Annotated in this window: 98 protein-coding genes (2 of these 98 running past the window's edge); 42 read left to right on the top strand and 56 right to left on the bottom strand. The window is 37.8% G+C overall.

The window, feature by feature from the left end; genetic code table 11:
- From P278_RS12260 to P278_RS12230, 7 genes are all read right to left on the bottom strand, one after another.
- A protein-coding gene (locus tag P278_RS12260) for a hypothetical protein (protein WP_038267236.1) crosses the window boundary here: on the bottom strand, positions 1–153 show its start. The gene continues 348 nt to the left of window position 1, outside the view; the window shows 153 of its 501 coding nt (coding positions 1–153); the start codon lies at positions 151–153; its stop codon lies beyond the left edge, outside the window.
- A gap of 5 nt (positions 154–158) precedes the next feature.
- Entirely contained in the window at positions 159–1064 is a 906-nt protein-coding gene (locus tag P278_RS12255; protein ID WP_038267234.1) for an OmpA family protein, read from the bottom strand.
- Positions 1065–1203: 139 nt separating this feature from the next.
- The gene (gene amaB, locus P278_RS12250; protein ID WP_038267232.1) at positions 1204–2757 is read right to left on the bottom strand and encodes an L-piperidine-6-carboxylate dehydrogenase; all 1554 of its coding nucleotides are present in this window, start codon (positions 2755–2757) and stop codon (positions 1204–1206) included.
- A gap of 60 nt (positions 2758–2817) precedes the next feature.
- Positions 2818–3360, bottom strand: a complete 543-nt coding sequence (locus tag P278_RS12245) for a 3-hydroxyanthranilate 3,4-dioxygenase (RefSeq protein ID WP_038267228.1) — start codon at positions 3358–3360, stop codon at positions 2818–2820.
- A 376-nt stretch (positions 3361–3736) separates the two neighbouring features.
- Entirely contained in the window at positions 3737–4321 is a 585-nt protein-coding gene (nadD, locus tag P278_RS12240; protein ID WP_038267225.1) for a nicotinate (nicotinamide) nucleotide adenylyltransferase, read from the bottom strand.
- On the bottom strand, positions 4314–4904 hold the full coding sequence (gene gmk, locus P278_RS12235; protein WP_038267222.1) for a guanylate kinase: 591 nt from the start codon (positions 4902–4904) through the stop codon (positions 4314–4316). The genes nadD and gmk overlap by 8 nt, the downstream gene beginning before the upstream one ends.
- A complete protein-coding gene (locus P278_RS12230; protein WP_038267219.1) occupies positions 4905–5777 on the bottom strand; it encodes a YicC/YloC family endoribonuclease in 873 nt (290 codons plus the stop codon). It lies immediately after the preceding gene.
- Between the two features lie 173 nt (positions 5778–5950).
- On the opposite strand from P278_RS12230, the gene P278_RS12225 reads away from it, so the two are divergent.
- Positions 5951–6808 carry an aminotransferase class IV gene (locus tag P278_RS12225; protein WP_038267216.1) on the top strand — a complete coding sequence of 286 codons (858 nt, stop codon included), beginning with the start codon at positions 5951–5953 and terminating at the stop codon, positions 6806–6808.
- 7 nt (positions 6809–6815) lie between these two features.
- Here P278_RS12225 and P278_RS12220 read toward each other — a convergent pair whose 3' ends face one another.
- From P278_RS12220 to P278_RS12190, 7 genes are all read right to left on the bottom strand, one after another.
- Positions 6816–7949 carry a DmpA family aminopeptidase gene (locus tag P278_RS12220; protein WP_038267213.1) on the bottom strand — a complete coding sequence of 378 codons (1134 nt, stop codon included), beginning with the start codon at positions 7947–7949 and terminating at the stop codon, positions 6816–6818.
- 63 nt (positions 7950–8012) lie between these two features.
- Positions 8013–8828, bottom strand: coding sequence for a 3-keto-disaccharide hydrolase (locus P278_RS12215; RefSeq protein WP_038267210.1), 816 nt, complete (start codon positions 8826–8828; stop codon positions 8013–8015).
- 3 nt (positions 8829–8831) lie between these two features.
- Positions 8832–9572: a 3-keto-disaccharide hydrolase gene (locus tag P278_RS12210; RefSeq protein WP_038267207.1), complete on the bottom strand. Its 741-nt coding sequence runs from the start codon at positions 9570–9572 to the stop codon at positions 8832–8834.
- A gap of 14 nt (positions 9573–9586) precedes the next feature.
- Positions 9587–10639: a sugar phosphate isomerase/epimerase family protein gene (locus P278_RS12205; protein WP_038267948.1), complete on the bottom strand. Its 1053-nt coding sequence runs from the start codon at positions 10637–10639 to the stop codon at positions 9587–9589.
- A gap of 10 nt (positions 10640–10649) precedes the next feature.
- Positions 10650–11792, bottom strand: coding sequence for a Gfo/Idh/MocA family protein (locus P278_RS12200; protein WP_038267204.1), 1143 nt, complete (start codon positions 11790–11792; stop codon positions 10650–10652).
- A gap of 3 nt (positions 11793–11795) precedes the next feature.
- Complete coding sequence (locus P278_RS12195) at positions 11796–13028, bottom strand: nucleoside permease (protein ID WP_038267201.1); 1233 nt, start codon at positions 13026–13028, stop codon at positions 11796–11798.
- Between the two features lie 27 nt (positions 13029–13055).
- Complete coding sequence (locus tag P278_RS12190; protein WP_038267945.1) at positions 13056–14048, bottom strand: sugar phosphate isomerase/epimerase family protein; 993 nt, start codon at positions 14046–14048, stop codon at positions 13056–13058.
- Between the two features lie 142 nt (positions 14049–14190).
- Between P278_RS12190 and P278_RS12185 the strand changes: the two genes are divergently transcribed.
- The 4 genes from P278_RS12185 (at position 14191) to P278_RS12170 (ending at position 19231) form a co-directional block, all read left to right on the top strand.
- Positions 14191–15906 carry a GMC oxidoreductase gene (locus P278_RS12185; protein ID WP_038267198.1) on the top strand — a complete coding sequence of 572 codons (1716 nt, stop codon included), beginning with the start codon at positions 14191–14193 and terminating at the stop codon, positions 15904–15906.
- A gap of 11 nt (positions 15907–15917) precedes the next feature.
- Positions 15918–16490, top strand: coding sequence for a gluconate 2-dehydrogenase subunit 3 family protein (locus tag P278_RS12180; RefSeq protein ID WP_038267195.1), 573 nt, complete (start codon positions 15918–15920; stop codon positions 16488–16490).
- Between the two features lie 37 nt (positions 16491–16527).
- A complete protein-coding gene (locus tag P278_RS12175; protein ID WP_038267192.1) occupies positions 16528–18243 on the top strand; it encodes a GMC oxidoreductase in 1716 nt (571 codons plus the stop codon).
- A gap of 64 nt (positions 18244–18307) precedes the next feature.
- A complete protein-coding gene (locus P278_RS12170; RefSeq protein ID WP_038267189.1) occupies positions 18308–19231 on the top strand; it encodes a hydroxypyruvate isomerase family protein in 924 nt (307 codons plus the stop codon).
- A 50-nt stretch (positions 19232–19281) separates the two neighbouring features.
- On the opposite strand, the gene P278_RS12165 is transcribed toward P278_RS12170, so the two are convergent.
- Complete coding sequence (locus P278_RS12165; protein WP_038267186.1) at positions 19282–20157, bottom strand: 3-keto-disaccharide hydrolase; 876 nt, start codon at positions 20155–20157, stop codon at positions 19282–19284.
- Between the two features lie 25 nt (positions 20158–20182).
- Positions 20183–20707 carry an azurin gene (gene azu / locus P278_RS12160; protein ID WP_038267183.1) on the bottom strand — a complete coding sequence of 175 codons (525 nt, stop codon included), beginning with the start codon at positions 20705–20707 and terminating at the stop codon, positions 20183–20185.
- Between the two features lie 164 nt (positions 20708–20871).
- On the opposite strand from azu, the gene P278_RS12155 reads away from it, so the two are divergent.
- Complete coding sequence (locus P278_RS12155) at positions 20872–21348, top strand: acyl-CoA thioesterase (RefSeq protein WP_038267180.1); 477 nt, start codon at positions 20872–20874, stop codon at positions 21346–21348.
- Here the strand turns inward: P278_RS12155 and P278_RS12150 are convergent.
- Positions 21340–22233 (bottom strand): DMT family transporter, encoded by an 894-nt coding sequence (locus tag P278_RS12150; RefSeq protein ID WP_038267177.1) that lies wholly within the window; start codon positions 22231–22233, stop codon positions 21340–21342. The two genes, P278_RS12155 and P278_RS12150, sit on opposite strands and share 9 nt — an antisense overlap.
- Positions 22234–22235: 2 nt before the next feature.
- Positions 22236–22589 (bottom strand): arsenate reductase family protein, encoded by a 354-nt coding sequence (locus P278_RS12145; RefSeq protein WP_038267173.1) that lies wholly within the window; start codon positions 22587–22589, stop codon positions 22236–22238.
- 75 nt (positions 22590–22664) lie between these two features.
- Between P278_RS12145 and P278_RS12140 the strand changes: the two genes are divergently transcribed.
- Entirely contained in the window at positions 22665–23129 is a 465-nt protein-coding gene (locus P278_RS12140) for a DinB family protein (RefSeq protein WP_038267172.1), read from the top strand.
- 3 nt (positions 23130–23132) lie between these two features.
- Here P278_RS12140 and P278_RS12135 read toward each other — a convergent pair whose 3' ends face one another.
- On the bottom strand, positions 23133–23861 hold the full coding sequence (locus tag P278_RS12135; RefSeq protein ID WP_038267942.1) for a DUF3298 and DUF4163 domain-containing protein: 729 nt from the start codon (positions 23859–23861) through the stop codon (positions 23133–23135).
- 101 nt (positions 23862–23962) lie between these two features.
- On the opposite strand from P278_RS12135, the gene P278_RS12130 reads away from it, so the two are divergent.
- From P278_RS12130 to P278_RS12100, 7 genes are all read left to right on the top strand, one after another.
- Complete coding sequence (locus P278_RS12130) at positions 23963–25102, top strand: cystathionine gamma-synthase (protein ID WP_038267170.1); 1140 nt, start codon at positions 23963–23965, stop codon at positions 25100–25102.
- Between the two features lie 138 nt (positions 25103–25240).
- On the top strand, positions 25241–26581 hold the full coding sequence (gdhA, locus tag P278_RS12125; RefSeq protein WP_038267167.1) for an NADP-specific glutamate dehydrogenase: 1341 nt from the start codon (positions 25241–25243) through the stop codon (positions 26579–26581).
- 121 nt (positions 26582–26702) lie between these two features.
- Positions 26703–27422 (top strand): DNA repair protein RecO, encoded by a 720-nt coding sequence (gene recO / locus P278_RS12120; RefSeq protein WP_038267165.1) that lies wholly within the window; start codon positions 26703–26705, stop codon positions 27420–27422.
- A gap of 451 nt (positions 27423–27873) precedes the next feature.
- Positions 27874–31278 (top strand): isoleucine--tRNA ligase, encoded by a 3405-nt coding sequence (gene ileS / locus P278_RS12115; RefSeq protein WP_038267163.1) that lies wholly within the window; start codon positions 27874–27876, stop codon positions 31276–31278.
- 2 nt (positions 31279–31280) lie between these two features.
- Positions 31281–31667, top strand: coding sequence for a TraR/DksA family transcriptional regulator (locus tag P278_RS12110; protein WP_038267161.1), 387 nt, complete (start codon positions 31281–31283; stop codon positions 31665–31667).
- Between the two features lie 82 nt (positions 31668–31749).
- Positions 31750–32382, top strand: coding sequence for a DUF4097 family beta strand repeat-containing protein (locus P278_RS12105; RefSeq protein ID WP_038267159.1), 633 nt, complete (start codon positions 31750–31752; stop codon positions 32380–32382).
- A 61-nt stretch (positions 32383–32443) separates the two neighbouring features.
- On the top strand, positions 32444–33082 hold the full coding sequence (locus P278_RS12100) for a lipoprotein signal peptidase (protein ID WP_038267156.1): 639 nt from the start codon (positions 32444–32446) through the stop codon (positions 33080–33082).
- Here the strand turns inward: P278_RS12100 and P278_RS12095 are convergent.
- Complete coding sequence (locus tag P278_RS12095; protein ID WP_038267153.1) at positions 33067–33633, bottom strand: 5-formyltetrahydrofolate cyclo-ligase; 567 nt, start codon at positions 33631–33633, stop codon at positions 33067–33069. The two genes, P278_RS12100 and P278_RS12095, sit on opposite strands and share 16 nt — an antisense overlap.
- A gap of 1 nt (position 33634) precedes the next feature.
- A complete protein-coding gene (locus tag P278_RS12090; protein ID WP_038267150.1) occupies positions 33635–33826 on the bottom strand; it encodes a hypothetical protein in 192 nt (63 codons plus the stop codon).
- A gap of 92 nt (positions 33827–33918) precedes the next feature.
- On the opposite strand from P278_RS12090, the gene uvrC reads away from it, so the two are divergent.
- From uvrC to hppD, 4 genes are all read left to right on the top strand, one after another.
- Complete coding sequence (gene uvrC / locus P278_RS12085; protein ID WP_038267147.1) at positions 33919–35706, top strand: excinuclease ABC subunit UvrC; 1788 nt, start codon at positions 33919–33921, stop codon at positions 35704–35706.
- A 19-nt stretch (positions 35707–35725) separates the two neighbouring features.
- Positions 35726–37966 (top strand): patatin-like phospholipase family protein, encoded by a 2241-nt coding sequence (locus tag P278_RS12080; protein ID WP_038267144.1) that lies wholly within the window; start codon positions 35726–35728, stop codon positions 37964–37966.
- A 254-nt stretch (positions 37967–38220) separates the two neighbouring features.
- Positions 38221–39381, top strand: coding sequence for a homogentisate 1,2-dioxygenase (locus P278_RS12075; RefSeq protein ID WP_038267142.1), 1161 nt, complete (start codon positions 38221–38223; stop codon positions 39379–39381).
- Between the two features lie 36 nt (positions 39382–39417).
- Positions 39418–40581: a 4-hydroxyphenylpyruvate dioxygenase gene (gene hppD / locus P278_RS12070; protein ID WP_038267139.1), complete on the top strand. Its 1164-nt coding sequence runs from the start codon at positions 39418–39420 to the stop codon at positions 40579–40581.
- Between the two features lie 221 nt (positions 40582–40802).
- Here the strand turns inward: hppD and P278_RS12065 are convergent, their stop codons facing one another.
- The 9 genes from P278_RS12065 to P278_RS12025 form a co-directional block, all read right to left on the bottom strand.
- The gene (locus P278_RS12065; protein ID WP_038267135.1) at positions 40803–41252 is read right to left on the bottom strand and encodes a LexA family protein; all 450 of its coding nucleotides are present in this window, start codon (positions 41250–41252) and stop codon (positions 40803–40805) included.
- A gap of 286 nt (positions 41253–41538) precedes the next feature.
- The gene (locus tag P278_RS12060; protein WP_038267132.1) at positions 41539–42717 is read right to left on the bottom strand and encodes an acyl-CoA dehydrogenase family protein; all 1179 of its coding nucleotides are present in this window, start codon (positions 42715–42717) and stop codon (positions 41539–41541) included.
- A gap of 80 nt (positions 42718–42797) precedes the next feature.
- Entirely contained in the window at positions 42798–43508 is a 711-nt protein-coding gene (locus P278_RS12055) for a gluconate 2-dehydrogenase subunit 3 family protein (protein WP_038267130.1), read from the bottom strand.
- Between the two features lie 10 nt (positions 43509–43518).
- The gene (locus tag P278_RS12050; RefSeq protein ID WP_038267127.1) at positions 43519–45261 is read right to left on the bottom strand and encodes a GMC family oxidoreductase; all 1743 of its coding nucleotides are present in this window, start codon (positions 45259–45261) and stop codon (positions 43519–43521) included.
- 123 nt (positions 45262–45384) lie between these two features.
- Positions 45385–47673, bottom strand: a complete 2289-nt coding sequence (locus P278_RS12045; protein ID WP_038267124.1) for a GH92 family glycosyl hydrolase — start codon at positions 47671–47673, stop codon at positions 45385–45387.
- A 136-nt stretch (positions 47674–47809) separates the two neighbouring features.
- Entirely contained in the window at positions 47810–48523 is a 714-nt protein-coding gene (locus P278_RS12040) for a tRNA1(Val) (adenine(37)-N6)-methyltransferase (RefSeq protein ID WP_038267121.1), read from the bottom strand.
- 20 nt (positions 48524–48543) lie between these two features.
- Complete coding sequence (rimM, locus tag P278_RS12035; RefSeq protein ID WP_038267118.1) at positions 48544–49068, bottom strand: ribosome maturation factor RimM; 525 nt, start codon at positions 49066–49068, stop codon at positions 48544–48546.
- Between the two features lie 9 nt (positions 49069–49077).
- Positions 49078–49629 carry a 30S ribosomal protein S16 gene (locus tag P278_RS12030; RefSeq protein ID WP_038267115.1) on the bottom strand — a complete coding sequence of 184 codons (552 nt, stop codon included), beginning with the start codon at positions 49627–49629 and terminating at the stop codon, positions 49078–49080.
- Between the two features lie 136 nt (positions 49630–49765).
- Positions 49766–53050, bottom strand: a complete 3285-nt coding sequence (locus tag P278_RS12025; protein WP_038267112.1) for an amidohydrolase family protein — start codon at positions 53048–53050, stop codon at positions 49766–49768.
- A gap of 137 nt (positions 53051–53187) precedes the next feature.
- Here P278_RS12025 and mfd point away from each other — a divergent pair, with 137 nt between their 5' ends.
- On the top strand, positions 53188–56541 hold the full coding sequence (gene mfd / locus P278_RS12020) for a transcription-repair coupling factor (protein ID WP_038267109.1): 3354 nt from the start codon (positions 53188–53190) through the stop codon (positions 56539–56541).
- Here the strand turns inward: mfd and P278_RS12015 are convergent.
- The 7 genes from P278_RS12015 to P278_RS11985 form a co-directional block, all read right to left on the bottom strand.
- Positions 56538–57206 (bottom strand): ATP-binding cassette domain-containing protein, encoded by a 669-nt coding sequence (locus P278_RS12015; protein WP_038267107.1) that lies wholly within the window; start codon positions 57204–57206, stop codon positions 56538–56540. The two genes, mfd and P278_RS12015, sit on opposite strands and share 4 nt — an antisense overlap.
- Positions 57207–57488: 282 nt before the next feature.
- Positions 57489–58148 (bottom strand): aspartate kinase, encoded by a 660-nt coding sequence (locus P278_RS12010; protein ID WP_038267104.1) that lies wholly within the window; start codon positions 58146–58148, stop codon positions 57489–57491.
- Between the two features lie 98 nt (positions 58149–58246).
- Positions 58247–58606, bottom strand: a complete 360-nt coding sequence (locus P278_RS12005; protein ID WP_038267102.1) for a YraN family protein — start codon at positions 58604–58606, stop codon at positions 58247–58249.
- Positions 58606–59478, bottom strand: coding sequence for a S66 peptidase family protein (locus P278_RS12000; RefSeq protein ID WP_235444284.1), 873 nt, complete (start codon positions 59476–59478; stop codon positions 58606–58608). The genes P278_RS12005 and P278_RS12000 overlap by 1 nt, the downstream gene beginning before the upstream one ends.
- Positions 59479–59554: 76 nt before the next feature.
- Positions 59555–61579, bottom strand: a complete 2025-nt coding sequence (locus tag P278_RS11995; RefSeq protein WP_038267099.1) for an alpha/beta hydrolase family protein — start codon at positions 61577–61579, stop codon at positions 59555–59557.
- Between the two features lie 77 nt (positions 61580–61656).
- Complete coding sequence (locus P278_RS11990) at positions 61657–62481, bottom strand: ZIP family metal transporter (protein WP_038267096.1); 825 nt, start codon at positions 62479–62481, stop codon at positions 61657–61659.
- 4 nt (positions 62482–62485) lie between these two features.
- The gene (locus tag P278_RS11985) at positions 62486–63142 is read right to left on the bottom strand and encodes a metal-dependent transcriptional regulator (RefSeq protein ID WP_200909618.1); all 657 of its coding nucleotides are present in this window, start codon (positions 63140–63142) and stop codon (positions 62486–62488) included.
- A gap of 98 nt (positions 63143–63240) precedes the next feature.
- On the opposite strand from P278_RS11985, the gene P278_RS11980 reads away from it, so the two are divergent.
- Positions 63241–65583 carry a TonB-dependent receptor gene (locus tag P278_RS11980; protein WP_038267094.1) on the top strand — a complete coding sequence of 781 codons (2343 nt, stop codon included), beginning with the start codon at positions 63241–63243 and terminating at the stop codon, positions 65581–65583.
- 4 nt (positions 65584–65587) lie between these two features.
- On the opposite strand, the gene P278_RS11975 is transcribed toward P278_RS11980, so the two are convergent.
- Positions 65588–66562 carry a polyprenyl synthetase family protein gene (locus P278_RS11975; RefSeq protein ID WP_038267091.1) on the bottom strand — a complete coding sequence of 325 codons (975 nt, stop codon included), beginning with the start codon at positions 66560–66562 and terminating at the stop codon, positions 65588–65590.
- 131 nt (positions 66563–66693) lie between these two features.
- On the opposite strand from P278_RS11975, the gene P278_RS11970 reads away from it, so the two are divergent.
- The 4 genes from P278_RS11970 to P278_RS11955 are packed head-to-tail and all read left to right on the top strand — an operon-like array spanning position 66694 to position 73392.
- On the top strand, positions 66694–67296 hold the full coding sequence (locus P278_RS11970) for a TetR/AcrR family transcriptional regulator (RefSeq protein ID WP_038267088.1): 603 nt from the start codon (positions 66694–66696) through the stop codon (positions 67294–67296).
- Positions 67293–68648, top strand: coding sequence for a TolC family protein (locus P278_RS11965; RefSeq protein WP_051413546.1), 1356 nt, complete (start codon positions 67293–67295; stop codon positions 68646–68648). The genes P278_RS11970 and P278_RS11965 overlap by 4 nt, the downstream gene beginning before the upstream one ends.
- A 43-nt stretch (positions 68649–68691) precedes the next feature.
- Positions 68692–69864, top strand: a complete 1173-nt coding sequence (locus P278_RS11960) for an efflux RND transporter periplasmic adaptor subunit (protein WP_038267087.1) — start codon at positions 68692–68694, stop codon at positions 69862–69864.
- 3 nt (positions 69865–69867) lie between these two features.
- Positions 69868–73392, top strand: a complete 3525-nt coding sequence (locus P278_RS11955) for an efflux RND transporter permease subunit (RefSeq protein ID WP_038267084.1) — start codon at positions 69868–69870, stop codon at positions 73390–73392.
- Between the two features lie 302 nt (positions 73393–73694).
- Here the strand turns inward: P278_RS11955 and P278_RS11950 are convergent, their stop codons facing one another.
- Entirely contained in the window at positions 73695–75761 is a 2067-nt protein-coding gene (locus P278_RS11950; RefSeq protein WP_051413545.1) for a response regulator, read from the bottom strand.
- Positions 75762–75849: 88 nt separating this feature from the next.
- Complete coding sequence (locus P278_RS11945; protein ID WP_038267079.1) at positions 75850–76359, bottom strand: DUF456 domain-containing protein; 510 nt, start codon at positions 76357–76359, stop codon at positions 75850–75852.
- Between the two features lie 122 nt (positions 76360–76481).
- Here P278_RS11945 and P278_RS11940 point away from each other — a divergent pair, with 122 nt between their 5' ends.
- From P278_RS11940 to P278_RS11865, 16 genes are all read left to right on the top strand, one after another.
- Positions 76482–76844 (top strand): BlaI/MecI/CopY family transcriptional regulator, encoded by a 363-nt coding sequence (locus tag P278_RS11940; protein ID WP_038267075.1) that lies wholly within the window; start codon positions 76482–76484, stop codon positions 76842–76844.
- Positions 76845–76846: 2 nt separating this feature from the next.
- Positions 76847–78814, top strand: coding sequence for a TonB family protein (locus tag P278_RS16440; RefSeq protein ID WP_038267072.1), 1968 nt, complete (start codon positions 76847–76849; stop codon positions 78812–78814).
- A gap of 9 nt (positions 78815–78823) precedes the next feature.
- The gene (locus P278_RS11930; RefSeq protein ID WP_038267070.1) at positions 78824–79969 is read left to right on the top strand and encodes a tetratricopeptide repeat protein; all 1146 of its coding nucleotides are present in this window, start codon (positions 78824–78826) and stop codon (positions 79967–79969) included.
- Positions 79970–80034: 65 nt separating this feature from the next.
- Positions 80035–80508, top strand: coding sequence for a hypothetical protein (locus P278_RS11925; RefSeq protein WP_038267067.1), 474 nt, complete (start codon positions 80035–80037; stop codon positions 80506–80508).
- A 42-nt stretch (positions 80509–80550) separates the two neighbouring features.
- Complete coding sequence (gene ruvC, locus P278_RS11920; RefSeq protein ID WP_038267064.1) at positions 80551–81102, top strand: crossover junction endodeoxyribonuclease RuvC; 552 nt, start codon at positions 80551–80553, stop codon at positions 81100–81102.
- 362 nt (positions 81103–81464) lie between these two features.
- Complete coding sequence (gene hemW / locus P278_RS11915) at positions 81465–82640, top strand: radical SAM family heme chaperone HemW (RefSeq protein WP_038267061.1); 1176 nt, start codon at positions 81465–81467, stop codon at positions 82638–82640.
- Between the two features lie 21 nt (positions 82641–82661).
- The gene (locus P278_RS11910) at positions 82662–83420 is read left to right on the top strand and encodes a cyclase family protein (RefSeq protein WP_082436151.1); all 759 of its coding nucleotides are present in this window, start codon (positions 82662–82664) and stop codon (positions 83418–83420) included.
- The gene (locus P278_RS11905) at positions 83410–83769 is read left to right on the top strand and encodes a DUF4260 domain-containing protein (protein WP_038267054.1); all 360 of its coding nucleotides are present in this window, start codon (positions 83410–83412) and stop codon (positions 83767–83769) included. The genes P278_RS11910 and P278_RS11905 overlap by 11 nt, the downstream gene beginning before the upstream one ends.
- Entirely contained in the window at positions 83762–84397 is a 636-nt protein-coding gene (locus tag P278_RS11900; protein ID WP_038267051.1) for a DUF4230 domain-containing protein, read from the top strand. Before P278_RS11905 ends, P278_RS11900 begins: the two co-directional genes overlap by 8 nt.
- A 2-nt stretch (positions 84398–84399) precedes the next feature.
- Positions 84400–84768, top strand: coding sequence for an MmcQ/YjbR family DNA-binding protein (locus P278_RS11895; RefSeq protein WP_038267049.1), 369 nt, complete (start codon positions 84400–84402; stop codon positions 84766–84768).
- A 99-nt stretch (positions 84769–84867) separates the two neighbouring features.
- On the top strand, positions 84868–85062 hold the full coding sequence (gene rpsU / locus P278_RS11890; protein WP_038267045.1) for a 30S ribosomal protein S21: 195 nt from the start codon (positions 84868–84870) through the stop codon (positions 85060–85062).
- A 26-nt stretch (positions 85063–85088) separates the two neighbouring features.
- The gene (locus tag P278_RS11885) at positions 85089–85532 is read left to right on the top strand and encodes a GNAT family N-acetyltransferase (protein WP_038267042.1); all 444 of its coding nucleotides are present in this window, start codon (positions 85089–85091) and stop codon (positions 85530–85532) included.
- A gap of 1 nt (position 85533) precedes the next feature.
- Positions 85534–86967 carry a sodium:solute symporter family protein gene (locus P278_RS11880; RefSeq protein ID WP_038267039.1) on the top strand — a complete coding sequence of 478 codons (1434 nt, stop codon included), beginning with the start codon at positions 85534–85536 and terminating at the stop codon, positions 86965–86967.
- The gene (locus tag P278_RS11875; RefSeq protein ID WP_038267036.1) at positions 86948–88027 is read left to right on the top strand and encodes an alanine racemase; all 1080 of its coding nucleotides are present in this window, start codon (positions 86948–86950) and stop codon (positions 88025–88027) included. The genes P278_RS11880 and P278_RS11875 overlap by 20 nt, the downstream gene beginning before the upstream one ends.
- Before the next feature lie 200 nt (positions 88028–88227).
- Positions 88228–89055, top strand: a complete 828-nt coding sequence (locus tag P278_RS11870) for a hypothetical protein (protein ID WP_038267033.1) — start codon at positions 88228–88230, stop codon at positions 89053–89055.
- Between the two features lie 108 nt (positions 89056–89163).
- The gene (locus tag P278_RS11865; protein WP_038267031.1) at positions 89164–89739 is read left to right on the top strand and encodes a PhnA domain-containing protein; all 576 of its coding nucleotides are present in this window, start codon (positions 89164–89166) and stop codon (positions 89737–89739) included.
- A gap of 49 nt (positions 89740–89788) precedes the next feature.
- Here P278_RS11865 and P278_RS11860 read toward each other — a convergent pair whose 3' ends face one another.
- The 6 genes from P278_RS11860 to P278_RS11835 all read right to left on the bottom strand — a co-directional run bounded on the left by P278_RS11860 (position 89789) and on the right by P278_RS11835 (position 96313).
- Entirely contained in the window at positions 89789–90370 is a 582-nt protein-coding gene (locus P278_RS11860) for a YdeI/OmpD-associated family protein (RefSeq protein WP_038267029.1), read from the bottom strand.
- 20 nt (positions 90371–90390) lie between these two features.
- Positions 90391–93366, bottom strand: a complete 2976-nt coding sequence (locus P278_RS11855; RefSeq protein WP_038267026.1) for an AsmA family protein — start codon at positions 93364–93366, stop codon at positions 90391–90393.
- 196 nt (positions 93367–93562) lie between these two features.
- Positions 93563–94450 carry an amidohydrolase family protein gene (locus tag P278_RS11850; protein ID WP_038267023.1) on the bottom strand — a complete coding sequence of 296 codons (888 nt, stop codon included), beginning with the start codon at positions 94448–94450 and terminating at the stop codon, positions 93563–93565.
- A 105-nt stretch (positions 94451–94555) separates the two neighbouring features.
- A complete protein-coding gene (locus P278_RS11845; RefSeq protein ID WP_038267020.1) occupies positions 94556–94930 on the bottom strand; it encodes a DUF7670 domain-containing protein in 375 nt (124 codons plus the stop codon).
- Positions 94931–95063: 133 nt separating this feature from the next.
- Positions 95064–95483 (bottom strand): hypothetical protein, encoded by a 420-nt coding sequence (locus P278_RS11840; protein ID WP_055725820.1) that lies wholly within the window; start codon positions 95481–95483, stop codon positions 95064–95066.
- Positions 95484–95749: 266 nt separating this feature from the next.
- Complete coding sequence (locus P278_RS11835; protein WP_038267017.1) at positions 95750–96313, bottom strand: Crp/Fnr family transcriptional regulator; 564 nt, start codon at positions 96311–96313, stop codon at positions 95750–95752.
- A 116-nt stretch (positions 96314–96429) separates the two neighbouring features.
- Between P278_RS11835 and P278_RS11830 the strand changes: the two genes are divergently transcribed.
- Positions 96430–97611, top strand: a complete 1182-nt coding sequence (locus P278_RS11830) for an MFS transporter (protein WP_038267014.1) — start codon at positions 96430–96432, stop codon at positions 97609–97611.
- Between the two features lie 103 nt (positions 97612–97714).
- Here the strand turns inward: P278_RS11830 and P278_RS11825 are convergent, their stop codons facing one another.
- Both P278_RS11825 and P278_RS11820 read right to left on the bottom strand, forming a co-directional pair.
- Positions 97715–100114: a glycoside hydrolase family 95 protein gene (locus P278_RS11825; protein ID WP_051413544.1), complete on the bottom strand. Its 2400-nt coding sequence runs from the start codon at positions 100112–100114 to the stop codon at positions 97715–97717.
- Positions 100115–100195: 81 nt separating this feature from the next.
- Positions 100196–101296 carry a DUF4407 domain-containing protein gene (locus tag P278_RS11820; RefSeq protein WP_038267929.1) on the bottom strand — a complete coding sequence of 367 codons (1101 nt, stop codon included), beginning with the start codon at positions 101294–101296 and terminating at the stop codon, positions 100196–100198.
- Between the two features lie 293 nt (positions 101297–101589).
- Here P278_RS11820 and P278_RS11815 point away from each other — a divergent pair, with 293 nt between their 5' ends.
- Positions 101590–102792: an NAD(P)/FAD-dependent oxidoreductase gene (locus P278_RS11815; RefSeq protein ID WP_038267011.1), complete on the top strand. Its 1203-nt coding sequence runs from the start codon at positions 101590–101592 to the stop codon at positions 102790–102792.
- A gap of 97 nt (positions 102793–102889) precedes the next feature.
- Here the strand turns inward: P278_RS11815 and P278_RS11810 are convergent, their stop codons facing one another.
- From P278_RS11810 to P278_RS11775, 8 genes are all read right to left on the bottom strand, one after another.
- Complete coding sequence (locus P278_RS11810; protein ID WP_038267008.1) at positions 102890–104935, bottom strand: alginate lyase family protein; 2046 nt, start codon at positions 104933–104935, stop codon at positions 102890–102892.
- A gap of 147 nt (positions 104936–105082) precedes the next feature.
- Positions 105083–106159 (bottom strand): hypothetical protein, encoded by a 1077-nt coding sequence (locus P278_RS11805; RefSeq protein ID WP_038267005.1) that lies wholly within the window; start codon positions 106157–106159, stop codon positions 105083–105085.
- An 86-nt stretch (positions 106160–106245) separates the two neighbouring features.
- Positions 106246–107274 carry a hypothetical protein gene (locus P278_RS11800; RefSeq protein WP_161808360.1) on the bottom strand — a complete coding sequence of 343 codons (1029 nt, stop codon included), beginning with the start codon at positions 107272–107274 and terminating at the stop codon, positions 106246–106248.
- A gap of 149 nt (positions 107275–107423) precedes the next feature.
- Positions 107424–109592 (bottom strand): M56 family metallopeptidase, encoded by a 2169-nt coding sequence (locus P278_RS11795; protein WP_051413543.1) that lies wholly within the window; start codon positions 109590–109592, stop codon positions 107424–107426.
- A gap of 3 nt (positions 109593–109595) precedes the next feature.
- Positions 109596–109961, bottom strand: a complete 366-nt coding sequence (locus tag P278_RS11790; RefSeq protein WP_038266999.1) for a BlaI/MecI/CopY family transcriptional regulator — start codon at positions 109959–109961, stop codon at positions 109596–109598.
- 443 nt (positions 109962–110404) lie between these two features.
- The gene (locus P278_RS11785) at positions 110405–111793 is read right to left on the bottom strand and encodes an aminopeptidase P family protein (protein ID WP_038266996.1); all 1389 of its coding nucleotides are present in this window, start codon (positions 111791–111793) and stop codon (positions 110405–110407) included.
- Between the two features lie 107 nt (positions 111794–111900).
- Positions 111901–114225: a S9 family peptidase gene (locus P278_RS11780; protein ID WP_082436150.1), complete on the bottom strand. Its 2325-nt coding sequence runs from the start codon at positions 114223–114225 to the stop codon at positions 111901–111903.
- A 22-nt stretch (positions 114226–114247) separates the two neighbouring features.
- Positions 114248–115343 carry the 3' portion of a dipeptidase gene (locus P278_RS11775; protein ID WP_038266993.1) on the bottom strand. Its footprint extends 293 nt past the window's final position, so the window shows 1096 of its 1389 coding nt (coding positions 294–1389); the start codon falls outside the window, past its right edge — the gene reads right to left on this strand; it ends in the stop codon at positions 114248–114250.

Below are 115343 nucleotides of genomic sequence, written 5' to 3'. Positions count from 1 at the left end.
GCAATCAGCCAAATCTTTTTCCAGAGCTGAATATTTATTTTTCCACTCATCTATTTCACGAGTATTGTTTCCAGCGGCTGCTTTTCCGATCAAATAACCTAAAATTGCGCAGATTATTCCTGTGATTAATGGGATTAGGATACACAAATTCATAATGTCTAGTTTTGTTTATTTATAGTTAATACTGTTCTTCTATTTTTTGCTTTACCTTCATCAGATGTGTTGTCTGCTATAGGTTCGGTTTCGCCTTTTGAGTCTGTGGTTATTTTGTCTGCCGGAATTCCGTGGGTCACAAAATAATCTCTAAGGAACTTTGCTCTTTTAAGTCCAAGTTCGTAATTGAACTCTTCGCTGCTGGTGTTATCAGTATGTCCTGTAATGTGACAAACAGCTCCAGATACTTTATCGAGATAGTCGGAGATATCAGCTACCTTATGACGTTGTTCGGCGCTGAGGTCGATTCGACTTTCTCCATATTCAAAATAAATAATTAAGGGATCGTTTTGAATTTTCTCGAGCAAAGCTTGAAGTGATTCTTCGTCGTGTTCACCAGTTGAAGTTATTTCGAATTCAACAGGTCCGTATAACATATCATTAAAGGTGGTAAGGTTTTCTTTTAATTCACCATTGGTAATGACCTGGTTTGATGGAACCCCATTGGATACAAAATAATTTTTGACATGTGTTGCTCTGGCAATACCCAAGTTAGGATAAGGTGATAAGTTTTCTTCGGAAGCCAGGTAAAGTCCGGTAATATGAATGTATTTAGTATCATGTGAAGCTAAATAATTCCTTACGGAGTCTACGCCTTTTTGGACTCCTGTTGCTACCGGTGAAACAATATCAAAGCCGGAAGTTTTAAAGTTAAAATTATCTGGATCATTATAAGAGAAACTGCCATCGTTTTCTCGTATTTCCAGAGGATTAGTCGGAGCCTCAATTTCTTCTGAAATAGCAGGGATTTCTGCGGGAGAAGAAATATTGCAACAGTACAGCCAGTTTAAAATCATTCCAACGATGATGGTGAGGATGATTCCTAAAATGTAAAGTGTTTTTTTTGTCATGTTTGGTTTATTGAAATTAACTCTTCTTAAATTTAAGACAAATTTTAACAATAAACCACTGATATACAGATAAAAAGCAAGCCGATTCGATGAATCGAACCGGCTTGTGGCTTATAAAATGATTATAATTTATGCGATCTTAAAGATCAAACTTTATTCCTTGTGCTAATGGTAATTCTGTTGAGTAGTTTATGGTGTTGGTTTGACGACGCATGTAAACTTTCCAAGCGTCAGATCCACTTTCACGACCACCACCAGTTTCTTTTTCGCCACCAAAAGCTCCTCCAATTTCTGCGCCAGAGGTTCCAATGTTTACGTTGGCAATACCACAATCGGATCCGGAGTGGCTCAAGAATTGCTCGGCTTCACGTAGATTTGTGGTCATTATTGCAGAAGATAGCCCTTGTTTAACACCGTTTTGAAGTTCTAGTGCATTGACAACATCTCCTGAATATTTCATTAGGTATAAAATGGGAGCAAAGGTTTCTTCCTGTACAATATCAAAATGATTTTGAGCTTCTGCAATGGCTGGTTTAACATAACAGCCACTTTCGTATCCTTCACCTTCAAGAACACCACCTTCAACCAGAATGTTTCCTCCTTCTTCAACAACTTTGTTCAGTGCATTTTGATAATTTTTAACGGCATCTTTATCTATAACCGGACCTACATGATTGTTTTCATCAAGAGGATTTCCGATACGCAATTGTTTGTAAGCATCTACCAGTTTCTTCTTAACAGTGTCGTAGATTGATTCGTGTATAATTAATCTTCTGGTAGAGGTGCATCGTTGTCCGGCGGTTCCGACAGCACCGAATACCGCACCAATAATAGTCATTTTCAGATCTGCCTCCGGAGTCACTATAATGGCGTTGTTACCACCTAACTCCAATAAGGATTTACCAAGGCGTGCTCCAACTGCCTGCGCCACTATTTTTCCCATTCTTATCGAGCCAGTAGCAGATATCAAAGGAACTCTGTTATCATGAGTCATGAGCTCTCCAACTTTATAATCACCATTGATCAAACATGAGATACCTTCTGGCATATCATTTTCTTTTAGCACTTCAGCGATTAGGTTTTGGCATGCCACCCCTGTAAGAGGTGTTTTTTCCGAAGGCTTCCAAATACAAACATCACCACATACCCAAGCGAGAGCAGTGTTCCAGCTCCACACAGCTACCGGAAAATTAAAAGCGGATATTATACCTACAATTCCTAATGGATGATATTGTTCATACATTCTGTGCAATGGACGTTCAGAATGCATGGTAAGACCATGTAATTGACGAGATAATCCCAATGCAAAATCACATATATCAATCATTTCCTGTACCTCACCCAGGCCTTCCTGATAACTTTTTCCCATTTCATAAGAAACAAGTTTCCCCAAAGGCTCCTTGAATTCGCGAAGTTTATCGCCAAATTGACGTACAATATCACCTCGTTTTGGGGCAGGTAACATTCTCCACTCTTTAAAAGCTGCATGCGCAGTTTTTACAACATTCTCATAATCTTCTTTTGTGGTGGAGGTAACCTTTGCGATTAGTTGACCGTCTACCGGAGAGTTTGATTCTATTTCACTTCCATTAGAAAACCACTTAGAGCCTGTAGAAGTACCGGCATTAAGTTCTTTAACGCCTAGGCTTTTCAGGGCTTCTTCAATACCAAAATCTGTAGCAACTATTGACATTTGTAACTTTTTTTAATGTTTTTGTTATAAATTTTCACGAATGTACAAATAATTAATTGCTTAATCATCATCTGCCGTAAATCGTTTGTCAACAGGCATTACGGTTCCGCAATTATTACAGGTTCGAATGTCTTCCGAACTATAAAAATTCTTGAAATGAGGGAGGAAATCCTTTTCTATGTCTTTTAGTTCAAAATAAACGTCGTGTATTTTGTTATTGCAATTGTCGCAATACCAAAGTAGTCCGTCAGTGAAACCTTTTCCAGCTCTTTTCCGTTCGATAACAAGCCCTATTGAGCCTTCCTTTCGAACTGGCGAATGGGGTACTTTAGCGGGATGTAAATACATGTCGCCAGGACCTAATTCCATTGTTTTTTTTACTCCTTCTTCTTGTACATGCACCTCTATTTTCCCTTCAATCTGATAGAATAATTCTTCGGTCTCATTATAGTGATAATCTTTACGGGCGTTAGGTCCCGCAACAACCATTACAATATAATCTTCAGCTTCCTTGTAGAGGTTTTTGTTACCTACCGGAGGTTTCAGGAGATCTCTGTTTTCCTCAACCCACTTAAGTAAATTAAAAGGTTTTTTAGTGCTCATGAAATTTAAAGTTTAGTGTATAAAGTTACGGATTATTGAATAGACCATTATGGACTAAACAGGACAACACATTAGTTGAGAATACAGGACTGTTAGAAGTTCAGGTTTGTTATAGCAAATGTTGCCTTTAGGCAGTCAAGTTATCCATATCTGAAAATGATTTATTGTGTTGTAATACAGGTGGTTGTAAATATTGGGTAGCGGATTTTTCTTCTGTTAAAACAAACAGGATAACCCTGAAAAGGGCGAGAATCACGTTATCGAATTTTAATTTGTTATATGAACATGCCCCCCATCGAAAAAAGCGCGTCGCACGCATAGGATGTTAGCATTTTTTTATGTCGGATAGAAGTACCCTAATAGAAAGGGTTGAATTTTATTTGTAGAAATTCATGCTGTCAATGTACTCCCAGACTTTTTCTGAAAGCAACGGTCTTATGTTTTTACCCTCGGCGATACTCTTTCTGATAAATGATGCTGATATTTCCATGATCGGAGCATCTACATGGTGTATCTTAGGATGGTTTTTCAGGTCGTCCACTATATTGCCGGATGATATTCTGGGATAAACGTACAGGTTATTTCTCTCGAGGATAACTTCGTAATTTTTCCATTTATGGAATCCTTTAATGTTGTCTTCACCCATGATCAGAGCGAATTGATTTTCTGGATATTTTTCTTCGAGATAGGCCAAGGTGTTTACCGTGTAATATGGAGGTTCCATTTTGAATTCTATATCAGAGGGCTTCAACTTTTCATAATCCTCAGTGGCCTTATATACCATTTCGAGACGATGATGGTTGTCAAGTAATGAAGATTTCTTTTTAAATGGACTTACAGGAGTGATTACAAACCACACCTCTTCCAGATCAGAAAACTCAACCATATGATTAGCGATGGCTAAGTGACCAATGTGGATAGGATTAAAGGTTCCAAAATACAGGCCTATTTTTTTATTCATTAACCTTCTTTTTTAGTCCAATAAAATCAGCTACCAGATCATAGGCTTCTTGTTTGGCCGTGTCAAGATCATAGTTTTTTATAATCGTGTCAAATTGAGGAGCCGTAGCCAATTCGACTGAAGCTTTGGCAATACGCATATTAATTTTGTCTTCGCTTTCTGTTTTGCGCTTTTTCAATCTGATCTTTAATTCGTCAATACTTGGGGGTTTTACAAAAACAGCTAGTGTTTCTTCCGGAAATTTTCGTTTGATTCGCAAACCACCTGCCACATCAATATCAAAAATCACGTTTTTGCCTTGTGCCCAAATACGTTCGACTTCCGTCTTAAGAGTGCCATAGAAATTATCTCTGTAGACTTCTTCCCATTCAACAAAATCACCATTCTTAATATGTTGTTTAAAGTTGTCTAGCGATAGAAAGTAATAATTGATTCCATCTTTTTCTTCACCTCTGGGCTGTCGTGTTGTCGCTGATATAGAGAATTCCAGATTTAATTCGGGATGTTCCAGTAAATGTTTAACAATAGTAGTTTTTCCACTGCCCGAAGGTGCAGAGAATATAATAAGCTTGCCGTTGGCCATTTAAAGTACGTTTAAAATTTGTTCTTTTATTTTTTCCAGTTCGTCTTTCATCTGAACAACCAATTGCTGAACAGGGGCGTAATTGGCCTTAGAACCCATCGTGTTGATTTCTCTTCCAATTTCCTGACATATAAAGCCTAGTTTTCTTCCGTTAGAATCTTTAGATTTTAAAGTGCTTATGAAGTAGTCCAGATGATTGGCCAGACGAACTTTCTCTTCGGTAATATCTAATTTTTCAAGATAGTAGATCAACTCTTGTTCAAAACGATTTTCGTCAACATTTTCTTTTAAGTCTGCGATGGCTTTTGTGAGTCGTTCTCTAACGGCATTTAAGCGCTCAGCATCAAGAGTCTCCACTTGAGAAAGGAGATCTTTTATATTATTGATTCTGATGTTAAATTCTTTTTCTAAAGCTTCCCCTTCTGAAGTTCTAAATTTGTTGATTTCTTTTAAGGCATTATCAAGTGCTTCAGCGATCGCCTTGAATTCTTCCTCGTCAATTTCATCACGTTCCGTTTTCAGGGCATCTGGCAGGCGAACAGCCATTTTCATCAGCTCAATGTTGTTGTCAGATTCGGCTGCTTCCGGCGTAACTTCTTTAAGTTGCCTGATGTATTCTTTAACAACAGGGATATTAATCGCGGAAGAAGTTTCTTCCCCTGTAATCTCCACATACAATCCAAAATCAACCTTTCCTCGTTTTAAGGAAGAGGCTATAGTATTTCTTAATTCCATTTCCTTTTCTCGGTAAAGAGATGGTATACGGGCATTAAGGTCCAGGCCTTTACTGTTTAATGATTTTAGCTCTATGGTTATTTTTTTGCTGGGAAGCTGTATTACATTCTTCCCGTAACCTGTCATGGATTGTATCATGCTCTGATTTTAAAAGTTATGCAAAAGTACGTTAAAATTTATGTCATTTAAAATTACATAAAATACAATAAAGAATATTTATTTGAAAGTAGGGTTGTTATATGCCTTTCAGGGATTTAATGTATGATCTTTTACCAACTTAGCTTATTTTTGAGAAGTTTATGGATTACGTTATGAAAAAAACCTTTCCCGAAGTTGTGTATTTAAATGGTGAGTGGCTTAGGCAAGAGCATGCTACTATTTCTGTTTTTGACAGAGGGTTTATTTTCGGTGATGGACTTTATGAGGTTATTCCTTTTTACAGCGGAAAGTTTTTTTTAAAAGACGCACACTTAAATAGGTTAAGGTATGGGTTAAACCAGGTTCATATTGATTTTGATGTCAGTAGGCTAAAACCTGTATTAGAAGAAGCTGTTACTAAAGTTAAACTGGGAGAACAGGATGGGGCTGTATATATTCAGATTACTCGTGGAGTAGCACCCCGTACTCATTATTACCCGGAAAATGTGACGCCTACTATTTTGGTGTATGCCTTTCCTGTAGCGTTAAAAGGATTTGATAAGAGATTTGTGGATGTTTTAATTACCGAAGATTACAGATGGCATCGGTGTGATATTAAGGCCACCTCTTTAATAGCCAATGTAGCGATGAATGATGAAGCTATCAAAAACGGGTTTCACGAAACTATTTTACATAGACAGGGAGTAATAACAGAAGGGTCGCATTCTTCAATTTTCTTTGTAGTGAATAATGAAGTATACACTCATCCTGAAGGGCACTACATATTACCTGGTATTACTAGAAAGGCTGTTATTGATCTTTGTAAGAAATTAGATGTGGTAATACATGAAGATCCATTGAAAATTGATCAATTGTCGGAGGTTGATGAAGTTTTTTTGACAGGAACCACTACACAGATTTTAGGGGTCAAATCGATGATTATGAATGGTGAAGTGTGTTTTAAAAAGCAGGAAGCCGGGGAAATAACGAAGCGATTACAACATGCTTTTATCGCGTTAACTGCTCAATGACCATCTTTTAGTTTTTTATTACCTGGTGCTTTTTTAAAATCTTTAAAACTTTTGAAACAGGTAAGGCTTCAATAGTTCTACCATTTTTGCCGACCGTTGTTTTTGACTTAAATAATGCGTTTAAAATAGCTTCTTCTGTAGCTTCAATGGCGGCCATGAAAATAGGAGACATATGGTCGTTAGATACCGTTTGCCAAGTCATTAGTTGTGGGGTATTGTATGGAATTCGAACTTCTTCAGCGGTGGAAAATGCAATTACGTAATCGCCACTTCCGTTGGAAACAATCCCTCCGGTTTTGGCAATACCTAAGAATGCTCGTTTGGCCAGTCTATTCAAGTTTCTGTGGTCAAGAGGGGCATCCGTAGCGACGACAATCATGCAAGAGCCATCAACGTTGTTTAACAATTGATTGCTAAAGGCAAAATTACCTAGTTCTTTCCCTACATTTATTCCGGCAACCTGGAGAACCCCTCCAAAATTAGATTGAACGATAACACCTACAGTGTAGCCGCCCAGACTTTCGGGGAGTTTCCTTGAAGCAGTGCCAATACCGCCTTTGTACCCGAAAGAAACAGTTCCTGTGCCAGCTCCAATGCTGCCTTCCTGTACATTGGTTTCTGACGAATTTTCAATGGCGCTAAATATATCGTTTGTGGTGATGTGTTGCCCTCTAATGTCATTTAAATAACCATCGTTAGTTTCACCAACAATGGCATTCACCGACCTTACATCTTCATTCCCATCCTGGCGGAGTGTGTATTTAATGAGGGCATCCATGGCAGTGGCCACATTCAAAGTGTTTGTTAAAACGATTGGCGTTTCAATGTTTCCCAATTCATTAACCTGAGTACTTCCGGCTAATTTGCCAAAACCATTACCGACGAAAACCGCAGCGGGCACCTTTTGCTGGAAAATGTTTTCGCTGTGAGGTAATATTGCCGTTACCCCCGTTCTTATACTATCACCCAGGCATTTTGTGGTATGACCTACTTTTACTCCTGAAACATCTGTAATAGCGTTCAGTTCTCCTGTAGGAATGACACCTATTTCAATTCCATAATCTCTAAGCCGCTTTTGAGCATTGTTAGATGCAAAAATGAAGCTGCAGATGAAAAGCGCTATTAGTTTTTTTGAAATCATTTTTCACTGGTGATATAAAAAAGCCTTGAGTAGGTGGAATAATAGATAGGGTCGATTGATGCTTTATAGCTCCCGAATCCAAATATTCCTAAAGCTGACTCCGCTATGGTCCATATGGTCCTGAAGCTTTAAAGGGGCTTTACCATGTGGTTCGTTTTTTGGCCAGCCAATATATTCGGTAGTACCTTTTATGATTACGTGATCTTGTACCAAAACATTATTGTGTAAAACGGTTACTGTAGCCGAACGTGTTTTATTCCCTTCACTGTCGAATTGTGGTGCTCTGTAGATTACATCATAGGTTTGCCACTCTCCCGAAGGCTTACTTGCATTGACCAAAGGGATGTGTTGCTTATAAATAGCTGCTGCCTGTCCGTTTACATAAGTTTTATTTTGGTAGGTGTCCAAAACCTGTATTTCATATCTGTTTTGGAGAAAAATACCGCTATTTCCTCTACTTTGATTGGTTGCCTCGGATTCTGCCGGGTTTTTCCATTCTATATGGAGTTGAATATCTCCAAATTTTTGTTTTGTTTGAATGTTTCCTGCACCATTTTTAACAGTCATGCTGCCATTGTTGTTCAGTATCCAATCAGCGGTTTGAGTGGTGTCTTTACTGCTAACCCAGGCATTTAAATCTGATCCATCAAAAAGGATGACCGCGTCTGATGGAACACCGTTATTTCCGGTTGGATCTACTTTTGGTGGGATTGGCTCCCATATTTCAGTTTCTTCAGGTTTGGTAGGTTCCTTTTCTTTAATAGAGTCCTTTTCTACAACTTCATGAATTGCTATAGAAGTGGAGTTTTCTTTTTTGTTTTTGCATCCCGTCAAAAGAACTATGGTTAAGATGGTGGCAGCTATATTTCTTAAAACCATGGCTTAAAGAGGTTTTATTTTTATGTTTCTGTACCAAACTTTGTCGCCATGATCCTGTAGGCCAATATGTCCTGTTTGGTATTTTCCAAAGCCTTCCCATCCTTTGAATTTGGAATTTTCAACCATTACATCCCATTTCGGACCGTGTACCGGAAAAGTAACAATTTCAGTACCATTAAGGGTGATGCTGCCAGCATTTGTTTCGTGGTTTATCTTTAAAACACAAGTATTCCACTCGCCTGCCGGTTTTACCACTTTTTCTGAAGGAGCTATCATATCGTAGAGTGATCCTGCCTGATGGGTGGTTCCGTTTTTGGCGTCTGGATGACGTTCATCATCTAACACTTGAATTTCCGGACCAGTTTGATAGGCTTCCGGGAATTTTGGATCTTCATAAACACCCCAAAAAATGCCACTGTTTCCTCCTTCAGATATTTTCCATTCCAGAGATAATTCGAAGTTCTTGAATTTTTCTTTGGTTATAATGTTGTTTCCTCCATTTTTTCCGGGAGTAAATACCATGGCCTTATCTTCGATGGACCATTGTGATGGCATTTCTTCTTTAAGGTATCCTCTCCATGCATCAAAGGAGGAGCCATCAAATAAGGTAATCCAACCATTGTTTTGGATGTCTGTATTCATAGCTGCTGTTTTTTCAGGAGCTTCTTTGTTTTCTTTTGCCTCTTTTTGTTTGCACCCGATTACCGTCAGGCAGGCAAAAATGATGTAAGCTAGCTTCTTCATTTTGTTAATTAGTTTTAGAGTCCTAAGATATTCTTCAAAGTTTTTTGATCTATTTCTGCTCCTGCAAAATCATCAAATGCCTTTTCAGTGGCTTCAATAATATGCCTCTGAATAAAAGGGGCGCCTTCTCTGGCTCCTTGTTCCGGACTTTTAATGCAACATTCCCATTCCATTACTGCCCATACATCGCAGCCGTATTGTGTAAGTTTAGAAAAGATTTTTTTAAAATCCACCTGTCCATCACCAAGAGATCTGTAACGGCCTGCTCGCTCACTCCAATTATTGTATCCACCAAATGCTCCTTTTTTACCTGTTGGATTGAATTCGGAATCCTTAACATGAAATGACTTAATAAATTCATGGTAGTGATCGATATACTCAATATAGTCCAATTGTTGTAGTACAAAATGCGAAGGGTCATAAAGGATGTTAACACGTTTGTGATTTCCTGTAGCTTCAAGAAATCGTTCAAAGGTGTCACCATCGTGAATATCTTCTCCCGGGTGAACTTCATAGCACACATCTACTCCATTTTCATCAAAAACGTTTAAGATCGGGAGCCATCTTTTTGCAAGTTCTTCAAAGCCCATTTCTACAAGACCGGGCGGTCTTTGTGGCCATGGGTGAAAGGTATGCCATAACAGAGCTCCTGAAAATGTAGCATGTGCATTAAGTCCGAGTCGTTTACTTGCAATAGCAGCTTTTTTAACGGTATCCACGGCCCATTCCGTTCTGGCTTTTGGATTGCCTTTTAAGGCTTCCGGAGCGAAATTATCAAACATGAGATCATAGGCAGGATGAACAGCAACCAGTTGTCCTTGCAAGTGGGTTGATAACTCTGTTATTTCAAGTCCGTAGGAATTTATTTTACCTTTTAATTCGTCGCAATAAGTTTGACTCTCGGAAGCTAAGTCCAGATCAATAAGGAAGTTTTCCCAGGTAGGGATTTGTATTCCTTTATACCCCAGGTCTGAAGCCCATTTACACATGCCATCCAGGCTGTTGAAAGGAGCTTTATTGTCTACAAACTGAGCTAAGAATACTGCTGGTCCTTTTATCGTTTTCATATAATCAGTTTTAAAGTTTTGTCCAGGCTGTATTATTTTTATCACTATGAACTGAGGCATGAATAAATCTAACCCCTCTTACACCATCAGAAACTGAAGGGTAATCTGGTTGTTCGATGTTTTTTCCAGCAAGCACATTATTGAGGTGAATTGCAAAATTTTTGTAAATGGTAGCGAAAGCTTCTAAATACCCTTCCGGATGACCGGCTGGTATCCTTGATGTTTTAATGGCTTCCGGATAAAGGTCATTGCCATTAGGAGTGAATACTTTTTTAGGCTGATCGATCCAACGCGTAATTAGCTGGTTTGGATTTTCCTGATGCCATTCGATACTTCCTTTTTCTCCATAAACGCGGATCGCTAAATTATTTTCTTCGCCAACGGCTATTTGTGAAAAAGACATGGTTCCTTTCGCTCCATTTTCCATGCGCAATAGAATATTGCCGTCATCATCTAAAACTCGTCCTTCACCAAACCTGCCCAGGTCGGCTGCGAGTTCTGCAATCTTTAAGTTTGTAATGTATTCCACAAGGTTTTCTGCGTGGGTGCCAATATCACCCAAGGCACCGCCTACCCCTGATTTCTTTGGGTCAACTCTCCAGGAGGCTTGTTTGTTATCTGTTTTTTCCACCTGCGTAGCCATCCAGCCTTGAAGGTATTGTACTTGAATCTTTCTGATACCTCCCAAATCACCATTTTTAACCATGGCCTTGGCTTGTTTTACCATGGGGTGTCCGGTATAATTATGGGTTAGCGCAAAGAGGAGTCCGGTTTCATGAACTATTTTTTCTAGTTCTTCAGCCTCAGTTATAGTAAGCGTCATTGGTTTGTCGCAAACCACATGGAATCCATTTTCTAAAGCCATTTTAGCCGGTTCGAAATGCATATGATTAGGAGTGACAATAGCTACGAAGTCCATGCGCTGATCTTCCGGAAGTTCCTTTTCTTTCCGGATCATTTCTTCATAGCTCGCATAGCATCTTTCTTCAGGTAATAGCAGGGCTTTCCCCGATTGCTTTGATTTTTCCGAAGAACTACTGAAGGCGCCACATACAAGTTCTATAATTCCATCAATTGAGGCTGCTTTACGATGTACGTCTCCTATAAAAGATCCAATGCCGCCACCGATCATCCCCATTCTAATTTTTCTCATATTTTACTGTTTGTATTCTACTTTTTCATTTTTAAAGAAGATAATGAATAAGATTAAAACACCCAAGGCAAAGAATGCCGGATATGTCCAGATTGAATTCCAATCATGAGTGCCGTCAGACAACAAGAAATGATCTGAAATGTTACCTGCCACCCAGAATCCAATGAGCATTCCCACTCCATAGGTTGCCAGCGTGATCAATCCTTGAGCTGCACTTTTATATTTTTCTCCAGCTTTCGAGTCTGTATAGATTTGTCCGGAAACAAAGAAAAAGTCGTAGCAAATTCCGTGTAAGGCAATCCCTATTAACAGCATGAAAGCAAGTTCTCCAGCATCTCCATAAGCAAATAGTAAGTACCTGATTGTCCAGGCAAGCATTCCAACCAAGAGGGTCATTTTAATTCCGAATCTTTTAAAGAACACAGGCAGTAATAGCATGAAAAGCACTTCAGAGGCCTGTCCTAATGTCATTTTACCGGTTGGGTTTTCCATTCCAACCTCGGCTAAAAACGGATTGGCATTCTGGTAATAGAAGGCCAAAGGAATACATATGAGTACTGATGACATAAAGAATATTAAAAAGTTTTTACTCTTAAGCAGACTTAAAGCTTCCAGCCCCAGAATTTCAGATATGGTGGGTTTTTCTCCAGACGATTTCGCTCTCGGAGGTGTTTTTGGTAAGGTGAAACTAAAGAGTCCTAAGAAGGCTGATGCAGCGGCCGTCATAATAAAAGTATTCTTCAGTAAGCCTTGTTCAATACCTTCGGAAGAATCCCAATTAAAGACGAAGCTTATTGTAAGTCCGGCGATAATCCATCCCAAAGTTCCAAAAACTCTCACTAAAGGAAATTCTTTGGCCGGGTCTTTCATTTGGTTAAATGACACAGAATTAACCAGGGCCAGGGTAGGCATATATAATATCATATAGCCTAAAACATAGGGATAAAAAATACTGAAGTCGGCGGCATTTGCCATTTGATACATTAAAATAGCTCCTATTAAGTGCAATAAGCCCAGGATTCGCTCAGCATTAAAAAACCGGTCTGCTATCAGGCCAATAATAAAAGGCGCTATTATAGCACCCCATGATTGTGTTGAAAAAGCCATTGCTGTCTCTGCGCCTGTTGCATTGAGGTTATTTCCCAGAAAAGTACCCAGTGAAACAAACCACCCTCCCCAGATAAAAAATTCGAGGAACATCATCAGGGAAAGTTGAAATTGTATTTTTTTGTTCATTTTAAAAAGTAGTTTTGATTCTTGTTATTATGCCAATGCAGATCCAATTCGAATAAGAAGATCTCTTGTAGCTTTGATGCCGTCTTCTTCACTCAATCTGCCACCTTCGTATTCTACACCAATAAATCCAGAATATCCTGAATCTTTAACTAGTTGTAATGCTTTTTGGTAATCAATTGTTGTTTCATTTCCTTCGGCATCAAAGTCATAAGACTTGGCACTAACCCCTTTTGCATAAGGAAGCAGTTCTTTAAGGCCTGTATAACGATCGTATTCGTCAACACATTCGCCATTTTCTTTTTTAATGCAAAAGTTTCCAAAATCTGGAAGCGTTCCGCAATTATCCATGTCGACAGTTTTCATAACTTCAGAGAGGTATTGTCCGTTTGACGAAAAACCGCCGTGATTTTCTACAATGATATTTAAATTTTGCTGAGCGGCATATTCTGAGAGTTTAGCAAGCGATTCTGCAGAGAAATTTTTCCAGCCCTCTAACTCTGAATTTCCATGTAAGTTAACTCTCATGCTGTGGCAGCCCAAAGCGGCAGAAGCATCTGCCCACAATTGATGGCTTTCAATCGCTTTTTTTCTCATTGCGCTGTCGCCAGATGCCAGGCTTCCGATATCTCCTGGTAGGTCTACCATCATAATTAAGTTCTCGACATTATTGTCTTTACTTCGCTTATTTAATTCGGTAGTTAATTTATTAACAGATAAGGCTAAATTTGTGTTTTTGTCTAACTCCTTATTGTAAAGATGATTTACGTACTCCAGTCCTGCAAATCCCCACTCACTTGCTTTTGCAGCAAAATTCATTGGATCTAGTTCATTGTTGTGAATCATCTTGTGAACTGACCACTGCGCTAATGATAATTTAAAGAATGGATCCTTAGGATCTTCAATGGTAACGGTGTTTTCTGGCTCTTTTTTCTTTTTATTATCGGCGCAAGAGGTTATTCCAAGTACAGATAAAGCTAAACCAAACTGACTTGTGTTCTTTATAAAAATTCTTCTTTTCATAAGGGATAGATTTTTAACCGAATAATCGGAAATTAGATATGTAAGGTGTTGTTTAGTTGTGAATTTGTTAAAATAATTATCCAACTAATGTAAAAAATTAATTTATATATTTGGAAGGCATCGAATTTTTAAAACAAAAAATATGAGTATTTTTCATTATAACACACCTCAGGAATCTTACGACGCTATAGTGGTAGGGACAGGAATTTCTGGCGGTTGGGCGGCTAAAGAACTCTGTGAGAAAGGGTTGAAGACTCTTGTTCTTGAAAGAGGCCGTGACCTTAAGCACGTGAAGGATTATCCTACAGCAAATAAAGATCCGTGGGATTTTGAACATGGAGGAAGGGCTACCAGGGAAATGATAGAAAGAAAACCTAAACAAAACCGTACTGGTTATGTTGTTAGTGAAGCGTCGGATCATTTGTTTGTTAATGATCATAAACACCCATATAATGAAGATAGGCGCTTTGATTGGATAAGAGGTTACCATGTAGGAGGAAGATCTCTTATGTGGGGAAGACAGAGTTATAGATTAAGTGAAATAGATTTTGAAGCCAACCTTAAAGATGGTATTGGTGTAGATTGGCCTGTAAGATATAAAGATATAGCACCCTGGTATGATCATGTTGAGCGTTTTATCGGAGTGAGTGGAGAAAACCTTGGGCTGAAGCAATTGCCTGATGGGCAATTCCTGAAAGCTATGGAGCTTAATTGTGTTGAAAAGCATTTAAAATCTTCTATTGCTGAAAAGTTTAGCGACCGTTTATTAACCATCGGAAGGGTTGCACATATTACTGAAGGAACAAAGCCAGGAACGAGAAGTTCATGTCAATATAGAAATCGTTGCATCCGTGGCTGTCCTTTTGGGGGTTACTTTAGTAGTAATTCTTCAACTTTACCTGTAGCTGAAGCAACAGGTAATATGACATTACGCCCAAACTCAATTGTTCATGAGGTTATTTATGATGAACAGAAGGGAAAAGCAACTGGGGTGCGTGTAATTGATTCTGAAACTAAGGAGACTTATGAGTTTAAAGCTAAGGTGATATTCTTGTGTGCTTCTGCTATTGCTTCTTCATCAATTTTACTGCAGTCTAAATCAAATCGATTTCCTGAAGGATTTGGGAACGATAGTGGAGAGCTAGGGCATAACTTAATGGATCACCACTTCAGAGTTGGAGCAAGAGGAAAAATTGATGGCTTTGAAGACAAGTATTATAAAGGAAGAAGGCCAAATGGAATATATATCCCAAGATTTAGGAATATAGGCGGGGATACTGATCGTAAGGATTTTCTTCGTGGATATGGTTATCAGGGTGGAGCCGGAAGAGCAGGTTATGATGGTGGTTATGTCAGTGAGCTTCATTATGGAAAGGAACTGAAAGAAGCTATTCTTCATCCAGGAGGATGGAGTATGGGAATGACTGCATTTGGAGAAACACTTCCTGATCATAAGAATAGAATGTATCTGGACTATGATAAAAAAGATGAATGGGGATTACCAACAGTAACTTTTGATGCGGACTTTGGTGAGAATGAATTGGCGATGCGTAAAGATATGAAGCAACAAGCCGTTGAGATGTTAGAAGCAGGGGGCTTTAAGGATATCAGTACTTATGATGATATAGGAGGAATGGGGCTTGGTATCCATGAAATGGGAACTGCCAGAATGGGGAATGATCCTAAAACATCTGTATTGAATGGGTTTAATCAGGTTCATGCTGCCAAAAATGTGTTTGTAACGGATGGGTCTTTTATGACTTCCTCCGGATGTCAAAACCCTTCATTAACTTATATGGCATTTACAGCAAGAGCTGTAGATCATGCAGTTAAGGAATTAAAAAAACAAAATATTTAATACCAGATCAAATGGATAGAAGAAAAGCACTTAGAAATATAGGATTAACTACCGGGTTTGTAGTTGCCACTCCATCATTGTTGAGTTTATTGCAAAGTTGCCAATCTGAAGTGGAGAACTGGCAGCCAGAATTTTTAACCGTAGAACAAGGTATTGTTTTAAAGGGATTGGTGGATACCATTTTGCCGAAAACAGACTTGCCATCGGCATCTGAGGTAAATGTACCTCAGTTTATTGATGTTATTTTTAAAGATGTCATCAGTGTGAAAGAACAGGAGCAGAAACAGAAAGCCATGGACGCACTGATAGCAATTATTAAATCTTCATATTCTCAAGATTTAAATAAGGTAAAAGAAACGGACTATAAAGAAATTTTAGACACCTATCTTTCTAAAGCTGAAAGAACAGGGGAAGAAAAGGAAATTGCACAATTACTGGGTAATATAAAATGGATGACCATTAACGCTTATAGAAATAGTGAACTAATTGGTGAGACTGTTTTGGCCTATGATCCTGTTCCGGGACAATATTTAGGTTGCGAAAATTTACAAGATCTTACCGGAGGTAAATCTTGGTCTTTATAAAGGTACATCAGCATAAACCACCAATTCAGAATCTTTAATGAAAACATTCTATTATAGCACCCCATTGCAGGAATATGATGCCATTGTAGTTGGTACGGGTATATCAGGTGGATGGGCGGCAAAGGAGCTCTGTGAAAAGGGCTTGAAGACCTTGGTTTTGGAACGGGGACGAATGGTAAAGCATTTAGAAGATTATCCAACGGCCAATATGGATCCGTGGGACTTTGAACATGGAGGTAAGATTACCAGAGAAATAAGGAGTAAAACCGCTGTACAAAACAGGACCGGAGGTTGGGTGAATGAAACCAATCATCATTTTTTTGTTGATGACACGAAACATCCATACAACGAGGAGAGACGATTTGACTGGATTCGTGGTTATCAGGTTGGAGGGAGATCCTTGATATGGGGAAGACAGAGTTATCGTTTAAGTGATATAGATTTTGAAGCTAACCTCAAAGAAGGAATTGCAGTAGATTGGCCGGTAAGGTATAAAGATATAGCACCCTGGTATGATCATGTTGAGCGTTTTATAGGGGTGAGTGGTGAAAAACTTGGTTTAAAGCAATTGCCGGACGGCCAATTTTTAAAGCCGATGCAACTCAATTGCGTTGAAAAGCATTTGAAAGAATCCTTAGGGAATTCTTATAGTGATAGAACCTTAACCATAGGGCGTACAGCTCATATAACAGAAGGTACAAAACCAGGATTGAGGAGTACTTGTCAGTATAGGAGCCGCTGTGGTAGAGGTTGTCCTTTTGGAGGATATTTTAGCAGTAATTCTTCAACATTGCCGGTGGCAGACGCTACGGGGAATATGACCTTGAGGCCGAATTCAATTGTTCATGAGGTGATTTACGATGAGCAGAAAGGTAAAGCAACAGGTGTTCGTGTTATTGATACGGAAACCAAAGAGACCGTTGAGTATAGGGCTAAGCTGATATTTTTATGCGCGTCTTCAATGGCCTCTACTTCAATATTACTACAATCTAAGTCAAGTCGCTTTCCTGAAGGTTTAGGGAATGATAGTGGAGAATTAGGACATAATATAATGGATCATCATTATAGAATTGGAGCTTCCGGTAAAATTGACGGTTTTGAGGATATGTATTACAAGGGTAAGAGACCGAATGGAATTTATATTCCAAGATTCAGAAATCTAGGAGGTAAAACTGACCGGAAAGAATTTCTTCGAGGATATGGTTATCAAGGGGGAGCGGGAAGAGCAGGTTATGATGGAGGTTTTGTTGCAGAGCTTCATTATGGTAAGAAGCTTAAAGAAGCTATACTTAAACCCGGAGGATGGAGTATGGGGCTTACCGGTTTTGGAGAAACTTTACCTGATCATAAGAATAGAATGTATTTGGATTATGATACAAAAGACTCCTGGGGTTTACCTACTATTACCTTTGATGCAGAATTCGGAGCAAATGAATTAGCTATGCGAAAAGACATGAAGCAGCAAGCTGCTGAAATGTTGGAGGCAGGAGGATTCAAGGATGTTAGTACTTATGATGATATCGGTGGAATTGGTTTGGGGATCCATGAAATGGGAACCGCCAGAATGGGGAGGAACCCAGAAACTTCAGTTTTAAATAAATTTAATCAAGTACATGCGGCTAAAAATGTATTTGTGACAGATGGTTCATTTATGACATCTTCTGGTTGTCAAAACCCATCTTTAACCTATATGGCGTTTACTGCCAGAGCCGCCAACCACGCAGTTGAGGAACTTAAAAAGCGAAACCTGTAAACGTTACGGTTTTTTGTTTTAGCGTTGCTTGTCAATTGTTTAAAGCATCCAAAAATATCAATAAATGAAGAGAAGAAAATTTATACAAAACACGGCCTTATCGACACTAGGAGCTTCTATGATAACTTCAGAGGCTTTATCGTTTAATAAAGAGGACCGTAAGAAAAATATGAATGCATTTAATTTAAAGTATGCCCCTCATTTGGGGATGTTCAGAAATCATGCCGGTTCTGGGGAGGTTGCTCAGTTGGAATTTATGGCGAGTCAGGGTTTTAAGGCTTTTGAAGATAATGGAATGAAGAATAGAAGCCTTGACATTCAGAAACAGATGGCGGGCACCATGGAAAAATACAATATGCAAATGGGGGTGTTTGTAGCTCATAAAATATATTGGAATAAGCCAAATCTGGCCAGCGGTGACGCGACTTTTAGAGATGAATTTTTAAATGATATCAATGAGTCGGTAGAAGTGGCTAAACGAGTGAATGCCAAATGGATGACTGTGGTGCCGGGTTATGTAGACCTAAGGAAAAATGAAGCTTATCAAACTGCTAATGTGGTGGAGTCATTAAAGAGGGCCGCAGAAATCTTAGAGCCACATAATCTGGTTATGGTATTGGAGCCACTTAACTTCAGGGATCATCCAGGGATGTTCTTAAGTGAGTCTCCGCAAGCTTACGAAATATGTAAAGCTGTAGATTCTCCTTCTTGTAAAATATTGTTTGATATCTACCATCAACAGATTACTGAAGGAAATTTAATCCCAAATATTGATGCTTGCTGGGATGAAATTGCCTATTTTCAAATAGGTGATAATCCTGGTAGAAAAGAGCCAACAACAGGAGAGATTAATTATAAAAATGTGTTCAAGCATATCCACTCAAGAGGATTTGAAGGAATTCTGGGGATGGAGCATGGAAATTCTAAACCTGGTAAAGAGGGTGAAGAGTCACTGATTAAAGCCTATAAAGAGGTTGATAGTTTTTAGTGAGTCCTTATTACAATTTAAATAAAAAAAAGTCGATCATAGATCGACTTTTATTTTGCTTCTTCTTTTAAAATGGTTTCAATGGTAGTTTCCAGAAGGGGCTTGTCGTTATAAATAGGTTCCAAATCAATTATTTCAACTTTTCTGAACTCTATTGGATGGCTTTCACTTTGAAGAGAAATGTATCCTTGGGTCAGTGCCTTTCCTTCAATTTGAACTCCTTCGGAGGTTTCATTCACCATACCTCCACCAATTTGAGGTTTTGTATATTCCATAACTACTTTATCGCCTGTATAATGTTGGACCAAGGAATCCTTTAATACTAAGAATCCTGCTCTTACCCATTGATCACCATGATAGGTTTTTGATGTTGAGCTGATACAGTGAGGGGTGAATAAGGTGTCTTTGATGAACACGTTAGTGCCCGGAGTGCATAGATTAAGAGTGGTTCTTTCATTTTCTCCATCCCCCCCTAGAAATTGTGCTTCAATGCTTATTGGGAAATTTTGATTAACGGTCATGGTTTTTGGGTCCTGACCGTGGAGCATCACCCCGCTATTTCTCCAGGCCCAACCCTCTCCTTCCTGAGCTTGTTCGCCAACAAAGCGATATTCTACTGCTAAGAAGTATGCAGAAAAGGGTTGATTGTAAAAGATATGACCATATTGTTGATCGAATGCACCATATTGGTCATAACGAACGACCATTTTACCGTCTTCTATACGGAAAGTCTCTCCGAAGTTTTCCCCCAATTCATGTTTAGATATTTTAGGGGTCCAGCCTGAGAGATCTTTACCATTGAACAATTGCTCCCAGTTGAGTGTTACGGTTGTTTTTGATTCTTGTTTTACTTCCTTTTTCTCGTTTTTACACGATGTAATAACAGAGAATAGTATGAGTGTACTTAATAAAAGGCTTTTATTCATAAGTTTTGGTTGGTTTTGTAGCGTGTTATTCTACTATAAATTTACCCTGCATCATAGCATAGTGTCCAGGGAAGCTGCATAAGAACTGGTATGTTCCTTTTTCAGGAGCTTCAAACTCTATGATGTCAGTCTCACCACCACCAAGGATTTTTGTGTGGGCCAATACATCATTTTCAGAACCTTCAGGAATGTATTCGGTGTCTTTTGCAGTAGCAGCCTTGGTTGCAAAATCAACGAGGTCTACACCTTGAGCAAGTAATACAAAATTATGTCCCATTACATTTTTATCAAGCTTACCGATGTGTTTTAAAGTCAGTTTAACCTTATCGCCAGCTTTCACCTTAATTTCTTTAAGGTTAAACTTCATCATATCGTCTCCGGTGATAACAACTTCGCTAACCCCATCTTCCTTTTTTGTTTGGGTGGTTGATTCAGTTTTTTTGCTTCCTTCTTCATATTGAAAGCCGTCTTTTTTCTTTTCTTCCTTACCTCCACAACTAATTAGCAGGCCGGTAAAAGCAACTACGAGTGCTCTATTAAATAATTTCATGATGTGTAATTTTAGTTTCTCGCTAAGATAAGTAATAGAATAGTTTTTTGCCCCTAGACACTACCAAATTATAATAGAATTTTGTTTAAAATTTAAGAATCGATCTATTTGAATTAACGATGAAATAGTGGTAGTTTTGCTATGCACGCATAATAATAAAAATGATGTATACGAAAGAATTTGAAATTAGATGGAATGACATAGATGCAAACAGGCACCTTGCCAATCAAGCTTATATAGCTTATGCTGCGCATACAAGAATGTCTTTTTTAATTGAGCATGGGTTTAATCAACAATTGTTACAAGAAAAAAATATTGGACCTGTAGTATTCTATGAACATATTTATTATTTCAAAGAAGTTTTTGTAGGGAAGCCTGTTAAGGTCTCTCTGGAGTTAACCGGATTAAGTGATGATGCCAAGTTCTTTGCTTTCAGGCATAATTATTATGATCACAAAGGGCGAAATTTTGCCAGCTGTGAAATGATGGGGGGGTGGATTGATTTAAAGTCCAGAACCTTGATAGGTTTGGAACCGGAAATACGATCACTGTTTGATATGGCTCACAAGGCTGAAGATTTCAAGGAGCTTACCAAAGAGGATACCAGAAAATTTAATAAAAAGCCTAAAGATCTAAACTGATTTTTCGGTTTTTTTGGTTACCAGATAAACGCCTGTGAAGATCATCGCGGCAGCGGCAACTTTCATTAAATTTAGTTGGTCTGCACCTACAACTACCGCAAACAGAATTCCTATTAGTGGCTGTAGGTATATAAAAGCTCCGATGGTTGATGCTTTCAGTGTTTTTATAGCAAAAATATTAAGTAAATAGGTGGCAAATGTTGTTCCTAATACGACATATATAATCTTTAAAACAATATCAACAGGTAATTCTTGCCATTGGACCTGGGAGAACTCACTGTAACTAATTGGAAAATTAATGAATACGGCAATTAAAAAGAGCCATTTCATTAATGTAAAAGCGTGATACTTATTTGTAAGTGGCTTTACTAGTATCAAATAAAGTCCGTATGAGGTTGCGTTAATCACAAACAACAAGTTGCCCAAAGGGATGTTCGGGGCGTTTTCTGCAGTAGTATTATCGTATAAAATGAGACCGGCAGTACCCGCAAAACCTAGTAAAATTCCGAATGCTCTGAGCCAACTAAGCTTTTCACCTATCAACAAGGCTGATAGTACAAAAACCAGTATCGGGGTTACTGTAATAATCAGGGAGCTGTGTATGGGAGTGGAGAGACTTAAACCTTTAAAAAACACTTGCATGTTAATAACCATTCCAAGAATTGCACAACCAATAATTCTAGGCCAATCGGATTTAGCTATTTTTTCTTTAGGCCCCCAAAAGCTTATACCCCAAAACAGGATGGCTGCACCAAGTACTCTAATCAATATAAATCCATAAGGCTGTACATAGGTTGGCATCACTCCTTTCGCAAGTGTATGATTAATACCATAGATGGCAGAGGCAATAAAGGCGGCAATTAATGCAAGAATTCTTTTATTCATAACTAAGGATGCAGAGCTTTATAAGTAGCTTCCGTTACTTTTTTACTATTTCCAACAAAGATTTGTTTGTCAATTATAATTACGGGTCTTTTAAGAAAGGTGTAGTGTTCCAGTATTAAAGATTTATAATCATCTTCACTTAATTCCATGTCTTTCAACCCACGTTCTTTATAAAGCCTAGCTCTTTTACTAAACAAAGATTCGTACGACCCGGATAATGATTTCATTTCTTCTACCTGTTCATTAGTTATAACTTCCTTTTTAATGTCTTGCATTATAGTGTCTTCGGGAAGATTTAACTCTTTAATGATTCGTTTGCAAGTGTCGCAAGTGCTGAGGTAGTATATTTTTGTCATGAAAATTAGTTTTCGTTCCGAAAGAATATGCAAAGTAAATCCTTTTAAAATATCTTTGGAAAAAAATATAGTAAAATGGAATGGACTTTTGATATAACAACAAAAAACAGAGCCATATTTAAAAAAATATTGGAAGAAATGTCTTTGGAGGACTTGAATAAAGTTCCGAAGGGGTATAATAACAATGTCTTTTGGAATATAGCTCATGCTGTGGTAACACAACAATTACTCGCGTATAAGTTATCTGGCCTTGAAGTAAATGTTTCGGATGAAATGATAGCATCATATAGTAAAGGAACCAAACCTACCAGGGATGTAACCCAAACGGAGGTTGAAGCCTTGAAAGGGCTTTTGTTCTCAACTTTGGATCAGTTAAAAAAAGATTATGAAGAAGGTAAATTCAAAGTTTATCAACAGTATACAGTGTCTACAAACGACAGTACTTTAAGTAATATTGAAGAAGCATTAGAGTTCAATAATTTCCACGAAGGTTTGCATTTGGGGTATGTATTAGCTCAGCGAAGGTCGCTGGGAGCTTAGTGATTATTTTATAATGAGGTTATTTTGCAGGTCGTCGAAAGGGATTTCAATTTTAATCATTCCTTCAGCATAAGCCGCAATGTCATAGGGGTTGTAAATTAGTACAATCCCTTTTTCATTATAACCGATATTTTGGGGTAATTCGAATACATCGTTGTCAAACATAAATCCTGTACTATTGATGCTTTCTTTTTCAGGGATGTTATGGATTTGTCTGAATTTTTTTTCTACTAAAACTTTAAATGCAGAAAAATCTGTAAAAAGATCTTTAGTCTCCAATAATGCTCCGGTTTTAGCGTCGATATTCATGTAAGAAACTGCTCCATACCCATGTGCTCCTCCGGTATAAACATACGAGTCGAGTTGAAGGCTGATTAAATCTTCAGTTTGGTAAGATACATTTCCATCGATAGTAGCTTCCCACACTGCGGCCATATCAGGGAAATCTTTTTTCATTTTTTGATATTCGGATACAAAATTTTCCACTTCTTGTTTTATGGATTCAGAAGTATGCTCTTCGGTATAATTCAACACTTGAATTGCGTAATCATTAAGGTGCTGGTTAATCGAGTCTGCTACAAAATTACCAGTGGCCTTAGGTAGGTTAATAGAGACTTTAGCGCAATCTTTACATGATTTTGAATTGATAGCCTCGGTTGTTAATTTAATTCCGTCTGAGTTACATGAAATGAATGCAAGAATTGCCAGAAACAGGAAATAGTATTTTTTCATCTGGATAAAAGTCATATTATAATAGGATAAAGGTACGTTCTTCGTTGGAATCCCCAAAAGGAAACGATATTTTTGTTAGAGGGATTTTAATAAATAATCATATGAAGTTCAATACCAAGACAATTCACGGAAACCAGAAACCCGATGAGGCTTATGGAGCTGTTATGCCTCCGATCTATCAAACTTCCACCTATGCCCAATCTACGCCTGGCGGTCATAAAGGATTTGAGTATTCAAGAACCCACAATCCTACCAGAAAGGCTTTGGAAGATGCAATGGCAAGTATAGAAAACGGGAACTACGGTCTAGCCTTTGGCAGTGGGTTGGCTGCAATTGATGCAGTATTAAAGCTTTTGAAGCCAGGCGATGAGGTTATTTCGACGAATGATCTTTATGGGGGTACTTATCGTTTATTCAATCAGATATTCTCAAATTTTGGTATTAAATTTCATTTTATTGGGATGGGAACAGTGGAGGATATATCCTCCTGCATTAATCCAAATACGAAGCTTATTTGGGTAGAAACACCGACGAATCCAATGATGAATATTATAGATATAGAGGCTGTCTCTAAAATAGCGAAGCAACATCAATTGATTTTGGCTGTTGATAATACCTTTGCTACTCCATACCTGCAGCGCCCTTTGGATTTAGGTGCTGATATAGTAATGCATTCCGCTACCAAATACCTGGGCGGGCATAGTGATGTTGTTATGGGAGCTTTGGTGGTGAAGGAAAAGCTTCTGGCAGATAAATTATACTTTATTCAAAATGCCAGTGGTGCGATATGTGGGCCTATGGATAGCTTTTTGGTGTTAAGAGGAATCAAAACACTTCATGTTCGAATGCAGCGTCATTGTGAGAACGGACGCGCAGTTGCTGAATATTTGGCCGGACACTCCAAAATTGAAAATGTGTATTGGCCCGGCTTTGAACACCATCCTAACCATGAAATAGCTAAAAGGCAGATGAAAGATTTTGGGGGTATGATTTCTTTTGTTACAAAAGACAGTAGTTTTAAAGACGCTATTAAGATCATAGAAAGTCTAAAAGTTTTTACGCTCGCTGAATCCCTTGGAGGGGTAGAGTCTTTGGCTGGTCATCCTGCAAGTATGACACATGCCAGCATCCCAAAAGAAGAAAGAGAAAAGTCGGGGGTGGTTGATGCCTTAATACGCTTAAGTGTGGGGATTGAAGATGTTGAAGATTTAATTGAAGATTTAAAACAGGCTATTGGTTAAAAATCAATTTTTGTTAATATAGGCTTAATGTTTAAGACTGATATTATAAAATTATAAAAAATAGATGGTCATTTTTGAGTATATCGTATATTTGCTCTGATTTATTACGAACTTTTTAAAACGCATTATTTGCTAGACATGGAACAAAAAATCCACGATTTTATGGAGCTTGTAAAGGCTCGTAACTCACATGAGCCGGAGTTCATGCAAGCTGTTCAGGAAGTAGCTGAAACGGTTCTTCCGTATATCGCTCAACATGATATCTATAGTGGTAAGAACATCTTATTAAGAATGGTAGAGCCTGAAAGGGCGATTACTTTCAGGGTGTCATGGGTTGATGATGAAGGAGAGATACATGTGAACAGAGGTTATAGAATTCAAATGAATTCAGCAATTGGTCCTTATAAAGGAGGGTTGCGTTTTCACCCGAGTGTAAATATGAGTATTCTTAAATTCCTTGCTTTTGAGCAAGTGTTTAAAAATAGTTTGACGACACTTCCTATGGGTGGCGGAAAAGGAGGTTCTGACTTTGATCCTAAAGGAAAGTCTGATGCAGAAATTATGCGCTTTTGCCATAGTTTCATGACTGAGTTGTGTCGTCATATCGGTCCAAATACAGATGTTCCTGCAGGAGATATTGGTGTTGGAGCTCGTGAAGTGGGGTATTTGTTTGGGATGTATAAGAAGATAAGAAATGAGTTTACAGGGGTGCTTACCGGAAAAGGACTTTCTTGGGGAGGTTCTTTAATAAGGCCAGAAGCCACTGGATATGGTACGGTATATTTCGCGCAAAGTATGCTTGAAACCAAAGGTGATAGCTTTAAAGGTAAAAAAGTTGTTATATCTGGTTCTGGTAATGTTGCTCAATATGCGGCAGAAAAGGTGCTTCATCTTGGCGGTACCGTTCTTACTTTGTCTGATTCATCCGGGTTTATTTATGATAAGGATGGTATCGATGAGGATAAGTTAGCTCATGTAATGTATTTAAAAAATGAGAAGCGTGTTCGTATCTCTGAATATGTAGAGAAATATCCGGACGCAGCGTTTCATCCAGGAAAGAAGCCATGGGGTGTTGCTTGTGATGTGGCTCTGCCTTGTGCCACACAGAATGAATTGGACGGGGAGGATGCCAAAGCGTTATTGGCTAATGGTTGTATAGCTGTTGCCGAGGGTGCTAATATGCCGTCAACTCCAGAGGCAATCCATGCTTTCCATGAACATAAAATATTATTTGCTCCGGGGAAAGCTTCAAACGCTGGAGGGGTTGCAACTTCAGGACTTGAAATGTCTCAGAATTCCTTAAGAATTAGCTGGACAAGAGATGAAGTAGATGAGCGTTTAAAAGGGATCATGAAGAATATTCACGATATGTGTGTATCATATGGTGAAGAGAATGGTTATGTAAATTATGTCAAAGGCGCAAATATTGGAGGCTTTGTAAAAGTTGCTGATGCTATGCTTGCTCAAGGCGTAGTGTAATTAATTTGTTTTACGTGTTATTAACTGTAAAAAAAGCTCCTCAGAATTACTGAGGAGCTTTTTATTTGATAATTTTGAATCGTACATTGTCGTATGAAATCTTTATAGAATTGAGGTTATAATGCTAGTAACAACAAAAGCGATTGTGCTATCAGCTATTAAATATTCTGATACGAGTTTAATAGTTAAATGTTACACCGAATCTGAAGGCGTTAAGAGTTATATGCTTAAGGGGGTGTTGGCCGCTAAAAGAGGTAAGCTAAAAGCTAGTTATTTTCAGCCCCTGACGCAGCTTGAAATAGTTGCTAACCATAGGGGTAAAGGAACTTTAGAACGTTTAAGCGAGGTTCGGGTTTTGTATTATTTTCAATCCATCCATATCGATATTATTAAAAATTCTATCGTTTTTTTTCTTTCCGAAACTTTAGCAAGCGTATTACAGGAGGAGGAGGAAAACAAGTCTATGTTTAAGTTTATTGAATCTTCTATACAGTGGCTGGATACACATGAAGAGGTGGCAAATTTTCATATATTTTTTCTGCTGAAATTATCAAGATATCTCGGTTTTCAACCATACGAAATTATGGAAGATGCAAAATACTTTGATCTTCAGGAAGCAGAGTACACCTCAATAAAGCCGAAACATTCCTACTTGAGTGAAGACCAGCTTCAATTGTTTAACGCGTTTTTAGGTTCCGATTACGATACATTTGTATACATTCGAGCTAGCAAGGCAACAAGGAAGGAGTTGTTAAAGGCTATTATTCGTTTTTACCAATTCCATTTACATGGATTCAGAGAGCCTAAATCCCTGGACGTTTTAGATCAGTTGTTTGGGTAGTTTTCTTGAAAAATTCTTCTGGTAGGGGTAGGGTTAATGCGTTGTGTTATTGTTTTATTATAGAGCACGACATTTTTCGTCACTTGTTGTCAGTGGTTATGAGGTTGAATAGGGAAGGTGTATTTCGGGTAAGGATTTGCTAATTCGAATGGTAATAATCCAGAGTCATAAGCAATAAGATTGTCTTTAAAAAATATTTATAGCAGGTTAAATCCATTAAAAATGGATTTAGTTGTAGTTAATAATTAGCCTGTTTTTGTAAAAAGCCTCCTTTTTAAGGGGCTTTTTTTATGTATTTAAAACCTACAATTCGATGAAAATCACTAATTTCGCGCAACTCATAAGAGTGAGTCAGGGTTGAAAGCTTTATGTGAAGTGATTGGCAACTTACTCTCAGGGTTAAAATTGAACATTTAGTATTAAATATCCAGAATTAGGAAAAAGATTTTTAATGAAGTTTACTGAGTACAAAGGACTTGATTTACCGAAAGTAGCAGAAGAAATTTTGAACTACTGGGAGGAGCATGATGTATTTGAAAAAAGTATAACTACGCGTGAGAACGCTCAACCTTTTGTTTTTTTTGAAGGACCTCCTTCAGCAAATGGTTTGCCGGGGATTCATCATGTGATGGCTCGTGCCATCAAAGATATTTTTTGTCGCTATAAAACTCAAAAAGGATATCAGGTAAAGCGAAAAGCCGGTTGGGATACCCACGGCCTACCCGTGGAGCTTGGTGTTGAAAAGGAGTTGGGTATTACTAAAGAAGATATTGGAAAGAAGATTTCTGTCGAGGATTATAATAAAGCATGTAAGCAAGCGGTAATGCGTTATACGGATGTTTGGAATGATCTTACCAGAAAAATGGGTTATTGGGTAGATATGGAGAATCCATATATTACCTACAAGCCTAAGTATATGGAGAGTGTATGGTGGTTGTTAAAGCAGATATACAACAAAGATTTGCTTTACAAAGGGTACACGATTCAGCCGTATTCTCCCAAAGCCGGAACTGGATTAAGTTCGCATGAATTGAATCAGCCTGGCACTTATAAGGATGTATCAGATACAACGGCAGTGGCTATGTTTAAGACGAAGGAAGAAACATTGCCGGAGTTCTTAAGAGGATATGGGGAGATCGATCTGCTGGCCTGGACGACAACACCATGGACACTTCCGTCAAATACGGCATTAACTGTTGGTCCTAAGATAGATTATGTGTTGGTAAAAACCTATAATCAGTATACACATAAACCGATAAATGTTGTGTTAGGGAAGCCATTGTTAGCCAGTCAGTTTTCGGGTAAATATGTGGCCGTTCTGGGAGAAGAGGAGCTGCAGGCTTACGCTGAAGGTGATAAAAAGATCCCTTATTTCGTTGTTAAAGATTTTAAAGGAGCTGATTTGGTGGGTATAAAGTATGAGCAATTATTGCCCTATGCTTTGCCTTATCAAAATCCTGAAAATGCATTTAGAGTAATCTCTGGTGATTTTGTTACCACTGAAGACGGTACAGGTATCGTTCATACAGCGCCAACTTTTGGTGCAGATGATGCCAAGGTGGCTAAGGAGGCAACTCCTGAGGTGCCGCCAATGTTGGTAAAGGATGAGAATGATAATTTGGTTCCGCTTGTAGATCTTCAGGGACGATTCAGATCAGAACTTCCTGAGATTGGAGGAAAATATGTGAAGAATGAGTATTATGCTGATGGTGAGATTCCCGAAAAATCTGTTGATGTTGAGATTGCCATTAAATTAAAAGAAGAAAATAAAGCTTTTAAGGTTGAGAAGTATGTCCATAGTTATCCACATTGCTGGCGTACGGATAAGCCTGTTTTATATTATCCTTTAGATTCCTGGTTTATTAAAGTTACTGAGCTTAAGGATAGAATGTTTGAGCTGAATCAAACTATTAACTGGAAGCCGAAAGCTACAGGAGAGGGAAGGTTTGGAAACTGGTTGCAAAATGCAAACGACTGGAACCTTTCTCGTTCACGTTATTGGGGGATCCCATTACCTATATGGAGAACGGAAGATGGAAAAGAAGAGATTATTATTGGTTCGGTAGAAGAACTGAAAGCTGAAATGGCTAAAGCTGTGGAGGCGGGATATATGGAATCAGATGTTTTTGCCGATTTTGAAGTCGGTAATATGAGTGAAGACAACTATGACAAGGTAGATCTTCATAAAAATATTGTGGACCAGATAACCCTGGTATCTCCTTCAGGAAAACCAATGAATCGTGAGGCAGATCTAATAGATGTTTGGTTTGATAGTGGTTCAATGCCTTATGCCCAATGGCATTACCCATTTGAGAACAAAGAATTGATTGATGATAAGTTGTCGTATCCTGCAGATTACATTGCTGAGGGGGTTGACCAGACAAGAGGTTGGTTCTATACGCTCCATGCTATTGGAACCCTGGTTTTTGATTCTGTTGCTTACAAGAATGTAGTTTCAAATGGTCTGGTATTGGACAAAAACGGACAAAAAATGTCTAAACGATTGGGTAATGCTGTCGATCCTTTTGAGACGCTTTCAGAATACGGACCTGATGCAACCCGATGGTATATGATTAGTAACGCTAACCCATGGGATAACTTAAAATTTGATATAGATGGTGTTGCAGAGGTTAGGCGAAAGTTTTTTGGAACACTATATAATACCTATGCGTTCTTTAGTCTATATGCAAACATCGATAACTTTACGTATGCTGAAAGTGATATTCCGTTGGAAAAGCGTCCGGAGATAGACCGTTGGATTCTTTCGGAATTGAATACTTTGATCAAGAAGGTAGATGATGCGTATAATGATTATGAACCTACAAAGGCAGCGCGCGCTATTTCAGAATTTGTACAGGAGTACCTGAGTAACTGGTATGTTAGACTATGTAGAAGACGCTTCTGGAAAGGGGAGTATGGAGAAGATAAAATTTCGGCATATCAAACGCTGTATACATGTCTGGATATTGTAGCGAAGTTAGCGGCACCTATAGCGCCATTCTTTACAGATCAGTTGTATAAAGATTTAAATGGAGCTACTAAAAAAGAAGCGCTTGAAAGTGTGCATTTATCAGAGTTTCCAACATGTGATGAAGGGGTTATTGATAAACGTCTGGAGCGTAAAATGGAAACTGCCCAGACAATTACTTCCCTGGTCTTGTCGTTAAGGAAAAAAGAAAAAATTAAAGTTAGACAGCCGCTTAAGAAGGTGATCGTGCCAGTATTGGATGAAAATCAACGTCAGGAAATTTCGGCGGTTTCAGATTTGATTATCGCGGAGGTAAATGTAAAAGAGGTGGAGCTTTTAGACGATGCATCAGGAGTTTTGGTGAAGCAGATCAAACCGAATTTTAAAGTTCTTGGTCCTCGATTTGGCAAGGATATGGGGTTGATTGCCAGTAAGATAAAAAAATTCGACCAACAAGATATCCAAAAACTTGAGCAAAATGGCGATATAACGCTTGTTATTAACGAAAAAAATATTACTTTAGGAATCGATGAAGTAGAGATTTCATCGAAAGATATTGAAGGTTGGTTGGTTGCTAATTCAGGGGCCATCACTGTAGCTTTAGACGTTACTATAACCGATGATTTACGTAAGGAAGGAATTGCCAGAGAGCTGGTGAACAGAATTCAAAATCTTCGAAAAGATTCTGGTTTAGAAGTGACTGATAAAATAGATGTTAAGTTTCAAAAAGACAGTACTGTAATAGAACAGGCGGTAATGAGTAATATAGATTATATCAAGGCCGAAACCCTTACAGCAGACTTAGGCTTTGAAGAGCATCTTGAGAATGGTACGGAAATTGCTTTTGATGACGTAAACACCAAATTGTCTATTCAAAAACACTTATAGCTATGAGCACAGACGTTAAAGTAAGATACTCTGATAAAGAGCTAGAAGAATTCAGGGCTATAATCGAAGCTAAAATCGAGAAAGCCAAGCAAGATCTGGATCTTTTAAAAAGTGCTTACATGAATGATGGGAATAACGGTACGGATGATACTTCTCCTACATTCAAAGCATTTGAAGAAGGATCAGAGACCATGAGTAAAGAAGCAAATTCTCAATTGGCAATTCGTCAAGAAAAGTTTATTCGGGATTTAAAAAATGCTTTAGTACGTATTGAAAATAAAACATACGGAATTTGTAGAGTTACAGGAAAACTTATTAATAAAGAGCGTTTAAAGTTGGTTCCTCATGCAACTTTAAGTATAGAAGCAAAAAACATGCAAAAGAGTTAAATTTACACAGCTCTTTTCTATCGTAAAAAACGTCCATTACTGGGCGTTTTTTTATTTAGTTCAATACGTTACACTAGTTATCATGCAAGGTATTCGTAATTATTTTACAGGATTATTACTTTTTGTTTTTACCATGAGTGCGATGGGGCAGAAGAAGGTTGAAAAGGTATTTCCTTCTTCAGGTATTTCATCAATGGAGATTCAGGGTTTAAACGCCTATAAAATTATAGTATTTGCCAAAAAAACTGATCACGTAAGGATACAGGCCCAAATGAACGGAGAATATAGAAATGAACTATATGTGGTAGCTAATGTAGAGGAGCATACGTTAAATGTTAAAGCAGAATTTTCACCTTCATTTGATATGCCAGACGATAAATTAAGTGCGCATAAGGTGATCTCGGTGCGAATTATTGTTGAAGTACCCGAATATTTAGAAGTGCTTGTGCTGGGGGCGGATACTGAAGTAGATGTAAGTGGGAAGTACAATCAGGTGAAAACCAAAACACGATCAGGTACTACCAGGTTTTATGATGTGGAAGGCGATTTGGATGCTTATTCTTTTCAAGGAGATATACGATATAAGTCTTCCGGAGGAAATATAAAAGCTTCCTCAAAATTTGGAAAGGTTATAAATCGTGGAGTTTCCTCAGGTAATAGTTTAATATCATTAAAAACGGTTCATGGTAATATTTACATATCTCAAAATGAATAATATTCTTATTTTTGGAGCTCATTTTGGGGAAAATCCAGACCCATTTTATATTTAAGAACATATGTCATTAAAAAAATCGATTTTCATTATAGCCTTGGTCTTATTGGTAGATCAAATTTCAAAAATATATATTAAGACAAATTTTGTTCTGGGAGAGCATACTGACGTTTTTGATTGGTTTAAAATATTATTTGTAGAAAATGAAGGAGCTGCCTGGGGTACCAAGTTAAGTGATATCGTTCCTTTTGTTTCCGATGAGGTGGCCAAGTTGTCGTTAACAATCTTTAGAATATTTGCTATTGGAGGCATTGGATACTGGTTATATGATAGTGTGAAGAAGAAAAGTCCTAAGATTTTAATTGTTTCTATTGCATTAATTTTCGCTGGGGCCTTGGGAAATATAATCGATTCTGTTTTTTACGGAATGATTTTTAATGACAGTTATGGTCAGGTAGCAACTATGTTTTCTGATGATCCTTATGGTAGTATTTTTCACGGAAAGGTGGTGGATATGCTATATTTTCCAATGATTGATACAACGTTTCCTGAATGGATACCTATGGTAGGAGGTAATCACTTCAGGTTTTTCGAACCGGTCTTCAATATCGCGGATACCTCCATTAGTTTTGGGGTAGGAATATTATTGGTTTTTAACAAAAAGGCATTTCCTAAAAAAGAGGAAGATCAGGGGAAAGCATAGACTTTTTCCGGGGTGACGCAATAATCAATTTTTATATCGTCTTCCCGAAGGTCTTCAATGAAACTTTCGGCTTCAAAAAAGGATAATCCTATTTTTATTGTAGTGTTTTTACACTCAGAAAGAAATTGGTCATAAAACCCTTTGCCATAACCAACTCTATTGCCTTTTTGGTCAAAAGCTAATAAAGGGACAAATACCACGTCAATTTTTTCTAACGGAACTTCAATACCATCTACAGGCTCAGGGATATTATAACTGTTTTTTATGAACCGTGTATTTTCTGTAAGTAAATAATGGGTAAGGCTTAGGTTTTGAAAGTTACTTTTAGCAACTACAACCTCCTTATCCTTACCTTGTAAAATGCTTAATAAAAAAGAGGTATCAACTTCTTTTTGTTCTTCAATTGGTAAGAATAAATGATAATAGGTCTTATCCCAAATAGGTAGTTTCAGAGATTCATTAGCAATTTTTATGCTTAATTCTTCCAGGTCTTCCGATGATAATTGACTTCTTAAAATTTTATATTTCTTTCTGAGTGTGTTTTTTAACATCTTAGTGTTTGTGTTTCTTTTTCTGTTGCCCAGGAGCATAATCTTTTGCGCTCTTAGAGCCAGTCATTTTTTTCATTTGTCCTGGAGGTACTTTTTTTCCTGAATTTATTGAAATAGCGTGGTGTGAAGAGCAAGATCCTAATATAGTAATTCCGAATATTGCCATGGCGCTAAGTAAAATAACTTTTTTCATAGATCAATGTTTAGATAAGTTTGGGTTAAAATTTTGTTTAATCTTTATACAATTAAATGTAAAAGCAATGGCAAATTAGTAATTTCGTAGTTATGAGCCAAGCATCAATCGAACTTCAGCTACAAACCATCCCAAATAACCCTGGTGTTTATCAGTTTTACGACAAAGAAGGCAAGATTCTTTATGTTGGTAAGGCAAAGAATCTAAAGAAAAGAGTTTCTTCATATTTTCATAAGGAACACGATTCTGGTAAAACCAGAGTGTTGGTAAAAAAGATCGTAGAGATCCGACATATTGTTGTTCCAACTGAAACCGATGCCCTGTTGTTGGAGAATAATATGATTAAAAAGTATCAGCCTCGGTACAACGTAATGCTTAAGGATGATAAGACCTATCCTTGGATCTGTATTAAGAATGAACGTTTTCCAAGGGTGTTCTCCACCAGGAAGTTGGTCCGGGATGGATCGGAATATTTTGGTCCGTATACCAATGTACGAACCGTTAGGGCGTTACTTGAATTAATTAAAGATTTGTATCCTTTAAGAACATGTAGTTATGATCTCTCTAAAGAGAAAATTGATGCCGGACGGTATAAGGTGTGTTTAGAATATCATATTGGAAACTGCTTAGGTCCATGTGAAGGACTTCAGTCGACCGAATCTTATGATCAGCAAATTAAGGCTATTCGAGAGATCGTAAAAGGGAATTTTAAAGAGTCTTTACAGCTTTTTAAAAAGCAAATGAAGGATTTTGCCGAAGCGTTAAAGTTTGAGGAGGCCCAAAAAATAAAGGAAAAATTAGAAGTTTTAGAGAATTATCAGGCCAAGTCTACGATAGTACATCCTCGAATTACTAATGTTGATGTATTTACTGTTGTGTCGGATGAGGCTTATGGGTATGTTAACTTTCTTCAATTGTCTTATGGCGCAATTATTCGTTCGCATACCATAGAAATGAAAAAGAAACTTGATGAAACCGATCGAGAGTTGTTGGAGTTAGCAATAATTGAGCTAAGACAGCGTTTTCATTCACAGTCTAAAGAAATTTATGTGCCGTTTGAAATAACGATGGAGGAGGGCATAAAGGTAACGATACCCAAAGTGGGGGATAAAAGGAAGCTTTTGGATCTGTCTGAGAGGAATGCGAAGTTTTATCGACAGGAGCGATTTAAGCAAGCTAAAATAACAGATCCCGATCGACATGTGAATAGATTGATGGCTCAAATGAAGAAGGATCTAAGGCTTTCGGAAGAGCCCCGACATATTGAATGTTTTGATAATTCCAATATTCAGGGTACGAATCCGGTAGCTGCTTGTGTTGTGTTTAAGAATGGTAAGCCTAGTAAAAAAGATTACCGGCATTTTAATATAAAGACTGTTGAAGGGCCTGATGATTTTGCTTCTATGGAGGAAGTGGTTTACAGGAGATACCGAAGGTTGTTGGATGAAAATCAGTCCCTTCCCCAGTTAATTATTATAGATGGTGGAAAGGGGCAATTATCATCAGCTTTAAAGAGTTTAGATGCCTTGGGTTTGAGGGGGCAAATAGCAATAATAGGCATAGCAAAGCGATTGGAGGAGATTTACTATCCCGGAGATTCGATTCCAATGTACTTGGATAAAAAGTCTGAAACATTAAAAGTAATTCAGTATTTGCGGAATGAAGCACATCGATTTGGAATCACATTTCATCGGCAAAAAAGAAGTAAAGCTGCTATTGATTCCGAACTTGAAAACATTCCCGGGGTAGGGGAAAAAACCGCTGTGGAGTTGTTAAAAGAGTTTAAGTCAGTGAAGCGCATTAAGGAGGCATCAATTGAAAAGCTAATCGAAGTAGTCGGTGTTTCAAAAGCGCAGAAAATTTATGAGGCATTTCATTAAAAATACTTACCTTCATTTTATGAAAAAAATACTTACGTCGTTGATCTTCATTCTTCAATTTGGCTTTGTTTTACAGGCTCAAAATGATAGCGATCAGGATTTAAAAGTAGGCTTAGTTTTAAGTGGAGGAGGGGCTAAGGGATTGGCTCATATTGGAGTGTTAAAGGCTATAGAAGATGCGGGTTTAAGGATTGACTATATAGGTGGTACGAGCATGGGGGCGATCATAGGTGCTATGTATGCTTCCGGATATTCTTCTCATGATCTGGATTCGATCTTTAAAAGTGTTGATTTTCAAAAATTAATTCAAGATGAAGTACCTAGATCAGCAAAGACCTTTTACGAAAAGAATAACAGTGAGCGTTATGCCTTAACGCTTCCTTTTGACAATTTTAAAATTGCCATTCCGACTGCTATATCTAAGGGGCAGAATGTTTATAATCTTTATTCACAGTTATTATTTCACGTTAGAGATGTTGATAATTTCGAAAAGCTGCCAATTCCTTTTTTTTGTATTGCCACGGATATAGAAAAGGGTGAGCCGGTAATATTGGATAGGGGGTATTTGCCACAGGCTATAGCTGCCAGTGGTGCATTACCGTCGGTTTTTGAGCCAGTAGCGATTGATGATAAACTCCTTATCGATGGTGGTGTAGTGAATAATTTTCCTATAGATGAAGTTAAGGCTAAAGGAATGGATGTGATAATAGGAGTCGATGTTCAGGATGAATTATCTGATCGGGAGTCTTTGAAAGCCGCTAATGAGATTCTATTACAAATTAGTAATTACAGGACGGCTCTGAGCATGAAGGAGAAAATTAAAAAAACGGATGTATATATTAAACCGGACATAACGGATTTTAATGTGCTTTCTTTTGATCAGGGGGGGAAGATCTTTAAAAAAGGATATTATGCTGCAATAGAGCATTCAAGTGTTTTAGATAGCCTTGCGTTGCTGCAGAAAAAGCATCCTGAAAAAAGTAAATTAAGACCTTATGCTAAAGATACCATTAGTTTAAGCAGAATTCAGATAAAGGGTTACGATCGATATTCCAGGGCTTATATACGTGGAAAGCTTCGATTTAAAATGGAGGAGCCTATCACTTTTGAAAAATTCAATGAGGGTATTAGCAATTTGTCAGCCACCAACAATTTTAAAGCCATACAATACGAATTAAAGCATAACGAAGCATCTGGCAGGGAGGATTTGATGATGCGAGTTGAGGAATCGCCTACAGATTTGTTTTTGCGTTTGGGAGTTCATTATGATGATTTATACAAATCTGCCGTATTGGTTAATTTAACACAAAAGCATTTGCTTTTTGATGATGATGTTGTATCGCTGGATTTTGTTTTGGGAGATAGGATTCGTTATAATTTTGAGTACTATTTAGATAAAGGTTTTTACTGGAGTTTTGGTATCAAGTCGAGATTTAATTCGTTTTTAAAGCCTATTGATTTTAACTTTGTCAGAGAAAGAGCGGGGTCTGAAGATGCAGGGGTGAGGCAGGTAGATGTTGAATTAGACGATTTGACAAATCAGATATATCTTCAGTCTGTTTTCAGGGAGGAATTTTCTTTTGGGGCGGGCCTGGAACATAAGTATTTACAGATTGAGTCAGAGACTATTTCCGGACAGGATAGTAATAATGCTGTATTTGATAACAGCAACTACTTTAGTACCTATGGATTTTTAAAATTTGATTCCTTTGATGATAAATATTTTCCTTCCCGGGGGATTTATTTTGATGGTGATTTTCATTTATATTTTAGCTCACCGGATGACTTTACGGGCTTATTTGATGAATTTTCAATTGCTAAGGCTAAGCTTGGATTTGCAATGCCAGTAACCAAGACAGTGTCTTTTAACGCATTTTCTGAGGGTGGATTTAAAATAGGAAATACAGCTTTGAATTCTTTTGATTTTATTTTGGGAGGATACGGCAATAACCTGATTAATAATTTCATTCCGTTTTTAGGTTACGACTTTTTGAGTTTTGGTGCTGATAGCTTTGTTAAAGGGTTAGCGATTGTAGATTGGGAGTTTGTACGTAAAAATCACCTTAATTTTTCGGCTAATTTCGCTAATGTTGATGACCGCTTGTTCGACACGGGCGAATGGTTTAGTAAGCCTGAATATACAGGGTATGCAATAGGTTATGGACTGGAAACTTTTCTGGGTCCAATAGAGGCTAAATACACCTGGTCTCCTGAAAGAGGGAAGGGGCTTTGGCTTTTTAACGTTGGCTTCTGGTTTTAAGATCTTTTTATGGAAAGTCACGAAACATTCTAAATGTTTGTGTTTTTCTCTGAAAAATTACCGATATTTGTGAATATGACAAATTTTTGGAAAGATTTACTCATATTACTCCATTACCTCATCAAGAGAAATCCTGAGTGAGTGATACTTCTTAGGCAACCGCAATATAATACAAGGTTGATAGTAAAATAACAAAGAAATAGATACTATTTTATTATATTATCTAATGCTTAATTTCTTCAAAAATTAAAATTATGCCTTTTTATCATAAATTGGGAGAAATCCCGCATAAACGACATACCATATTTAGAAAGTCAAACGGGGAGTTGTATTACGAACAATTGTTTGGTACCATTGGGTTTGATGGCATGTCAACTAATATGTATCATGTGCACAGGCCTACTCAGGTTAAAAACATTCTGGGTAAAAAGGATGTTGCTCCAAGGGTGTCTATAAAAAACAATATTCAGTCATACCGGTTACATGGCTTTAAAATTAAACCGGAGCATGATTACCTCGATAGTAGAAAGCCTGTTTTGACCAATAGTGATTGTACCATTATATTGGCGGCTCCAAAGGAATCTACAGCTTCATATTTCTATAAGAATGCCGATGCGGATGAAATGATTTTTATTCATAGGGGAAGTGGTAAGTTAAGGACTCATTTAGGGAATTTAGATTTTAAGTATGGAGACTATTTAATAATACCCAGAGGTACTATTTATAAAATAGATTTTGACACCGAAGACAACAGGTTATTTATTGTAGAGTCGCACAGGCCTATTTATACCCCTAAAAGATATCGAAATTGGTTTGGTCAGTTATTGGAACATGCGCCTTTTTGTGAGCGTGATATAAGAAGACCTTATGAGTTAGAAACTAATGACGAAAAAGGATCATTCCTGATGAAAATTAAAAAACAAAATGAGCTTTTTGACATGGAATATGCCACACATCCTTTCGATGTTGTGGGGTATGATGGTTTTAATTATCCATATGCATTAAGTATTCATGATTTTGAACCTATAACCGGTCGAGTTCATCAACCGCCACCAGTGCATCAAACTTTTGAAACTGATGCTTTTGTGGTTTGTAGTTTTGTGCCTCGACTTTATGATTATCACCCACAAGCAATTCCAGCACCTTATAACCACAGTAATATTGATTCGGATGAAGTGCTGTATTATGTTGATGGTGATTTTATGAGTAGAAATGATATTGATGCAGGGCACATTTCTTTACATCCGGCAGGAATTCCTCATGGGCCGCATCCGGGTGCAGCTGAAAGAAGTATTGGTAAGGAAAAGACCGATGAATTAGCGGTTATGGTTGATACCTTTAAACCATTACAGCTAACTGAGGAAGCGATGGCCATTGCTGATGATTCGTATTATCAATCATGGTTAGAAGATTAATTAATTGTATAGATCACAACTAAAAACAAAAATAAAATGTCAAAGGAAGTTAAGTCAGTAGAATACGGACTGGAAAAAATATTTGAAGGAGCAGAAGATTTTTTGCCTCTTTTAGGAACGGATTATGTGGAATTCTATGTTGGTAATGCCAAGCAGGCAGCTCACTTTTATAAGACTGCTTTTGGATTTCAATCTCATGCCTATTCAGGGTTGGAAACAGGCGTGAGGGATAAAGCCAGCTATGTTTTAAAGCAGGATAAGATCCGACTAGTCTTAACCACACCTTTAAACTCATCATCGCCAATCAATGATCATATTGTGAAGCACGGAGATGGTGTAAAGGTTATTGCTCTTTGGGTTGAGGATGCGCGAGCTGCTTATGAAGAGACGACCAAACGCGGTGCTAAATCATATATGGAGCCAACGGTAGAAAAAGACGAACATGGCGAAGTGGTAAGAGCAGGAATTTATACCTATGGAGAAACTGTTCATATGTTCGTGGAGCGCAAGAACTATAAAGGTGCATTTTTGCCTGGTTACCAAAAATGGGAATCTGACTATAATCCATCTCCTGTTGGTTTAAAATATATAGACCACATGGTTGGTAATGTTGGTTGGGGAGAGATGAATAAGTGGGTTAAATGGTATGAAGACGTTATGGGGTTTGTTAACTTCTTAACATTCGACGATAAGCAGATCCATACTGAATATTCCGCTTTAATGAGTAAAGTGATGAGTAACGGTAATGGGCGTATTAAATTCCCAATAAATGAACCTGCCGAGGGTAAAAAGAAGTCTCAAATAGAGGAATACTTAGATTTTTATGAAGGATCAGGGGTTCAGCATATCGCGGTGGCGACAGATGATATTATATCGACTGTCAGAGCTTTGAAAGCCAGGGGAATTGAATTTTTACCACCGCCTCCGCAATCCTATTACGATGCTATTCCTGAGCGAATGGGAACCCATATGAAGATTATGAAAGAAGATATTAAGGAGCTGCAGGAGCTGTCAATATTAGTTGATGCAGATGAGGAGGGGTATCTATTGCAAATTTTCACGAAGCCAGTAGAAGACAGGCCAACGCTTTTCTTTGAGATCATTCAGCGTATGGGAGCTCAGGGATTTGGAGCAGGTAATTTTAAAGCCCTTTTTGAAAGCATAGAAAGAGAGCAGGAATTAAGGGGAACGCTTGAATAAATTTCGGTTTTTTTGCGTTTTTGACAATATTAAACTTTGTTTATTGTCAAGGTGCTGTTAAATAAGTTAAAGTTTAGTTATTATGCTTGCATAGTAAAAAACTTGACGTAAATTTGTCGATGCAAAAGTGGGTGGTGCCCTTTTGTAACTTTAAGTAAAGTTTTCATAATTTAAAGTTTTGGTTGGTTAATGGAAGCCCGGTTTTTACCGGGCTTTTTTCTTTATAATTTTTTGATAACGTGGGTAACCACACCCCAGATTTGAAAATTATTTTCTGTAGTTATCTCAATAGGTCTGAAAATCTCGTTTGCTGGCATTAGAAAAACCTTTTCTTTTTCAATCTTTAATCGTTTTACAGTAAATTCACCATCAATTAAGCATACAGCAATTTTTCCATCTCGTGGTTCAATGCTTTTGTCAACAACTAAAAGATCACCGTCATCAAGGTTCGCATCAATCATTGACTGACCTCTAACCTTTGCATAAAAGGTAGCTTCTTTATTTCGAACTAAGGTTTTGTCTAAGCTTATTCTGGTTTCTGTATAACTGCCCGTTGGTGATGGTAGCCCTGCAGCAATGCCTTCAGTCACAAAAAAATGATCTTCCTCATGATCTAGTTCCGGAATATAAAACGAGAGGTTTTTTGAGTCATGTGTTAATTTTAGTTGCATATTACTTCAATTATATCACTATTGCCAGGATTGATTGTAAAGGTTTTAACCATCCAAATATAAGTTAATTGCTTATTGGTTTCAATTTTATTTTTACAGGGCCCGTCTTTTGGTTTGAAATAACGGCAGGTTTTAATTATTAAAAGGTTTTTGATAGTTTGTTAGAGAATAAAAAGGCGCACTATGGTCTTTTGGTATTAAAAGCACATTGTACGCCAGCTTATGTTATTCAATAGAATTGATATTACTTCTCTGCGTGATAATAAAATGTATACATCTGGAGATTTTATTTAAATGCTGGCATTCCGGTAATATCAGCTCCGGTAATTAATAAATGTATATCGTGTGTCCCTTCATAGGTAATCACACTTTCAAGATTCATCATGTGTCTCATAATGCTATATTCTCCGGTGATACCCATACCTCCTAATATCTGTCTTGCTTCTCTGGCAATTTTTAGGGCCATGTCGACATTATTGCGTTTCGCCATAGATATTTGAGCTGTAGTAGCTTTATTTTCATTTTTTAATTGTCCTAAGCGCAATACCATCAATTGGGCTTTGGTGATCTCGGTAAGCATTTCAGCTAGTTTTTTTTGCTGAAGTTGTGTTGCAGCAATGGGTTTGTCGAATTGTATACGCTCCTTTGCGTATCGTAAAGCTGTATCGTAACAATCCATTGCGGCACCAATGGCTCCCCAGGCAATACCATAGCGAGCAGAGTCTAAACAGCCCAATGGAGCGCCTAAGCCGCTTTTTCCGGGCAATAGATTAGTTTTGGGTACTTGTACATTGTCAAATATTAATTCACCAGTAGAAGAAGCTCTCAATGACCATTTGTTGTGTGTTTCAGGGGTGGAAAATCCTTCCATACCTCGTTCTACAATTAATCCGTGTATGCGACCTTCTTCGTTCTTTGCCCACACAATTGCGATGTCTGCAAATGGAGCGTTGGAGATCCACATTTTAGCACCGTTAAGAAGATAGTGATCTCCTTTGTCTTTGAAATTAGTAATCATTCCTCCGGGGTTTGACCCGTGATCTGGTTCTGTTAATCCAAAGCAGCCCATGAATTCTCCCGTGGCTAATTTTGGGAGGTATTTTTGACGTTGTTCTTCTGAGCCATATTTCCAAATTGGATACATGACCAATGAAGACTGCACCGAGGCAGTAGATCTCACACCACTATCTCCACGCTCTATTTCTTGCATGATGAGGCCATAGCTGATTTGATCTAATCCGGCACCACCGTATTTCTCAGGAATGTATGGTCCGAAGGCGCCAATTTCGGCTAACCCGTTAATGATTTGTTTGGGGAATTCAGCCTTCTGAGCGTACTCTTCTATAATAGGAGATATTTCGCGTTTTACCCAGCTGCGAGCTGCATCCCTTACTAATTTATGTTCTTCTGATAATAAGTCGTCTATATTGAAATAGTCGGGCGCTTCAAATAAATCTGGCTTCATGCTAAGTTGGTTTTAATTACTTCAAATATAGCAATGAAATGTAACAAAACAATGATTGTAAGTTTCATTTTTAACAAGCGTTATGCGAGGTCATAATTATCCCAATTGGCTATTTCGTTTCGCTCTTCTGGTTTAATACATTCGTTAAGCGTTTTCTCGTCATAAGATAATTTATGTCGATCCAGTACGTCTCGAGGAACGCCGTCCCAAACATTAGGAACGTTTCCGACATAGCCTAGGTACTCTATACCTTCTTTGCTTGTGAAATACCCTGTTGCCACCAGGTTTCTAATTCTCGAGAAGAATTTAGCGCCTTGTAAAAATTCAGGTTTCACATCATCCGGATAGGCAATATCTTCAATGATTTCAAGTTGTTGCGTCTCAGGGGTGTCTTTAAAGACTTTATCAAATCGTTTGTTGCTTTCGTGGTCTAGCCACATGAGACCGCCACGCATTGGTGTCTGGTGATGAGGCATGTCTTTTACGATAAACTCTAAAAACTCGGGTACCTTTGCATCTGTAGCCGATCCGGAAGTTTCATCTGCGGGAATTATAATATCCGACAAAACCGCCAGTGTGGCCATTTCATGTTCATTGAAGAATGTTTTGCTATATAATTCTTTATCTCTTGCTAATTCTTCGGGAGTTCGGCCATACCCACTTTCTTCAATCTCAGGGGTCGGGGTTTCATTGGCTACTTGTTCTTCAGAATCAGTTAAACATCCGGAAAACATAAATCCGGAAGTAACCGTTCCTGCAACCATTGCTTTTAAGCTTTTTCTTCTATCCATGACTTATGTTTTAAATATTCATTTTTTTAATTTCTTCAGTTAAATATTCAGAGGCTCTCCAAGCCAAGGCAAGTATAGTCCATGTTGGGTTTTTATCGGCCTGTGATACAAATCCACCCCCATCCATAACAAATAGATTAGGAACATCGTGGGCTTGGTTGTATTTGTTTAAAACGGAAGTTTTCGAATTGTCGCCCATTCTTGTGGTGCCGACTTCATGAATAATCCGGCCGGGAACATCTAAGCCATAGTCACTTTCTTTTCCGGGTTTATTTCCTAAGGCTATACCTCCCATATTGTGAATTAATTCTTCGAACGTTTCATGCATATGTTTGGCTTGTTTTCGCTCTTCATCTGTCCATTTATAGTTGAAGCGCAGAACAGGAATACCATATTTGTCTACAACATCCGGATCAATTTCACAATAGTTATCTTTTTGCGGTATACTTTCACCTCTTCCTGCCATGCCAACAATGGCGCCATAGAATCGATTCACATCATTTTTAAAATCCAGACCATAACCACCTGGTTTTTTCATTTGTCCATCTTTTCCAGGAACCAATCCGTTGATATTCTCCATTCCAAAACCTACTCCATAGGCAGGCATTCCCATGCCTCCCCAGAATTCCATGTGATATCCTCTGGTAAAACCAAGGTTTTTACTATCGTTTAACCACCATGGCACATAGAGGTGCATGCCTCCAACGCCATCTTCATTGTAGCGTTTTCTGTCCATTAAAGAAGGTACAAGCGCTGTTCGTGCTGCGCCGGTAGAATCGTGCAGATACTTACCGACAACGCCACTTGAATTCGCTAATCCATTTGGAAATTTAGAAGATTTGGAATTCAAAAGGATTCTTGCTGAACCGCATGCGCTTGCTGCTAAAATAACGACTTTAGCCTTTACCGTATATTCCTGCAGATCATGTTTGTTGATATAAGAAACCCCTGTTGCTTTACCGTTCTCATCTGTGAGTACTTCCCTTACCATTGCATTTACGTATAAATCGACATTGTCGTATTCAAGAGCAGGTTTAACCAAAACGGAAGAGGATGAGAAGTCTCCATAGATGCTGCATGATCTTGAACATTGCTTACAGTAGAAACATGCTCCCCGGCGATTGTCTATTCTTTTTGTAAGAATTGACAAACGGGAAGGGATTACTGGCAGTCCTGATTTTTGCCCCGCTTTTTTAAGGTAAAGTTCATGAAGTCTGGGCTTTGGTGGAGGAAGGAAGTATCCATCCGGTTCATTCGGGATATTTTCCTTCGTACCAAATACCCCTATTAATTTATCGACCTTATCATAATATGGTTTTACATCTTCATAACCAATAGGCCAGTTATCACCTTTGCCATCAAAGTCTTTTCTTTTAAAATCTAAAGGACCGAAACGTAAAGAAATACGACCCCAGTGATTGGTTCGACCTCCTAACATTCTGGAACGAAACCAATCAAACTTAGTTCCGTTTTTGCGGGTGTACGGCTCTCCATCGATTTCCCATCCACCATAAGCCATGTCAAAATCTCCAAATGGTCTTGAAGTCCCAGCACCTCTTCGAGGAGATTCGTAAGGCCATTTAAACTGTGTTTGTTGGTCAGGGTTTGCAGGGTCAAAATTTGGGCCAGCTTCTAATAAAGCTATTTTAAAACCAGCTTCAGAAAGTACTTTGGTAGCCATTCCGCCACCTGCTCCTGAGCCTACAATACATATATCATAAACCTTTGATGATTTCTTAATTTGAAAGGACATAATTCTAAATTGGTTAATAACCTCATAAAATTATGTTTTTGGTAGAGAATTCAAAAAAATATTGAATATAAATTAATAAAGAGAGCACATGTTTAACATTTACATGCACTCCCTTTGTAAGTTTTACTCATTTGATAATGAGAATGGAAAGTCTGATTTTTGAATTCCTCTATTTTTATTTGGCTGTTCACCCATTTCAAAGTCAATTATAGCACCTTCCATCAATGCTGAATGATTAATGAAATTTTTTGAATAATCCTGACCATTAAATTGAGCATTTTGAATGTACTTGTTCTTCTCGCTGTTTTTAGGAGCGTTAATTACTACCTCATTCCCGTTTTCAAGTTTAATGGTAATTTTTTTAAATAAAGGAGCACCAAGTACATATTCATCGGTAGCCGGGCATACGGGATAAAAGCCCATTGAGGAAAACACATACCATGCAGAGGTTTGTCCATTATCTTCATCGCCACAATACCCATTAGGGGTTGGGGCGTACATTCTGTTCATCGTCTCACGAACCCAATGCTGAGCTTTCCATGGCTCACCGGCGTAATTGTAGAGGTAAATCATATGTTGGATGGGTTGATTACCATGAGCGTACTGTCCCATGTTCGCAATTTGCATTTCCCGAATTTCATGTATGACAAAACCGTAGTAACTTTCATCAAAAACAGGAGGTTGGCTAAATACTTTATCGAGTTGAGAAATGAATTCTTCTTTACTACCCATAAGGTCTATAAGCCCTTGAATATCATGGAAAACAGACCAGGTGTAATGCCAGCTGTTTCCTTCCGTAAAGGCATCTCCCCATTTAAAAGGATTGAAAGGCTTCATGAATTCACCATTTTTATTCTTTCCTCTCATCAGCTTTGTTTCAGGGTCATATAGATTCTTGTAATTTAAACTACGTTGCTTGTAAAGTTTGATTTCTTTTTTAGGTCTTTTAAGTGCTTTTGCCAATTGATAAATGGCAAAGTCATCGTATGCATATTCCAACGTTCTCGCTGCATTTTCGTTAATGTCAACATCGTATGGTACATATCCTAATTCGTTATAATATTCTACCCCTGCACGTCCAACAGCAGTTAAAGGACCGGCATTATTAGCACCGTGAATTACAGCTTCATAAAGGGTTTCAATATCGTATTTATGTTCATCGTCTATTTTAAGAAAAGCATCCGCAACGACAGAAGCAGAATTATTCCCAACCATTACATTGCGTAACCCCGGACTTGCCCATTCTGGAAGCCAACCACTTTCTTTGTAAGCATTGGCCAGACCTTCTTGCATTTGAGCATTCAATTCAGGATACATGAGGTTCAAAAAAGGGAATAGTGAACGGAAGGTGTCCCAGAACCCTGTATCGGTAAACATATATCCCGGTAACACTTCCCCGTTATAAGGGCTATAATGAATTACCTTGCCATTTGCGTCATATTCAAAAAACTTTCTAGGGAACAATAAGGAACGATAAAGGCAAGAGTAAAATGTCTTCATTTGATCTGCTGTACCACCCTCAACATTAATTCTGCTTAGTTCTTTGTTCCACTGTGTTCTTCCTTTTTGTTTTAGATTATCAAAGTCGTGATCACCAATTTCATTCAGATTTCTTTCTGCTTGTTCATGGCTTATGAATGAAGAGGCAACCTTAGCATTTACGATCTCTCCTTTTTTAGTTTTAAAGCTAATCACAGCTCCTGCATGTTCTCCTTTTAATTCAAGACCGTCCTTAAGGTCTTTACCATCAAAAGTATTAGTGCTGGTAAAATTTTTATCCAATACTATGATAAAATAGTTTTTAAAGTTTTCAGGAACTCCGCCACTATTTTTGGTGGTATAGCCTATTATTTTATTTTCCTCCGGAATGATTTTCACATAGGAGCCTTTATCAAAGGCGTCTATTACTATATGAGCCTGTTCGGTTTCCGGAAAAGTAAACCGAAAGCGGGCAGCTCGTTCTGTTGGTGTAATTTCCGTGGTAACATCATGATCGGCTAAATATACTTTATAGTAATGAGGTTTTACCGTTTCGGTTTTGTGAGAGAACCAACTGGCGCGATCATCTTCAGTAAATCGTAATTTCCCCGTAACCGGCATGATGGAAAACTGGCCATAATCATTCATCCACGGAGAGGGTTGATGTGTTTGTTTAAAACCTCTTATTTTATCCGCAGTGTACATATAGGCCCAGCCATCACCCATTTTACCTGTTTGTGGGGTCCAAAAGTTCATACCCCATGGTAGGGCTATAGCCGGATATACATTACCATTAGATAAGCTATGCTTTGAATCTGTTCCCATTAATGGAGAGGCCCAATCAACCGGTTCCGTTATTTTATCAATAAAAATATCTTGAGAAATGGCAAGCTGACAGCAAATTGCCATAGTAAAAGTTAAAATTAATTTCATGTGGTAAATACGTTAATAGTTAGTTTGTTTTGACGGAACTAAAATTAAGAATATAAAAAAAAATCCCCATTAATTTTAGCTAAACAACGTAATTACCACTCAGTATGCGGTGAAAAAAAGTATAGATGCCTTTAGATTACATCTTTAAATAAAATTCTTTGGTGAGATTGATGTACTCCTGAGTATACTTATGACGTTCTATTTCAATGGTAAGTTCTGAAGTTTTAATTTCGGTTTCCTGAAAGGAAAACGCTATTAGACTTCTTTTATATTCAGAAACGGGAGTTCCCTTTACATGGGTTACTCTATTTGGATAAAGGCGGAAATGAGCTGCTAATTCAATAAACTTCTGTTCTTCTTTAAATGGGATAATTGTATTGAATTGTCCTTTTTCAGCCAATAATTTAGCTACCCCTTCAAGCAATTGGTCAAATGGAAGTGAGAATGAGTTTCGAGCCATGTCTCTCTGTTGATCGCCGCTAGTGACGTTCTCGGAATAAAAAGGAGGGTTCGAAACAATGAGCTGATATTGATCGTCAATTTCATCCACAAATTCATCAAATCCTGCATGATAGCAAAAAAGACGATCACTCCAGGGAGAGGCTTCGAAGTTTTCCACACATTGCTCAAAGGCGTTGTCGTCTATTTCGATAGCATCCATTAATTCAGCAGGACAACGCTGGGCGAGCATAAGTGATATAAGGCCTGTGCCAGCTCCGATGTCTAATACAGTATAAGGAGCGTGGTCTACTGAGGTCCATGCGCCCAATAAAACACCATCGGTCCCAACTTTCATCGCGCAGCGATTTTGTTTGATAGTGAATTGTTTGAATTTAAATGGCTTACTCATTGATGATGCCTTAAGAAATATTATAAATATAGATCAATTAACCCTTCAGGAGTATTGACGATAATTGTCTTTTTCGATCGATCTATCTTTTTGATAAACTCATCATTAATAGGAATCAAAATTTCCTTGCCATCTTTCTCAATTTCAAAAAGGGCTTGGGATGAATTGTCATTGATATTAACGATTTTGCCGACCAATCCATAATTTTGGTCTTCAATATTAAAACCAATGATTTCGTGATAATAGAATTGGTTACCACTTAATTTCGGCAGAAAATCGAGAGGTAGGTACAGTTCCGACTTCATAAGAGCGTCAGCATCTGCCTCAGAATCTACATCTTCGAGTTTTAACCGGAGTAGATTTGATTTCTGTAGGGAAGATCGTTCGATAAAAAAAGGAATCAGGTTATTGCCGTGAGCAATAAACACTGATTCCAGATTTTTGTATAGTTCAGGTTCGTCAGTGTCGAGTTTGACAAGGATTTCACCTTTAAAACTAAATTTTTTAACAATCTTACCGAGATAGAAGCATTCTTCTTTTCTCATGCAATTTGTTTAAGCTTCCGCTTCTTTGTTTTCATCAGCTTCTGCAGCTGGAGCTTCTTCTGTAGTTTCAGCAGCAGTCTCTTCTGCAACTTCTTCTTCAGCTGGAGCTTCTGCCTCGGCCTGAGCAGCTTTACGCTTCTCGTTTACTTCTTTTTCAGCTTCTAAAGCTTTTGCTTTAGCATCTTCTTTAGCTTTAGCTAAATCTTCTTTTTTAGCAACAACCTTACCTGATTTTTCTTCTAACCAAGCCTCGAATTTTGCTTGAGCTTGCTCTTCAGTTAAAGCCCCTTTTGCTACACCTCCTAATAAGTGGTGCTTTAAAAGTGCTCCTTTGTAAGAAAGAATTCTTTTAGCAGTGTCAGTTGGTTGTGCACCATTCTGTAACCACTGAACTGAAGCATCAACATCTAACTCGATTTGAGCAGGGTTGGTGTTCGGATTGTAAGTTCCTAATTTTGCTAAGAATTTACCATCTCTTTTTGCGCGAACGTCCGCAGCAACTACCCAGTAAAAAGGTTTTCCTTTTCTACCGTGTCTTTGTAATCTAATTTTAACTGGCATAATGCGAATTAATTTTGGGGTACCCGACCCCGATTATTAGTTTAATTAAACCCTTAACTCTTGTAAAGGCGGGTGCAAATATACGCTATTTTCTAGTCTTTACCATAATAGCGTATATATTTTGCTGAATTTTAGTCTATTGGTGTCCGATGTGGCATCCACAACCAGGAACGGTAAAACTTTTGGCCTCTTCATGCCAAGGGAAAGAAGCGTTGTATTTATTGTTTTCCCAATAAAACTCTCCTCGCTCTTTCGGACTATTTCCAATTTCATTCATTGTTTTGGTATCGTATAGTCGACCGTTTACCATGGTGAATTCTACCGATTCAGAGTTGCGGATATTATCCAACGGATTCTTAGAAAGGACAATCAAATCGGCTAATTTTCCTGCTTTAAGTGAACCAATTGAGGCACCGGCTCCAATATAATTTGCCGGATTTATAGTAGCGGTTTTCAATGCGTCGAGGTTACTCATACCACCTTGCTGTATATTCCATAGTTCCCAATGAGCTCCCAAGCCTTGAAGTTGTCCGTGAGCACCAAGATTTACCTTAACACCATTTTTTGCTAATTCCGTAACCGATTTTGAAGTTAATATATGTCCGTTTTCATAATCCTCATCCGGTATCATCATACGAAATCTTGATCTGGAATCTACAATGCCACGAGGGGTGAAATTTAATAGTTTCTCATTTTCCCAAACATTGGTTTTTTGGTACCAATAAAATTCACCATTCACACCGCCATAGTTAACAATAAGAGTTGGGGTGTAACCTACATCGCTGTTACTCCAAAGTTCAATAACATCTTTGTATACCGGCGCTACAGGGATGTTGTGTTCAATACCTGTATGACCATCCATGATCATGCTCAAATTATGAAAGAATGTTGAACCGCCTTCAGGAACAACATTAATATTATATTCTTTGGCAGCCTGCATTACTTGCTGGCGTTGATCACGACGAGGCTGGTTATAGCTCTTTACTGATTGTGCCCCAAAGGCTTTGGTTCTTCTTATTGCGGAACGGGCATCTTCAATATTGTTGATAACCGCCTTAAAGTCTCCATCGGCGCCATATAAAATGAATCCTGTAGAAAATATCCTTGGTCCAACGATCTTACCATTTCTTACCAATTCGGCTAATGAGAAAATGGCTTCCGTATTAGCTGAAGGGTCATGAGAGGTTGTTACCCCGAAAGCGAGATTGGCATAAAACTGCCAATGCTTTTGGGTATTCAGTCCATTTCTAAATCCGCCTACGTGTGCATGGGCGTCAACGATACCCGGCATAATGGTTTTACCGGTAGCGTCATATATTTTTGCTGATGCGGGAACGTCAATTTCGTTTGAATTTCCAACCGCTTCAATTTTGTTTCCATTGATAATAATCGTGCCATTCTCAATAACCTGATCTCCTTCCATGGTAATGATTCGGGCATTGGTGAATGCAATTTTTCCCGTAGGCTTGTCAACGGGAGCTTTGAGATTAATCGGAGTGCCTTTACTGGTGATTTCCGGAATTTTCTTCGGGGAATCCTCAAGAAAAGTAAATCGGTCTGAAACTTTATTGGTAAAATATTCTTCTCCGAGGGTCCAGTAAATGGTCTTGCTGTCCGGAGACCAGTGAAGGTTGACCCCGGCGTCTTTTGAAATTTGAGAGACCGGAATATTCTTTGAGTTGTTGTCAATATCAATAGTTTGTCCATTCATCACTAAAGGAGCAAGATATGCTTTGTGTAAATGGGTGAAAGCAATCCATTTACTATCAGGGCTAGGAACCAGACGGTTAGCGTATTTGGATTTGAGGTGCGTTCGTTCATCCTTTCCGTTTAGGTCAACACTTTTTAAGGTCTTGGTCAGACTACCAAAGTATTCTCCCCCGGTTTGATAAAAAATACGTTTATCATCAGCAGAAAAAGTTGGATGTGCTCCAGATGCCGTAATGAATTTAACATTGCTGCCTTCGGCTGTCATGGTATAGATACCGGGTTTTACAGTGTAAGCGTACCCCATATCACTGTTACCATTTTCTTTTTGGTATACTATACTTTTACCATCATTGGAAAAGGAAGGATTGCGATAGATACTTCTTTCAGAGCTAAGCTTTTCCGGTGTGCCTCCGGAAATGTTTACTTTATAAATTTCTCCTAACTTTTCGTCATTCCACGTAACATAGATGATTTCTTTTCCATCAGGAGAAAATGAAGGTTCAAATTCAAAGTCCTCAGCATTGGTAAGTCGCTTCGGAGTTCCATTCGGTAATTTTTTAGTCCAGATATGTCCGATAGCACTAAAGACAAGTGTTTTTCCGTCAGGGGATGTTTTAGCATCCTTAATAACTTTTACGGTAAAATCCTTGTCCGGAACTGGGTTGTTAAAATGGACAGTTTCTGCAATATTGATGTTAGCGTCTACAGTAAAAGGTATTTCCGTAACCTCGGTAGATTCAATGTTTACCTTATGCAGCTTTCCTTGAGCCCAAAATACGATTTCCTTATTGTCAGGCATCCAGCTGAAGTTGGGGTATACCCCAAAAATAGCCCAGGCGGTTTGCTGGTCTTTACTAAGATTGTCATAGATGGGCCATTCTTCTTTGGTTTCCAGGTCGTGAATGTATAGTACTGATTTGGTGCGAACGCGTTTTATGAAAGCGAGTTTTTTTCCGTCTCTTGAGACGGTGGGTCTTGCTGCACCACCGGGTCCTCCGGTAATGGTCTTGATCTCCCCGGTTTTAAAGTCGTAACGTTTAACCACATAGATTTGCTTATTAGGATCTCTATTGTAATCAAAGGCTCCACCGGGTGCCATATCCTCAGAATAGTAAAGATATCTTCCGTCAGGAGATACAGATGGCTCGTTTACGTCTTGTTGATCGTTTTTGCGTTTTGTAAGTTGAAAACCACTACCGCCCGTAATATGGTATTGCCACATTTCACCAGCACCTAAAGAACGTCCGGAAGTGAAGTGTTTTCGTGCAATTAGAAAATCGCCATCAGGAGTCCATGTGGCATTGTTCAAAAGTCTAAAACTTTCTTTAGTTATTTGACGGGCATTATTACCGTTCCTGTCCATTACCCAGATATTGTCTCCGCCACCAGCGTCGCTGGTAAAGGATATCTGTTCTCCGTTTGGAGAAAATCGGGGTTGTACTTCATAGGCTAACCCTGTTCTTAGCGCTTTAGCCTTTCCTCCATTGATAGGCATGGTGTAAATGTCGCCTAACATATCAAACACAATGGTTTGTCCGTCAGGACTAACATCTAAATTCATCCACGTCCCTTCATTCGTAGTAAATTGATGTTTTTTTAGTTTCCAGTCAGCAGGATTATTCACGTCCCATTTTTCCTTTTCCTGAGCAATCAGGGACAGAGGAATAAATAAGAGCGACAATAATGCAGTTTTAATATGGTTGTAACTCATAGTTGTGAAGAATAAAATTTAGCCGCTAAAATACCCAATATTTTTTGGAGTCGTGTTTAAACACTGTGTTAAAAAAAGTTACCAAATTTTGTTCACGTGTGGCGGGGCTATATCTTTGCTTTAAAATAGTTAAGTACGTGAGTAAAAGTATTATCTCGCAAACCTTTCAAGAGTCTTTGCAACAGCAAAAACTCGGAAAGGCTATTGCCGATTCGCAAAGTAAGGTCCATCTTAAAGGACTGGTGGGTTCGTCATTGTCATTTGTTATTTCAAATGCTTTTCATGAAGCTGAAAAACCATTTCTGTTGGTTTTTAATGATAAAGAAGAGGCGGCTTATTATTTAAATGATCTGGAGCAGTTGATCGGTGAGAAACATGTGCTTTTTTATCCAGGAAGTTACAGGAGGCCTTACCAGATTGAGGAGACAGACAATGCCAATGTTTTGCTCAGAGCAGAGGTTTTGAATCGGATTAATTCCCGTAAAAAACCTGCGATTATCGTCACATATCCTGATGCCCTTTTTGAAAAAGTAGTTACTAAGAAAGAACTGGATAGAAATACTTTGAAAGTGCAGGTTGGGGATAATCTCTCTCTTGATTTTGTTAATGAAGTACTTTTTGAATATAAATTTAAAAGAGTAGATTTTGTAACAGAACCTGGGGAATTTTCTGTTCGTGGAGGTATCGTAGATGTCTTTTCATTTTCACATGATGAACCTTATCGAATAGAATTTTTCGGAGATGAGGTAGATAGTATTCGTACTTTTGATGTAGAGACCCAGTTGTCGAATGAAAGGTTGAAGAAGATCTCCATTATGCCGAATGTCGAGGATAAAATGTTAGAAGAAAGTCGGGAGAGCTTCTTGAAATATATTTCCAGTAAAACGGTAGTTTTTGTTAAAAACATCGATTTGCTCGCTGGACGTTTGGATAACTTTTTTGACAAGGCTGTTCAGGCCTTCGGACAGTTGTCAGATGATGTTAAACACGCCTCTCCCGGGGAACTCTTTTGCTCTTCAGAAGCCATAAAGAAAGATCTTTTCGATTTTACTTTGGTGGAGTTAAGCAATCAGCCATTACTTAAAGCTGATTATTTTATAGATTTTAAAACAAAACCACAGCCTTCATTTAACAAGCAGTTTGATTTATTAATTGATAACCTCAATGAGAATCACCAAAGAGGATATGTAAATTATATATTCTGTGTAAGTGATCAGCAGGCAAAGCGATTCCATGATATTTTTGATGATATAGAAGGAGATGTACATTATAAAACGGTGGTGTTTTCAATGTATCAGGGATTTATTGATGAAGACAACAAGATTGTTTGTTATACAGATCATCAGATATTTGAGCGTTATCATAAGTTTCATTTAAAGAACGGGTATGCTAAAAAGCAAGCTATTACCCTAAAGGAGCTTACCAATCTTGAGGTAGGGGATTATGTAACCCATATAGATCACGGAATAGGAAAGTTCGCCGGGCTGCAGAAGATTGATGTGGAAGGGAAGATGCAGGAAGCTATTAAGCTTATATATGGTGACAGGGATATTCTTTATGTCAGTATACATTCGTTGCATAAAATATCAAAGTATAATGGGAAAGACGGGAAACCCCCTAAGGTTTATAAATTAGGGTCCAATGCCTGGAAAAACCTTAAAAAGAAAACTAAGAACAGGGTTAAGGAAATAGCATTTAACCTCATTAAATTATATGCCAAAAGAAGAACTGAAAAAGGACATCAGTATGGTCCTGATACTTATATGCAAAACGAACTGGAAGCTTCTTTTTTGTATGAAGACACGCCAGATCAGAGTACAGCAACTGCAGATGTAAAAGCAGATATGGAACGTATCCAGCCAATGGATCGTCTGGTTTGTGGTGATGTGGGGTTTGGTAAAACCGAAGTGGCTATTAGAGCTGCTTTTAAAGCCGTCGATAATGGTAAGCAAGTTGCTATTTTGGTGCCAACAACAATTCTGGCTTTTCAACATTATAAAACCTTTACAGAGCGTTTAAAAGGCTTTCCGGTTACCATTGATTACCTGAACAGATTTCGAACCGCTAAGGAGAAGCGGGAAGTGTTGGAACAATTACCTGAAGGAAAGATCGATATTGTAATTGGAACTCACCAGCTTACTAATCCGAAAGTGAAATTTAAAGATTTAGGGTTGTTGATTGTAGATGAGGAACAGAAATTCGGGGTGGCGGTAAAGGATAAATTGAAGACCTTGAAAGAGAATGTAGATGTATTAACCTTAACAGCAACGCCGATTCCAAGAACATTACAGTTTAGTTTAATGGCAGCAAGAGACCTTTCGGTTATTAATACACCACCGCCAAACAGGTACCCAATCGAAAGTCAGGTAATTCGATTTTCCGAAGAAGTGATCAGGGATGCTGTTTCTTACGAGATTCAAAGAGGCGGGCAAGTCTTTTTTATTCATAACAGGATCGAAAACATTAAGGAAGTGGCAGGAATGATTCAACGACTCGTTCCGGATGCAAAAGTTGGAATTGGTCATGGGCAGATGGATGGAAAAAAACTTGAGAAATTAATGCTTTCCTTTATGAATGGCGAGTTTGATGTATTGGTATCTACCACGATAATTGAAAGTGGTTTAGATGTGCCTAATGCCAATACGATTTTTATCAATAATGCGAATAATTTCGGATTGTCGGATCTACATCAAATGCGAGGTAGGGTTGGTAGGAGTAATAAGAAAGCCTTCTGTTATTTCATTACGCCTCCTTATTCTGCAATGACGGAAGATGCCCGAAAGCGTATACAGGCTTTAGAACAATTTACAGAACTAGGTAGTGGATTCAATATCGCCATGAAGGATCTTGAGATTCGAGGCGCTGGAGATTTGTTAGGCGGAGAGCAAAGCGGATTTATAAATGAAATAGGATTTGATACCTATCAGAAAATCTTAAATGAAGCCATTGAAGAATTAAAGGAAAATGAGTTCAAGGACTTATATCCATCGGAGGGGGAAGAGAAAGAATATGTTAAGGAAACCCAGATAGATACTGATTTTGAATTGTTGTTTCCGGACGATTATATTAATAGTATAACGGAACGACTCAATTTATATAATGAATTAAGTAATATTGATTCTGAAGAAAAGCTGGAGGCTTATCAAAGCAGGCTTGAAGATCGTTTTGGTCCTTTGCCTGGTGAAGCTGTAGATCTTTTAAATAGTGTCCGTATCAAATGGATTGCCAATAAAATGGGGTTAGAAAAGGTCGTGATGAAGCAGGGTAGGATGATAGGTTACTTTATTGCAGATCAACAAAGTCCTTTTTATCAAAGTAAAGCATTTCAGCGTGTACTTCAATTTGTGCAATTACATCCTAAACTGTGTAAGATGAAGGAAAAAGAAACGCGTAAAGGATTACGTTTATTATTGAATTTTGACCATGTCAAATCTGTAGAAAAAGCCCTTGTTGTTCTGAATCGGTTTGTTGAAGAAAAAGAAACTGTTTAATTGTAATCGGAAGAAGTTAAATAACCGTTTTCCTTTAGACAATTCTTGTCATTGATTGCGATTTTATGACCTTTTTGGAGTAAGAAGCTACGATTTGAGATTTCAAGTACATCATTATAGTTATGATCAGTGATGATGATGCCTTTGTTTGGTTTAATGTTTAAATAAAATTCTTTAATGAGTTCCTTGTAAAGTGGTTCGATCATGGAAAAAGGTTCATCCAGTAATAAAAACGGGTGTTTTAGATTCCCGACAATTAAGGATTCTAAATACCGAACTTCGCCTTGAGACAGATATCCAATTTTCTTATTCTCGAAAGTTGAAACACGAGGGGCATAAAAAATTTTATCCTGTTCATCTCCTCGATAGCACATGGGTATAAGATTACGCACATTTAATTCTTTTGGTAAGAATGAGGATTGTGGCAGGTATCCGATAAGTTGGGATGATCTTGATTTTTTGGGATTGATCTCCTTCTCGTCAATCGTTAAAGTCATCTGATCGGCTTTCAATGATCCGAATATAATTTTTAACAAAGTAGATTTGCCACAACCGTTTCTTCCAAATACACTTACGATTTCTCCCTTTTCACATTGAACTGATAGATTCGAGATGATACCGTTGTTTCCATAGGACTTATTTAATCCTTCAATGCGTAGTTTCATTTAAATGCTTATTAGGATGCTCATGGAGATAGTAATAATACTATTTAATACAAACGTATTTTTTATGAGACTAAGTTTGGTGTAGCCCAGATTAAGGTATAAGTAATACTCCTGTTTTTTAAAATATTGAAACCCTAATAAGCCAATAATTATACCCAGTGAACAGAATGAAATAAGTCCCCAGAAATAGTTTGAAATAATGCCAAAGATAATTGAGAAGACCAAATTGAAAATAGTTACATCTTTGTAGTATTTCCAAAAGGCCCGTCGGTTTCTCATCTTCTATAACATTTTGAGGTCCTTAATAACCTTAAAGGCTTTATCGACCTGATCTTCACCTACAATAATTGTAAATTCATTGGTTGTTGATATCACCTCGTGTAACACAATACCCTCCCAGGCAAGTCTTTGGAAAATGAAATAGTAAATACCAGGTATAATTACATTTTCTTCAGGAAGCTTTACGCTTATTGATGAAAGGTTGTCTACTTTCTGAGTTGTTTTTTCATCCTTGAAAATTTCTTCAACAAGTTTATCCATACTGTTGCTGACAACAATGTTGGTTTCATTTACTCCTCTGGAAGAAGTATAGAAAACATCCTGATTGTTGTTGATTTCCTGCATCAACTTGGCTTGCTTGTTTAAGATGGTGTCGGAAACTAAAAAAGTGTAGTCTGTTAAAGAGGATCTTACTGTGATCTCTCCAATGTTCTTCAGTACCTTTAAAATGCGGTGAGTAGCTCTGAATTCAAGGTCGGCGGATAACCTTTTTAGAGCCATAACAATAGCACCATTTCTTACTTCTTTTCCTAACTGATCTTCGATATCCGGTTTAATTTCCCTGGATAATGAAGTTAGATTGATAATTCCTTGTGCCAATGCACTTTGCAAGAAAGGCTTGGCCTTAATATACTCTTCTACTACCGATGAAATTGTCTTCATTTTGACACTTTGTTATAAATTGGTTAATGGTGTGATAAAATTAAAGAGTAATGAAATAAAAACAAAAAAATAAACGATTTGTTTTAAATAAAACAAAATTAGAAATGGTAAAAAGCGTCTTCAAAGTGTTGTATAGTAAGGCTTTCAGAGGTTTTTAGAATGGAGATGATGTCGAATCGTACCTCAACATCTAAATCGTTTTCGTAAACGTAATTATCAATGGCTTTAACCAATAATTTTATCTTTTTCTGCGTAATTGCGTCTTCGGGGTTCTGAAAAACGTTCGTTGAACGTGCTTTTACTTCAATTACACATAAGGTGTTTTCTTTTATTGCGATCAGGTCAATTTCGGCTTTTTGAAATCTATAATTTCTTTCGAGAACTTCATACCCTTTTTTAGAAAGATATTCAGCTGCCAATTGCTCTCCTTTTTTGCCAAGATCATTGTGTGTAGCCATTATAAAAATTCCAATCTGGAAAGATCTTTTTTAACAGTTAGTAGGACCTCTTTACCAATAAGAAGTGTTTTATTGTCTTCGATGTGTCCGGCAGGGAAATCAAAAACAATAGGGAAGTTATATGTTGATGTAACATCCAGAATGATTTCTTTTACTGTTTTTCCATACGGAGTGGTGTTGTCTTTAATGTCAGTAAAAGCACCAACAATCAACCCGGACAGTTGATCAAAATAGCCATTTCGTTTTAAGTTGATAAACATGCGGTCTATGTGATACAGGTATTCGTCCAGATCTTCAATAAAAAGTATTTTGTTAGCAGTCTGAATTGAAGATTCGGATCCTAACAGGCTATATAGTATACTTAGGTTACCTCCGACTAATTGTCCTTGTGCAACCCCGCCTTTGTTCTCAGCTGAGGATTTTATTTTATAATCAAGCTTATCTCCTAACAATGCCATTTTTAATGACTGTAACGCCTCCATGGTGTTCTTTTCAATATTAATGGGCATAGTGGCATGAATACTTGTTAGCCCCAAAGTGTGAAGGTGAGAATGTAGTACGGTAACGTCAGAATAGCCAATAATAGGTTTTGGATTCTTTTTAAAATGAGAAAAGTCTAGTTTGTCAATAATTCTTACAGTTCCATAGCCTCCTCTGGCACACCAGATAGCATCAATCTCCGGATGATCCATTGCATACTGAAATTCTGAAGCTCTTTCTTCATCAGTCCCCGCGAATTGATGATTTTCCAAACCAATGGTTTTACTGATTTTATAATCAAATCCCCATTTCATTAAAAGCATAGTGGCAGCCTCAATTTCAGTAAAATCGATTTTTCTTGCTGTAGATGTAATCCAAATAGTTTTCTTCACCGTATATATGTTTAGATTCAAATTACTAGTTAATAACACGTTTTGATTTAGCAAACCCCGCCCTTCTTCGGTGGGGTTATTTTTTATATTTTTCAAACCATGCTATTGTATGTGCAATCTTGGTGATAAGATTGCTTGGTCTTCCCGCAATATTATGACTTGCGCCTGGTATTTCAACTAATACAGTTTCTTTCTTACGTAATTTTAATGCGTGGTAATATTGCTTTGCTTCGCTGGGAGGGGTTCTTAGATCGTTCATTCCTACCATTACCATTGTCGGTGTTTCTACATTGGCAACTAACGACAGCGGAGAAAACTTCCAGTACCCTTCAACATTCTCCCAGGGTTGTCCGGGGTATCTGTAGTGGGCATATCCGTAATAATTATCTGCTACCAAAGTTTTGCTGATCCAGTTAATTACGGGCTTTGCAACTACGGCGGCATTAAATCGGTTATTTTTCCCAATAATCCATGCAGTCATTATGCCGCCTGCACTTCCGCCGGTTACAAACATATTATTGACATCAACAATTCCCTGGTCTATTAAATGATCTACACCATCCATTACATCATTATAATCTTCTCCCGGATAATTGTTATACAAAAGGTTAGCGAACTCTTCTCCATAGCTGGTGCTTCCTCTTGGGTTTGGATAAAAGACTAAGTAACCCTGCGCTGCATACAATTGCATTTCGGTAGAGAATCGATCACCATAATTGAGAATTGGACCGCCATGGTTTTCCACCAATAGCGGGTATTTTTTTCCTTTTTCATAGTTTGGAGGATAAACAATCCATCCTTGAACATCTCGGTTATCCACTGACGATTTGTACCATACTTCTTCTACTTTTCCCAGGTCTCTGTAAGCTAAAAGGTCGTCATTAAGTTTGGTAATAACTTCTGAAGATTTACCTTTTATGACCGCAATGGCTGCCGGATCGTAAGGAGTGGTTCGTGTATAGGCAATTACTCCCTTGTCAGAAATAGAATACGAACCGCTTGGGTAGGGTCTTCCGACAGTGGTGCCTCCTAAATTATCCGCAATTTTTTTAATATTTCCATTGAGTCCGACGTAACCTATTTTGGAATTGCCTTTGTTGTCATAAGTGAAATAAATTCCTTTCCCGTTTTGGTTCCACTGTATATTTGAAACACTTCGGTCAAGGGTTGCTGTTAATTCTTTTTTATTGGAACCATCAGCACCCATAATATGTAGGGTTCTGTTTTGATAAGCCTGAATTTTGTCATCATTACTGATATAGGCAATATGCTTTCCATCGGGGGAGGCTACCGGATGATAGTCGGGTCCTTTTCTGGAAGTCAATGATTTTATCTCTGTGGTTTCCGTATGAACACTATAAATTTCACTATTTCTAAAATCATATTCCCAATCATCATTTCTATTGCCTGAAAAATAAATGAGTTTACCATCAGGAGACCAAGAAATGTTACCACTGTGATTGTAATTACCATGGGTCAGCTGTCTGGCAGAACCGCCATCAGCTGGTAATAAAAAGATGTGATTATACCCGGGTTTTATATAACCTCTACCATCAGCCTCGTGCTTTAGCCTGTCAGTGATTCTGGGAGCTTCCGACCATTTGGCGCCTTCGGGTTTAGACGGCATTTTGGCAATTACAGGAGCTTTTTCTGCTATGTTCATTGAAAAAGCAATCCATTCTCCGTCAGGAGACCAGCTTATAGAGGATGGGCTTTTTTCTAATTGGGATATTTTGGCAAATTGCCCTGTCTTAATCCAGTAGATGTAAATTTCCGCGCCTTCATCAGAACTACTCACAAAAGCAATCTTTTCGCCATCTGGCGACCATCTCGGAGTTGACTCTGATGTTTCGCGGGAAGTTAGTTTTGTATGCCCGGTTCCATCGATATTAAGGATCCATAGGTTTCCAAATGATCTGTCTTGCATGATGTCAAAGCCTATCCTTTGATATACGATGGTTTTTCCATCTGGAGAAATTTGTGGATCAGAGGCATACTCTATTTCATAGACATCTAAATATGAGAATGCTTTTTTCTGATTCTGAGCACCCAGGTGCAAAATTGAAAATAGCGTTAAAAAGCCAAGGATAAGATTGCGCATTTGATAAGTTTTAGGTATTAAACTTAGCGAATAATACCCAACCAATCAACAATAATTTATAATTATGGATGCAATGACTATCCCAAAGCAACATCTAATGTCATCATCACCAGAAAACCACCAATAAACCCTAAAGTTGCTATATCGGTAAATTTATCTTGCTGCGTTTCCGGTATTACTTCTTCCACCACTACATAAATCATGGCTCCCGCAGCAAATGCTAATGCATAAGGTAAAGCAGGTGTGAAGAAAGTGACTGCTACCGCACCGATAACCCCGGCAATGGGCTCTACAATAGCTGATAACTGACCATACCAAAAGCTTTTGCGCCTGCTGAGTCCCTGTCTTCTTAAAGGCATGGAAACAGCAATACCTTCCGGAAAGTTCTGTATTCCTATACCCATGGCTAATACCACTGCGCCCGCAATTGATGCTTCAGGAATTCCTGCCGCCACTCCGCCGAATAATACACCTACAGCTAAGCCTTCAGGAATATTGTGTAAGGTGATAGCCAGTACCAGTAAGGTGGTACGATGCCAGCCTGTATCAATACCTTCCTTGTCACTGGGTTTAAAATTTATGTGAAGATGGGGAAGGAACTTATCCAGAACAAACAGGAAAAGAGCGCCCAATCCAAAGCCCACAACAGAAGGAAGTACTTTTTTGAAACCTTCTCCTTCACTCATTTCAATGGCAGGAGCTAAGAGACTCCAAAAACTTGCAGCTACCATTACTCCTCCAGTGAATCCTAGCATTCCATCCAGAACACTTCTTTTCATTGTTTTGAAAAAGAAGACGAACGAGGCTCCAAGAGCGGTTAAAAACCAGGTAAAAGAAGTTGCTAATAAGGCTCCCCAAACAGGGTCAATCGACTCAAAGAATGAAATTATTTCTTTAAACATTATATTATTTGTTTTTCTTAATGTAAATGTTATTTGCTGTTAAAGCTGATATGTTGATCTGTTCTTGATTAACTCTTATTTGCATAGAGTTATCAAAGGCTTCTTTTTCGATGATATCGATGATGTCTCCCAGGGATAATTTCAGTTTATCCAGATATTGCAAAAACTCAGAAGAAGAGTTTTCAACCCCGACAAAGACTCCAGATTCCTCAGCTTTACACGATGCGAGAAGTACTTTGTCTAGTTTTTGAATATTTCCATGTTTATCGGGAATTGGATCGCCATGTGGATCTACTTTTGGATATTCTAAGAATGAATCGAGTTCCTCTACCAACTTTTCTGACTTAATGTGCTCAAGTTGTTCTGCAACTTCATGGACTTCATCCCAATTGAAATGTAATTTTTCAACGAGAAACACTTCCCAAAGCCGATGTTTTCTGATCACTTTTGCGGCATGAAGTTTTCCGGGCGCCGTGAGTTCCACGCCTTTATATTTAATGTATTTCACAAGGTCTTTTTCAGACAATCGTTTCACCATGTCTGTTACAGATGAAGCTTTGGTGTCCATTTGGTCGGCAATGGCATTCGTCGCAACGACCCCCACACCATTATTTGACAAGTGAAAAATGGCTTTTAAGTAATTTTCTTCAGAACGAGTCATTATACTTTTAAGTTTAGGCAAAAATACATTTTTATTTACAAAAACAAATTTTTAGATTTGCCTAAAAATAATTTTACCTAATTAAAAATTTAAATTAAATGCCACCTAAGTTGTTAGTTTTGGTTTTAGTATTGATGAGTTGCAGTTTGGTATTCTCACAAGAAAAGGGAAGAGTGAAAGGTATTGTAAAGCATGATGGGCACGCGGTTGAATTTGCCAACGTATACTTACCTGAAATAAATGTTGGTGCCGTAACAGATGATTTGGGTGCCTTTGAATTTGCAGTACCGGTTGGAGATTATGAGTTAGTGGTTTCAAGTATAGGGTTTAAAAAGATCACAAAAAAGGTTAAGGTGATTAAGGATGAAACACTCGATTTAGAATTTTATCTCAAAGAAGACGCATTGGGACTTGATCAGGTAGTGGTGTCTGGTTCCCGAAATGAGCAAAACAGAAGAGAGGCTCCGGTGATTGTGTCTGTAACCAGTGAAGAGGTCTTTAAGGCAACCCAGGCCATTTCACTTTCAGAGGGATTGAATTTTCAGCCTGGATTAAGAATGGAAACTAACTGTCAGAACTGTGGGTATTCACAAGTTCGGATGAATGGTTTGAATGGAGCCTATTCGCAAATACTTATAAATAGTAAACCAATGTTCAGCTCATTAAATGGTGTTTACGGTTTAGAGCAAATACCGGCAAACATTGTAGATCGAATTGAAGTTGTTCGAGGAGGAGGGTCAGCATTGTATGGTTCTAATGCCATTGCAGGAACCATAAATATAATTACAAAAGAGCCTATTGAGAATATGTTTGAAGTAGCCTCTAATGTCGGGTTTATCGACGGTGAAGCTCCTGATAAATCGTTAACTTTAAATGGTTCGATTGTCAATGAAAAAGATTATGCTTCCGGAATAACCTTCTATGGGATGTACAGAGATAGAAATCCTTACGATAAAGATCAGGATGGTTTTACCGAATTAACCGAATTAGAAAATAAAACTCTGGGTTTTAACGGGTATTATAAGCCAGGGAAGTATAGTAAGTTGAGCGCAGATTTTTTCACTATTTCTGAATTCAGGCGAGGTGGAAATAAGTTGCATCTTCAGCCTTTTGAGTCTGATATAACCGAACAGATAGTGTCTTCTGTGGCAGGGGGCGCTCTTAACTATGATTTATTCAGTCCGGATAATAAACTTAAAACTTCATTTTATGTGTCTGGACAGCATTCTAAAAATGATAATTTCTATGGAGGTAAGGGAGATTCTTTGGAAGAGAGTATTAAAGGCTATGGGAATTCTGAGAATATAAGCCTTTTGGGAGGAGGACAGTTAAGTAATGACTTTGATGATATATTAGGAATGCAAGGGACATTTACCGGGGGAATTGAGTTTCAGTATCAGGAAACGGAAGATGCCAAACCCGGATATAATGCATTTATAGATCAAATGGTGAGAGTCTATGGTTTCTATGCCCAACAGGAGCTTCAGCTTACAGAGCGTTTAAAGGTGCTGGCTGGATTGAGAGCAGACGTTCATAATTTAACTGAAAAGAGTCTCAATATAAATCCCAGGTTTAACCTTTTATACGATTTACAAGAGACTATGCAATTACGTGCAAGTTATGCCAAGGGATATCGGGCCCCTCAGTATTTCACCGAAGATATTCATGCTACATTGGCTGCTGGGGAAGTTTCTTTCGTTCGATTTGCACCGGGATTAAAATCAGAAACATCGGATAGTTATGTAATGTCTTTAGATTTTGGAAAATCTACCAGGGATTTTGATGTTTTATTCACAGTTGAAGGTTTTTATACACGATTAAACGATCCTTTTATTACTGAAGAAGCTACAGAAGAAGAGCTCATTGCTATGGGTATAGAAGCCTCTGAAGGACAGGTGATTTACTTGAAAAAGAATTCGACTGGAGCTGATGTTTATGGGGTCAATTTTGAAGGGAAATTTGCCCCAAGTGACAAACTTTCATTTCAAACGGGTTTAACCCTGCAAAATTCGGAATACGATGAGGTAGTAGGTTGGAGTGATGACGAATCTGTTGTAGATGAAAGAGCGAAGAACTTTTTTAAGTCTCCCGACTTTTACGGTAATTTTATGATTAATTATCAGCCTGTCCAAAAATGGGAAAACTCCATATCCGGAGTGTATACTGGAGGTATGTATGTTCCGCATATGGCTGGCTATATAGATAGTGACAGGTTAGAAGAAACGCCTTCCTTTTTTGAACTGAATATCAGAACCGCCTATACCTTTGATTTAGCCAATCATTTTCAGTTACAAATCAATGGCGGGATACAGAATATATTTAATAGCTTTCAGGCCGACTTTGATCGGGGAGCAGATCGCGATGCAAATTATGTGTATGGTCCTCAAAGACCAAGAACATTTTTTATCGGATTAAAAATTGGAACTGATCTTAACCGATAGACGGTTACACGGTTCTTCCCATAAGCTGTTCTCCAAACTCTTGTAGAACAGCTTTTTTGTGAACGGGGATATCAAGTGTGTTTAATACCTCAAAGGCTTTTTTGGTGTACTTTTCAATGGCTTCTTCGGTAAGTTTAACAGCTCCACTGTTGTGCATTAAAGCTTTAACACTGTCGATCTTTTCAGCAGGATCTTCAGGAGTCGTGTTGAAAAGTGTTTTTAGTGCTTCAGCCCGGTCATCATCAAGGTTTTCTATAGTTTTAATGTATAAATAAGTTTTCTTGTTTTCGATAATGTCTCCACCAACTTGTTTCCCGAAAGTTTCCGGATCTCCAAAGGCATCTAAATAATCGTCTTTCAATTGGAAGGCTATCCCCAGGTTTAAACCAAAATCATAAATTGCCTGAGCTTGTTCTTCCGTTGTACCAGCTACTATGGCGCCCATTTTCATCGCTGTACCCACTAATACAGCGGTTTTATAGGTGATCATTTTCAGATACTCCGATTCACTGACGTCATTTCTCGTTTCAAAATCAATATCATACTGTTGCCCTTCACAAACTTCAATAGCCGTTTTACTAAAGAGCTTAGCAAGGTCTCTGAATTTTTCAGCAGGGTAATTTTCAAAAAATCTATAAGCTACGATAAGCATTACATCTCCTGAGAGTATCCCTGTATTAAGGTCCCATTTTTCATGTACTGTCTTTTTTCCTCTTCGGAGTGGAGCGTCATCCATGATGTCGTCATGAACCAAGGAGAAGTTGTGGAATATTTCGATGGCAAGTGCTGCGTCTAGTGCCTTAGTGTAATCCTCTCCAAAAACTTCAGTAGTCATTAAGGTTAATACAGGTCTTAACCTTTTGCCACCCAAATTCAAAATATAAACCATCGGTTCGTATAGATTTTTGGGTTCCTTAACTGCAACTTTTTGGTCGAGATAAGCACAAAAGGCCTCTCTGTACGTGGCTATTGACGACATATACTAGATATTTTCGGCTAAAATAATATTTATACTGCCACTCTCAATGATAAATTGAATGTTAAATAACCTTAAAACTTTGGAAACTTTTTTTGTTTTTAAAGTTTCCATGTCTAAATTTGCCCTCAATTATGAAAGAAAAAATTATAGAGAAGGCATCAGACATGTTTTTAACTGTCGGTTTTAAAAGTGTGACAATGGATGATATTGCCAATGAAATGGGGATATCAAAAAAAACAATATATCAGCACTTTAAAAATAAAACCGAACTGGTTGAGGCGTGTACGATGCATAGATGTGATTTCATTACCAATGGAATTAATTGTATTCGTGGCCTCCATAACAACCCTATAGAGGAACTATACGATATCAAGGGATTTGTGTTGTCGAATTTAAAAGATGAAAAATCGTCACCATATTATCAATTGCAGAAATATTATCCAAAGGTTCATGTAGCACTTAGAAGTAAGATATATCAGCAAATGGATAGTTGTATCCTCGAAAACCTTAAACGAGGTGTAGAAGAAGGGTTTTTTAGAAAGGATATTGATGTAGATGTGATTTCAAAATTTTATTTCTATGGAATGATGGAATTAAAAAATGGAGATGTTTTTCCTCCTCACCAATATAGTATGCCCTATCTCATGGAAGTGTTCCTTGATTATTATGTAAGGGGGATTGCAACCGAAAAAGGACTTTTAATACTCAATTCAATAATTAACTCAAAACAATGATAAAAATTAAATTAACCTATTTCTTTTTGTTGATATGCGTAGTCGTATCAGCTCAACAACGGACGTTTTCTTTGGAAGAAGCAGTTGAGTTTGCATTAGAAAATAACCGAACAGCGGTTAATGCAACGAGGGATATAGAAATTGCCGAAAAGCAAAAATGGGAAACCACTGCTATCGGACTACCTCAAATTGACGCAACTGTAGATTATCAAAACTTTTTAAAACAACAGGTGTCGTTAATTCCTGCCGAATTTTTTGGTGGAAACTCAGGTGAGTTCGAAGAAGTTGTATTCGGAACAAAGCAAAATGTAAATGCTACGGCAACTTTATCCCAGTTAATTTTCGATGGCTCTTATTTGGTAGGGCTTCAGTCGGCAAAGGTATTTCTTGAAATTTCTAAAAATGCCAAGGTAAAAACAGATTTAGCTGTACGTACTAATGTAATTAGTGCATATGGAAATGTGCTGGTTGCAGAAGAGAGCGTTAAAATTCTGGAAAAGAACAAAGCAACACTCGAAAATAACCTGTTCGAGACTCAAAAAACATTCGAAAATGGTCTGGCGGAAGAAGAAAGTGTAGAGCAGCTTCAGATTACTTTAACTGAAATCGAAAATGCACTCAATAATAGCATAAGGTTAAGAGATATAGCTTACAAGCTTCTAAGCCTTTCCCTGGGTATTGACGTTACTGAAAAAGTTGATTTAACTGATCAACTGGAAGATCTTACGATTCAGAGTCTTGCCATAGAGTTACAAGATGATACAGCCTTTTCAATGGAGGAGAATATCGATTATAAAATTGCAGCGAATGATGAGCGCTCCAAGGAATTATTGGTGAAATTGGAAAAGTCAAGAGCACTTCCTTCTTTATCAGGATTTTTAAACGGGGGGTATCAGGCTTACAATGATGAGTTTACCTTTTTTGATAAAGATCAGGAGTGGTTTGGAAGTTCGTTAATTGGACTTACCCTTAATATTCCAATTTTCAGCTCATTAGAACGAACCGCCCGCACCCAACGTGCAAAAATCGAATATGAAAAGTCAAAAACCGATCTTACCGAGGTAGAACAACGCATAAAGCTTGAATTGGCAAATGCTCAAAGTAATTATGAGTTCTCTGTGGAGAAATATAACATCTCCAAAAAAAATCTCAACCTGGCTGAAAGAATTGAAAGAAAGAACCAGATTAAATTTACAGAAGGAATTGCAACTAGTTTTGAATTACGTCAGGCTCAGGTTCAGTTATACTCGTCACAACAAGATTACCTTCAGGCAATGTTAGACGTAATTAATAGCAAAGTTGAACTCGATAATATTGTTTATTCGGGAGATCTGGTGCCATTAGAAGAATAGAAATATAATAAGTATACCAATTAGAATTCAAACAAAACAATCAATGAAAAAGATATATTCACTATTAACCGTAGCCTTTTTATTAGCCTCTTGTGGAGGAGGTAGTAAAAAATCGACTGACGATGTTATTGCGGAAGGAGATTTAACGGCCATTAAAGAAAAACGATCAGAAATAGTTGCTCAATACGATGAACTAGCCTCTGAGTTAAGGACCCTGGATGCAGCTATTTCGAAGTTGGATACAACATCAAAAGTATCACTTGTTACAGCATTAACCACAAAAGACAGCTTGTTTCATCACTATGTTGAATTGCAGGGTAGTGTGGCGACCAAACAAAACATTGTAATTAATGCTGAATATCCAGGTACCTTATTAGATGTGCTCGTTAAGGAAGGGCAAGCAGTGAGAAAAGGACAGGTATTAGCCAGAATTGATGATGGTGGACTCGCAGCACAGTTAGCTCAGTTGGAAGTACAGGCCGAATTAGCAGCCACGACCTATGAGCGTCAAAAAAGATTGTGGGAGCAGCAAATCGGTTCTGAAATTCAGTATTTACAGGCGAAAACACAATATGAGTCTACTAAAAATGCCGTGGCCCAAATGAAAAGCCAATTGGCTAAGACCAGGGTAGTCGCTCCATTCTCAGGAACCATCGATGAAATTATTACGGATGAAGGATCTGTTGTAAATGTTGGAGTTCCTTTAATTCGCATTGTGAACTTGAGCAATATGTATATTGAGACTGAAGTGCCGGAACGATACCTGTCATCGATAAAAGAAAGTACAAACGTAAAAGTGATTTTTCCTGTGTTAGGAGATGAGGTGATAGAAACAAAAGTACGCCAGGTAAGTAATTATATCAATCCAACAAACAGATCATTTAAAATAGAGGTTGCTGTCCCAAATCATAAAGGACTTATCAAGCCTAATTTAACTGCAAAAGTTCAAATTAATGATTATACCAGTGAGCGTGCTATTCTTATTCCGCAAAGTATTATTTCAGAGAATGCTGAAGGCGAGCAATATGTGTATAAAGTTGGTGAAATAAAAGGGGATAGCGTAGCAACCGCTCATAAGGCTATAATTAAGACTGGAAAAACCCAGGGTGATTATGTAGAGGTGATCGAAGGACTTGCCAATGGGGATGTAGTAATACAAGAAGGAGCACGTCGTGTTCAGGAAGGACAAAAAGTAAAAATTTTAGACAACAAATAAGCCATGGCTGATAATAGTAAAAAAATAGATAAGGAATTTCGATTATCCTCGTGGGCGATAGATAATAAAACTACGATCTATGTGATGATATCTATCTTCTTGGTGCTGGGACTTTCAGCATATTTTGGAATGCCAAGAGAAGATTTCCCTGAGGTAAAGGAAACCAAGATATATATCAGTACCCCTTATCCGGGGAATACGGCTGAGGATATTGAAAAGCTAATTACCGACCCGCTTGAGGAAAGTTTGAAAAACGTAAGTAATGTTGTTGAGATTTTATCTACATCTCAGGAGGATTATGCAATTGTTACCGTTGAGTTCGACGATGGAATTTCGGTAGAAGCTGCTAAGCAAAAGGTAAAAGATGAGGTCGATACCGAAAAAGCAAGTGAAGATTGGCCGGTTTTTAATGGAGCTAAAGTAGAGCCCAATGTTTTTGACCTGAATTTTTCGGAAGAATTCCCAATAATGAATGTGAACTTTTCTGGAGACTATCCCGTCGAAAAGTTGAAAGAATATGCAGAGTATCTTGAAGACAGGATCGAAGATCTTGAAGAAATTAAACAGGTAGATATACGCGGAGCTCAGGAAAAAGAAGTTGAGGTTGCAGTAGACATCTATAAAATGATGGCGGCTAAAGTAAGTTTCGACGATGTTATTAATGCTATTCGCAATGGGAATGTAACCATGTCTGCCGGTAATTTAATTACCAGTGGGCAACGAAGAACCATTCGAATTTTAGGGGAGGTCGAAAACCCAAAGGAGCTGAATAATTTTGTGGTTAAATCAGATAATGGCGCCGTTTACCTAAGAGATATTGCTCGTGTTAGTTTTAAGGAAGAGGAGAAAACCACCTATGCAAGAGAGTTTGGGAATAATGTAGTCATGCTCGATGTTAAAAAAAGAGCAGGTAAAAACATGATTGAAGCTGCTGATAAGGTGAAGGCGGTTGTTAAAAAAGCGGAAGAAGATTATTTTCCCGGCGATTTAAAAATTTCCATTACCAGTGACCAATCAGAAAAAACATTAAACCAGGTTAGCGACCTGGTAAATAATATCATATTTGGTATTATTTTGGTAGTGGGAGTTCTGATGTTCTTCCTTGGATTCAGAAATGCTTTATTCGTTGGTTTTGCAATTCCAATGTCTATGTTTATGTCCTTCATGATACTGAATGGAATGGGATATACACTAAATACCATGATATTATTCGGATTGATCATGGGGCTGGGGATGCTGGTGGATAACGGTATTGTGGTTGTGGAAAATGTGTACCGTTTAATGGAAGAGGAAGGAATGTCTAGAATTCAAGCAGCTAAAAAAGGAATTGGTGAAATTGCATTCCCTATTATCATTTCAACCGCTACCACGGTTGCCGCATTTATACCACTGGGTATGTGGCCTGGGGTAATGGGTGAGTTTATGAAATTTTTCCCGATTACCCTGTCAGTAGTTCTTGGTTCATCACTCTTTGTAGCAATTTTCATTAATTCCATGCTGGTTTCTCAATTCATGGAGATCGGAGAAAAGGTTTTGACCAAAAAACAACTCATTAGATTGAGTCTGATTTTAATACCTCCGGGGATATTTATCTTGATCTTTGGTGGGCCTGTCAGAGGGTTTGGAACGTTAATGATATTTACAGCCGGCATGTTTTGGTTGTATAAATATGTGGTTAAAAAATGGGCGAATCGTTTTCAGCGCAATACCTTGGTAAAGTTAGAAAACAAGTACAGAAACTTTCTAAGATACGCCCTCGGCGGTTGGAGACCACGTGCTTTTGTGATAGGTACTTTTGCTTTGCTAATAACCGTTTTTATGTTGTTTGGAATGTCTATAGGCAGTGGGAGAACTAAAATTGAGTTTTTTCCAGACAATAAACCAAATCAGATCATTGTATATGTAGAATATCCCCAGGGAACAGATATCGATAAAACCAATGCGCTTACAAAGGATATAGAGAAGCGGGTATATGCTGTTCTTAACGAAGATGAGTATAAGAATGGAGGTTATAACTTCATGGTTGAATCTGCGGTTGCTCAGGTAGGTGAAGGAGCTGGAAACCCACAAACGGATGGAGGTTCCTCAGCTGAAATGCCACATCGAAGTAAGATTACCGCTACTATGCGTGAATATAAATTTCGTAATGGCAAGGACTCTGAAGAACTAAGAAAGAAAGTTCAGGAGGCTTTACATGGAATCTATCCGGGTGTTGCAATTTCTGTGGAAAAAGATGCGGTCGGACCTCCTGTGGGATATCCTATTAATATTGAAATAAGTGGTGAAGATTATGACGAATTGATTGTTGTAGCAGAACAAATGCGTGACTTTATCAATAACCGAAATATTCCGGGTATCGAAGAACTTAAAATTGATGTGAATAAAGGGAAGCCTGCAATGAAGGTGATGGTCGACCGGGAAAAAGCCGGAGAACTAGGTGTTTCTGTCGGACAGGTGAGTAATCAGTTAAGACGTTCTTTATTCGGTGAGAAAGCAGGAGTTTACAAGGAGTCCGGAGAAGATTATGATATCAATGTGAGATTCAATCAGGAAGACAGGTATAATAAAAGCGCCTTGTTTAATCAGAACATTATTTTTAGAGATCCTTCTGACGGGCAGATCAAGGAGATTCCTGTATCGGCAGTAACCACTCAAAAGAATACCTCAGGCTTTAGTGCCATAAAACATAGAGACACAAAACGTGCTGTAACTGTTTATTCAGGACTGTCTCCCGGTTTTACAGATGCTGGAGCTGTTGTTGCTGAAATTGAAAGGGAAATGCAAAGCTTTGATACCCCGCAGGGCATAGAATTTGATTTTACCGGTCAGATCGAAGAACAGCAAAAACAAATGCAGTTTTTACTCGGAGCATTTTTTGCCGGACTAGGCTTGATCATGTTATTGCTGGTGTTTCAGTTTAATTCGATCTCTAAGCCAACCATTATAATGATTGCCATTTTCCTGAGTTTAATAGGAGTGTTTGGTGGTTTAATGGCAACGGGATGGTCTTTTGTGATCATGATGACCATGATGGGAATTATATCGTTAGCCGGAATTGTGGTGAATAACGGGGTTGTTCTTCTTGATTACACCCAGTTATTGATAGATCGAAAAAAGCATGAACTCGGCATGGAAGAAAGTGATTTGTTGAATATTGAACAGGTAAAGGATGCTATTGTCGATGGTGGTAGAGCAAGGCTTCGTCCGGTACTTTTAACTGCTATCACAACCATTCTTGGCTTGATCCCATTAGCAATCGGACTCAATATTGATTTCTTCTCCTTGTTCACTAATTTCAACCCGGAAATATATTTCGGAGGAGATAACGTGATCTTTTGGGGGCCGTTGGCATGGACGGTGATTTTTGGACTGTTCGTCGCTACTTTCTTAACTCTAATAATGGTGCCGTTAATGTTCTTAATGGTGTATAAAGTGAAGATATGGTTTAGATCAAGAGTCAATTCTAAAAATGAGAAAAAGGAAGAGGAGACCGAGGTGGCTAAAGAAAAATTAGCATATACCGAATAAACAAAAAACCAGGTTTACCTGGCTTTTTGTTTATTAAAAAATAAAGATCAATTAAATGATTGTCGACGAAATAATTTGTCAGTAATAAAAATGTCTTTATATTTGCTGTCCGGTCATTTTGAAATCGATAAATAATGAGAAAGCAAAATAGCTTTTTCATCAAAAATATAAATAAGAGCTCTCTTACTATTGGGAGCTTTTTTTGACCCATTAATGTTTAGTTGTGTTGTTTATCACGCATTAGCGTGAGGTTTAGTAGTTAAACCAATGAAAGGCTTTTCCGCCGAGGCGGAGGGCTTTTTTTATTTTATCACATGTTGTTCTGCAAAATAATAATACAGTTTTACATAGAGTTTTTTCAATGAGAACGGTTTGGTAATGTAGTCGTTCATTCCAACACTTATAGCTTCATCAATTGCTTCCTTTGTTACATTGGCAGATAATCCAAAAATAATCACATTAGAATCAAATTCTCTTATGAAACGAGTGGCATCAAATCCATCAAGTTCCGGCATATGAATATCCATAAAGATAAGGTCGTAACGATTTGATCGAGCCATTTCAATCGCAACATGGCCATTTTTTGCTACATCCGGATCTTTTATTCCAAAGCGTTCAATCGATTTTTCCAGCACCGTTATGTTTAACTGGTTGTCATCGACAATAAGTACTTTTAAATCCCTTAAATTAAGTGCAGATGAGTTAATCTGTTCCTCCTGCTTGGGTTGTTTGCTTGTTAATGGGAAATGAAGTTTTACTTCAAACTCAGAACCTATTTTTTCCGAGCTGCTTACTTTAATAGTCCCTTTCATTAATTCTAGTAACTGGTAGGTGATGGTTAGGCCTATTCCACCGCCTTCATGTTTTTTTGTTTTTCCGGAATCAACTTGGGTAAACCTATTGAAAATGGAACTTAATTTATTTTTTGGGATGCCAATACCTGTGTCCTTAACTATAATTTTCAGGTATAATTTTTGGAATTCTATACGTTCATCATAAATGATCTCTATTGCTCCATGATCAGTGAACTTGATTGAGTTTCTGATGAGATTGGTGAATATTTGCCCAAATTTACCAGCATCACCAACTACATTATGATGGTTGTTGCGAATGAATTGTAACGAGAGGTTTATTTTTTTATCCTGGGCACTTAGCTTGTAGAGCTCTTTAATGTTTTGTAATTCTTCTGCAGGAGAAAAGACATCTTCCTTTAAAACTGTTTTACCTGACTCTATGCGGTCAAATTCTAAGATGTCATTTATTAAGTTCAGGAGCTTTTTTGAAGAAAGGTCCATCAGGGATAAATACTTTTTATGATTTTCACTTAATTCGGAATCTTTGAGCACCTCGATGAATCCTAAAATTGCATTAAGCGGAGTACGGATTTCATGACTCATATTAGATAGAAACTCGGTTTTGGCCTTCGATGCTTTTTCAGCTTTTAACCTTTCTTTCTGCAAAGATTGATTTAAATGAATCAGGCGTTCGTTAGACTCGTAGACCTTTTTGTTTTCCTTTCGGGTAGACATATAAAAGTATATCAGGAGACTGGTCAATATAGAGAACATCAGCCCTGCGGCTAGCGATAGATTCGCAATCTGCTTCTTATTAATTATGGGATGCTGGTTGAGAGGAGAGAACCAAAAGGTCCACTCTTTATTATCCAGTCCACTTAATTTTACAAGCCTTTTTACAAAATGCTGTTCTTTAAAACTGCTGGTTTCAAGCTTGTTGTATTCATAGAAGGTTGTTTGGTTCTGATCTTTTATTAATACCGCATATTCTTCTTCTAAACTACCAAGAATAAAATTAAAATCAGATGTGAAGTCCATCCCGGCAGTAATCGTACCTTGAAACTTATCATCAAAAAATACGGGAATATCTACCAAAAATGCATTTCCACCTTGCGTCATAGTGGCCCATGGAGTTATATTGATGGTGGAGTCTTTAACGTGCTTTTTCCATTCATCGGCGCGGTATTCTACTTTGGAAATGTCTAGATTTAGTGCTTTTTCATTTCCCTTCTCAGGGACTATTTTTTTAATGACCATCGAACTGTCAATCCATTCGATGAACTGAAAGGAATGGTTTTGCTTTAGAATTACAGAAGCATCTTCATTCCAGTATCTATAGTACATTCCATCGGTTAATTCCAGTCTGTTTTTCAGATTGTTGAGTTCAATAATATCATTATATACTATATGGGTGAACTCTTTGATTGTTTGAATACTTGTGGAGTTTAATTCCTTCTCTAACTCATTGTCGATGGTTTCAATGAAAATGCCATATAAAAAGTACGCTACACATGTGAGGAGGACAAATGTAGAAATCGAGATAATGTGCCTTTTTTCAAATCGTGGAAGGGGCATAGTTGTTTGTACGTTTGGGATACAAAAAAACTCATTTTTTATTTAAAACTCCCTAAAAGTAAGTAATTTATGTTTGAATCAAAAAATATCAAAAACTAAACAAGGCTTCACTATTCGTGATAATTACTTTAATAAAGATAACAAGGTAGGCTATGGCCACAGCAAACTTCAAAAAAGTACCGGTTAAAAAGCCAATAAAGGAACCAAAAGCAGACTTTAAGGCATTCTTAGAATCAGCCTTATTAATCAATTCGCCAACAAATGCACCAATAAAAGGCCAGATGATAATTCCTAATATACCTAATACCGGAAATATGATAGCGATCACCAAACCTACAGTAGTACCAATCATTCCAGCTTTGGAGCCTCCGAATCGTTTGGTCCCTACGACAGGAATAATATAGTCTAAGACAAGAATCAGGATAGCTATCACAAGTGTTATGCCTAAAACCCACCAGTTATCGGGTACAGATTTAGTGAGGTATAGAAATAACAGACCTACCCAGCTTAACGGTGGACCAGGTAGAACAGGTAAAAAACTACCCAGAATGCCTAAAATTATGAATACAAAACCTAATGCTAAAAAGAGGATGTCCATGTACTATTTTATTTGTTTGACGAAGATATAGAATCTTTGTTACATATATTTTATAACTAAACAATTAGTTTAAACTAAAAAATTAGTTATATTTGCATTAATAAACTAAAACATTAGTTGATATGAAACAACTAACAAAAGCCGAGGAAGAGATCATGCAGTGGCTGTGGACTTTAGAAAAAGCCAATGTAGCCACCATCATTAAGAATTTGCCGGAGCCAAAACCCGCCTATAATACGGTTTCTACGATTATTCGAATCCTGGAAAGCAAAGGCTTTGTAGGGCATGAAAAAGAAGGGAAGGGGTATGTGTATTATCCGCTGTTAAAGAAAGAGGAGTACAGCAATCAATCGCTTAATAAGCTAATGGACAATTACTTTCAGGGTTCCTTTAAAAGTATGGTATCGTTCTTTGTCAAGAAGAATGACATCAGCCTGAAAGAGATGGAAGCCATTTTAAAAGAGTTGAACAAAGAAGACGAATAATCATGTTACACTACATTATCCAAACCATAGCGTTCCAATTGCTATTTCTTTTAGTATACGATGTGTTGCTAAAGAAAGAAACCTTTTTTAACTGGAACAGGGCGTATTTAATTATCACGCCACTACTTTCGTTAGCACTGCCTTTCATTCAGTTGGATTCCTTTAAAGAAGTAGTGCCCCAGGCATATGCGATGCAATTACCTGTTATCGTTTTAGCGGAAACCACGGTTACAGAGAGCCAGGCTGCACAGGCCTCCTTGTTGCCAGATTTATTCTGGTGGCAGTGGTTGTTGCTTGCAGGAAGTTTGCTAAGTGTACTTTGGTTTGGATATAAGTTATATAAGATCTATCAATTAAAACGACAAGGAAAGATCCACTGGTATCAGGAATATACTGAGGTGCTCTTGACCAAGAGTGAAGTAGCCTTTTCCTTTTTTAAGCATATTTTTCTCGGAGATAGTATTAAAGAGAAGAATCATCAGCATATCATCGAACACGAGCTGGTGCATATCAAAGAAAAGCATACGTGGGACTTAATGCTGTTCGAACTCTTACGCATCGTATTTTGGTTCAATCCACTCATCTATATCTATCAGGCACGAGTTTCAGAGTTGCATGAGTTTATAGCCGATGCGCACACGGCAAAGAAATCAAAGAAACAATCGTATGAGCTGTTATTGGAACAAGTGTTCAATACAGAACATATATCATTCATCAATCAATTTTTTAATCATTCATTAATCAAAAAACGAATCGTTATGTTACAAAAAACAAGATCTAGAAAAGTCTGGCAATTAAAGTATTTGCTAATGGTACCTTTGGTATTAGGCATGTTGGTTTATACTTCATGCGAAAAAGAGGCTAAAGAAGAATCAACACCGGAGAATACGGTCCTGAATACTGAGGATGTTCCATTTACAGTTGTAGCTCAAAAACCTACATTTAAAGGTCATGAAAATGACGAAAATTTATTTGAGAGTTTTAAAGAGGAAATTAATGCCCATGTTCGAAAGCACTTCACTTATCCAAAAGAGGCTATGGAAAATGGAGAAGAAGGAAGAGTATATGTATTGTTTAGAATTGATACCAACGGAGAGGCTGAGGTACTAAGATTAAGAGGTCCCGCTAAATCACTTGAAAAAGAGGCCAACAGGATTATCGAGCTACTTCCGCAACTGAATCCGGGTAGAGATAAAAGCGACAATGTCGTTCCTGTAAGTTTTGCTTATCCTATATCTTTTAGTCTAGACACCCCTACTCCTGGCGAAAATAAACCCATGAATAAACAAGATGGAGGACCTGAGGTGCCGTTTGCGGTAGTTTCTCAAAAACCGGCATTTCCAACTTGTATTGATATAATTGAAAAAGAACAATTTCAGTGTTTTAAGGACCAGCTCGATGCCCATGTAAGAAAGTATTTTCGTTATCCTAAAAAAGCTCATGATCAAGGAGTACAAGGAAGAGTGTATGTTCAGTTTAAAATTAATCCTGACGGATCTACTACGGTAATGAGAACCAGGGGGCCACATGAGTTATTAGAAGCTGAAGCCAAAAGAATCATTAATGCATTACCGGTAATTGAACCAGGAAGAGATGATAATGGAAATGCCGTGCCTGTGACTTTTGCTTATCCAATTGTTTTTAGGTTATCAGATCAAACTAAATTTACAAAGGTGTCAGATAAACAAACTTCAATGGTAAAACCTAACGCAGGAGCTCGTGCTGTTTACCAAGAGTACGATTCCTCATTGGAATCGGGTATAGTTAAGGGGAATGTATCTAATAATGGAAAAGGGCTACCGGGCGTGGCAATTGTCATTGAAGGTACCAGCAAGGGAGCTGTAACTAATTATGACGGTGACTTTGCAATCAAGGTAGAGAAAGGACAAAAACTGATTTTTCAATATAAAGGGTTACCAAATACTGAAGTAAAGATTGCTGATAATAATGTTTTAAAGATTATAATGTAATCTGACTTCATGAAAACTTTTGTTCGATTAATTGTAATGTTTTGGGTTTTAGTAGCCGGGGCGCAAGCCCCGGTTTCCAATGAAGCTGACAACCTCTTTAAAAATGGTCATTATACCAAAGCCATTAATTTATATGCCCGAAACCCATCTTATACTAATCAGTTAAAAATTGCCCAGGCATACGTCGCGTTGGGAAACCTGGATAAAGCGATCCTGCAATATGAAGGTATTGTTTCCAAAAATCCGGAGAAGTTGCTTCCACAAAAAGAATTAGGAAAGCTTTATTTTAAAACCAAACAGTTTGAAAAGGCCGAAAACACCTTCCTTCTACTCACACAGAAAGACTCATTGAATCCGGATAATCATTATCGATATGGGTTGTCGGTTGAGGCTTTGGGAAAACGTGATAAGGCCAAAGACAGCTTTAAAAAAACCTTTCATCTCGATACCACTCATATTAATAACATTAAAGAATTAGGGGCTTATTACCTTAAAAAAAAGTATATGGATTCGGTTCATTTCCTGGTAGACAAAGGCCTGAAGGTAGCTCCTACAAATGCGCAATTACTCAACCTGAAGGCATTAGCTCATTATAATTTTCAGGAGTACAACAGTGCCATTCCATATTTCGAACAGCTTATCAAACAACGCTATTTGGAAACCTACATTTTTATGTATTTAGGACATTGTTATGAAAAAGACTGGCGAAATAAAGAGGCTATAGACAGTTATTTGGGAGCGATCGGTATCGACAATGCCAATAGCGATGCTTATTTTAATATTGGAAATATTTACAGAAAGGAAAAGCAGGCAGATAGCGCAATCGTTTATTTTAAAGAAGCCATAACGGTGAAAAGAGTAGATCTCTCCAGAGAATACCATGCTATAGCAAGTTCCTACAGAACCAAAAGAGATTATAAAAAGGCCCTGGATTACTATTGGTTAACCTACGAACAAAATCCTGATGATTACATCACTTATTACAATATCTGTTTTGTAAGTGATCATTATTATCAAGATCCAAAAACGAAAATCAAGTACTATCAAAACTACCTGGATAAGTTTGGAAACCATAGGTTTGGTAAACGTTATCGGGTACATGCAGAAAAACGCATATCCGAATTAAAAGCCGAAATTCATCTTGCAGCTGATTGATGAAAAAAATGTAATTTTTCATTGATAAAGATTAATTATGTAAATTCGTCACAGAATTGATTTTCATGCGTCTAACAGCTGCTTTTTTACTCATAGTATTATGTGTCTCATGCGATATTTTTGGAGGTAAGCCTTCCAAGGAAGAATTGGTCAATAGAGAGATGCAAAGCATTAACTGGAATGAAGTAGATCAGTACCCTCTTTTTGAGGCCTGCGATGAAACAGCTGACAAAACGCAGCAACGAAGATGTTTCCAGACGACCTTCACGAATCAGGTTTTTAAAACCCTTCAAAACAATCACATAGTGGTTCATAAGAGTCTGAATGATACCGTAAAGGTCCATATGTTGATCTCAAATACCGGAACCATTAAAATTACGGGTATCGAGAAAACAGACGTGATCAATAAACAGATACCACAACTCGATAGTATTATCAATGAGTCATTAAAACAATTGCCAAAATTATATCCTGCTATTAAAAGAGATATTCCGGTGAGCACCAAAATTAAACTTCCTATTGTTTTAAAGGCGGATTAGTGTAGCTTTGTAGAAAAGGGACACCGCTTCATATCATACATTTTGAACACAGAAAAGATCATATTAGGAATAGATCCCGGAACCACTATTATGGGTTTTGGTTTGATTAAGGTCGTTAATAAAAAAATGACCTTACTGCAGTTGAATGAATTACAGCTTAAAAAGTATACAGACCCTTACGTAAAGCTAAAATTAATTTTTGAACGTACGATCGAACTAATCGATACACATCATCCTGACGAAATAGCCATTGAAGCACCTTTTTTTGGTAAGAATGTTCAATCGATGCTTAAATTAGGGAGAGCCCAGGGAGTGGCCATGGCAGCGGGTTTATCACGTCAGGTGCCCGTTACAGAATACTCACCCAAGAAGATTAAAATGGCTATAACCGGGAATGGTAATGCAAGTAAAGAACAGGTAGCAAGAATGCTTCAAAGTTTACTTAGTATAAAAGAGTTGCCTAAAAATTTAGATTCAACTGATGGTCTGGCAGCTGCTGTTTGTCATTTTTTTAATTCCGGAAAAACCCAGCAAACAAAAAGCTATTCCGGTTGGGAGTCTTTTGTTAAGCAGAATCAGGATAAGATTAAATAGCGGTTGGCAGTATTCAGTAGCAGTAACTCACTAAAACCAAGATTAAACATGAAGTTTCAAGATCTTTATTCGTATAGGAAATAGTTTGAATTGGCTATGAGAATTTTTGAAGAGACCAAAGCTTTCCCTAAAGAGGAAACTTATGCCCTGATAGTGATGCAGAAAATTCTGAAACTCAGGTTTGGATAGAATTCTCATTTAGATGTGATTATTTAACAGAAAATCTGTATAATGAATTTATAAATGAAAGTTATGAAGTGATTAAGCTTATTAATTACACGATGTTGAACCCGCATAAATTTGGGGTGAAAACATCAAAATAACAAGGCTCAACACTGAATACTGAACACTGAATACTAAATATGGCTGGAATTTATATACATATTCCCTTTTGTAAGCAGGCCTGTCATTACTGCGATTTTCATTTTTCGACCTCCTTAAAGAAAAAAGATGATTTGGTAATTGCACTGGTCAAAGAAATGCAATTGCGTAAAAACGAGTTGCAGGATGAACCTGTAGAGACCATATATTTTGGAGGTGGTACACCTAGCTTGTTATCTGTTCAAGAGTTAAAATCCCTTATCGCCGCAGTTTATGAAAATTACAAGGTGATTGCAGATCCCGAAATTACGCTGGAAGCTAATCCTGATGACCTAACAGAAGCATCATTAGTTGGAGAGCAGTCGAAAACTATTTTTGAAGCATACAAAGGCATCGGAATCAATCGCTTGAGTATTGGAATACAATCATTTTTTGAGGAAGACCTAAAATTGATGAACCGCGCTCATAATGCCAAAGAGGCTAAAAAGTGTATTGAAGCAGCTACAGCCATTTTTGATAATATCACCATAGACCTGATCTACGGGATTCCGGGAATGAGCAATGAAGGCTGGATGCAAAATATCGAAACAGCATTAAGTTTTAATATTCCACATATTTCGAGTTATGCCTTAACCGTAGAACCCAAAACAGCTTTAGAAAAATTTATAGAAAAAGGAATTGTTAAACCAGTCGATGATGAAATAGCTCAACAACATTTTCAACTTCTGGTAGATACCCTAATGGAGCACGACTTTATTCATTATGAGTTGTCTAATTTTGGGAAAGAAGGATACTTTAGTAAAAACAACTCTGCCTATTGGCTCGGTAAGAAATACCTTGGTATCGGTCCGTCAGCACATAGTTATGATGGCCTTCACAGAAGTTGGAATGTAGCCAATAATTCAAAATACATTAAAAGCCTTCAGGAAAATATATTACCATCTGAAGTTGAAACCCTGTCAACGGTCGATCGATTTAATGAAACCATAATGACAGGTTTAAGAACCATTTGGGGGGTGTCGCTCAATAAAGTTAAAGAGAGCTTTGGAGAAAAGTATCTGGAATACCTGATACAGCAGTCTCAGAAGTATATAGAAGAGGGTTTATTGGAGATCGATAATGCCAACCCGTCCATGCCTGTTTTGAAAACGACGGCCAAAGGGAAATTTTTAGCCGATGGTATTGCTTCTGATTTATTTCTTTTAAATTTACAGTAAACACTAAAAACCTAAATAAACTTGAAAGCTACAATTCAGTACAAAAACAAAAAATACCCTATAAATTTTAATAACCCTATAGACATTTCGATTCCCATTAAAAATGGGGGCGAAAATGTAAATGCCTGGTATGTGGGGCCACCCACCATTCAACCTGTTCAGGATGGAGATTTTATAGGCGCAGTTTCTGAAGGAGCTTCCACAAACTTCAACGCCATAAACGTTATACCTCATGCTCATGGAACACATACCGAGTGCCTCGGACACATAACACATGAGTTTCATTCGATTAATGAACACTTGAAAAAGTATTTCTTTATGGCCGAAGTGGTAACGGTTGCACCGGGAAAAATTGAGGATGATTTTATAATTCCGGCCCAACAATTAAAGGTTGCCTTACACGGAAAAAGACCTGATGCCGTGGTTATCAGAACCCTCCCAAACTATTCCGATAAATTAACGAAACAATACGCGCACACCAATCCGCCATACCTGGAAGAGGAGGCTGCAACATTTTTAAGAGAAAAAGGAGTAAAGCACTTATTAATCGATTTGCCCTCTGTAGATAAAGAAAAAGATGAAGGAAAATTATTAGCACATAAAGCTTTTTGGAATTTTGATGGCTTGAGAAGGTATGATGCTACCATCACAGAATTTATATATGTACCCAATGAAGTTAAAGATGGCACTTATTTTTTAAATTTACAGGTAGCCCCCTTTGAAAATGATGCCGCTCCTAGCAAACCTGTTTTATATGAAATAATACCTGATGAAAAATAGTATCAAAATAGAAGAACTCCTGATGCTGGGCCTGGCAATATATTTGTTTAGTACTTTGTCTTTTGCTTGGTGGTGGTTTTTAGTTTTAATATTACTACCGGATATCGGAATGCTGGGTTATGTCTTTAACCCGAAAACGGGAGCCTTTACCTATAACCTTTTTCATCACAAAGCTGTAGCGGTATTGATGTTCTTTTTAGGCTTATATCTTGCTAATGAGTACATTCAGTTAATTGGGATTATTATCTTTGGGCATGCCTCGTTCGATAGAGCACTGGGTTATGGACTAAAGTATCCAACATCTTTTCACGACACCCATTTAGGGAAAATAGGAAACACGAATGAGTGATATAATTCAAATATTTTTAGGTCTTTTCGTTGGAGCGGTATGTATGTATTGGCTTTTCTCAACATATCGATTAAAGCGAAGTAAAGAAGTGACCAATACACAGTCGGTTGTGCTGCTTGAGAAAATAAGGAAAGTATGTAAATTGGTCGTTGTAGAAGGAGAATTTGCTGAGATTTATGATCATCAGCAAGATAAAGGGTATTTCTTTGGAATGATTTCCAGCACCAAACGCGCCTTATTAATCGTGAAAGCCAAGGTACATATAGGATTCAACCTTCAAAAACTAAAAATGGAAGCTGATAATAAGCGCAAACGAATTATTTTACATGCGTTTCCAGAACCTGAGGTGTTAAGCTTCGAGCCGAACTATAAATTTTATGATATCAAAGATGGTGTATTGAATAAATTTAAACCAGATGAGATATCTCAGTTAAATGAGAAAGCCCGCGAATTTGTGATGGATAAGATTCCTGAAAGTGGACTTATGGATACAGCCAGGAAGGAAGCCCTTGAAACTATTCTGATCATTCAGAACATTGTTGAAACCATAGGTTGGAAACTGGATTATTCAGCTTTGGAGATTACAACAAATGAAAAACTCCTAATGAAGGAAGCCTTAAAAGAATAATTATGCATATAGAGGCTTATAGAGCATATTGTATCTCAAAAAAGGGGGTAACCGAAGCGTTTCCTTTTAATGAGGATGTATTGGTATTTAAGGTCATGGGTAAAATGTTTGCCTTATCGTCTTTAATGAAGTGGGAGGAAGGAACACCTGAAATAAATTTGAAATGCGATCCTGATTGGGCTCGTGAATTGCGTGAAGAATATGAAGGCATTCAGGGAGGGTATCACATGAGTAAAAAACACTGGAACACCATTTCACTTTCTGACACACATATCTCTGATGTATTTTTACAAGAGCTTATTGATCATTCTTACGATCTTATAGTTGCCTCTCTTCCTAAAAAAGATCAGAAGGCTTTACGATCCATGTAAATTGAGCTAAATCGCCAAGATTAATACTTCCTTAACACACATTTTAATTATTTTTTTTAGTTATATTATAGGATATGATTGTATAATTAAAAAAAAGATATGCTAAAAATTATAGTGAAAAAGGATGAAAGTATTGAAAGAGCTTTAAAGCGTTACAAGCGAAAGTTCAACAAAACCAAAATGATCAGAGAGATTAGGGATCGAAAAGAATTTACCAAACCATCAATGGCTCGTCGTAAGACCAGAGAAAAAGCCAGGTACCGAAATATATATCTGCAAGGTCAGGAAGAGTAATTGTATAATTTATTTAAATCAAAGGTATGCTGAGTTTTATCTTGTATAATACCAATAATAAACCCGACGAAAAAACGAAATCTGTAATCGTCGATTTTCTTTTTAATAACCTCGAACAATATGGAGATCCAAAGGAAGACATCCTAAAGTGTCTTAACTATGCTGTCATGGATGAAGTTACAGCCCATGGAGGTTTTGCTTTGGTTGCGAAAGATCATGGAAAAATTGTTGGAATTACCATTATTAACGAAACAGGAATGTCTGGCTATATTCCAGAAAATATTCTTGTTTACATCGCAGTCGCTACAACTGCCAGGGGTAAAGGTGTTGGGAAAGCCGTTATGGAAAAAGCAATCAGTCTCATTGAAGGAGGTTTGGCACTGCATGTAGAACCCGATAACCCTGCTAAAATACTATATGAAAAATTAGGGTTTACGAATAAATACCTCGAAATGCGCTTAACCAAATAGTATGGGTACGATAGATATAGCAATTTTTATTGTCTACATCATAGTCGTTCTCGGAATTGGTTTTTATTTCCACTACAAAAATAAAGATGCCAAAGACTACTATACCGGCGGTAATAAAATGGGAAGCTGGCATATTGGACTTTCTGTTGTAGCTACCGATGTGGGCGGAGGATTTTCAATTGGATTGGGGGGCTTAGGTTTTCTTATGGGAATCTCCGGTTCATGGATGTTGTTTACAGGGTTGTTAGGAGCATGGCTCAGTGCCGTATTTCTCATTCCTAAAGTCATAAGTGAAGGCCATTTGTTTAACTTACTAACATTTCCCGAACTCTTAAAAAGAAAATATGGAGCCAGAGTGGCCCTTCTTGCAGGAATCATATCCTTTATCGGATACCTTGGGTTTACCTCCTCGCAATTATTGGCAGGAGCTAAATTAGCTGTTGGTACTTTTCCTGAATTATCAGTCAACAAAGCTGTATTGATCATGGGCGTTATTGCCGTAGTGTATACCGTTTTTGGGGGTATTAAAGCGGTGGTTTATACCGATACATTTCAGTGGGCGATATTAATGTTAGGACTCATTCTGATAGGCATTCCAATTTCGTATGTAGAGCTCGGCGGTTATGAGGCAATCGTAAAGGTTTTGCCCGATGGTTTTTTAAGCCTGACAAGTGTAAGCTGGGTACAGCTTATTAATTGGGCAGTAACGATCATACCAATTTGGTTTATAGGAATGACACTCTACCAGAGAATTTATGCATGTAAAGATGAAAAGACAGCGAAAAAAGCCTGGTTCACAGCCGGACTTTTTGAATATCCCGTCATGGCCTTTATGGGTGTGCTGCTCGGCCTATTTGCAAGGGTAGGAGCAGAACAAGGTATGTTTTTAGCTGATGGTTTTGCATCTGTAACAGCTATGGATCCGGAAATTGGATTACCACTCTTACTTAAAAATATTTTACCTGCCGGATTAATGGGGCTCATGCTGGCAGCTTATTTTTCGGCTATTATGTCTACAGCAGATAGTTGCCTGTTAGCTTCTTCCGGGAATTTTATAACGGATATTCTGGGCCTTAACAGTCAGAACAATAAAAATATTCGCCATTCACAGCTCGCAACATTAATTATTGGCGCTGTTGCGGTTTTATTAGCGACATTGATGAAAAATGTGTTGGAATTGATGTTAATGTCTTATGCCTTTATGGTATCGGGGCTATTTGTGCCTGTCATTGGGATGCTTTATGTTAGGAAACCCTCGGGAAAAGCAGCACTATGGTCGATGATTGTTGGTGGAGCATCTACTTTATTGCTGACTTTTTTAAAAATCGATATACCATTTGGGTTCGATCCAATACTTCCGGGAATTTTACTTTCGGCTTTTATTTTCTATCTTATATCCAAGCAAAGCAGAGACCATGGCATATTTACAGCTTAATACAAAATCGTTAAAACACAACTTTAAATATTTAGATGCAATATTTAAAAAGGACAGGAAAGAATGGGGTGTGGTAACCAAATTGTTGTGTGGTAATGAACTATTCCTGAAAGAGCTTCTCAAGTTAAAACCAAAAACGGTTTTAGATTCCAGGTTAAGTAATCTGAAAAAAATTAAAGAGATAGACCCATCAGTAGAAACCGTATATATCAAGCCGGTACCCCAACGAAGTATAGATGATCTTCTTGCTTTTGCTGATATTAGTTTCAATACCCAGTTCTCAACCATTAAAGCTATTAACGACCGCGCCTTAAAATTAGGGAAACGACATCAGATTGTGATCATGATAGAAATGGGCGATTTGAGAGAAGGGGTCATGCGTGAAGATTTTATAGATTTTTATGATAAAGTTTTTAATTTGAAAGGGGTTGAGGTTGTGGGGCTCGGTGCCAACCTGAATTGTATGAATGGCATCATGCCATCCCATGATAAATTAATCCAGATGAGCTTGTATGAACAGCTTATCGAAGCCAAGTTTAATAAAAAAATAAAATGGGTATCAGCTGGTACTTCGATTAGTTTTCCATTGTTAACTAAGGGACTGGTGCCTGAGGGAGTCAATCATTTCAGAATTGGTGAAACCCTGTATTTTGGCAATGATATTGTCGAACACACCAATATTCCTGAAATGAAACAGGATGTGTTTTTATTGAAGGCGGAGATTATTGAAATCATCGAAAAACCAAAAAATCCAACGGGCCTGGTAGGTGTTAATGTTGCCGGAGAAAAACCAAGTTTTGAAATCATGGATTATAAGGAAACCAGTTATCGGGCTATTTTAGATATCGGCTTGCTTGATGTAGATCCAAAGCACCTCACTATTATAGATGAAGATCACGATAAATATGGCTTAGTAGGGAGCAGTTCCGATATGATTGTTATTGATGTCGATGAAAATAAGGCCAATTTTAAAGTAGGTGATTTAGTGAGTTTTAAGGTAGACTATATGGGAGCCTTAACCTTGCTTAATTCCAAATATATAGGGAAAAGAATTATTTAATTTAGTAAGGGTTCTTACGAAATTTTAACCCTATTGTTCTGCCAATTAATAGCGTATAAGTAGTTGTAAAACAAAAAGATATGTTAATTAATTGTATATTTGTATTACTTCTAACACAATCTATACTCAAATTAGTGCATACTCCAAATTTAGGTGAAGCTACTGCTGTGGAAATTATTCACTAACTAAATTTTGGAACAATGAAAACAACCAAACAACCGATCCTGATCTTATGGACATGTTTATTATGTCTGTATGCATTCACTATCCAAGCACAAGAACCTTCACAGTATTACCTTACTGTCACTACCAACCACTGGAATTTTGATAAAGATGGCGGCTCCATGGAAGATTGGATTGCCACTGAAAAAGAGTACCTGGAAAATGTAATCAAAAAAAACGACCTCATTGTTGATGCAGGGGTTTACACTCATTATTTTACTCCTGATAATTCTGAGGTAATTTTTGTAACAGTCTATGATTCCTGGGAAAATATTGAAAAAGCACAGGATAAAAATGACGAATTAGTTGAAGCGGCATGGCCAGATAGTGATGCACGTAAGGAATACTTTAAGAAAAGGAATTCTTATTATATGAATGCGCACTCCGACGAGATATACGTTAGTTTTCCATATATGAAACCTGAAGACCCTGAAAAGGCAAAAGAATCATTAGTATCTTATGTAAGGGTGAGTCATGGTGCATTTCCGGAAAATGGTACCATGAAGGAATTTAATGACCTTTATAAAGAATGGTTCGATAACGTAGTGATGAAAAATGAACATGTTATAGGCTTTTACCCTCATATGCATGCCTGGGGTTCTGATCGTACCGACTTTATAGAAGTGTTTGTCGTAAAAGATTTAGCAGGAGTACAAGCAGCTCTGGAAAGGAATGGAGAACTCTTTGAAGCACATTTTACCACCGAAGACGCCCGTAAAGAATTTGGGGAGAAGATGGGGAAATATTTTACAGGAAAACACGAAGATTATTTGTATCGTTCGGTACCTGAGCTTTCTAAGAATTAATTTTATGCCGAATCAGAATTAAAAAAGGAGGCGCTAGCCTCCTTTTTATATGTAATACTTGTAAACTGTTATGATTAGCAGTAATATTGCAGCCAATTCAAGATACATATGAGCGTTTTAAAATCACTACAGGACAGAAGTCAGTCTTCGTGCGAACTGTGCGGAGCCAAAGAACAATTAAGTGTTTACACCGTACCCCCTGCAACCTCAGAGGGCATAGATGACAGTCTTCTTGCGTGTGCTACATGTATCGAACAAATGAGTGATTCCGATACAATAGATGCCAATCACTGGCGATGTTTAAACGATAGTATGTGGAGCGAACACCAGGCGGTAAAAGTAATGGCCTGGCGAATGCTGAACAGGTTAAGAGGTGAAGGATGGTCGCAAGATTTATTGGATATGATGTATCTGGAAGAAGATGAATTAAAAATTGCTAAAGCTATGGGGGATGGAGAAGACCCCGATAAGCCAAAGCATAGAGATAGCAATGGCGCTGAATTAAAAGACGGCGATAGCGTTGTACTGATCAAAGACTTGAATGTTAAAGGGGCGAATTTCACTGCCAAAAGAGGTACTGCGGTTCGCAGGATATCATTGGTCCATGATAACCCGGAACATATTGAAGGGAAAGTAGACGGACAGCATATTGTAATTTTAACCAAATATGTAAAGAAGTCATAAAGACCTCAATATATCCTTCAGGTGTTAAGCCGAATGCTTTAAGTTAAAATCAGCGGTCATTTAGCCCTTTACCATCCATTATTTTAGGAATGTTTTTCTCAATACGTGCTTCACGTGTTTTAGATTGTTTGGCGCTTGAAAAATGAAGTAAATAACCACGTTGCCTGCCAGGTGTTAATGCTTCAAATGCTATTTTCAGGGCATGGTCTTCATCAAGTTTTTTTTGAAATTCTTCGGGCATATCGAATTCTGAAGTCTTTTTATAACGAACCTCAAGCCCTGCTTTTTCTACTTCAATGGCCTCGTATATGTAGGTCTTTAAGGTAGCTTCCATGTCAACTATCTGTTGGGCATCTGTGAATCTGATCTGTCGCGCTGCTTGTACATTTTTGGTTTGTTGAATTAATATGGAATCCGTGTCTTGTAGTAAAGCGCCTTTGTGAAATAAAAGAGCACAATAATCTTTAAAGCCATGTATTAAGACAATATTGTTGTTTTTATAAGTGTAACACGGAACGCCCCATTTTAAATTCTCGGTTAGACCACATTCCAGAACCAGGGTTCTTAATTGGTCATAAGCAGTTTGCCATTTTGTATCCTTATTAAAAAAGAAATCCACCTTGGGGTTCATAATTGCTATTTTTTTGGTTTTTAAAAATCTAATGTTTTAAGAATTGCCAGCCTCTCATTCACAATGGAAGAATCAGCCTTTTTTTGTAAACGTTCTTTATCTGTAAAATAGTACTTATACTTAGCCTTTGATAGTTTGATGTGATGGTCTTTAAAATTTTCACCGGTAATATCTACACCTGTCTTGAAAGGAATAGGAGATTTTAATACGGAAATATGGTAATGATAGCTCATGTCATGTTGTTGTGTGCCACCAAGTACAAGTTTGTATTTGTCGATTTCAATCAAAGCAGGTAAGATATCCACACCATGATCCTTAAATGCCATTTGCATCTCTAAGGTTTCTATCGGGTTTTTTTGCTTGTGTTTAAATTTAAATGTATTAGCCAGATCTTTGAATGCCGGGTCATTCACTACGAAAATATCAGTAGCCTTCATTGCTGCAACCCCTCTGACTGTTTTAAGTTTGAACTTTAACTCTTCATTCAGTTCTACGTTTCCTTTTATTCTGAAATCCACCTTCCCTTGAAAAGAATGAACTGCCGGAAATAAGGAGTCCATTACAGGTACCACTTCATTAATATGAGCCATTTCTATTTCACTTAGATAAACTTTAAAATCTAAATTTGCAGCTTCATTTTTTGGAGTGTTAAATGCCAGATCAGCATCCAGGTCAGAAACAAAATTCCTAAACTGCATATCCTTCATTTTAAATAAACCTTTCTCAACACTAACATTTCCGGTAATACCATATAATTGCATTTGACCCATCTGGAACCTTGAAATGTTATTGTATAATTCAAACTTAAAATACTCAGGCAATCGGAATTTGCGTTTTCTGTTTTTGTATGCTATTGAAGTTGTATCAATAATGACTTTATTATCTAAACTAACGATGGCTCCATTGTCCATCGGGGCCATAACATCAATCAATTGATTGGCATCCATATAAGAAGAAGTTATTTGAAGACTTGCGGATACCAGGTCACCCGTCTGTAATCCCTTCGTATTGTATATGTCGCCACTAACAACCATATTAGAATCTCCAAAAGAGATAGAAGTCTGGTTCAGGCTGAGGTTATCATTAATAAATGAAATACTTTGTTTTGGGGTTTGAATATGATAAAGAAACTCGGGTGCATGTGCATATATATTGTCAAAGTAAAGGGTGCCTGAAGGTTCCCAAACGGAATCCCTTTGGGTGATTTTCATTTCAGTTTCACCTTTTAAAACGGTTAAAAAGACTTTCTTCTGAGAAAGGGTCAAGCTATCTGCTCTTAGGATGGAGTTAATGCCGGGAGGGGCAGTATCAGTTTTTGGGAAATAGACAATAGCCATTTCAGACTTATTACTAAAGGCAACAATAGAATCGTATGCACTGAATTTGAGATGATGTACTTTGGTTTGTGCCCTGTAACTATTAAGATCAGTATTTTTCGAAGGACTAAAATCCGAACTTAGTTCGGCAATACTAAAATGAATATCTTTGGTATGAACTCCCAGTTCCTTTACAGAAAGAAGAGCGTCCCAGTCCTTTATATTTTGAGCATGGTTAAAAGCTCTTCCTTCAATTTTTTCCACTTCGATTAATGTACTGTCTTCTTTTGAATGAAGTAAGAATTTATCAACGCTGAGGGTGCCTTTCATTGGGATCTCATTAAATTGAAAATTTAAAAGGTCGGTGGCATTAAAATTTGAATATAATTCTGATGTAACTTCACCTTGTAAAATCAATGACTCACTTAAAGGAAAGTTTTTTGAGATCGTGTTAAAATTCAGGGCACTGTGTAAGTCGATGTCTATAATTGGTTTTTTTAAAAGCTGCTGGATACTACCAGATCCATTAATATCAATACCGGTCCCCTTTATTTGGAGGTTTTTAATACTTGCATATGAATTTAGCGGTTCCTTAGGTTTGACTACAACAGCTATTTCACCATGGATGTCATTAACTTCTCCAGCGTACCCGGCAAAAGAAACAGAGCCATTATTTAACACAATATCGGTGGTAATATCAGGAAGTTCACTTTTGCTTAATACACCATTAATTTCGCAGGCCATCAGGAGCTTCCCTCTGGTGCGAATTCCTTTTTTCTTTAAATATTGCTCAGGCATATAAGCCAATAAATCTTTTAATGAATTTGTGGTAAGTTTGGTTTTGAGAGCCAATCTAATCTTTTCTTTCTGTGGTAAGAGCTCAATATTACCTTCACTCCTCAAATTTATGTCCTTAATGCTTAAATCCGCTTTTTTTATTTGCAAGAGCGTGTCCGTTGGTGAAAATTTCAACTTTGAATCAAGACTTATTTCGGGTACTGTAAATGCCCCCAGAGAATTATGATAAACAGTGATTTTATCATTATTGCTTTTAAGACGTATATCTATATCAGTTCTACGTACACTTGGATCGATCTCCAGATTGAAATTATCAATTTGACCCTGAAGTCCGGAAGAATGGTCATAATAGTTAACATGCGATTTTTTAATAGTTATCTGAGGGATGTAAAGCGCGTCCAGTTTATCGACAACACCAGAGGAATCTGAAGTTTTAAGAGGTAACTTTTGTAAACTGCTCCAGTTGGAAACCCCCATAGAGTCCAAACTAAAATTTATATCTGCCTCCTGAATCTGTATTTTTTTAATAGCCTTTTTACTTTTTTGCAGTACTCCGACAAGGTTAAGTTTCAACCTGGCAGTGTTAAAATGAAGTAGCGTATCATTTGCAATACTGTCTTTGGCATATAAAGTTCCGTTCGATAGTTTTAAGGCAAAATTCGGGAAACTTGAAAAGTATGTTAATTCAGCACGATCTATAGTTGTGGTTGTGTTGAATTCTGAGTTAATAATATCTAGAATTTTCGGGGTTAATTTACCGGGGGTGATAATGAAGTTAATGACTATCGATACTCCCAAAAGAAAGAATAACACAAGGCCAGAAAGGACAAGCAAAGCTTTCTTAACCTTTTTATTCGACCTTATATTTCTAATGGAAAGCATGCTGTATCCGGAAATTTTATAGTTAATTGCTTCTTACTTCGGTAATTCAGTATTAGACATTTATATCTAAATTATGCATAGATAATGAGATACGCAACTATGCAAATCACTGTAGTGTAGTTGAATTTATTTTTTTGTGAATCTGAATCTGAAGCCCCGTAGCATCCCCTATTCATAAATACTTTGGCAGAAATTGCTATTCCGTAGGTAATTTTAAAAATCTTTTAGCATTGTCGTACAGGATCATCTGTTTTTCTTCTGCCGTAAGAAACGCTATGCTATTTAAGAATTCAATCGATTTGCTAATCGCTCCCGGCCAAACCATCTGATCGCTACCAAACATAATCCGATCAAGAAGTCCGGCTGCTTTGGCTCTTTTTAATAAGTCTATAGCGTATGATTTTACTATAGGGTCAACCCAAAGCATAACCCCGAGATCCACATAGAGTTGTCTATACATTGACATCATCCGAACAGCATGTTCATAAAAAACTTCACCTCCGTGCATCAGGTATATACGTAACTTCGGATACCTGACTAAAACATCTTCTATGAGTAATGGATCACCCAGGGCAATTCTGAACTTCGGACAACAATTGTATGGGGTCATTGGAGGGCCTCCACCCGTATGGTAGGCTACCGGGATATCATATTTTTCACAAATGGCCAGATATGGAGCATAAATGGGATCGTTTAAACTGCGACCATAGTAGATGCCTGCCACTTCACCAAAAACTTTAATGGTTCCGTCTTTTATGAGGGCTTCAAAAGTTTCTATGGGTATGAGTTTTTCTTCATCGGAATATCCGGGAATAAATCTTGGATCAGCCGCCGAATAAAGCTTGATACTTGCTATAGATCCACTGACTACAGCATGTTCAATATTATGCTTATTCATCAGCATAATGGTTTCTCTAAGGTGCTCGGCAGCCGTTTTAGGTGCGGTTACCCCTGAGGGATGCCCATTAACTCCCCAATAATCTTCCTGGGTATAACTATGCATATGAACATCAATGACCTGTGCACTTGATACCTGATAAATAACAAACAGAAAAATAACGGATAATATGATTTTAGAATTCATAAACGAGATGTTTGTGTAGGTAAAGTGATCTCTTCAGAGTACACTAAAATACATTAAAAATCAGCTAGTTACAAATTCGGAGTAAATTGTTTTAGCTAAGGAAACTTAGAATTTAGCTTCTTCGCGTAATAAAGAATGGATAAGGAATAAAACCCCGGGAATAAATGCAAGACTTAATAATAATAGATTGGAAACCAGGTCAGGTCGAATGATCATTAAGATAATCATGCTCATCAATGCAATAATACTTCCGGTTCGCTCCCGAATAAAACACACAATAAGACCTAATAAAGTGCCTATGGGAAATAAAATAAATGCAAAGATATCTTTGGTTGGAATGGCATGGTTATCTGTATTGCCCTGGTTAGATAAATGAGTAAGTAGAAAAAATAAAATAAATGCAATGACCAGTGCGGCAGATATCCGCGCCAGCCATAAAATAGTTTTTCTGATCTTTTCATGCGGTGTCGTCGGTTCCATGACTAAACTGGTTGATTCACAGCTTTTTTGAGTTGTGAATAGATACTCTAAGTTAATGAAACTTATTCAGATGAACTAAAAAAGCGATGTTTAGACCAGGAAAGTTGTACTGATAATATTTACTAAAAGCGTTTTATTTAAGAATTGTTTTAACACCAATAGTTTTGAAAAGTTCCTTGGTTTTAATCATGTCATGAGCCTTAACAAGTTTAGAAAAATGTCGTTTGCTGCCATCGACAAGAAGTAAACTATATTTTTTTCTTCCTAATACGGAGTACTCTATTAAGGCCTCAATATCATTGAGCTCCACATAATTAATTTTTGATTTCTGAAAGAAGGAAAAACTATAATAAATGAGCATAATAACAGATGAAGTGGCAATAGTTACCCATAACATTTCAAATACGCCCCATTGGTTATCTTTTAGAATGTATAGATTAATACTAGCATTGATGATGTTTAAAATAAAGATGATAAATACAATTTTGTACTGAGCCGTAAGATCGTGATGAATCACCAATGAGTTTCGCTCTTTTAGGTAGTCTATGTTCATAGTTTAGTTCGTTTTTTTAGACTTGGTCGGTCTTGTGTACGATGCTTGGGGATGATAAATGTAGGGAAAATATTCGATTAATTAGAGTCTTAATTTGATGTCGCTTGTAAAGTTATTAACGATAACTTGTTAATAGTGTGATGAGTAGATGTTTTTAGTAGTGGGAGGTACTGATGGTTGTTATCGAAAGTTTGCTACGAATTTGTAGAGGGCAAGTCTTACTTTGAAGCATTGAAAATAATGGGGTTTCAATGGACTAAAGAACTTTAGAGTTTAGTTTTATTCAAAACACGGTTTAAACTTCTGGGGGTAATGCCCAGGTAATTTGCGATGTCTTGCTTAGCAAGTTTTTGAAATAATTCAGGAAAATCTTTTTCTAAACGTTGGATCTTATCTTCAATAGTATGAGATTGGTTGTAGGCATGTCGTATCGCTTTGTACTGTATTTTATTGGTCAAGGCTTCCAAAATGAGACGATTGAATTTTTTATCCGTATCCAATAATGTCATAAAAACCTTTGCAGGGATTTGTATAATCTCCACCGGATTGATCGCCTCAATACAACAAAAACTTAAGCCACCTTTTAAAGTTTCAACTTCACCAAATAGTTCACCTTCACCAAAAAATTCCTGTATGAATTGAGTTCCGTTATCCTCGGTAAGATAACACTTTGTGACTCCCTGTTTTATTATATATACATTGGATACACGCTTGTTTTGATCGAGAATGACTGCTCCGGCTTTATAGGTATTACCCACAATATCAACTGGAATCTCTTGGATGAGAGTCTCTGTTAAGTACTGTAATAATTTTGGATTTTTACGAATCATTGTTTTACCGGGACAAATGTCCTTTTAGAGCTTTGGGTATTATTGTTACTTTGCCTGCATAAAGGTCGAATAATTTTTTATTCAAACAAATAGTTCGAGATCAGTAGTCAATATCAATGAAAAAAATACCTGCTTTAAATAACTCACACCCGGTTTATAACCTTAAACTAGGATTGGTATGTGTGAGTTCATTGCTTTTTTCAGCAAGCTATAATATGCTAATTCCGGAACTTCCGGCATATCTTACCTCATTAGGAGGAGCCAGGTATATAGGACTTATTATTGCATTGTTTACCCTTACAGCAGGAGTGTCAAGGCCGTTTAGTGGAAAGCTAACGGATACCGTTGGCAGAATTCCTATAATGATATTTGGTACGGTGGTCTGTGTGATCTGTGGATTATTATATCCTTTACTTCACACCGTTTTTGGATTTTTACTCTTGCGATTGTTGCATGGATTTTCTACCGGTTTTAAACCAACAGCCACCTCAGCCTATGTGGCAGATATCACACCGGCTAAATTTTGGGGAACAGCCATTGGTATGCAAAGTCTTTTTTATAGTACCGGAATGGCTGTAGGACCCGCTCTGGGAAGCCTGATAAAAATGAATTATTCATATAATATATTGTTTTATGTTTCCTCAGTTTGTGCGTTACTCTCTATGCTGGTAATCTTAAACATGAAAGAAACCTTAGAGTCAAAGCAAAAGTTTAAATGGAACCTTCTGCAAATTCAACGCAGTGATATTATTGCATTTGAAGTGTTACCGGCCGCCTTCGTTGTATTACTCGTTTACGTTTCATTTGGGGTCATTTTAACCCTTATACCGGATTGGACAGCTCACTTAGGGATTGCTAATAAAGGAATGTTCTTTATCGTATTCACCGTCTCATCTCTGTTGATTCGGTTTATTGCCGGCAAAGCTTCCGACACCTACGGACGAAAAATACTAATCATTATAGGATTGGTGTTTTTGATTGTTGCCTTGCTGCTGCTTGGTATGGCCTCATCGGTGCTCATTTTTATTATCGGAGCCGTTCTGTACGGTATTGCAATGGGAATACTATCACCTTCTTTAAATGCATGGACCATAGATATGAGTTTGAAACATGCCCGGGGAAAAGCCGTGGCTACCATGTATATAGCCTTAGAGGCCGGTATTGGTTTAGGAGCATTGTTCTCAGGCTGGTATTATCAGGGAAACATCGGAAATATACCTGTGGTAATGTATGCCATCAGTGCAATAGCCTTCATCGGACTTCTTTATATGCTTATAAAAAAAGGTAAAGAGGCTTAACTTTAAATTTGAGCAAGCATCTTTACCTATGAATTCGATCTGAATAAACACGGTAGATTTAGTCAATCATGATCCCCGCATCCAGTTGTGTTAGCATCTTTTTTCAGTATAATTCCTTGATTTCATGATCAGTGGAAGCCTTTGCATCAAAGGTTATATCCTGTCCGTTATATGAAACTGTACACGGTTGATTGTAATCAGACCTGATATTAACATACATTAGTTTACCTTGTTCCCAGCTTAGGTCAACTGTAAAACCACCTCTGGCTCTAAGACCTGAGAAGCTCCCGCTTTGCCAATCTTCAGGAAGGGCTGGTAACAGTTCTATTTTACCTGTGTGACTCTGAAGTAGCATTTCAGCAATTCCGGCCGTAGTTCCAAAATTAGCATCAATTTGAAATGGAGGATGTAACCCAAATAGATTCTTACTTGTACTTTTAGTTAAAACCGTATTTAAAGCATTATGAGCTTCTTTAGCTTCACCCAGACGAGCATACTGACTAATAAGCCATGCGGCACTCCATCCCGTATGGCCACCTCCGTTTTCAATCCTGTAGTCTAATGATTTTTTAGCTGCTGCTGCAAGTTCAGGCGTATCGACTAAATTGATTTCAGCCCCCGGGTGAACCGCAAATAAATGGGAAATATGGCGATGACCAGGTTCTCGCTCCTTAAATTCTTCAGCCCATTCCATAAGCCTTCCGTCACTTCCGATCTTCGTTGTAGCTAATCGATCTAAATTACTTTTGGTAATAGCGGTAAAGCTATCACTAATTTTAAGTGTTTCTGAAGCCTTGATAAGGTCTTTAAAAAGCTGGGAGATTACTTGTTGATCATGTGATGGTCCCATACTGATTTGAGCGGTGGTACCATCTTCGGTAATAAAAGTATTCTCAGGGGAAACTGCCGGTCCCGAAACCAACTTCTGCGTCTTTGGGTCTTCAGTAAGCCAATCGTTATAAAAGGCGGCAGATCCCTTTAAAACAGGATACATTTTCTTTAAAAAACTGGTGTCCCTGGTAAATTCAAAGTGTTCCATGATATGTTGAGACAACCAGGCCCCACCTGTCGAATGCATTCCCCAGGAAGCCATTTCTCCCGGAGCTGTATACCCCCAGACATTGGTAATAGGGTGTAAGACCCAGCCATTATTCCCATACTGTACCTCGGCGGTAACACTTCCCGGTTTTACGAGATTTTGTAATAAGTCGAAAACGGGGAGGTGTAATTCTGATAGGTTGGTGGTTTCCACAGGCCAGTAATTCATTTGAATGTTAACATCAGTATGGTAGTCACCATTCCATGGGGTCTGTATCTGATTGGCCCAGATACCTTGTAAGTTAGCAGGAAGCGTTCCCGGTCGCGATGATGAGATCAATAAATATCGACCGTACTGAAAGCTCAGTTCAGTTAAGTGTAGATCATTTAATGAATCTTTGAATTGTTCCACGCGTTCATCAGTGGGGATGTTCGCTATTTTACCCTGACTTAAGTCAAGTTGAACCCTGTCAAAATATTGTTTATAGTCTTTAATATGATCAGCTTTAATAGCTTCAAAACCCTTCTTAACGGAATTGTTGAGGTTTGCTAAACTAACGCTCTTATAATCGCGACCGGTATAATGTGGATGCTCCAATACGTAATCAGTCGATGCGGTGAGGTAGAGTGTTACTTCGTCAGCATTTTTAATTTCAATGCCATCATCAGCGTAAGAAACAGTACCGTTTTTAGCTACCGCTTGCAACCTGGCTATATATTTTAAATTAGTGCCACCTTTTCCGTCCGGTAGTTCACCGGTCATGATCAATTGATCATCTTTTGTAAAGGTCTTGTAATACTCCGGGCGATTCATTTTAACATCAAATGAGATGCTTCCCGGCTTACTTGCTTTAAATGAAGCGGCCAATACCTGATCCGGATGACTGGTTAAAATTTCTCTGGTATAGCTTATTTCGTCTTGTACATATTTAACCGTAGCGATCGCATTGTGCAAGTTTAAATCGCGATAATAATCAGTATATGGTGACTTTGAATGATTCTCTATCCATAGATCTCCTAAGGTCTGAAAGCATCCAAAAGGAACATTCGCCCCATTACCATGTCCTGATCCTTTCCCACTACATACCTGAGTCTGGTTGGTGAGGAGGGTGGCTTCCTTGTATTTGCCTTCAAACAATAACTTTCGAATGCTATCCAGATGTTTTTGAGCTTCAGGATTATTGTTGTCAGCGGGACTCCCCGACCACATGCTCTCTTCATTGAGTTGAATGCGTTCGGTATGTACGTCGCCAAAAACCATGGCGCCCAGACTGCCATTTCCCAATGGTACAGCTTTCATCCATTCAGGATTGTTTTTCCAGCCGTTTTCAGGATCTGCTTCCAATGCATTAGCAGGTTCATCAAACCAAAGTTTCAGGGTCTGTAATTCCTCGTTATTTTTCGCTGGATTACAACTGCTCACAAGAACAATTAAAACAAGAATGGGTAAATAAAGTTTAAACATAATTTAAAGGGTAAATGTTTCTAAAATAGATAAATTTTTGAGTAATATAGAAACATTTAGATGTATTAGACAATCAAAACCCTACAGTATGTTTTTCTGTTGTTTATAAAAAGCGTCGGCCTGTAGTTGCATGATCTCACGTGCAGATTTACGCTTATAAGTATATAATTCGTCTTCTTCACTTAAGTCCTCATATACCTTATCATTGATAACAGCATCAGTGGCCAATTGTTTTTTGCGCTGGTAGGCTTTTTGTTGGGCCCAGGTCTTAGCGGCATCTTCGGCATCAGAAAGTTTGATGTCGTAGGCTCCTTTGGGAGCCATTAATTTTGCAAAAATAGGGGCAGTTTCAATGGCAAAGAATAATAGAAAAATAAAGAATGAAGGTAACCAGGGTAACTTATCAAGTGCATTTACCCGTGCCATAAGACCATCAAATCCGTCTATAACGGGTTGTGTTTCAGTAACCTTCTTGTCGTAGTTGCTTTTTAAGGTGGCGATCTGCCCCTCTATCTCACCTATTTTAGCAGTGTTGTTCTCACGTAGTGTTTGGAGTTCCTTTAAGCTCGCGTCGTGCTTTTCACGTTTCTCTTTGTATACCGGACCTTTGCCTATTTTCAAAGTACCTTCACGTCCTTCTGCCTCTGCAATATAAGTGTCGTATAATTCATTTACTGCCGCTTCCTTTTCGGAGACTTCTTTTTTCAGTACAGAGATTTGATTTTCCAATAGCTGAATTTCCGGTTGGTATTGGAGTCCGATTTGTTCTTGATTGGCAAGCGTAAGTTCATTTTTTTCTTCAAGTAAAACCCGATCGATCTCTTTTTCAAATATTTTTAGCTCTAATGGCTTGGCAATAACAATAGCAATGATAATGGCCAATAGAATTCTTGGTACCGCCTGGATAAATTCACTCTTAAAGCTCCCGCTCTTTTTTATTGTGGAAACGATAAACCTGTCCAGGTTAAAAATAAGTAGTCCCCATATTAATCCAAAGAAAATAGCCAGATATACACTGTCAAACACCGTATACAAGGCATAGGAAGAAGCGATAAAAGCCATAACGGCTGTAAAAAACACAGTACCGCCTATACCGGCCTGCTTTATTTGTTCAGATTTTGAACAGGTTTCAAGGAGGTCCGTATCAGCGCCGGAACACATCCAGAAGAATTGCTTTAACATAATAACACGTTTTTTGATTGATCTATCCGCCGGTTTGAGAAATGCATTCCTACCCATCGAATCGAAAACATGAGACTTATCCAAAAACATAGCTATTCCGGATACCATTTTCTTTAGAAAATAATTCGAATTGTCGATTTGAAATTGTGATCGTGCAATGAAACTCTAACCAACTTTAATTATATAACGCAAAACCACTCCAATTGTTACATGTTATTTTTACTTACTGTAACTTATGTTACTGATAAACATGGGGTTCTGTAGTACCTTTAAGTATTCAAAATCAATAAGTCATGAAAACATCAGTAGTTATAGGAGGCAACTTTGCAGGGATGACCGCTGCACTAGAACTTAAACGTAAAGGGAAAGACCAACAAAGGGTCATTATGATTGATAAATCACCTTTATTCTTATTTATTCCTTCCCTGATCTGGGTGCCATTTGGCCGAAGAGAAGTTAAGGATATCTCTTTTAGAAAAGATGAAATACTGAAGAAAAAAGGAGTGGAATTTATGCAGGCAGAAGCCTTGAAGGTCGATACGGAATTGCAAATTGTTCAGACTACCAAGGGGGATGTTCATTACGATGATTTGGTTGTTGCAACCGGACCAAAAGTAAAATATGATGTGGCTCCCGGAGTAGAAAAATACGCTCACTATGTAGGTACCCCAAACGGGGCAATGAAAATTAGAAAAGCACTGGAGGAATTTAAAAAGAACCCCGGACCGATAGTGATAGGCGCTACGCAAAATGCCGGATGTATGGGCGCAGCTTACGAATTTTTATTCAATATAGAGAAATGGCTAAGAGAACAAAACATACGTAAGGAGGTTGACCTGTATTGGATAACCCCTGAAACCTTCTTAGGACACTTTGGGATTGATGGGATTAAAGGTGGTGAGACCATGTTGAAATCGTTTATGAAGATGTTTAATATTCATTACCGAACCGAAGTAGGTGTGGAAGAAGTAATGGAAAATAAGGTGAAACTAAGCAGTGGAGAAGAATTACCAAGTAGCTTTACCATGTTAATGCCTCCATTCATAGGGGTTGATTTTGTACAGAATTCACCGGGACTTAAAGCTACCGCAGCGGGATATATACCCGTAACTGACGATTATAGACATGTAACACTGCCTAATGTATGGGCTGCCGGAATTGCCGTCGATGTAAAACTCCCGTTCGAACCAGGAAAAGTTCCATTCTCCGGACCGAAAACAGGATACCCTTCCGATGAGACCGGGAAGATTGTAGCAGAAAATATTATTCGAGTACAACAAGGCAAAAACGAACTTAAGAAAAAAGGATGGGGTAAAATACCAGGTATTTGTATCATGGATGCCGGTAAAAAAGAGGTAATCATTTTAAGTGATAAACTTTTTAAACCCAGAAAGTTTGCCATCATGATCCCAAACATATTTTACGACTTCAACAAGGTCTTATTTGAGAAATATTTTCTGTGGAAAACCAAACACGGATACTCCCAGTTACCTTGATGTTTTTTGATTGATTTTTTAGAACAAAGCCCGCTTTAATAGCGGGCTTTGTTATTTAAACTAAAATTATAAAGCATTTAAATAGTAATCATTGGAATCATTTCTTTTTAAAATCGACATTATTGGTATCTGTATACGGAACGTAAATATCGAAATGGTCATTATTGGTTTTTATTTTAAGATACACCCCGTTCTTGTCAATTTTTTTGATTTTGGCTTTTAATTCATTTTTCTCACCTTTAAAAGGGTGCAGAATCCAAACAAGCGGTTGAGCGTCCCTGACCGTAGTCTTATAAATGGTGGTCGTGTTAGGTCGAAATTTATTGTATTCCGAACTATACCAACCCTGAATGTTTGGCGTCTCAGCACCACTGATATTAGAGATTTCGAAATCTTGATTATTTACAGGAATAATAGCCAGGTTACCACCTGAATTATTTGTAGAAGCGATTTGATCCTTCACCTGAATTTGATGCTCCGGATGCCAGTGCCAAAGGGTTTCGATGCTTCTGGGCTGATCACTAACCACACGATCTGTAATGATCCAAAATTCATCGCGAACATATAGCATAGTCCGTTGGTGTTCAGCCGTCCCTTCGAGATCGTCAAACTGATCAAACGAACCCCAGGCATAATCATAGACATCGGTGATCTTATAGTGCAACGCCGATAAAGGCTTTTCCGTTTCCTTAGGCCCCGGAGCCTGTCCCTGACCATCGATCAACAATGTATTGTGTCCTGCACTGCTTTGCGCATATTTTCTGAATTTTTTTGCCACCGCTCCCGTATAGGCAAACCTTCCGGAGTCTACCAAAAAGTCCTTTCCAAAAGCAGCCACCGATAGATGGAGTTTGTCTTTGTGTTGATGCCCTGTTCCCCAGGGTCCAATGTCAAAGAACGACCAGTGGGCATCAATACCGTAATGATTTCGGGATATAAACTGACCCGCCCATGGGAAAATAAATGAAACCTCGTCCGGGTTACTTATGTATTTATCGGTGTGTTTATGGAGATGTTTCCAGTTAGGGATATCATACTTTTCATTGGCCTTTTCCAATCGTTCGAAATTATAGTCCAGGTCACTATCGTTGTTTAATACCCCATAACCATTCGGGCGAATCGACTGGGCCAGGTAATTATACATTTTTTGCAATGTTTCATGATAGTATTCCGGTAAGGCTTTACCGGCGATCTCACATGTGGATTTAAACTGTTCAAAATTGTCGATGGTTACATAGTGATAGTGAGAGCTAAGTTCCTTTTGCACCCCATCAGGATATACCTGTTCCGTAATGCTCTTGCCCATTTTATCTATGGCATAATCCAACCACTCATCTGCACCTTTAAATTCCGGAAAATGAGCAGCAATAACGGCTAATCCCGATAGCTCCATGGTGAGCCAGTTATTCTTTTTTGCATGAAAATGCCTGCTGTAATGCGCATGATCCGGTAAGCTGGACAATAATAATAGTTTGGTAGCATCTGAAATTAAATCGTTATTGATGGTTCCGTAAAAAATGGAAGTCCAGTATTTATTCCGGTACGAAACTTCTAACCCCCTCCAGATAGCATCAGTTCCCCATTTCTCAGGGTAGGGCTGACTCTTAATAATGAAATCGCGAAGAAACTCATCGATATAACTAACATATTTGGAGTTTCCGGTTTTTAAATAAGCATGGTAGACCGTATCAATCTGAAAATGACGATTCGATAACCAGGCCCATTCCCTGTCGTTATTCGGACCTTTATAGTGCCAGTCTCTATGTCCGTCTTCACCCCATGGTACTTTTCCCTTTACATTTTGAATCGTAAATACATTTTTAAGGATGGTATCGGCTTTGGCAACTGAAATATCAGTAGGGGGGATGTTTGATTTTCTGTATTTAGAACCGTTGGGATTCTTTTGATAATACTGAATTAATAGTTTACAGGCTTCAATGGTATCGTTCTGCCGGAGCGCACTATCTACAGCATCAAGACCATTATAGGTGAGATCAATTCGGGAGAAAAGATGGTTGATTAATTCAGGATAGTTGGTGTTTAAGTCCTCAACTGATTTAATTTCTTTCCAATGTTGAGCATGTGCGGGCTGGCGATGGAGGAAAGAACAAATTAGGAAAAAAGCGATTGTTATAAACTTCATCAATGTTTAGATTGTTTGATACCTCTAAGCCTAAAAATAGGGGAACTTAGGGTTGCTTACAAACTGTTTTTAATTTTCTAACATAAAGAGTGTTTAATGGAACAATAATCAGAAAATAAAAGCCCGCCATTTTAGCGGGCTTTTATTTTAACCACACCAGTAAAAGAGTTTTACATGTTTATACTTTTTTTCTTTCCTTATTTTTCTACAGATTTCTTGTCCCCTTTTGTATTTTGCAATCTTTTCTTCCATTGGTTCTAAACCAATAGTTTCTCTTCTTATATTATACTCCTTATACTTTGTTGTATCTGTAACAATATGATGTTCATTAAACAATTTAAGATTACTACAAATGGTATCAGCCCTTTTTCTAATTTGAAAATCTATAATTGTAGCGTAATCTCTTGGACTCATATTGCCTTTATATACCTCATTTAAAAAAAGAGAATTGTACCTACACTGTTTTTGAGTTTTTGGGATGCCATAATAATGCATCAATAAATTTCTAACCGTTATTGATCTATAGCTACTTCTACCTGTTATTCCTGTTCTTCCATGCCCTATCATCCGTTCCCCTGGATAACCATATTTTTCTATGATCGGAATCAAATAATCCTCCACAATTTCAGATACAATCGTATCATATTGGTATTTGTATAATTCCTCTTTTTCTGGGTGAACCTTTGATAAAGAATCAGTATAATATCTTTTCCATTTACTGTCCCATTGGGCTAATTTAATAATGGAGTCTTTAAGAGATATATTTATACGATTTTTATAAACCGGATTATTTTTTTTATAGCTACTATGTAAGAAATCATTTAACTTATGCGTTCTTATATAATCACTTAACAAAGAGTCACTAGTAATATCTTCAATTTCCAATCCACATTTAAATGTTTGGTTAGTAAGATTTTTGAAATCTTTTTCTTTGTCTAAATATGCACTGGTCTGCATAGCAGTAAAAGAATGTCCTGCCAAAGGTTTGTCTATATTTTTAAAGGCTCGCTTATACATAACCAATGCACTATCATATTGCTCTTTTAAAATATAGCTTTCAGCTTTATTGATAGTCCGCATATAAGCAATATAATCTATTGGTTTTTTCTTTGTGCTCGAAGGGCTTAAGTTGTAACTAGACATAGCCACAACCAAGAGTACACCTAGCACCAAAAACATTAACTTTTTGTTGCGCTTGTTTATTTTTTGTAAGATTTGATTCATTTGAAATTAAATTAGAATATCGTTATTTTTAAATAATATCACCCTGATAATTCTTCTGATTATGATTTAAGAGTTCTTTTTTGATATTAACCACACCAGTAAAAGAGTTTGATGTGCTTAAAGTTTCCTTCTTTAATTTCTTTACAAGCTTTTTGACCTCGTTTGTATTTTTTATTTCGTTCCTCGATTGGTTCTAAACCAAGTTGAGCCCTTCTGGTATTAAACTCATCAAATCTTGTGGAATCCGTTACGGTAAAATGTTGGTCGTAGATTTTGACATTGTTACAAATAGTGTCGGCACCTTTTCTTGCCTGAAAGTCAATAAAGGTAGCATAATGTCCGGGGTCTAAGTTCCCGTTCGTTACTTCTTCCCAAAAAAGATCATTGTATTCACATTTTTGTCTAGGCAGGGAATAATAGTGCCATAGAATTAATTTTGCTGAATTTTGGACGTATGCTCTGCGATAGGAGTCATTAGGATCATATCCTACAGCACTAGCGCCAATTAGCCGTTCACCCGGATACCCAAATTCTTTAATCAAGGGAATCAATTTGTTTTCCACAATATCACTGATGACAATATTGTATAAAGAATCATATTTAGGTTTGTTTATAGGGTCTACCCTTGCTAAGGAATCCCAATAATGTACTTTCCATTTTTGATCTAAGAGAGTTAATTGTTTTAATGTATCAATTAAAAAAGTATTAGTACTTTCTTCGTAGATTTTATGATTGGGTTCAAAATGCTCATCGATAAAATCGTACAGATCTTTCTGTTTTAAATACGCATTCAATAATGAGTCTTCTTTGTAGTATTTTGGTAATAACCCCCGCTTCATACCGGCTATGCTGTACTTTTTAAAATGATCAAGGCTGTCTACGGTAGCACTAACCTGCATAGCGGTAAAACAGTGTTTGGCAAGTGGCTTTTCTACTAAGGTAAAAGCAGTTTCGTATTCTTTTAAGGCATCAACATAAATAGAGTCTAAAATATGCTTTTCAGCCATACTGATATGGCTTTGATAAGCAATATAATCGGGACGAATAGAGGTGCTAGTAGTTGATTCTTTTTTTTCAGGATCTGACTTGCAGGCAATACATAATGTGATTGCCATAAACATGAGAAGTGTTTTGGTCATAATTTTGGATGTATTTGATTGGTTCAATAATTTAATCCAATTCTCACAAATAATATGCCGAAAATTTAACACAAAAAAAGCCTCAAAGAATTCCTTGAGGCGAACTGGTCAATATAGTTACTTGTTTAGTGTTCAATAGGTTGGTCGGTTAGTTTTACCGTAGGTATGCCTTGATTACCTTTGAGAACCGATATGTTGATCGCTTTTTTTGATTTTACCAGTTCAATCGCTTTTTTAGCACTGATCTTCGAACCGTTAAAATAAAACGTTGCGTTTTGCTTGGCCAGTTCCTTCATGTGCTCTTCCGGATTCGGTGGTGGCGGTGGTGGAGGTACGGCACCTTCTACCTCCATAACCTGAATTACCTTTTTAGGAGTGTTTTCTGTTTCTACAGGAACTTCAACCACCTCAATGACCTCGCGTACCTCTACTACCTCATGCGCTCTTTCTTCAACCACCTCTATTACTACAGGCTCTTTAGGTCTTGGTGGAGCAGGGGGTGCCGGGACCTCAATAACTTCGATGATTTCTTCTTTTACCTGCTTGTGTTTCCGCGCAGGTGGAGGAGGTGGTAATTTTTCCTGGTTACTTTTTTCTTCCGCACTCAGTTGGTAATAAGCCTCAATCATACGGTCGTATAATTTTTTAGCAACCTTGGCTTCGTCCTGTGGTAAACTTAAATAAACTTGTGGCCATGCTCCTTTAGGCGTAACGTATGCTAAAAATTTGCTTCTGGATTTTGAATAATTGGCCGTGTTAGATGATCCTGGTGGTGGGGGTGGGAAATTGGGATAAGGCTCCACCTCCTTTTTCTGCGCTTCCGTCATGATACCGTAGATATAATACATACGCTCTACCTCCTTTTTATCAATTTTAATGGTGCCGGAATTAGCATTCTTGTATTTTCTCGCCAGTTTGTTGTATTCGGCAATCATTTTTTTGGAAGCACTCTGTTGTATGGTTGTAATTAACTTTTTCGAATTTTTAAAAGAGGATAAATCAGGATAAGGTTCAGCAGATTTCTTTTGCTCTGGCGTTAACTTTTCGTAGAGATGTTGAATTTTACTAATATCGATAAGGTCCATACCCTTATCCAGCTTGAAGGTGTTATAATGTTTAACTAAACTATTATATTCGCGCAAGGCTTCCTCGGGAGTGTTTGCTTCCAATAGGTGATTGTACATTTCCTTCATCAGAATTCCATTCGTTCCAATAGCATATTCTTTAATCGTAGGAAAGCCAAGCGTAATCAAAAGGTTATGAAGTGAATTGCAAGCCTCAACGCTTACATCCGGACCATATTCAATATGAACTTCCCCTCTTTCAATATAACTGGAGAGTTTCTGTTCGATGGTTTTTAATGTGAAGGTAGATTCTTGAAATTCAATTTCATTATCGATTGACATTTTCAGTACAATCACATCTGGTTGATCGTGTATCAACTTAGTTTCTTTTTCACTAAAACTGTAAATAAGTACCGCTAACAGTGGCAATAATAAAGCCGACTTTAGCCAGGTGAAATTTGATGTTTGTTTTTTCATAACGGTAAATCGTTTTTTGATTGATGAATAATTAATGGCACTAGAAAGGCCTGTATGTTTGGCACTTGATGAGAATGCCAGTAATAGTTCCTGATAGGTTGATGAATGAACTCCGTGATTTAAAACCTCGCGGTCTGCTAAGAACTCATGGTTTAGTTTGATATGCCTTTTAGCCCAATAAATGAACGGATTAAACCAGCATATAATTTGTAAAACTTCCAGAAATATAATATCGAGTGAGTGTTGCTGCCTGGCATGAGCCTTTTCGTGTAATAATACCTCGTCCGGGATGTTGTTTTGATGGTAGTCGTCGCCGTTTAAAAAGATGTATTTTAAAAAGGTATGGGGCGCTAGTTTGTCATTATGTAATACGTTGGTATAAATAGCGTATTGCTTAACAGGGTTCAGTTTTATTCGGTTTATAATGCCTTTTATTCGTACCAGGAATCGCAGGTAAAAGAACAGGACTCCAATACCGTAGATGCTCCATAAAACCGCAGGCCGGTAACTAACGGTTGATAAGGCACTAGTGTCTTCATCAAAAGACATGGCACCGGTAAATACCGGAGTAGCCCGTTCTGAAACCTCAATATATTGCGTGAAGGTTATCAAAGGAATAACAAAACTTATAATAACAGCTGTCAGGAGGTAATAGCGCTTAAAGGTATGTATGCCTTCCTTTTCTAAGAAAAACTTATAAAACACTAATAAAATAGCTAAACAAGCTCCCGATTTTATAAAGTAGAATAGCATGATTTACGATTTCTTTAATTGATCGTCGATAATCTTTCTTAATTCCTTTAATTCTTCCTCGCTCAAATCAGTCTTCTCCGTAAAAAATGAAGCAAACTGAGCCGGTGAATCGTTAAAGAAGTTCTTGATCAAGCCTTTCAATTGTTTTGAAAAATAACTCTCTTTCGAAACCAAAGGATAATATTCCCGCGATTTACCAAAAAGCTTGTACGAAACAAATCCCTTGTCCTGCATACGCTTTAAAAGGGTGGCAATAGTCGTATTGGCAGGCTTTGGTTCTTCGTATTGTTCCAATAAATCTTTCATAAAAGCTTTCTTTAACCTCCATAAATGATTCATCACCTCCTCTTCTGATTTTGATAGTTTCATAGACTATGATAAAATTGTTCTCTACAAATGTAGAAATAAAATTTAATTCTACAACTGTAGAGGTAATAATTTTAAGAATTAATTAATAAAGCTTACCGAGATAATAGGGAAGATAAAAAAGATTCAATCCTCATATAATGATCGCGGTTGCCGGCAAATAAGGTTTTTTTAGAGTAGCTTAAAGAAACATTAAATATTTGAATACTATGGGTTTAGGCACTCTAGGCCCGGTGCAAAGGCATGGATAAGGTATAGATACAGTATGGATAAAGTATAGTTGGTGTATGCCAGAAGTATGTGTTGGAAATATATAAGAATATAAAGAGGCTCCTTTCAAAAGGGGGGTATTCCACTTTTGATATGTATTGATGTGAAGAGCAGTCAAAAAAAAGCCCGCCTGGGTAACTTTAACCAGGCGGACTCATTATATGTTGTGAATATTATTAAGAATTCTTCAACTCCTCTACATCAGCAACCGTTTTAGCAACTGGCTTTCCTAGAATCTGACTACCATCTTTAGTAATTAAAAGATCTTCTTCTACTCTGATTCCTCCAAAGGTTTTAAATTTTTCTACTGCATCGTAATTCACGAAGTCAGTATACTTCCCTTCTGCTTTCCATTTGTCGATCAGGAATGGATTGAAATATAAGCCTGGTTCTACAGTAATAACAAATCGTTCTTCTAGGGCTCTACCCAATCGTAACGATCTGAATCCGAACGCTGGATTTTTCTTAAGTGTTTCTGTGTATCCCACATATTCTTCTCCTAAATTCTCCATATCGTGAACATCCATCCCCATCATATGTCCTAATCCGCACTGGAAGAATAAGGTGTGCGCTCCTGCTTGAACTGCATCTTCTGTATTCCCTTTCATGAGTCCCATGCCTTTAAGACCTTCAACAAGCCTCGAAGCAGCTAACTCGTGAACATCTTTAAACAAGACACCCGGTTTTAATGCAGCGATAGACGATTCGTGCGCATCTAAAACAATATTATAAACCTCTTTTTGCAGGTCGGTAAATCGCTCTCCTGCAGGCATGGTTCTAGTCATATCTCCTGCGTAATTCATCAAAGTTTCCGCTCCGCAATCAACCAATACCAGGTCGCCTTCATTCAATACGGCTGAGGTAGCATGATTATGTAAGTATTGTCCATCCTTTGTTAAAATAATAGGGAAGGAAATACTGCTTCCTTTGGAAGAAGCAATGGCCTCTAATTCTGCAGCGATTTCTTTTTCAGTGCGACCCACCTTTACATTTTTGATAGCATGGATATGCATGTCGGCCGTAATGTCAACTGCTTTAGTGATTTCCGATAATTCAATATCACTTTTATAAGAACGTTGTGCTACAACGGCCTTAATGAAATCAACAGATTTTTGATTAGCAACCTCCTGGGTAGGAATGTCCAGCATTTCACTGATTTCAACAGTGGTCTGCGCTCGGTATGGAGGTAGATAATGTACTTTCTGTCCTTTACCGCTTGCCGTTTTAAGGTATGAGGCAAGCTCCTTTAATGGTCGAACTTCTTGAATGCCTGCTTTGTCTGCAAATACCTGCAACGGATCAGCAGCACCTACCCATACCATATCTTCCGGAGTGAGGTCGTTACCAAAAAGAATTTCTTTATCGTTGTCTATATCGATCAGAAAATATAAATCAGGTTGATTGATTCCCGTATAGTACAAAAACGTGCTGTCCTGACGGAAATGAAACCAGTTGTCTCTGCAATTCATTCCAACATTGCCGTTTCCCGGAAATAATAAGATACCACTTTTAACAGTCCCTTGTAACTGTTGCCTTCTCGAAACATATATATCTTTTGAAAACATAGGTGTGTTTTTTTAATTGAGCCTCAAATGTATATAGAATTATAGGATCTAAAAAAAGTCCTTGAAGATTTTCAAGGACTTTTAGAACTATTTAAGGTATTCGATGATTAGAGCTCGTCTAATGAAAATTCTTTAGGCGGTTCAACTCCTTTTAAATGTTTTACAAAATAATCCCATCGCTTACGCATCATGTACTTGGTCATATCGCCATAACCATGTCTTTTATTCGGATACATGATGAGATCAAAATCTTTATTTGCTTTAATAAGAGCTTCTACAACCAATAGCGTATTGGAAGGAGGAACATTGTTGTCCATCGTGCCATGGGCTAAGAGTAATTTCCCTTTTAAATTTTCTACCAGGAGTTGGTTAGCCTGACTGTCATAGTTGGTAGTTCCGTCAGGATTCGTTTTTAATAAACCATGCCATTTTTCACCCCAATCAGCTTCATAGTTTCTGTTATCGTGATTCCCCGAACTCGAAACGGCAACATCATAAAAGTCAGGATAACGCAATACAGCATCTGTTGAAGCATATCCACCTCCGGAGTGCCCCCAGATTCCAACGCGTGTGGTGTCCATTGCCGGATACTTTTCCGCAAGTTGCTTGATGGTGGTAATATTATCTGGTAAACCATTATCTCCCATATTACCATAATAGGCATCGTGAAACGATTTCGATCTTCCCGGAGTACCCATAGCATCCACAGCTACGACCACAAAACCTAATTCGGCAATAGCCTGGAAATCGCTTCGGGCAGCTCTGAACGAATAATTGCCCACACTCCCTGATTGTGGCCCGGGATAGATATAGTTAAGCACCGGATACGACTCACTATCCTTATACGAGCTAGGAACATACATGATACCGTATAAGTCGGTTTCTCCATCCCTGGCCTTGGTAGTGAATTCAATTGGCTCCTGCCATCCGTTGGCTTTTAATTCCGAAATATCAGTAACCTCTAAATCAAGGATCTTTTCACCTTTCATGTTTCTCAAAACAGTTACAGGTGCATTGGTAGTACTAGAGTAGGTGTCTACGATATACTCCCATGATGGAGAAATTTGCGTACGGTGCGTTCCTTTATCAGGAGTAAGACAAATAAGGTCACTCCCGTCGAAATTTACGCTGTAAAGGTAATCGTGGTACGGGTTTCCTTCTTCTTTTCCTCCGGCAGTAAAGTATAGTTTTCTTGCCTCAGTATCTACTTTCAATACCGCTCTTACCTGCCAGTCGCCTTTAGTGATCTGATTTTTTAACTCGCCTGTTTGCAGGTCGTACAAATAAAGGTGCCCCCAGTTATCCCTTTCCGAATACCAGATAAATTCATTGCTGTCAAACAATACATGCCAGTTAACTTCATCTACACCCGACTCAAAATAAGTGTCTGCCTTTTCCTTAAATACAGAAGTAACCGCACCTGTTTTCGCATCTGCGATTTTAAGTTCAGCAATTTTATGATCTCTTGATGAAGACACAAAAGCAAACTTAGAGCCATCCTTACTCCATTCAGCATCCAGTAACTCACCACTCCAGTCAGCGACATGGTCCGTAATGGTCGATCGTTGATAATCGGCATTTGTTTTTAAACGAGTTATTTTTCGGGTAGGAATATCGATAATAACGCGCTCCAACATGAATACGATACTATCTCCGGGTAATTCATATTTCCATGCCTCTAAATCAGGGTGACCAACTTTAGTACTGGTAAGATACATTTCTCCAACGCCTCTGGCATCTTGCTGAAAAGTGGCAATTTTATCAGAGTCTGGCGACCATTTTAAAACCGGACGATCATTCTTGATCCAGCCTGCATTGTTGGTTGCATAACCATAATCTTGTTTTCCGTCGGAGGTAAGCTGTGTTTTCGCTCCGGTCTCCAGATTTCGAACCCATAAGTTATGATCACTGATATAGGCAGCTATTTTTCCGTTTGGTGCTACATATTCATTACGATTAGGTTTCCCATTATTAGAGGCTTCAACGGTCGAAATACTATAATCATCCAGGTTACAGCTATAGGTTTTACCATCGATACTGAATTCGATCGTGTTATGACTCGTATGTGAAATACCGTAAAACGGAAGCAGTTCAGGTTTAACATCCACTTCGAGTACACCAGCAAGGGCTTCAGCAAGCTTCTGATGATCAAAAGCAGCTTGCTTCTCCGAAGTATTGGTGTTCACCGTGATAAACTCTTTTCCTGATTTTGTTTTCTTCTGATAGGTGTAAATGGAATCGCCTGTCCAACGACCACGTTCAGCAGAGCCATATACATATTGATTTAAATTAGAAGAAAGGTGCTTGGCAGCATCCTGGTAGTCTGCGGTTGTAATGGCCTCCTTAGTTTGGGTTTCCGTACAACCGATCATTAAAAGTGCGGAAACGATACTGAGTGTAACGTTTCCGGTAGTGTTTTTTAAAATTTTCATTTAGGTCGGAAGTTTTAAGTAGTTAGTCATTCAATTCGGTAAAATATTTATAGAACCATGGAATGGTTTCAATACCCTTGAGATAATTCCATACCCCAAAATGCTCATTCGGAGAGTGAATGGCATCGGTGTCTAAACCAAAGCCCATTAGGATGGTTTTACTTTTTAACTCCTTCTCAAATAATGAGACAATCGGAATACTTCCTCCGCTTCGCTGCGGTATTGGTGTCTTTTCAAAGGTAGTTTCGTAAGCTTTTGAAGCAGCCTGATACCCTAGGCTGTCAATAGGGGTAACATAACCCTGACCCCCATGGTGAGGAGTAACTTTTACCCTAACGCCATTCGGAGCGATACTTTCAAAGTGTTTTTTGAAAAGTTCTGTAATCTCCTGCCAATCCTGGTTAGGAACTAAGCGCATAGATATTTTCGCATAAGCTTTGCTCGGGATAACTGTTTTAGCTCCTTCTCCTATATAACCACCCCAGATACCATTTACATCAAGGGTCGGACGAATAGAGTTACGTTCGTTAGTAGTATATCCGGTCTCTCCGTACACATCGTCAATGTCTAAAGCTTGTTTATAAGCATCCAAAGAAAATGGAGCTTCGGCCATTTGAGCGCGTTCTTCGGCAGATAGTTCTTCTACCTTATCATAAAATCCGGGTACGGTAATATGATTGTTCTCATCGTGAAGCGATGAAATCATTTTGGTTAAGATGTTAATAGGGTTCGCAACAGCGCCACCATACAACCCACTATGTAAATCCCTGTTAGGACCGGTAACTTCTACCTCCACATAACTAAGCCCCCTAAGCCCTGTTGTAATAGAAGGTACATCTTTTGCGATCATTCCTGTATCTGAAATGAGAATAACATCATTCTTTAATTTTTCGTGATTACGCTCAATAAACCACCCCAGGTTTTCACTTCCAACCTCTTCTTCTCCTTCGATCATGAATTTAACATTACAAGGCAAATTACCTGTCTGGGTCATGTACTCTAAGGCCTTTACATGCATATACATTTGTCCTTTGTCATCACAGGCACCACGAGCATAGATAGCCCCATCAGGATGCGACTCTGTTTTTTTAATCGTCGGCTCAAAAGGAGGGGAGTCC

The organism is Zhouia amylolytica AD3, assembly GCF_000511935.2.
GTDB lineage: Bacteria > Bacteroidota > Bacteroidia > Flavobacteriales > Flavobacteriaceae > Zhouia > Zhouia amylolytica.
Note: the sequence above shows the minus strand (reverse complement) of the source record. Positions and strands in the feature narration are given on the sequence as shown.

Bases quoted from the DNA above. Each gene is read 5' to 3' on its own strand.
- P278_RS12255 (WP_038267234.1), bottom strand. From the start codon at position 1,064: ATGACAAAAAAAACACTTTACATTTTAGGAATCATCCTCACCATCATC.
- amaB (WP_038267232.1), bottom strand. From the start codon at position 2,757: ATGTCAATAGTTGCTACAGATTTTGGTATTGAAGAAGCCCTGAAAAGC.
- P278_RS12245 (WP_038267228.1), bottom strand. From the start codon at position 3,360: ATGAGCACTAAAAAACCTTTTAATTTACTTAAGTGGGTTGAGGAAAAC.
- nadD (WP_038267225.1), bottom strand. From the start codon at position 4,321: ATGAATAAAAAAATAGGCCTGTATTTTGGAACCTTTAATCCTATCCAC.
- gmk (WP_038267222.1), bottom strand. From the start codon at position 4,904: ATGGCCAACGGCAAGCTTATTATATTCTCTGCACCTTCGGGCAGTGGA.
- P278_RS12230 (WP_038267219.1), bottom strand. From the start codon at position 5,777: ATGATACAATCCATGACAGGTTACGGGAAGAATGTAATACAGCTTCCC.
- P278_RS12225 (WP_038267216.1), top strand. From the start codon at position 5,951: ATGAAAAAAACCTTTCCCGAAGTTGTGTATTTAAATGGTGAGTGGCTT.
- P278_RS12220 (WP_038267213.1), bottom strand. From the start codon at position 7,949: ATGATTTCAAAAAAACTAATAGCGCTTTTCATCTGCAGCTTCATTTTT.
- P278_RS12215 (WP_038267210.1), bottom strand. From the start codon at position 8,828: ATGGTTTTAAGAAATATAGCTGCCACCATCTTAACCATAGTTCTTTTG.
- P278_RS12210 (WP_038267207.1), bottom strand. From the start codon at position 9,572: ATGAAGAAGCTAGCTTACATCATTTTTGCCTGCCTGACGGTAATCGGG.
- P278_RS12205 (WP_038267948.1), bottom strand. From the start codon at position 10,639: ATGAAAACGATAAAAGGACCAGCAGTATTCTTAGCTCAGTTTGTAGAC.
- P278_RS12200 (WP_038267204.1), bottom strand. From the start codon at position 11,792: ATGAGAAAAATTAGAATGGGGATGATCGGTGGCGGCATTGGATCTTTT.
- P278_RS12195 (WP_038267201.1), bottom strand. From the start codon at position 13,028: ATGAACAAAAAAATACAATTTCAACTTTCCCTGATGATGTTCCTCGAA.
- P278_RS12190 (WP_038267945.1), bottom strand. From the start codon at position 14,048: ATGAAAAGAAGAATTTTTATAAAGAACACAAGTCAGTTTGGTTTAGCT.
- P278_RS12185 (WP_038267198.1), top strand. From the start codon at position 14,191: ATGAGTATTTTTCATTATAACACACCTCAGGAATCTTACGACGCTATA.
- P278_RS12180 (WP_038267195.1), top strand. From the start codon at position 15,918: ATGGATAGAAGAAAAGCACTTAGAAATATAGGATTAACTACCGGGTTT.
- P278_RS12175 (WP_038267192.1), top strand. From the start codon at position 16,528: ATGAAAACATTCTATTATAGCACCCCATTGCAGGAATATGATGCCATT.
- P278_RS12170 (WP_038267189.1), top strand. From the start codon at position 18,308: ATGAAGAGAAGAAAATTTATACAAAACACGGCCTTATCGACACTAGGA.
- P278_RS12165 (WP_038267186.1), bottom strand. From the start codon at position 20,157: ATGAATAAAAGCCTTTTATTAAGTACACTCATACTATTCTCTGTTATT.
- azu (WP_038267183.1), bottom strand. From the start codon at position 20,707: ATGAAATTATTTAATAGAGCACTCGTAGTTGCTTTTACCGGCCTGCTA.
- P278_RS12155 (WP_038267180.1), top strand. From the start codon at position 20,872: ATGTATACGAAAGAATTTGAAATTAGATGGAATGACATAGATGCAAAC.
- P278_RS12150 (WP_038267177.1), bottom strand. From the start codon at position 22,233: ATGAATAAAAGAATTCTTGCATTAATTGCCGCCTTTATTGCCTCTGCC.
- P278_RS12145 (WP_038267173.1), bottom strand. From the start codon at position 22,589: ATGACAAAAATATACTACCTCAGCACTTGCGACACTTGCAAACGAATC.
- P278_RS12140 (WP_038267172.1), top strand. From the start codon at position 22,665: ATGGAATGGACTTTTGATATAACAACAAAAAACAGAGCCATATTTAAA.
- P278_RS12135 (WP_038267942.1), bottom strand. From the start codon at position 23,861: ATGAAAAAATACTATTTCCTGTTTCTGGCAATTCTTGCATTCATTTCA.
- P278_RS12130 (WP_038267170.1), top strand. From the start codon at position 23,963: ATGAAGTTCAATACCAAGACAATTCACGGAAACCAGAAACCCGATGAG.
- gdhA (WP_038267167.1), top strand. From the start codon at position 25,241: ATGGAACAAAAAATCCACGATTTTATGGAGCTTGTAAAGGCTCGTAAC.
- recO (WP_038267165.1), top strand. From the start codon at position 26,703: ATGCTAGTAACAACAAAAGCGATTGTGCTATCAGCTATTAAATATTCT.
- ileS (WP_038267163.1), top strand. From the start codon at position 27,874: ATGAAGTTTACTGAGTACAAAGGACTTGATTTACCGAAAGTAGCAGAA.
- P278_RS12110 (WP_038267161.1), top strand. From the start codon at position 31,281: ATGAGCACAGACGTTAAAGTAAGATACTCTGATAAAGAGCTAGAAGAA.
- P278_RS12105 (WP_038267159.1), top strand. From the start codon at position 31,750: ATGCAAGGTATTCGTAATTATTTTACAGGATTATTACTTTTTGTTTTT.
- P278_RS12100 (WP_038267156.1), top strand. From the start codon at position 32,444: ATGTCATTAAAAAAATCGATTTTCATTATAGCCTTGGTCTTATTGGTA.
- P278_RS12095 (WP_038267153.1), bottom strand. From the start codon at position 33,633: ATGTTAAAAAACACACTCAGAAAGAAATATAAAATTTTAAGAAGTCAA.
- P278_RS12090 (WP_038267150.1), bottom strand. From the start codon at position 33,826: ATGAAAAAAGTTATTTTACTTAGCGCCATGGCAATATTCGGAATTACT.
- uvrC (WP_038267147.1), top strand. From the start codon at position 33,919: ATGAGCCAAGCATCAATCGAACTTCAGCTACAAACCATCCCAAATAAC.
- P278_RS12080 (WP_038267144.1), top strand. From the start codon at position 35,726: ATGAAAAAAATACTTACGTCGTTGATCTTCATTCTTCAATTTGGCTTT.
- P278_RS12075 (WP_038267142.1), top strand. From the start codon at position 38,221: ATGCCTTTTTATCATAAATTGGGAGAAATCCCGCATAAACGACATACC.
- hppD (WP_038267139.1), top strand. From the start codon at position 39,418: ATGTCAAAGGAAGTTAAGTCAGTAGAATACGGACTGGAAAAAATATTT.
- P278_RS12065 (WP_038267135.1), bottom strand. From the start codon at position 41,252: ATGCAACTAAAATTAACACATGACTCAAAAAACCTCTCGTTTTATATT.
- P278_RS12060 (WP_038267132.1), bottom strand. From the start codon at position 42,717: ATGAAGCCAGATTTATTTGAAGCGCCCGACTATTTCAATATAGACGAC.
- P278_RS12055 (WP_038267130.1), bottom strand. From the start codon at position 43,508: ATGGATAGAAGAAAAAGCTTAAAAGCAATGGTTGCAGGAACGGTTACT.
- P278_RS12050 (WP_038267127.1), bottom strand. From the start codon at position 45,261: ATGTCCTTTCAAATTAAGAAATCATCAAAGGTTTATGATATATGTATT.
- P278_RS12045 (WP_038267124.1), bottom strand. From the start codon at position 47,673: ATGAAATTAATTTTAACTTTTACTATGGCAATTTGCTGTCAGCTTGCC.
- P278_RS12040 (WP_038267121.1), bottom strand. From the start codon at position 48,523: ATGAGTAAGCCATTTAAATTCAAACAATTCACTATCAAACAAAATCGC.
- rimM (WP_038267118.1), bottom strand. From the start codon at position 49,068: ATGAGAAAAGAAGAATGCTTCTATCTCGGTAAGATTGTTAAAAAATTT.
- P278_RS12030 (WP_038267115.1), bottom strand. From the start codon at position 49,629: ATGCCAGTTAAAATTAGATTACAAAGACACGGTAGAAAAGGAAAACCT.
- P278_RS12025 (WP_038267112.1), bottom strand. From the start codon at position 53,050: ATGAGTTACAACCATATTAAAACTGCATTATTGTCGCTCTTATTTATT.
- P278_RS12015 (WP_038267107.1), bottom strand. From the start codon at position 57,206: ATGAAACTACGCATTGAAGGATTAAATAAGTCCTATGGAAACAACGGT.
- P278_RS12010 (WP_038267104.1), bottom strand. From the start codon at position 58,148: ATGAAGACAATTTCATCGGTAGTAGAAGAGTATATTAAGGCCAAGCCT.
- P278_RS12005 (WP_038267102.1), bottom strand. From the start codon at position 58,606: ATGGCTACACACAATGATCTTGGCAAAAAAGGAGAGCAATTGGCAGCT.
- P278_RS11995 (WP_038267099.1), bottom strand. From the start codon at position 61,579: ATGCGCAATCTTATCCTTGGCTTTTTAACGCTATTTTCAATTTTGCAC.
- P278_RS11990 (WP_038267096.1), bottom strand. From the start codon at position 62,481: ATGTTTAAAGAAATAATTTCATTCTTTGAGTCGATTGACCCTGTTTGG.
- P278_RS11985 (WP_200909618.1), bottom strand. From the start codon at position 63,142: ATGACTCGTTCTGAAGAAAATTACTTAAAAGCCATTTTTCACTTGTCA.
- P278_RS11980 (WP_038267094.1), top strand. From the start codon at position 63,241: ATGCCACCTAAGTTGTTAGTTTTGGTTTTAGTATTGATGAGTTGCAGT.
- P278_RS11975 (WP_038267091.1), bottom strand. From the start codon at position 66,562: ATGTCGTCAATAGCCACGTACAGAGAGGCCTTTTGTGCTTATCTCGAC.
- P278_RS11970 (WP_038267088.1), top strand. From the start codon at position 66,694: ATGAAAGAAAAAATTATAGAGAAGGCATCAGACATGTTTTTAACTGTC.
- P278_RS11965 (WP_051413546.1), top strand. From the start codon at position 67,293: ATGATAAAAATTAAATTAACCTATTTCTTTTTGTTGATATGCGTAGTC.
- P278_RS11960 (WP_038267087.1), top strand. From the start codon at position 68,692: ATGAAAAAGATATATTCACTATTAACCGTAGCCTTTTTATTAGCCTCT.
- P278_RS11955 (WP_038267084.1), top strand. From the start codon at position 69,868: ATGGCTGATAATAGTAAAAAAATAGATAAGGAATTTCGATTATCCTCG.
- P278_RS11950 (WP_051413545.1), bottom strand. From the start codon at position 75,761: ATGCCCCTTCCACGATTTGAAAAAAGGCACATTATCTCGATTTCTACA.
- P278_RS11945 (WP_038267079.1), bottom strand. From the start codon at position 76,359: ATGGACATCCTCTTTTTAGCATTAGGTTTTGTATTCATAATTTTAGGC.
- P278_RS11940 (WP_038267075.1), top strand. From the start codon at position 76,482: ATGAAACAACTAACAAAAGCCGAGGAAGAGATCATGCAGTGGCTGTGG.
- P278_RS16440 (WP_038267072.1), top strand. From the start codon at position 76,847: ATGTTACACTACATTATCCAAACCATAGCGTTCCAATTGCTATTTCTT.
- P278_RS11930 (WP_038267070.1), top strand. From the start codon at position 78,824: ATGAAAACTTTTGTTCGATTAATTGTAATGTTTTGGGTTTTAGTAGCC.
- P278_RS11925 (WP_038267067.1), top strand. From the start codon at position 80,035: ATGCGTCTAACAGCTGCTTTTTTACTCATAGTATTATGTGTCTCATGC.
- hemW (WP_038267061.1), top strand. From the start codon at position 81,465: ATGGCTGGAATTTATATACATATTCCCTTTTGTAAGCAGGCCTGTCAT.
- P278_RS11905 (WP_038267054.1), top strand. From the start codon at position 83,410: ATGAAAAATAGTATCAAAATAGAAGAACTCCTGATGCTGGGCCTGGCA.
- P278_RS11900 (WP_038267051.1), top strand. From the start codon at position 83,762: ATGAGTGATATAATTCAAATATTTTTAGGTCTTTTCGTTGGAGCGGTA.
- P278_RS11895 (WP_038267049.1), top strand. From the start codon at position 84,400: ATGCATATAGAGGCTTATAGAGCATATTGTATCTCAAAAAAGGGGGTA.
- rpsU (WP_038267045.1), top strand. From the start codon at position 84,868: ATGCTAAAAATTATAGTGAAAAAGGATGAAAGTATTGAAAGAGCTTTA.
- P278_RS11885 (WP_038267042.1), top strand. From the start codon at position 85,089: ATGCTGAGTTTTATCTTGTATAATACCAATAATAAACCCGACGAAAAA.
- P278_RS11880 (WP_038267039.1), top strand. From the start codon at position 85,534: ATGGGTACGATAGATATAGCAATTTTTATTGTCTACATCATAGTCGTT.
- P278_RS11875 (WP_038267036.1), top strand. From the start codon at position 86,948: ATGGCATATTTACAGCTTAATACAAAATCGTTAAAACACAACTTTAAA.
- P278_RS11870 (WP_038267033.1), top strand. From the start codon at position 88,228: ATGAAAACAACCAAACAACCGATCCTGATCTTATGGACATGTTTATTA.
- P278_RS11865 (WP_038267031.1), top strand. From the start codon at position 89,164: ATGAGCGTTTTAAAATCACTACAGGACAGAAGTCAGTCTTCGTGCGAA.
- P278_RS11860 (WP_038267029.1), bottom strand. From the start codon at position 90,370: ATGAACCCCAAGGTGGATTTCTTTTTTAATAAGGATACAAAATGGCAA.
- P278_RS11855 (WP_038267026.1), bottom strand. From the start codon at position 93,366: ATGCTTTCCATTAGAAATATAAGGTCGAATAAAAAGGTTAAGAAAGCT.
- P278_RS11850 (WP_038267023.1), bottom strand. From the start codon at position 94,450: ATGAATTCTAAAATCATATTATCCGTTATTTTTCTGTTTGTTATTTAT.
- P278_RS11845 (WP_038267020.1), bottom strand. From the start codon at position 94,930: ATGGAACCGACGACACCGCATGAAAAGATCAGAAAAACTATTTTATGG.
- P278_RS11840 (WP_055725820.1), bottom strand. From the start codon at position 95,483: ATGAACATAGACTACCTAAAAGAGCGAAACTCATTGGTGATTCATCAC.
- P278_RS11835 (WP_038267017.1), bottom strand. From the start codon at position 96,313: ATGATTCGTAAAAATCCAAAATTATTACAGTACTTAACAGAGACTCTC.
- P278_RS11830 (WP_038267014.1), top strand. From the start codon at position 96,430: ATGAAAAAAATACCTGCTTTAAATAACTCACACCCGGTTTATAACCTT.
- P278_RS11825 (WP_051413544.1), bottom strand. From the start codon at position 100,114: ATGTTTAAACTTTATTTACCCATTCTTGTTTTAATTGTTCTTGTGAGC.
- P278_RS11820 (WP_038267929.1), bottom strand. From the start codon at position 101,296: ATGTTAAAGCAATTCTTCTGGATGTGTTCCGGCGCTGATACGGACCTC.
- P278_RS11815 (WP_038267011.1), top strand. From the start codon at position 101,590: ATGAAAACATCAGTAGTTATAGGAGGCAACTTTGCAGGGATGACCGCT.
- P278_RS11810 (WP_038267008.1), bottom strand. From the start codon at position 104,935: ATGAAGTTTATAACAATCGCTTTTTTCCTAATTTGTTCTTTCCTCCAT.
- P278_RS11805 (WP_038267005.1), bottom strand. From the start codon at position 106,159: ATGAATCAAATCTTACAAAAAATAAACAAGCGCAACAAAAAGTTAATG.
- P278_RS11800 (WP_161808360.1), bottom strand. From the start codon at position 107,274: ATGGCAATCACATTATGTATTGCCTGCAAGTCAGATCCTGAAAAAAAA.
- P278_RS11795 (WP_051413543.1), bottom strand. From the start codon at position 109,592: ATGCTATTCTACTTTATAAAATCGGGAGCTTGTTTAGCTATTTTATTA.
- P278_RS11790 (WP_038266999.1), bottom strand. From the start codon at position 109,961: ATGAAACTATCAAAATCAGAAGAGGAGGTGATGAATCATTTATGGAGG.
- P278_RS11785 (WP_038266996.1), bottom strand. From the start codon at position 111,793: ATGTTTTCAAAAGATATATATGTTTCGAGAAGGCAACAGTTACAAGGG.
- P278_RS11780 (WP_082436150.1), bottom strand. From the start codon at position 114,225: ATGAAAATTTTAAAAAACACTACCGGAAACGTTACACTCAGTATCGTT.